The organism is Stenotrophomonas sp. RS-48 (genome assembly GCF_030053245.1).
In the GTDB taxonomy this organism is placed as follows: Bacteria; Pseudomonadota; Gammaproteobacteria; order Xanthomonadales; family Xanthomonadaceae; genus Stenotrophomonas; species Stenotrophomonas maltophilia_P.
In genome coordinates, this window is sequence record NZ_JASGBV010000044.1 from 1 (window position 1) to 90,749 (window position 90,749).

General features: G+C 67.3%; 71 protein-coding genes and 1 riboswitch. Of the genes, 36 read left to right on the top strand and 35 right to left on the bottom strand.

What is annotated here, in order from left to right; genetic code table 11:
• The 5 genes from QMZ25_RS08945 to thiC all read right to left on the bottom strand — a co-directional run.
• On the bottom strand, positions 1-1,672 hold a 1,672-nt coding region (locus QMZ25_RS08945; protein ID WP_283219483.1), incomplete at its 3' end, for a TonB-dependent receptor plug domain-containing protein.
• 49 nt (positions 1,673-1,721) lie between these two features.
• A complete protein-coding gene (locus QMZ25_RS08950) occupies positions 1,722-2,621 on the bottom strand; it encodes a helix-turn-helix transcriptional regulator (RefSeq protein WP_053519175.1) in 900 nt (299 codons plus the stop codon).
• A gap of 114 nt (positions 2,622-2,735) precedes the next feature.
• Positions 2,736-5,048: a winged helix-turn-helix domain-containing protein gene (locus QMZ25_RS08955; RefSeq protein WP_283219484.1), complete on the bottom strand. Its 2,313-nt coding sequence runs from the start codon at positions 5,046-5,048 to the stop codon at positions 2,736-2,738.
• A 260-nt stretch (positions 5,049-5,308) separates the two neighbouring features.
• Complete coding sequence (locus QMZ25_RS08960) at positions 5,309-5,980, bottom strand: ion channel (RefSeq protein WP_053519170.1); 672 nt, start codon at positions 5,978-5,980, stop codon at positions 5,309-5,311.
• A 97-nt stretch (positions 5,981-6,077) separates the two neighbouring features.
• Positions 6,078-7,922: a phosphomethylpyrimidine synthase ThiC gene (gene thiC / locus QMZ25_RS08965; RefSeq protein WP_128990693.1), complete on the bottom strand. Its 1,845-nt coding sequence runs from the start codon at positions 7,920-7,922 to the stop codon at positions 6,078-6,080.
• A gap of 82 nt (positions 7,923-8,004) precedes the next feature.
• A riboswitch (TPP riboswitch) is annotated at positions 8,005-8,105 on the bottom strand.
• A gap of 244 nt (positions 8,106-8,349) precedes the next feature.
• Between thiC and QMZ25_RS08970 the strand changes: the two genes are divergently transcribed.
• On the top strand, positions 8,350-9,927 hold the full coding sequence (locus tag QMZ25_RS08970; protein ID WP_053519166.1) for a BCCT family transporter: 1,578 nt from the start codon (positions 8,350-8,352) through the stop codon (positions 9,925-9,927).
• A 344-nt stretch (positions 9,928-10,271) separates the two neighbouring features.
• Here QMZ25_RS08970 and ggt read toward each other — a convergent pair whose 3' ends face one another.
• Positions 10,272-11,990 carry a gamma-glutamyltransferase gene (gene ggt, locus QMZ25_RS08975; protein ID WP_053520297.1) on the bottom strand — a complete coding sequence of 573 codons (1,719 nt, stop codon included), beginning with the start codon at positions 11,988-11,990 and terminating at the stop codon, positions 10,272-10,274.
• Between the two features lie 696 nt (positions 11,991-12,686).
• On the opposite strand from ggt, the gene ilvC reads away from it, so the two are divergent.
• From ilvC to leuB, 9 genes are all read left to right on the top strand, one after another.
• Positions 12,687-13,661, top strand: coding sequence for a ketol-acid reductoisomerase (gene ilvC / locus QMZ25_RS08980; protein WP_283219485.1), 975 nt, complete (start codon positions 12,687-12,689; stop codon positions 13,659-13,661).
• A gap of 37 nt (positions 13,662-13,698) precedes the next feature.
• Positions 13,699-15,435 (top strand): acetolactate synthase 2 catalytic subunit, encoded by a 1,737-nt coding sequence (gene ilvG / locus QMZ25_RS08985; RefSeq protein WP_283219486.1) that lies wholly within the window; start codon positions 13,699-13,701, stop codon positions 15,433-15,435.
• Positions 15,419-15,682, top strand: a complete 264-nt coding sequence (locus tag QMZ25_RS08990; protein WP_053520294.1) for an ACT domain-containing protein — start codon at positions 15,419-15,421, stop codon at positions 15,680-15,682. The genes ilvG and QMZ25_RS08990 overlap by 17 nt, the downstream gene beginning before the upstream one ends.
• A 96-nt stretch (positions 15,683-15,778) precedes the next feature.
• On the top strand, positions 15,779-16,870 hold the full coding sequence (locus tag QMZ25_RS08995) for a threonine dehydratase (protein ID WP_277381072.1): 1,092 nt from the start codon (positions 15,779-15,781) through the stop codon (positions 16,868-16,870).
• Positions 16,867-18,453, top strand: a complete 1,587-nt coding sequence (locus tag QMZ25_RS09000; protein WP_065181712.1) for a 2-isopropylmalate synthase — start codon at positions 16,867-16,869, stop codon at positions 18,451-18,453. Before QMZ25_RS08995 ends, QMZ25_RS09000 begins: the two co-directional genes overlap by 4 nt.
• A 10-nt stretch (positions 18,454-18,463) precedes the next feature.
• Positions 18,464-19,240, top strand: a complete 777-nt coding sequence (locus tag QMZ25_RS09005) for a class I SAM-dependent methyltransferase (protein ID WP_283219487.1) — start codon at positions 18,464-18,466, stop codon at positions 19,238-19,240.
• A gap of 60 nt (positions 19,241-19,300) precedes the next feature.
• Positions 19,301-20,719, top strand: coding sequence for a 3-isopropylmalate dehydratase large subunit (leuC, locus tag QMZ25_RS09010; protein WP_065181714.1), 1,419 nt, complete (start codon positions 19,301-19,303; stop codon positions 20,717-20,719).
• Entirely contained in the window at positions 20,719-21,297 is a 579-nt protein-coding gene (leuD, locus tag QMZ25_RS09015) for a 3-isopropylmalate dehydratase small subunit (protein WP_053520097.1), read from the top strand. Before leuC ends, leuD begins: the two co-directional genes overlap by 1 nt.
• Positions 21,287-22,348 carry a 3-isopropylmalate dehydrogenase gene (gene leuB / locus QMZ25_RS09020; RefSeq protein ID WP_164152806.1) on the top strand — a complete coding sequence of 354 codons (1,062 nt, stop codon included), beginning with the start codon at positions 21,287-21,289 and terminating at the stop codon, positions 22,346-22,348. Before leuD ends, leuB begins: the two co-directional genes overlap by 11 nt.
• 112 nt (positions 22,349-22,460) lie before the next feature.
• On the opposite strand, the gene QMZ25_RS09025 is transcribed toward leuB, so the two are convergent.
• The gene (locus QMZ25_RS09025; protein WP_053520099.1) at positions 22,461-23,234 is read right to left on the bottom strand and encodes an SDR family oxidoreductase; all 774 of its coding nucleotides are present in this window, start codon (positions 23,232-23,234) and stop codon (positions 22,461-22,463) included.
• Between the two features lie 117 nt (positions 23,235-23,351).
• Here QMZ25_RS09025 and QMZ25_RS09030 point away from each other — a divergent pair, with 117 nt between their 5' ends.
• Positions 23,352-24,257, top strand: a complete 906-nt coding sequence (locus tag QMZ25_RS09030; protein WP_164152808.1) for a LysR family transcriptional regulator — start codon at positions 23,352-23,354, stop codon at positions 24,255-24,257.
• Positions 24,258-24,415: 158 nt separating this feature from the next.
• Here QMZ25_RS09030 and QMZ25_RS09035 read toward each other — a convergent pair whose 3' ends face one another.
• Complete coding sequence (locus QMZ25_RS09035; protein WP_053520101.1) at positions 24,416-27,577, bottom strand: efflux RND transporter permease subunit; 3,162 nt, start codon at positions 27,575-27,577, stop codon at positions 24,416-24,418.
• A gap of 4 nt (positions 27,578-27,581) precedes the next feature.
• A complete protein-coding gene (locus tag QMZ25_RS09040; protein WP_065181718.1) occupies positions 27,582-28,712 on the bottom strand; it encodes an efflux RND transporter periplasmic adaptor subunit in 1,131 nt (376 codons plus the stop codon).
• A 114-nt stretch (positions 28,713-28,826) separates the two neighbouring features.
• Between QMZ25_RS09040 and QMZ25_RS09045 the strand changes: the two genes are divergently transcribed.
• From QMZ25_RS09045 to QMZ25_RS09055, 3 genes are all read left to right on the top strand, one after another.
• Positions 28,827-29,504: a TetR/AcrR family transcriptional regulator gene (locus tag QMZ25_RS09045; RefSeq protein ID WP_065175109.1), complete on the top strand. Its 678-nt coding sequence runs from the start codon at positions 28,827-28,829 to the stop codon at positions 29,502-29,504.
• Between the two features lie 140 nt (positions 29,505-29,644).
• Positions 29,645-30,292, top strand: a complete 648-nt coding sequence (locus tag QMZ25_RS09050) for a protein-L-isoaspartate O-methyltransferase (protein ID WP_053520104.1) — start codon at positions 29,645-29,647, stop codon at positions 30,290-30,292.
• A 16-nt stretch (positions 30,293-30,308) separates the two neighbouring features.
• Positions 30,309-31,667: a TolC family outer membrane protein gene (locus tag QMZ25_RS09055; protein WP_065175111.1), complete on the top strand. Its 1,359-nt coding sequence runs from the start codon at positions 30,309-30,311 to the stop codon at positions 31,665-31,667.
• Between the two features lie 72 nt (positions 31,668-31,739).
• Here QMZ25_RS09055 and QMZ25_RS09060 read toward each other — a convergent pair whose 3' ends face one another.
• Both QMZ25_RS09060 and waaA read right to left on the bottom strand, forming a co-directional pair.
• Entirely contained in the window at positions 31,740-32,939 is a 1,200-nt protein-coding gene (locus QMZ25_RS09060; protein WP_283219488.1) for an amino acid transporter, read from the bottom strand.
• 214 nt (positions 32,940-33,153) lie between these two features.
• On the bottom strand, positions 33,154-34,452 hold the full coding sequence (gene waaA, locus QMZ25_RS09065; RefSeq protein ID WP_111186158.1) for a lipid IV(A) 3-deoxy-D-manno-octulosonic acid transferase: 1,299 nt from the start codon (positions 34,450-34,452) through the stop codon (positions 33,154-33,156).
• A 60-nt stretch (positions 34,453-34,512) separates the two neighbouring features.
• On the opposite strand from waaA, the gene QMZ25_RS09070 reads away from it, so the two are divergent.
• Positions 34,513-35,430, top strand: a complete 918-nt coding sequence (locus tag QMZ25_RS09070) for an LpxL/LpxP family Kdo(2)-lipid IV(A) lauroyl/palmitoleoyl acyltransferase (protein WP_065175114.1) — start codon at positions 34,513-34,515, stop codon at positions 35,428-35,430.
• 27 nt (positions 35,431-35,457) lie between these two features.
• On the opposite strand, the gene QMZ25_RS09075 is transcribed toward QMZ25_RS09070, so the two are convergent.
• The 4 genes from QMZ25_RS09075 to QMZ25_RS09090 form a co-directional block, all read right to left on the bottom strand.
• A complete protein-coding gene (locus QMZ25_RS09075) occupies positions 35,458-36,801 on the bottom strand; it encodes an O-antigen ligase family protein (protein ID WP_283219489.1) in 1,344 nt (447 codons plus the stop codon).
• Positions 36,782-37,897: a glycosyltransferase gene (locus tag QMZ25_RS09080; RefSeq protein WP_065181722.1), complete on the bottom strand. Its 1,116-nt coding sequence runs from the start codon at positions 37,895-37,897 to the stop codon at positions 36,782-36,784. The genes QMZ25_RS09075 and QMZ25_RS09080 overlap by 20 nt, the downstream gene beginning before the upstream one ends.
• 13 nt (positions 37,898-37,910) lie before the next feature.
• The gene (locus QMZ25_RS09085; RefSeq protein WP_053517405.1) at positions 37,911-38,108 is read right to left on the bottom strand and encodes a zinc-finger domain-containing protein; all 198 of its coding nucleotides are present in this window, start codon (positions 38,106-38,108) and stop codon (positions 37,911-37,913) included.
• Between the two features lie 120 nt (positions 38,109-38,228).
• Positions 38,229-40,970: a TonB-dependent receptor gene (locus QMZ25_RS09090; RefSeq protein ID WP_283219490.1), complete on the bottom strand. Its 2,742-nt coding sequence runs from the start codon at positions 40,968-40,970 to the stop codon at positions 38,229-38,231.
• A gap of 459 nt (positions 40,971-41,429) precedes the next feature.
• On the opposite strand from QMZ25_RS09090, the gene QMZ25_RS09095 reads away from it, so the two are divergent.
• Positions 41,430-44,774: a GH92 family glycosyl hydrolase gene (locus QMZ25_RS09095; RefSeq protein ID WP_283219491.1), complete on the top strand. Its 3,345-nt coding sequence runs from the start codon at positions 41,430-41,432 to the stop codon at positions 44,772-44,774.
• A gap of 4 nt (positions 44,775-44,778) precedes the next feature.
• On the top strand, positions 44,779-45,525 hold the full coding sequence (locus QMZ25_RS09100; protein ID WP_053517408.1) for a basic secretory protein-like protein: 747 nt from the start codon (positions 44,779-44,781) through the stop codon (positions 45,523-45,525).
• Positions 45,526-45,621: 96 nt separating this feature from the next.
• Here QMZ25_RS09100 and QMZ25_RS09105 read toward each other — a convergent pair whose 3' ends face one another.
• Both QMZ25_RS09105 and QMZ25_RS09110 read right to left on the bottom strand, forming a co-directional pair.
• Positions 45,622-47,913 carry an NADP-dependent malic enzyme gene (locus QMZ25_RS09105; protein ID WP_065175119.1) on the bottom strand — a complete coding sequence of 764 codons (2,292 nt, stop codon included), beginning with the start codon at positions 47,911-47,913 and terminating at the stop codon, positions 45,622-45,624.
• A 230-nt stretch (positions 47,914-48,143) separates the two neighbouring features.
• Positions 48,144-49,487, bottom strand: coding sequence for a dicarboxylate/amino acid:cation symporter (locus tag QMZ25_RS09110; RefSeq protein ID WP_053517411.1), 1,344 nt, complete (start codon positions 49,485-49,487; stop codon positions 48,144-48,146).
• Between the two features lie 333 nt (positions 49,488-49,820).
• On the opposite strand from QMZ25_RS09110, the gene QMZ25_RS09115 reads away from it, so the two are divergent.
• Both QMZ25_RS09115 and QMZ25_RS09120 read left to right on the top strand, forming a co-directional pair.
• A complete protein-coding gene (locus QMZ25_RS09115; protein WP_053517412.1) occupies positions 49,821-50,990 on the top strand; it encodes a porin in 1,170 nt (389 codons plus the stop codon).
• A 68-nt stretch (positions 50,991-51,058) separates the two neighbouring features.
• A complete protein-coding gene (locus QMZ25_RS09120) occupies positions 51,059-53,704 on the top strand; it encodes a PAS-domain containing protein (RefSeq protein WP_283219492.1) in 2,646 nt (881 codons plus the stop codon).
• 312 nt (positions 53,705-54,016) lie between these two features.
• Here the strand turns inward: QMZ25_RS09120 and QMZ25_RS09125 are convergent, their stop codons facing one another.
• From QMZ25_RS09125 to QMZ25_RS09140, 4 genes are read right to left on the bottom strand one after another with little or no spacing between them, the layout of a single operon-like run.
• Positions 54,017-54,664: a response regulator transcription factor gene (locus tag QMZ25_RS09125; RefSeq protein ID WP_053517414.1), complete on the bottom strand. Its 648-nt coding sequence runs from the start codon at positions 54,662-54,664 to the stop codon at positions 54,017-54,019.
• A 60-nt stretch (positions 54,665-54,724) separates the two neighbouring features.
• Positions 54,725-55,780, bottom strand: a complete 1,056-nt coding sequence (locus tag QMZ25_RS09130; RefSeq protein WP_053517415.1) for an ABC transporter substrate-binding protein — start codon at positions 55,778-55,780, stop codon at positions 54,725-54,727.
• Positions 55,777-57,168 (bottom strand): sensor histidine kinase, encoded by a 1,392-nt coding sequence (locus QMZ25_RS09135; RefSeq protein ID WP_053517416.1) that lies wholly within the window; start codon positions 57,166-57,168, stop codon positions 55,777-55,779. The genes QMZ25_RS09130 and QMZ25_RS09135 overlap by 4 nt, the downstream gene beginning before the upstream one ends.
• A complete protein-coding gene (locus tag QMZ25_RS09140) occupies positions 57,161-57,850 on the bottom strand; it encodes a response regulator transcription factor (RefSeq protein ID WP_065181727.1) in 690 nt (229 codons plus the stop codon). The genes QMZ25_RS09135 and QMZ25_RS09140 overlap by 8 nt, the downstream gene beginning before the upstream one ends.
• Before the next feature lie 288 nt (positions 57,851-58,138).
• Here QMZ25_RS09140 and QMZ25_RS09145 point away from each other — a divergent pair, with 288 nt between their 5' ends.
• From QMZ25_RS09145 to QMZ25_RS09160, 4 genes are all read left to right on the top strand, one after another.
• The gene (locus QMZ25_RS09145) at positions 58,139-59,278 is read left to right on the top strand and encodes a porin (protein ID WP_065175123.1); all 1,140 of its coding nucleotides are present in this window, start codon (positions 58,139-58,141) and stop codon (positions 59,276-59,278) included.
• A gap of 73 nt (positions 59,279-59,351) precedes the next feature.
• Entirely contained in the window at positions 59,352-60,680 is a 1,329-nt protein-coding gene (locus QMZ25_RS09150; RefSeq protein ID WP_053517450.1) for a CitMHS family transporter, read from the top strand.
• 25 nt (positions 60,681-60,705) lie between these two features.
• Positions 60,706-61,446 (top strand): acetoacetyl-CoA reductase, encoded by a 741-nt coding sequence (phbB, locus tag QMZ25_RS09155; RefSeq protein ID WP_053517420.1) that lies wholly within the window; start codon positions 60,706-60,708, stop codon positions 61,444-61,446.
• Positions 61,447-61,586: 140 nt separating this feature from the next.
• Positions 61,587-63,878, top strand: coding sequence for a TonB-dependent receptor (locus QMZ25_RS09160; protein ID WP_283219493.1), 2,292 nt, complete (start codon positions 61,587-61,589; stop codon positions 63,876-63,878).
• An 81-nt stretch (positions 63,879-63,959) separates the two neighbouring features.
• Here the strand turns inward: QMZ25_RS09160 and QMZ25_RS09165 are convergent, their stop codons facing one another.
• Both QMZ25_RS09165 and rsgA read right to left on the bottom strand, forming a co-directional pair.
• Entirely contained in the window at positions 63,960-65,213 is a 1,254-nt protein-coding gene (locus tag QMZ25_RS09165; protein ID WP_065175125.1) for a flavohemoglobin expression-modulating QEGLA motif protein, read from the bottom strand.
• Positions 65,214-65,337: 124 nt separating this feature from the next.
• Positions 65,338-66,447, bottom strand: coding sequence for a ribosome small subunit-dependent GTPase A (gene rsgA, locus QMZ25_RS09170; RefSeq protein WP_065175126.1), 1,110 nt, complete (start codon positions 66,445-66,447; stop codon positions 65,338-65,340).
• A 115-nt stretch (positions 66,448-66,562) separates the two neighbouring features.
• Here rsgA and QMZ25_RS09175 point away from each other — a divergent pair, with 115 nt between their 5' ends.
• The 3 genes from QMZ25_RS09175 to QMZ25_RS09185 are packed head-to-tail and all read left to right on the top strand — an operon-like array spanning position 66,563 to position 69,179.
• Complete coding sequence (locus tag QMZ25_RS09175; protein ID WP_283219494.1) at positions 66,563-67,837, top strand: pyridoxal phosphate-dependent aminotransferase; 1,275 nt, start codon at positions 66,563-66,565, stop codon at positions 67,835-67,837.
• Between the two features lie 3 nt (positions 67,838-67,840).
• On the top strand, positions 67,841-68,458 hold the full coding sequence (locus tag QMZ25_RS09180; RefSeq protein ID WP_065175127.1) for an SGNH/GDSL hydrolase family protein: 618 nt from the start codon (positions 67,841-67,843) through the stop codon (positions 68,456-68,458).
• Between the two features lie 4 nt (positions 68,459-68,462).
• Complete coding sequence (locus QMZ25_RS09185) at positions 68,463-69,179, top strand: class I SAM-dependent methyltransferase (protein WP_053517426.1); 717 nt, start codon at positions 68,463-68,465, stop codon at positions 69,177-69,179.
• 89 nt (positions 69,180-69,268) lie between these two features.
• Here QMZ25_RS09185 and QMZ25_RS09190 read toward each other — a convergent pair whose 3' ends face one another.
• On the bottom strand, positions 69,269-70,048 hold the full coding sequence (locus QMZ25_RS09190) for a polysaccharide deacetylase family protein (protein WP_283219495.1): 780 nt from the start codon (positions 70,046-70,048) through the stop codon (positions 69,269-69,271).
• Between the two features lie 60 nt (positions 70,049-70,108).
• Here QMZ25_RS09190 and grxD point away from each other — a divergent pair, with 60 nt between their 5' ends.
• A complete protein-coding gene (gene grxD / locus QMZ25_RS09195; RefSeq protein ID WP_053517428.1) occupies positions 70,109-71,035 on the top strand; it encodes a Grx4 family monothiol glutaredoxin in 927 nt (308 codons plus the stop codon).
• A gap of 87 nt (positions 71,036-71,122) precedes the next feature.
• On the opposite strand, the gene QMZ25_RS09200 is transcribed toward grxD, so the two are convergent.
• Positions 71,123-71,662 carry a DUF924 family protein gene (locus QMZ25_RS09200; RefSeq protein WP_111186169.1) on the bottom strand — a complete coding sequence of 180 codons (540 nt, stop codon included), beginning with the start codon at positions 71,660-71,662 and terminating at the stop codon, positions 71,123-71,125.
• Between the two features lie 43 nt (positions 71,663-71,705).
• On the bottom strand, positions 71,706-72,482 hold the full coding sequence (locus tag QMZ25_RS09205) for an AMP nucleosidase (protein WP_053517431.1): 777 nt from the start codon (positions 72,480-72,482) through the stop codon (positions 71,706-71,708).
• A 151-nt stretch (positions 72,483-72,633) separates the two neighbouring features.
• On the opposite strand from QMZ25_RS09205, the gene QMZ25_RS09210 reads away from it, so the two are divergent.
• The 5 genes from QMZ25_RS09210 to QMZ25_RS09230 all read left to right on the top strand — a co-directional run bounded on the left by QMZ25_RS09210 (position 72,634) and on the right by QMZ25_RS09230 (position 77,446).
• Entirely contained in the window at positions 72,634-74,043 is a 1,410-nt protein-coding gene (locus QMZ25_RS09210) for an amidohydrolase (RefSeq protein WP_283219496.1), read from the top strand.
• 17 nt (positions 74,044-74,060) lie between these two features.
• Positions 74,061-75,323, top strand: a complete 1,263-nt coding sequence (locus QMZ25_RS09215) for an amidohydrolase family protein (protein WP_053517452.1) — start codon at positions 74,061-74,063, stop codon at positions 75,321-75,323.
• Positions 75,324-75,340: 17 nt separating this feature from the next.
• The gene (locus QMZ25_RS09220) at positions 75,341-75,973 is read left to right on the top strand and encodes a DsbA family protein (RefSeq protein ID WP_065181734.1); all 633 of its coding nucleotides are present in this window, start codon (positions 75,341-75,343) and stop codon (positions 75,971-75,973) included.
• A 95-nt stretch (positions 75,974-76,068) separates the two neighbouring features.
• Entirely contained in the window at positions 76,069-77,010 is a 942-nt protein-coding gene (locus QMZ25_RS09225) for a DegV family protein (protein ID WP_283219497.1), read from the top strand.
• Positions 77,011-77,107: 97 nt separating this feature from the next.
• A complete protein-coding gene (locus tag QMZ25_RS09230) occupies positions 77,108-77,446 on the top strand; it encodes a hypothetical protein (protein WP_053443843.1) in 339 nt (112 codons plus the stop codon).
• A gap of 45 nt (positions 77,447-77,491) precedes the next feature.
• On the opposite strand, the gene QMZ25_RS09235 is transcribed toward QMZ25_RS09230, so the two are convergent.
• The 6 genes from QMZ25_RS09235 to QMZ25_RS09260 all read right to left on the bottom strand — a co-directional run bounded on the left by QMZ25_RS09235 (position 77,492) and on the right by QMZ25_RS09260 (position 83,995).
• Complete coding sequence (locus QMZ25_RS09235; RefSeq protein ID WP_283219498.1) at positions 77,492-78,814, bottom strand: alpha/beta hydrolase; 1,323 nt, start codon at positions 78,812-78,814, stop codon at positions 77,492-77,494.
• 159 nt (positions 78,815-78,973) lie between these two features.
• Positions 78,974-80,401, bottom strand: coding sequence for a GGDEF domain-containing protein (locus QMZ25_RS09240; RefSeq protein WP_283219499.1), 1,428 nt, complete (start codon positions 80,399-80,401; stop codon positions 78,974-78,976).
• A 192-nt stretch (positions 80,402-80,593) separates the two neighbouring features.
• Complete coding sequence (gene fghA, locus QMZ25_RS09245) at positions 80,594-81,424, bottom strand: S-formylglutathione hydrolase (protein ID WP_283219500.1); 831 nt, start codon at positions 81,422-81,424, stop codon at positions 80,594-80,596.
• Positions 81,425-81,475: 51 nt separating this feature from the next.
• Positions 81,476-82,585, bottom strand: coding sequence for an S-(hydroxymethyl)glutathione dehydrogenase/class III alcohol dehydrogenase (locus QMZ25_RS09250; protein ID WP_065175135.1), 1,110 nt, complete (start codon positions 82,583-82,585; stop codon positions 81,476-81,478).
• Between the two features lie 58 nt (positions 82,586-82,643).
• Positions 82,644-82,919 (bottom strand): metal/formaldehyde-sensitive transcriptional repressor, encoded by a 276-nt coding sequence (locus QMZ25_RS09255; protein WP_283219501.1) that lies wholly within the window; start codon positions 82,917-82,919, stop codon positions 82,644-82,646.
• A 68-nt stretch (positions 82,920-82,987) separates the two neighbouring features.
• Positions 82,988-83,995 carry a glycoside hydrolase family 43 protein gene (locus tag QMZ25_RS09260; RefSeq protein ID WP_283219502.1) on the bottom strand — a complete coding sequence of 336 codons (1,008 nt, stop codon included), beginning with the start codon at positions 83,993-83,995 and terminating at the stop codon, positions 82,988-82,990.
• A gap of 145 nt (positions 83,996-84,140) precedes the next feature.
• Here QMZ25_RS09260 and QMZ25_RS09265 point away from each other — a divergent pair, with 145 nt between their 5' ends.
• A complete protein-coding gene (locus QMZ25_RS09265; RefSeq protein WP_283219503.1) occupies positions 84,141-84,545 on the top strand; it encodes a VOC family protein in 405 nt (134 codons plus the stop codon).
• Positions 84,546-84,576: 31 nt separating this feature from the next.
• Here QMZ25_RS09265 and QMZ25_RS09270 read toward each other — a convergent pair whose 3' ends face one another.
• Positions 84,577-85,245 (bottom strand): SMI1/KNR4 family protein, encoded by a 669-nt coding sequence (locus QMZ25_RS09270; RefSeq protein ID WP_283219504.1) that lies wholly within the window; start codon positions 85,243-85,245, stop codon positions 84,577-84,579.
• 66 nt (positions 85,246-85,311) lie between these two features.
• The gene (locus QMZ25_RS09275; protein ID WP_053517444.1) at positions 85,312-86,196 is read right to left on the bottom strand and encodes a LysR family transcriptional regulator; all 885 of its coding nucleotides are present in this window, start codon (positions 86,194-86,196) and stop codon (positions 85,312-85,314) included.
• Positions 86,197-86,303: 107 nt separating this feature from the next.
• On the opposite strand from QMZ25_RS09275, the gene QMZ25_RS09280 reads away from it, so the two are divergent.
• Positions 86,304-87,356, top strand: coding sequence for an NAD(P)-dependent alcohol dehydrogenase (locus QMZ25_RS09280; RefSeq protein ID WP_053517445.1), 1,053 nt, complete (start codon positions 86,304-86,306; stop codon positions 87,354-87,356).
• Positions 87,357-87,445: 89 nt separating this feature from the next.
• Here QMZ25_RS09280 and QMZ25_RS09285 read toward each other — a convergent pair whose 3' ends face one another.
• Positions 87,446-88,810, bottom strand: coding sequence for a glutamate--cysteine ligase (locus QMZ25_RS09285; protein ID WP_065175138.1), 1,365 nt, complete (start codon positions 88,808-88,810; stop codon positions 87,446-87,448).
• 152 nt (positions 88,811-88,962) lie between these two features.
• Between QMZ25_RS09285 and QMZ25_RS09290 the strand changes: the two genes are divergently transcribed.
• The gene (locus QMZ25_RS09290) at positions 88,963-89,667 is read left to right on the top strand and encodes a VIT family protein (RefSeq protein ID WP_065175139.1); all 705 of its coding nucleotides are present in this window, start codon (positions 88,963-88,965) and stop codon (positions 89,665-89,667) included.
• Entirely contained in the window at positions 89,664-90,488 is an 825-nt protein-coding gene (locus QMZ25_RS09295) for a helix-turn-helix transcriptional regulator (protein WP_065175140.1), read from the top strand. Before QMZ25_RS09290 ends, QMZ25_RS09295 begins: the two co-directional genes overlap by 4 nt.
• Positions 90,489-90,749 lie beyond the last annotated feature (261 nt).

Genomic DNA, 90,749 nt, shown 5'->3' on the forward strand with positions numbered 1-90,749 from the left:
GCGCGCCCAGGCCGGTGGACTGGCCCGACTGTGCGAAGGCGTCCGGCGAGAAGCGGCCTTCTTCCTTGCGGTGCTCGACGCCCACGGCGAAGCCCAGGTCACCGGCCGGCAGGGTCACGATCGAACCCGACAGGTTGGCGGTGAAGCTGGTGGTCTTGGTCAGACCGGTATCGGTGAAGTACGGGAACAGGAAGTCCTGGGTGGCCTGGTCGGCCAGCGAACCGGCACCGGCAACGCCGAACGGCAGCAGCGGGTTCCACGGACGGCAGCCGCTGGTGGCGAGCGGATCGGACATGCTGGTGCCGCAGCGGGCGACGCCATCAGCACCGATGAACGAAGCGCCCAGCGCCTGTTCCGATGCGATCAGGCTCATGTCGCCGTGACCACGCTTGGTGGTTTCGTTGCGGTTCCACAGCGCGCCGACGTCCCAGTCGAAGGTCTTGCCGGCGAAGTCGAAGAAGCCGCTGATGCTCGGGGCGAAGCGCAGGGTCTTGACCTGGCTTTCGGTGGTGCGCGGCACTTCCCACAGACGGCGGCGGAAGGTCAGGTCTTCACCGGTCGGGTTGAACGCGCTGTCGGCCGACAGCGGGGTGTCGAAGGATGCCGACTGGTACGGATAGCCTGCGATCTGCTGGGTGGTGTTGCGCTCGTTGTAGAGCACGTCAGCGTTGAACGAGATCGCGTCGGTGAAGTCGTAGTTGCCGTTGACGTACAGCGACTTACGCTCGATACCGGTCTGCACCATCATCTGCTCGTTGGCATTGACGGCGTCAGCGGAGGTTTCCAGACGGTAGTCGGCGCGGTTGGCGGGGTTGCCGCCATCACGCAGGGTGTACCAGCGCTGGTCGCTCGGGCCGACATAGCCCGGCTCGCCCTGCTTCAGGTTCGGGGTGACGCACGGGTCGCAGAAGCCACCCTTCTGGTTGATCGGGCTGGCGCCCGAACCCGGGTAGTTCGGGCCGGCGTTGCCGTCACGGCTGAACCAACGGTCCTTCGCCCACACCGGATCCTGCTTGGAGTACTCGGCGGACAGGGTGACACCGCCGCGCTCGCCCATGCTGCCGAGGGTGAACGAATAGGTTTCGGTGTCGCCGTCGCCCTTGCCGTACTGACCGACATAGACGCTGGCTTCAGCGCCGTCGAAGCGCTTGCGGGTGATCACGTTGACCACGGCCGCGATGGCGTCCGAACCGTAGATGGCCGAGGCGCCGTCCTTCAGGATCTCGATGCGCTCGATGGCGGCCATCGGGATCTGGCTCAGATCCTGGTAGCCGGCGGTGGTCGCGCCCAGGCGCTTGCCGTTCATCAGCACCAGGGTGCGCTGCGCGCCCAGGTTGCGGATGTCGACGTAGTAGCCACCGACGTTTTCGCCCGAAGCCAGCGACTCCGACCGGGAGATGGCCGGGGAGCCGGCCGAGGTCAGGTTCTGCAGGACGTCGGCAACCGAGGTGTAGCCCTGCTTTTCCAGGTTCTCACGGCTCAGGGTGACGATCGGCTGCTGGGTTTCAACGGCAGCGCCGCGGATGCGCGAGCCGGTGACCGAAATGCGGTCCAGGTCGGTGGTGCCCTTTGCTTCCGGTGCTTCCTGTGCGGAAGCGAAGGCGGGCGCCAGCGCCAGCGCAATGCCGGCCGGCAGCAGGCCGAACCGCACTGCGGGGTTACGAACGTTCATCAATCTCTCCAAGGTACGTGTTAGCAGCGTGTTAAAACACCCCAGCACGTTACGATTGCGTTGCAGCGCTGTATTTGCGCGAACCAACCAGAGACTTTGCGGATTGTGGCGGGAGCAAGCCGCCGTTTTCCCTGAAGCGCGAAGCGGACTGCCCGTAGCGGGCGCGGAACGCCCGGGCGAAGCTGCAGCAGTTGTCGAAACCACTGGCCGCGGCGACCTCTCCCACCATCATGTCGGTGTCGCGCAGCAGGTCGGCGGCGCGCTCCAGGCGCAGCCGTGCCGAAAGCGACTGCGGGCTTTCTTCATACAGGCTCTGGAACGTCTTGGAGAGATACCAGCTGGAGAAGTTGGTCAGCTCGGCCAGTTCGCCGATGCGTACGACGCGGTGGCTGTTGCCTTCCAGATAGAGGCGGGCGCGCTGCATGCGACCGAACACCTGGCGCTTGCGGCTGCGCGAACGGCCAGGGCAGCGCTGCACGTTGTCGGCCAATCCACGCTGCAGGCCGGCCAGATGCAGCAGCAGCGGGCGCAGGTGCTGCGCCGGGTGGCCACTGGCCAAGGCATCACGCCACAGGCGCAGCGCGACGCGAGCGTCACTGCGGCCCATCCGGCCGCGGCCCGCGTACAGGCCGCAGTCGGCCATCTCCGCCAGCACACGCAGCGCTTCCACGTTCAGGTTCAGGCCGATGCACAGCCCGTTGCGCCCTGCCTGCACCAGCGGGCGCGATTCCTTCTCGAACGCGATCCATTCGCCGTGGCGCAGGCGGAAGCGCCCCTCCTTGGCCTCCACCCAGGAGCTGCCGCGCACCTGCATCCACACGGTGAAGCTGCTGCCCGCGGTCTGCAGGCTGCCGAGCCGGGCCACGCCCAGGCAGGTCGGCACGACGTCATCGAGTGCCTTGTCCAGGGAGACGGATTGGCCACGATCGGCCAGTGAGAGTTGACGCATGGTGCACCACGGATTTGCCAAGTACAGGCCTCCGTTTTGCCCAATCAGGCGGCACCGCGTCAGGAAAGACCGACGAGATCGCCACGAATTCGCGGCGAGATCCCGACGAAAAAATTACGAAGGCCCATTTCCCTTGAACATCAACATCTTGGAGAAGGCCGGGAACAGCGCTGGCGCCTTTTCGGGCAGCCGCATCACGCCGATGTCGGCGCCATCACTGACTGCCAGAGCGACAAACAGGGCCGTCCCGTCTGCGCTGGCGCTGAGTCCGTTGCTCGCGCTCAAGCGCTGCGCGTCCAGGCAGCGCCCGGCATCCTCCTGCCCGGCGGCGATGCGGACGAGGATGGTGCTGCAGCGGGTGGAACTGCCGAGATAGCCGATGCTGTCGTGGCCGGCAATCGTCCACGAGCGGTAGCGCCAGCGGCTGGGTTTGTCCTCGCTGATCTGCCGCACGCTGTCCGGGGACAGCGCCGCGTCCGCCGCCCACAACCCCTCCGCCGCCAGGCGGGTGAACAGCACCCGACGGCCTGCGCGGTCAAAGCGGACCTGGGAGACGCCGTCGATGCTCGCCAGCCGCCGCCAGGGTTGGGTGCTGCGATCGAACAGACTGAGCCGCGTACGCTGGTCGGCATCACGTTCGACCACCAGCAGCTGCTCGGGCGTGGCGCCATACAGCGCCTGCAGCGGCTGTTCGGCGGGCACGGGCAGCGGTTGCAGACGCTCGTCGCGGGGTGCGATCTCGTAGACCACCGCGCGACCGTGTGCATCGCGCCCAACCACCAGAAGTTGCCGGCTGTCGGCCGACCAATCGGGGGCCTGCCGTGCTTCCGGGCGCAGGCCCTCGATCGGCCGCAGCGAATCGGGGCGTTGCATGTCCGCCCACCAGAGAGCGAAGCTGCCCGAGCGGTCAGAGGTGAATACCAGCTGGCGACCGTCCGGTGCTGCCATCGGTTGACCGTCGCGGCCGCTGGACGCAAACAGGCGCTCCGGTTCACCGCCCTGCATCGGCACCTTGAACACGCCGAACTGTGCACGGCGATGGACGAAGGCCAGCATGCCGCCATGCCGCGATACCGCCGGCCACTGCGCGTCGTCCAGTCCGGCATCACGCAGCGTGCGCCGCTCGATGTCGAGGTAATAGAGCCGCACCTCGCTGTCGACCCGGCGGCCGAACACGATGGTGCGGCCGTCGCCAAGCCAGGCCCATCCGCGCAGCTCGGCCGACTCGCTGGTCAGCTGCTCCGGCGTGCCACCCGCGGCAGGAACCCGCCACAGGTCGCCCATCTGCGGGTTGCGCACGAACACCAGCCATTTGCCGTCCGGCGAATAGCGCGGCGCGTAATCGAAATCGTCCTGATCGACGGCGTACTGCAGCGGCTGCCACTGTCCGCTGGCCAGATCGAGTACTCGGATACCGCGGTGGGCATAGCGGCCCACCATGCTGCCGAATACCAGGCCGCGCCCGTCGGGTGTCCAGTCGAAGCTGAGCAGCTCGGTGCCATCGCAGCGCGTGGCCTGGCGCAACGCGCCGCCGGTCGCACTGGCGATCAGCACCTGACAACCCCCATCGGCGGAGAAGCGGGCAAAGGCGATGTCGCGTCCATCCGGCGACCAGTTCGGGAAGCGATCAACCGCACCCTCAGGAGGAACAAGCAGCTGCCGCGCCGGCGCGTTGCCGGACGTCTGTACCTTGATCGCACCGCCGCCCAGGCCATCCTCGCTGGCACCTTCGTAGGCCACCTGCGAACCATCCGGCGACAGCGTGGGATAGGTTTCGAAGCCTGCGGTGGCGGTGATCAGCCGATAGGGCCGCTGCGGGCTGCCGATCACCCGCGTGCCGTTCTCCACCGCCGCCTCCACCGGAGAGCTGGCCGGCGCACGGCGCAGCAGCAGGACCGTCATCACCAGCAGTGCGGCCAGCATCAACAGGCCCAGCACCAGCAACAATCGACGTCGCAGGTAGCGCCAGCGACGGCGTCGCATGTCCTCCGGGGCTGGCGTGTGCACTTCCACGACCGCGTTGGAATCGCCAGCCGCGCCTTCGGCATCGACCGCCAGTTCCGCTTCGGGCTCGGGCATGGCCTGCACCGGCACGCGCAGGCGGTAGCCGGTCTTGGCGATCGTCTCGATATACGCCTGGCCGTTGTCATCGTCGTTGGCGAAGGCTTTGCGCAGCTGGGTGACCGCCTGCGTCAGCACATCGTTGGTGGGCAGCGTATCGGGCCACACCTCGGCGAACAGTTCTTCGCGGGTGACCACGCGCCCGGGTTGCCGCAGCAGCACACGCAGCACGCCCAGCGCCTTCGGCGTCAGCCGGCGCGGGCGACGCGCGCCGGCAACTTCGACCTCTCGCGAGGACAAAGTGACGACACATTCGCCAATCCGGATCCGATCAGATTCGGTGGGCTGGATTTCGCTGCGGTTCATTTTTTGCTAAACAGTAGAGACAGTTTCCGGGCAGTGTTCGCCTTCGATACCGTCCCCAACGGGGAACAGCGAAAAGCCAGACTCCGCACAAAGCATCGGCGCATACCGCAAAAACAATGGAGCGCGCGAATACTAGCCTATGCCGGTTACCTCGCCTATCGCGTGGTCGACATCAGGCTCTCTCTCGCCGACGCATTCACATAACTTCGCACCATCATTCGCGCCCTTTCGGGCGCGAAATTTTTATCTGCCATTCATTTTCAGAACCGCCGCAGCATGGTCAATCCGACCAGCCGCGAAACCACCAAAGCCACGTACATCACGCCTGAGAACTGCTCCAGCATGACCAGTGCGCGTGCCTGCGGATGCAGCGGCACGACATCGCTGAGGCCGACCCCGGACAGCAAGCTGAAGCTCAGATAAAGCAGCTCCATCCAGCTTCGCTGAGGTCCCTCGCTGCTGCCCTGGAAACTGCCCGGATACCACTGTTGGCACACCCCAAATGCGAAGGCGAATGCCCACGCGAGCAAGGTGAAGGTGGCGCCGGCGGCGAACAGTTCGTCGCGGGTGACTTTGTGGTCCTGCAGCATGTAGGCGATCAGGGCGCCGGCCGTATAGAAGTAGAGCAGGCTCTCCAGCAGCTGCGCGGTGGTCACCAGCGCGGCGCGGTCCAGCAGCGCGCCGGCGATGGAGAACACCACCGCCGGAATCGCCAGCAGCAGTGCCAGCCATGTACCCAACGGGCTGCGCTGGACCACCCACAACGCCAGGCCCAGCACCGCCATTCCAAACATGCCCAATGCGGCGCGGCCGGCGGCCGTGTCGTCCAGCGCGGGATACAGCATCACCGCCAGCAGCTGCGCGCCCAGCAGCCACGCGGACGGATGGCGGCGGGCGATGGCCAGCCAGCGGGTGGTCACGGCAACAGGCATGGCGTCCCTTCCCCGGAAAGATGGGCGGAGGATAACGGGATGCGCGTGAGGCGCGCGATGCAGCGCCGCCGGGGCACGCCCGGCGACGCCAGTCCGATCAGCCCTGCTGGTAGACCTCCGCGCCCGCAGCGCGGAACTGCTCGGACTTCTCCTTCATTCCGGCCTCGGCGTACTCGCGCACGTCCTGGGTGATCTTCATCGAGCAGAAGTGCGGCCCGCACATCGAGCAGAAGTGCGCCAGCTTGTGCGCGTCCTTGGGCAGCGTCTCGTCATGGAATTCCTTTGCCTTCTCCGGGTCCAGCCCGAGGTGGAACTGGTCTTCCCAACGGAACTCGAAGCGCGCCTTGCTCAATGCGTTGTCGCGGACCTGCGCGCCCGGATGCCCCTTGGCCAGGTCGGCCGCATGTGCGGCGATGCGATAGGCCATGATGCCGTCGCGCACATCCTGGCGGTTGGGCAGGCCAAGGTGTTCCTTCGGCGTCACGTAGCAGAGCATCGCGGTGCCGAACCAACCGATCATCGCTGCGCCGATGGCACTGGTGATGTGGTCATAGCCGGGCGCGATGTCCGTGGTCAGCGGCCCCAGCGTATAGAACGGAGCCTCACCACATTCGCGCAGCTGCTTGTCCATGTTTTCCTTGATCAGCTGCATCGGCACGTGCCCGGGACCTTCGATCATCGTCTGCACATCATGCTTCCATGCGATCTTCGTCAGCTCGCCCAGCGTTTCCAGCTCGCCGAACTGCGCCGCGTCGTTGGCGTCTGCGATGCAGCCCGGGCGCAGCCCATCGCCCAGCGAGAAGGTCACGTCGTAGGCCTTCATGATTTCGCAGATGTCCTCGAAGTGCGTGTAGAGGAAATTCTCCTTGTGATGGGCCAGGCACCACTTGGCCATGATCGAGCCGCCGCGACTGACGATGCCGGTCACCCGCTTGGCGGTCAGCGGCACGTAGCGCAGCAGCACGCCGGCATGGATGGTGAAGTAGTCCACGCCCTGTTCGGCCTGTTCGATCAACGTGTCGCGGAAGATCTCCCAGGTCAGTGCCTCGGCACGGCCATCGACCTTCTCCAGGGCCTGATAGATCGGCACCGTGCCGATCGCCACCGGCGAGTTGCGGATGATCCACTCGCGGGTCTCGTGGATGTGCTTTCCGGTGGACAGGTCCATCACCGTATCGCCCCCCCAGCGGATCGCCCACACCAGCTTCTCCACTTCCTCGGCAATGCCGGATGACACCGCGCTGTTGCCGATGTTGGCGTTGATCTTGGTCAGGAAGTTGCGGCCGATGATCATCGGCTCGCTTTCCGGATGGTTGATGTTGTTGGGCAGCACCGCCCGGCCACGGGCGATTTCGTCGCGGACGAACTCCGGGGTGATGATCTTCTGGATGGATGCGCCGAAGGCTTCGCCCGGATGCTGCTGCAGCAGGCCTGCATCGCGGATCGCGTCCAGCCGCTGGTTCTCGCGGATGGCGACGAATTCCATCTCCGGCGTGATGATGCCGCGGCGCGCATAGTGCATCTGGGTGACATTGCCGCCCGCACGGGCGCGGCGCGGCAGGCTGCGGGCCGGGAAACGCACCGCATCGAGCTTCGGGTCGTGCTCGCGGTCGCGGCCGAAGGAAGAGCTCAAGCCATCAAGCTGTTCGGTGTCACCCCGCGCTTCGACCCAGGCACGGCGCAGGGCCGGCAAGCCCGCGGACAGGTCGATGCGCACGTCAGGATCGGTGTAGGGACCGGAGGTGTCATACACCGTGACCGGCGCGTTCTCTTCGCCGCCGAACAGGGTCGGCGTGCGGCTCAGTGCGATCTCGCGCATCGGCACGCGCAGGTCCGGGCGCGAGCCGGTGACATGGATCTTGCGCGAGCCGGGAATCGGCCGGGTCACGGATTCGGAGAGTTGCTGGGCCTGTTGCTGCAGGGCGGAGAGCTGTGCGTTCATCGGGCATCGTCCAGGAGGGTCAGGGACGAAGCGGCGGCGCACTGCCCCCGCACGCGGACGGTCCTTGGGCGGCGTCCGGGTTCGGTTGCATTGCAAAGCTTCCCTACGCCGGTATGAGCCGGATCAGGTTCCAAGGGACTGTCTCAACCGTGGCCGATGGCCGCGGTACCCCCGCTTCTTGCCGGCATTAGACCATAGAACCCCTGCAACAGGGCCAACCGACAGGGCGGCTGCGCGTCACCCGACATTGATGAATTAACGCAACCATGACGTCGCGTTCAGTAACGTGCACGCGCATCGTGTCGCTGCGACCGATGACACATCGCCGCCATCGCGGCCTCTGCCCGGCTCGCGCTCGAGTGCCGCCGGCCCCTCGCTGCAAGCATTTGCTCGCTCCCTCAATCCCTTTGATCGGAGAAGCTCCTTCATGGTGTTTCGCGTTTCCATCGCACTGGTCCTGTTGCTGGTGCTGCTTGCCGGCGTAGCACCCGGCCCCTTCAACGCCGTGGTGCAGAGCATCCTCGGCGAACTCATCCGCGGCATCGGCTGGCTGTACCTGCTGGTGGTGTTCCTGGCGCTGGTGTTCCTGATGTACCTGGCGTTCGGTCGCTTCGGCAACCTGCGCATCGGTGGCGAAGACGCCGAACCCGAATTCTCGCGGGCCAGCTGGATGTCGATGCTGTTCGCCGCCGGCATGGGCATCGGCCTGGTGTTCTGGGGGGCGGCCGAACCGATCTCCCATTTCAGCAAGCCGCCGGAAGGACTGGCACCGGAAAGCATGGACGCCGCACGTGCAGCGATGCGCTATGCGTTCTTCCACTGGGGCCTGCATCCGTGGGCGATCTACGCGCTGATCGGTCTGGCAATGGCGTGGTTCCAGTTCAACCGAAACGGCCGCGGGCTGGTCAGCGACATGCTGCAGCCGATCATCGGTCATCATCATCGGGGCTGGATCGGACGGATCGTCAACATTGCCGCGGTGGTGGCCACGGCGATCGGCGTGGCTACCACGCTGGGCTTCGGCACCATCCAGATCGCAGCCGGCATGCAGCGCGTGTTCGGCGTGCATGCCGGTGTGCCGCTGCAGCTGACCATCATCGCCGTCGCCTTCGTGTTGTACATGGCCTCCACCCTCAGCGGCGTGGAGCGCGGCGTGAAATGGCTGTCGAACTTCAACCTGGCACTGGCCGCCCTGCTGCTGGCACTGGTCCTGGTGCTCGGGCCGACCGGCGCGATCTTCAATACCTTCACCACGACGCTGGGGTCCTACCTGAACCAGCTGGTGACGATGAGCCTGCGCATGTCACCGTTCTCCTCCAGTACGTGGGTCGCCGACTGGACGATCTTCTACTGGGCCTGGTGGATTTCCTGGGCACCGTTCGTGGGTTCGTTCATCGCGCGCATCTCGCGTGGCCGCAGCGTGCGCGAGTTCGTGGTGGGCGTGGTACTGGCGCCGACGCTGCTGGGCTTCTTCTGGTTCTCGGTGTTCGGTGGCACCGCGATCTGGTCGCAGATCTTCGGCCATGCAGACCTGGTGCAGGCGCTGGGCAACGGCTACGAGACCGTACTGTTCACCCTGTTCGACAGCATGCCACTGCCATTGCTGCTGTCATGCATCGCGCTGGTTCTGCTGATGATCTTCTTCGTGACCTCGGCTGACTCGGCGGTGCTGGTGCTGGCCAGCATGTCCACCGACGAGGCAGGCGACCCGCCCGCCAAGCGCAAGCTGGCCTGGGGGGTGGGCATCGCGCTGATCGCAGGTGCGTTGCTGCTGGCCGGCGGCCTCGACGCGCTGCAGGGCATGATCACGATCTCGGCACTGCCATTCGCGCTGCTGATGGTGCTGGTGATGGTCTCGCTGTACCGGGTACTGGACCAGGAGTACACGCGGGAGCGGCGGCAGGCACAGCGCCAGCGGCACATGATCGATGCGTGGATCGCGCGCGAAATGGCGGCACAGGAAGAAACCCAGGCCGAAGCAGCGCGCGCGCAGGATTCGGATTGAGGGTGTTCGGCAGCCTGCGCCGGAAAAACACGAAGGGGTCGGATCCGTTTCCTCTGGAAAACGGATCCGACCCCAACCCACAGCGCGCGGCTGTTGCTGTTGCTGTTGCTTTTGATCTTCTTCTTTCTCTTCCGTGGCTGACGCGCACGGAAATTGTCGGGGGGCGTGCGGGTGGGGAAGGACGGGGGTGTCCGCGGCATGGATGCCGCGGCCAAGCCTACAAGGACGTATTAACGGCGTCCCCCGGCATTCACGGCGTCCCCCGGCATTCCCATCCGCACGCCCCAATCCATGATCGGCTCTGGCGATCAGCCGCGAGGGGGCTCAGCGCGGTGGCCGGGACCTCAATACCCCGCCGCCTGCCCATCCTTCCGACTCTCCGACGCGCCGTAGTACACGCCCGTGTCCGGATCCCGCATGATCGCCTGATACCCGCCGTACGGACCGTCGGCGAACACGATGCGATGCCCCTTGCGCATCAGCGCGCGCACCGTTTCGTACGGGAAGCCCGTCTCCAGGTTCACCTCCCCCCCATCGGTCATCGCCGTGGCCTGACCGGTCGGCTCCGTGGAACCTTCATGCTGGATACGCGGCGCATCTCCGGCCTCCTGCAGGTTCATGCCGAAGTCCACCAGGTTCATCACGATCTGCGCGTGGCCCTGCGGCTGCATCGCACCGCCCATCACGCCGAAACTGGCATAGGGCTTTCCATCCTTGGTGATGAACGCCGGAATGATGGTCTGGAACGGGCGCTTGCCCGGTGCGTAGCCATTCGGATGGTTCTTCTGCAGCACGAACATCTCGCCGCGGTCCTGCAGGATGAAACCGAGCCCCGGGGGCGCCATGCCGCTGCCCATCCCGCGGTAGTTCGACTGGATCAGCGACACCATCATGCCGTCAGCATCGGCCACGGTCATGTAGATCGTATCGCCCTCCTCCAGCTGCTTCGGCGTGCCCGGCTGCACTTCCTTCAACGCCTTGTCCATGGAAATCAGTGCACGCCGCTGCGCGGCATACTCCTTGGAAATCAGCTTCTGGACCGGTGCGGGCTGGAAGGCCATGTCGGCGTAGAAGCGCGCACGATCGGCGAAGGCCAGCTTCTTGGCCTCCACGAACAGATGCACGTGCTCGGGAGAGCCGAATGGAATCTTCGAGAAGTCGTAGCCTTCAAGTACGTTGAGAATCTGCAGCGCGGCGATGCCCTGGCTGTTCGGCGGCAACTCCCATACGTCGTAACCGCGATAGTTGCTGCTGACCGGCTCGACCCACTCGCCGTGGTGGTCGGCCATGTCCTGGTAGCTCAGGTAGCCACCATTGGCCTTGAAGTAATCGCCGATGGTGTGGGCGATCTCGCCCTTGTAGAAGGCATCCCGGCCGCCGTCGGCCACCTTCTGCAACGTATCGGCCAGGTTCGGGTTCTTCCACATCTCGCCCTTGCGCGGGGCATGCCCGTTGACCGTGAACTGTTCCTTGAAGCCGGGATACTGCGACAGCCGTGGCACGGAACGATCCCAGTAATAGGCGATCACCTCGGCCACCGGGTGGCCTTCGCGCGCGTAGCGGATGGCGGGCGCAAGATTGTCGGCCATGGGCTTGCGGCCAAAGCGGCCATGCAGGGCAAACCAGCCATCGACGGCACCCGGCACGGAGACCGGCAACGGCCCGGTCGCCGGGATCTCCTTCAGGCCGCGGCGCTGGAACTCGGCCAGGGTCAGCGACTTCGGCGAGCGGCCGGACCCGTTGTAGCCGTACAGCTTCTGTGTCTTCGGGTCCCAGACGATGGCGAACAGATCGCCACCGATGCCATTGCCGGTCGGCTCCATCAGGCCCAGCGCAGCATTGGCGGCGATGGCGGCATCGACCGCCGAGCCGCCGGATTTCATCACGTCCAGTGCGATCTGGGTAGCCAGTGGCTGCGAAGTGGCCGCCATGGCGTGAGGCGCGATGACTTCCGAGCGGGTGGCGAAGGTGTGGCCGGTGATGCGGTCGGCAGCGAGGGAAAGCGCGGGCATGGCCGCCAGGACGGCGGCAGCCAGCAGGGAACGGGCAAGGCGTCGGGACACAGTCGGGTTCCGATGGAAGGGTGGTAGCACCGATCATCGCCGCTGCGGCCTTCACGCGGTATCGGGCAGAGGTCATGGGGCGAGGCGGCCGCGGCGACCGCTGCCGGCACCGGGTCATGCCCGGCGGGCAGCCCCCCCGAAATCCGCGCAAAAACCTTGGTGAAAGGAGTGAATTCGGGTTCACCGAAACACTTTCAGCGGCAACCATCCTTGCGCCACAAGCGATTCCGCTGGACGCAGCGGAAAGTGCCTGGAATCACCCCGACAAGGGTTGACATCGTCAAAACAGCTGTGTTTCTCTCGATCACATGCTGCAACACAACACACCACCGCGAACCCACATCGAAGCCGCCGACATCGGCGCCGCGTCGCTGCGTTCGATTCTTGTGCTCGTACTTATTACCCAACCAACAGGTGCGGGACGAGCCAGCGTGTAAGCAGATAGAACACACCGGAACTCGATCAAAAACCCGCACCCGCCCAGGTGCGGGTTTTTTCATTTCAAGACCTGGTTTCAGACGCAACCACCATGACCACCGCCTTCTGCAAAACCCGGACCTGCTGCACCACGATGCCTCGTGGCGGCCGTTCCTGTGCGATGCGCGGCCCCTCCTCCACCGCTTTCCCCTGACCGGCCGGTACGTCGCTTCGACGACCGGCCGTTCTTTTTTCTTCCCACCGCAAGGAACCTCCCCCATGAGCACCAACGACCTGCCCCAGACCAAGATCGCCGTCATCGGCTACGGCAGCCAGGGCCGCGCCCACGCACTGAACCTGCGCGAATCCGGCTTCGATGTGGTGGTAGGCCTGCGGCCGGGCGGCCCGACCGAAGCCAAGGCCCACGCCGATGGCTTCACCGTCGTGGCTCCCGCCGATGCGGTGAAGGATGCCGACCTGGTCGCCGTGCTGACTCCGGACATGGTGCAGAAGAAGCTCTACAACGACGTGCTGGCGCCCAACATGAAGCAGGGCGCGTGCCTGCTGTTCGCCCACGGCCTCAATGTCCACTACGGCATGATCGAGCCGCGCGCCGACCTGGACGTGGTGCTGGTCGCACCGAAGGGCCCGGGCGCGCTGGTGCGTCGCGAGTACGAGATCGGCCGTGGCGTTCCGTGCATCTGGGCGGTCTACCAGGACACCAGCGGCCAGGCCGCGCAGCATGCGCAGGCCTATGCGACCGGTCTCGGTGGCGCCCGCGCCAATCTGATCCAGACCACCTTCAAGGAAGAAACCGAGACCGACCTGTTCGGTGAGCAGGCGGTGCTGTGCGGTGGCGCCTCGGCGCTGGTACAGGCCGGTTTCGAGACCCTGGTGGAAGCCGGCTACCAGCCCGAGATCGCCTATTACGAAGTGCTGCACGAACTGAAGCTGATCGTGGACCTGTTCTACGAAGGCGGCATCTCGCGCATGCTGGAATTCATCTCCGAAACCGCGCAGTACGGCGACTACGTCAGCGGCCCGCGGGTGATCGATGCCGGCACCAAGGAGCGCATGAAGGAAGTACTGAAGGACATCCAGGACGGCACCTTCACCAAGAACTGGGTGGCCGAGTACGAAGCGGGCCTGCCGAACTACAACCGGTTCAAGCAGGCCGACCTGGAGCATCCGATCGAGAAGGTAGGCAAGGAACTGCGCGCCAAGATGGTCTGGTTGCAAGGACAGGCCGCGTAACCACGCGGCCCTCCCCCACCCGCTTGCAAGGTCCCCCATGAACTCTTCCACACACCGCAGCGCGCCACCCAACGGGGCGCGCTGGCTGACCCAGGCACTGGAGGCCGAAGGCGTCCGCACGCTGTTCGGCTATCCCGGCGGCACCATCATGCCGTTCTACGACGCGCTGGTGGATTCGTCGTTGAAGCACATCCTGGTGCGGCACGAGCAGGGCGCGGCGCTGGCCGCCAACGGTTTCGCACGCGCCAGCGGCCAGGTGGGCGTCTGCGTGGCCACCTCCGGCCCCGGCGCATCGAACCTGGTCACCGGTATCGCCGATGCGATGCTGGACTCGGTGCCGATGGTCTGCATCACCGGCCAGGTCGGTACGCCCCTGCTGGGTACCGACGCCTTCCAGGAGCTGGATGTGTTCGGCCTGACCATGCCGATCGTCAAGCACAGCTGGCTGGTACGCAGCGTCGATGACCTGCCCCGCGTGGTCGCCGATGCCTTCCGCATTGCCCGCGAAGGACGTCCCGGCCCGGTGCTGATCGATCTGCCCAAGGACGTGCAGGTGGCCGATGCCAGTCACCTGCCGGTGCATGTGCCGAGCAGCGTTGAACCACCGCCGGCAGCCACCGACGACGCCATTGCCGCCGCCATCGCAGCGCTGGCGGCGGCGGAGAAGCCGGTGGTGTATGCCGGCGGTGGCATCGCACTGGGCGATGCAGTGCAGGACCTGCGCGATTTCGTCGAGGCCAGTGGCATTCCCACAGTGATGACCCTGCGTGGACTGGGTGCTCTGCCGGCACACCATCCGCAGTCGCTGGGCATGCTGGGCATGCACGGCACCCGCGCTGCCAACATGGCGGTGCAGGAAAGCGATCTGCTGCTGGTGCTGGGCGCACGGTTCGATGATCGCGCCACCGGCAAGCTGGCGGAGTTCGCTCCGTTCGCGCGCGTGGTCCATATCGATGCCGATGCGTACGAGATCTCCAAGCTGCGCAGCGCCGACGTCGCTGTGCCCGGCAATGTCGGCCACGCCATCCGTGCCCTGCATGCGGCCTTCCCCTCCCCCAGGGCCCATCAGGACGCATGGCGCAGCCGCTGTGCGCAGCATCGCGACCGCTTCGCCGCCCGCTACGATGCGCCAGGGCAGCACATCTACGCACCGGCGCTGCTGAAGCGCCTGAGCGAACTGGCACCCGCCGACACGGTGATTGCCTGCGACGTCGGCCAGCACCAGATGTGGGTGGCCCAGCATTGTCGTTTCAATCATCCGCGCAACCATCTAACCAGCGGCGCGCTGGGCACGATGGGCTTCGGCCTGCCGGCGGCGATGGGCGCGCAGCTTGCCTGCCCGGAGCGCGCCGTGGTGCTGGTGTCCGGCGATGGCAGCTTCATGATGAACGTGCAGGAGCTGGCGACCATCGCCCGGTGCCGGTTGCCGGTGAAGATCGTGCTGCTGGACAACAGCTCGCTGGGCATGGTCCGGCAGTGGCAGGAGCTGTTCTTCGCCGAGCGCTACAGCGAGATCGATCTGTCCGACAACCCGGATTTCGTCGCCCTGGCCCAGGTGTTCGGCATCGCCGCCAGCCGCATCGATTCGCGCGATGACGTCGAGGGTGGCCTGGCCGCGCTGCTGGCCGAGCCGGGCCCGGCGCTGCTGCACGTGGCCATCGACGCCCGCGCCAACGTGTGGCCGCTGGTGCCGCCGAACACCGCCAACAGCACCATGCTGGAAAGCAATCCAGCCCATGCCCGCCAGGAGACTCCCAATGCAATACCGGCTTGACCTGGTGCTGCAGCCGGCCGAAGGCGCGCTGCTGCGCGTGATCGGCATGGCCGAGCGCCGTGGCTTCGCGCCGCGTTCGATCAGCGGTGCTCCGGACGCCGCCGATGACGGACGCTGGCACCTGCAGCTGGTCGTGGACGGCCAGCGGCCGGCGGAGACGCTGTGCCGGCAGATCGAAAAGATCTACGACTGCGTATCGGTGGAGCTGACGCCGGTAGACAGCAGCATCGAAGGAGTATCGCAATGAACACCCGTACCGTTGTGACCACGGTGCCGGTACGGAGGCGTCTTCTTCGCCGCCCGTACCCGCATGCGGTGGTCGCGCACACCGCGCCGGTGGCCCATGCCGGCCGCTGATACCAGCAAGGAAAGTGATGTCGGCGACGTAAGCGTCGCCGATGTCCTGGCCGCGCAGGCGCGCCTGCGCCGCTTCCTGCCGCCCACCCCACTGCATCATGCCGAACGCTTCGGCACCTGGCTGAAGCTGGAGAATCTGCAGCGGACCGGCTCCTACAAGGTGCGCGGAGCGTTGAACGCCCTGCTGGCAGGCCGCGAGCGCGGTGACAGCCGCCCGGTGATCTGCGCCTCGGCAGGCAATCACGCCCAGGGCGTTGCCTGGGCCGCCTACCGGCTGGATGTCCCCGCGATCACCGTAATGCCGCACGGTGCACCGGCAACCAAGATCGCCGGTGTCGCCCACTGGGGTGCCACCGTACGCCAGCACGGCAGCAGTTATGACGAGGCCTGCGCCTTCGCCGTCGAACTGGCGCAGCGCCATGGCTATCGCTTCCTGTCCGCCTTCGACGACGCCGACGTGATCGCCGGCCAGGGGACGGTCGGCATCGAGCTGGCCGCGCACGCGCCGGACGTGGTGATCGTACCGATCGGCGGTGGCGGCCTGGCCGCCGGCGTCGCCCTGGCGCTCAAGTCGCAGGGCGTGCGCGTGATTGGTGCGCAGGTGGAAGGCGTGGACTCGATGGCCCGTGCGATCCAAGGCGATGTCCGCGAGATCGCCCCGGTGGCATCGCTGGCCGATGGCGTGCGGGTGAAGATCCCCGGCTTCCTGACCCGTCGCCTGTGCAGTTCGCTGCTGGACGACGTGGTGATCGTGCGCGAGGCCGAACTGCGTGAAACGCTGGTGCGGCTGGCACTGGAAGAACACATCATCGCCGAAGGCGCGGGCGCGCTGGCACTGGCTGCCGGTCGACGCATCGCCGGGCGCCGCAAGTGCGCCGTGGTCTCCGGCGGCAACATCGATGCCGGCGTGCTGGCCGGCCTGCTGACCGACATCCGCCCACGCCCGCCGCGCAAGCCGCGCCGGCGTCGCGCCGAGACGCCCCGCCCGCCGGCACGGACCGGCGTCACGCCCACCACCGCTGCCCCCCCTTCCCCCCTGCACGCCGTTGCACCTGTTGTCGAGGAGATCTCCCTGTGACCACCATCGAACGAATTACCACCCCGCGCATCCGCATCTTCGACACCACCCTGCGTGACGGCGAGCAGTCCCCCGGCTGCAGCATGAGCCCACCGCAGAAGCTGGTGATGGCGCGTGCGCTGGACGAACTGGGCGTGGACATCATCGAGACCGGCTTCCCGGCCAGCTCGCAGTCCGACCGCGAAGCGATGGCCCTGATCGGCCGCGAACTGCGCCGTCCGGGCCTGAGCCTGGCCGTGCTGTCGCGCTGCCTGCAGGCCGATATCGAGACCTCGGCACGTGCCCTGGAAGCTGCGGCCAACCCGCGCCTGCACGTGTTCCTGTCGACCAGCCCGCTGCACCGCGAGCACAAGCTGCGGATGACCCGCGAGCAGGTGCTGGAGTCGGTACGCAAGCATGTATCGCTGGCCCGTTCCTACATCGACGATGTCGAATTCTCGGCCGAAGATGCCACCCGCACCGAGCTGGACTACCTGATCGAGGTCTCGCGCGTGGCCATCGCCGCCGGCGCCACCACCATCAACCTGCCCGACACCGTCGGCTTCACCACGCCGGAGGAAATCCGCGCGATGTTCCAGCAGGTCATTGCCGGCGTGGCCGACGTGCCCAATGCCGCCAACGTGATCTTCAGCGCGCACTGCCACAACGACCTGGGACTGGCTGTGGCCAACTCCCTGGCCGCCATCGAGGGCGGCGCCCGCCAGGTCGAGTGCACCGTCAACGGCATCGGTGAACGCGCCGGCAACTGCTCACTGGAAGAAATCGCGATGGCGCTGAAGGTGCGCCAGGCCTTCTACGAGCAGGACACCGCGATCAACACCCCGCGCATCGTCGGCACCTCGCAGCTGCTGCAGCGCCTGGTCGGCATGCCGGTGCAGCGCAACAAGGCCATCGTCGGCGCCAATGCCTTCGCCCATGAATCGGGCATCCACCAGCATGGCATGCTGCGCCATCGCGGCACCTACGAAATCATGCGCCCGGAAGACGTGGGCTGGGAGGATTCGCAGATGGTGCTGGGCCGCCACAGTGGCCGCGCCGCCGTCGAAGCGCGCCTGCGTGCACTGGGCTTCTGGCTGGACGAAGAAGAGCTGAAGCTGGTGTTCGAACAGTTCAAGGGCCTGTGCGAGCAGCAGCGGGTGGTCACCGATGCCGACCTGCAGACCTTGATGCAGGGCGGCGCCAATGCACAGGGCTATCGCCTGGCCTCGATGACCATCAGCGATGTCGGCAGTCGCGCCAATGCACTGGTCGAGCTGTCCGACCCGGACGGCAACCGCGTGGCCGAGACCGCGCAGGGCGATGGCCCGGTGGATGCGCTGTTCGGCGCGTTGTCGGCCGCCACCGGCGTGCAGCTGATGCTCGACAGCTATCACGTGCACAGCGTCGGCATCGGTGCCGATGCACGCGGCGAGGCCAACCTGAGCGTGCGCCACGACGGCATCGAGTACGACGGCACCGGCACCAGCAAGGACATCATCGAAGCCTCTGCGCTGGCCTGGCTGGACGTTGCCAACCGGTTGCTGCGCCAACGCCAGGCTGCTGCCAGCAGCGTCAGCGAAACCGCCACCCCTGCCACCGCCTGAGAAACCTGACATGAGCGCCTTCGACACGACCACGGCCGCTACGGCAGGCCAGCAGTGGAACGCCCAGGACTACGCGATCGATGCCGGCTTCGTGCCGCTGCTCGGCGGCGCGGTGTCGCGCCTGCTCGACCCGCGCGCCGGTGAGCACATCCTCGATCTGGGCTGTGGCGATGGGGTGCTCAGCAGTGAACTGGCGTTGAGCGGTGCACGCATCCACGGCGTGGACGCGTCGCCGGAACTGGTGATCGCCGCGCGCGCGCGCGGCGTCGATGCGCAGGTGATGGACGGCCATGCCCTGTCCTTCGACAGCGCGTTCGACGCGGTGTTCAGCAACGCCGCGCTGCATTGGATGCGCCACCCCGACGCCGTGCTGGAAGGCGTGCGCCGTGCACTGCGTCCCGGCGGCCGCTTCGTGGCCGAGTTCGGTGGCCATGGCAACGTGGCGACCATCATCGCCGCGGTGCAGGCCGCACGTGCTGCGCATGGCCATGGCGCCAGCGGTTTCCAGTGGTATTTCCCGACCGCCGACGCCTATGCCGACCGCCTGCGCCAGCACGGCTTCCAGGTGCAGCTGATCGAATGCCTGCCGCGCCCCACCGCACTGCCGACCGGCGTGGCAGGATGGCTGCGGGTGTTCGCCGCACCACTGCTGGACGACCTGCCGGTCGAGGCCCGTGCCACCGTTCGCGAGGCCGCCGCGGCCCTGCTGGCCGACCTGCCCCGCGACGCGGCGGGCCAGCCGCTGGCTGACTACGTGCGCCTGCGCGTACTCGCGCGCCGCCGTTGACTTGACCCTTTCCCGTTATTTCCCGATGTTCGTTCAATCGTACTTCTGCCAGGCAACCGCATGACCTCCGCACCCCGCACCCTGTACGACAAACTGTGGGACGCCCACGTGGTCGTTCCCGAATCCGACAGCGCCCCTGCGGTGCTGTACATCGACCTGCACCTGATCCACGAGGTGACCTCGCCGCAGGCGTTCACCGAGCTGCGCGAACGCGGTCTCCGCCCACGCCGGCCGGACCGCACCAAGGCGACGATGGATCATTCCACGCCGACCCTGCCGGCCACCGCCGACGGCCGGCTGCCGTACGCCAGCGCCGCCTCCGAGGCGCAGGTCGCCACGCTTGCGCGCAACTGCAGCGAGCACGGCATCGAACTGTTCGACATGAGCTCGGACAACCGGGGCATCGTCCATGTCATCGCGCCCGAGCAGGGTTTCACCCAGCCCGGCATGACCATCGTCTGCGGCGACAGCCATACCTCCACCCATGGTGCGTTCGGCTCGCTGGCCTTCGGCATCGGCACCAGCGAAGTGGGTCATGTGCTGGCAACACAGTGCCTGCTGCAGCGGAAGGCGAAGACGCTGGCAATCACGGTCGACGGCCCCCTGGCGCCGGGCGTCGGCGCGAAGGACGTGGTCCTGCACATCATCGGTGTGATCGGCGTCAACGGCGGCACCGGCCATGTGATCGAGTTCCGTGGCAGCACCATCGAAGCGATGGACATGGAGCAGCGCATGACCCTGTGCAACATGTCCATCGAGGCCGGCGCGCGGGCGGGCATGGTGGCACCGGACCAGGTCACCTTCGATTTCGTCGCCAACACGCCACGCGGCCCCAAGGGCGCCGATTTCGAGGCGGCCGTGGCCCGTTGGCAGGAACTGCGCAGCGATGAAGGCGCGCGCTTCGACAGCGAAGTCCACATCGATGCAGCCGACATCCGTCCGACCCTGACCTGGGGCACGCATCCCGGCACCGCCATCGCGGTCGATGTGCCGATTCCTGCGGCCAACGACGCCGCCGCGCAGAAGGGCCTGGACTACATGCACTTCCAGGCCGGCCAAGCACTGGCCGGCACGCCGGTCGATGTCGTGTTCGTCGGTTCGTGCACCAACGGCCGCCTCAGCGACATGCGCGAAGTGGCACAGGTGCTGCGTGGCCGCCGCGTCGCCGAGCGCGTGCGCATGCTGGTGGTACCGGGCTCGGAGATCGTCAAGCGCCAGGCCGAAGCGGAGGGCATCGATGAGATCGTGCGTGCAGCCGGTGCCGAATGGCGCGAGCCGGGCTGCTCGATGTGCATCGCCATGAATGGTGATCTGGTCGCCCCCGGCCAACTGGCAGTGAGTACCAGCAACCGCAATTTCGAGGGCCGCCAGGGGCCGGGCTCGCGCACACTGCTGGCCTCGCCGATGAGCGCCGCCTGGGCGGCGGTGAAGGGCCACGTGGCCGATACCCGCGAACTGTTCGCGCAGGAGGTGGCGTAATGGCCGGTTTCCGCACCTTGACCTCGTCCAGCGTCGTGCTGCGCCAGACCAACATCGACACCGACCAGATCATTCCGGCCCGGTTCCTGTCCACCACCGAGCGTGCCGGACTGGGCCGCAACGCGTTCAATGACTGGCGCTGGCAGTCCGACGGTTCGCCGGTGGCCGATTTCGCCTTCAACCAGCCGCACAACGCCGGCCGCAGCATCCTGCTGGCGGGCCGCAACTTCGGCTGTGGTTCCTCGCGCGAGCACGCGCCGTGGGCGCTGACCGACCTGGGCCTGCGCGCCATCGTCAGCAGCGAGATCGCCGACATCTTCCGTGGCAACTCACTGAAGAACGGCCTGCTGCCGATCGTCCTGGACGAAGCCGACGTTCAGGCGCTGATGCAGCGCCCCGACGACGAACTGACCATCGACGTGGCGGCACGCGAGCTGCGTACGCCGGATGGCCGGGTCTACTCCTTCCCGCTGGATGGCTTCTCGCAGACCTGTCTGCTGGAAGGCGTCGATCAACTGGGTTATCTGCTGGGCCGCGTCCCTGACATCGAACGTTACGAGAGTGAGCATGCACGCTGAGATCGTTGTACTCCCCGGTGATGGCATCGGCCCGGAAGTGGCCGCCGCTGCGGTTGCGGTCCTGAAAGCCATCGGCGAACGCTTCAACCACACCTTCACGTTCAGCGAGCACGATATCGGTGGCATCGCCATCGATCGCCATGGCGAGCCCCTGCCCGCCGCCACCCTCGCCGCATGCCAGGCCGCGAATGCCGTGCTGCTGGGTGCAGTGGGTGGACCGAAGTGGTCCGACCCGAACGCCAAGGTGCGCCCCGAGCAGGGCCTGCTGGCGATCCGCAAGGCGCTGGGCCTGTACGCCAACCTGCGGCCGGTGCGTACCCATGATGCCGCCCTGGGGGCATCGCCGATCAAGGCCGAACTGCTCAAGGGCGTGGACTTCGTGGTGGTACGCGAACTGACCGGCGGCATCTACTTCGGCGACAAGACCCGCGATGCCGACAGCGCCAGCGACCTCTGCCGCTACACCGTGGCCGAAATCGAGCGCGTGCTGCGCAGCGCGTTCCGCCTGGCACAGCAGCGCCGAGGCAAGGTGACCTCGGTGGATAAGGCCAACGTGCTGGAGACGTCCCGCCTGTGGCGTGACGTCGCCGCCCGTATCGGCCGCGAGGAGTTCCCGGACGTCGCGCTGGAACACCAGCTGGTCGATTCGATGGCGATGCACCTGCTGGCCAAGCCACGCGAATACGACGTGATCGTGACCGAAAACATGTTCGGCGACATCCTCACCGACGAGGCCTCGATGCTGGCCGGTTCGCTGGGCCTGCTGCCGTCGGCATCACTGGGAGAACCGGGTGCGGTCGGCATCTACGAGCCGATCCACGGTTCGGCACCGGACATCGCCGGCAAGGGCATCGCCAACCCTTACGCGACGATCCTCAGCGCGGCCATGCTGCTGCGCCACTCGCTGGGCCTGGATGCCGAAGCGGCGGCGGTGGAGGCGGCCGTGCACGCGGTGCTGGATGATGGCGTGTTCACTGCTGATCTGGCTGCAAAGGGCCAGGCCGTGAGCACGACGGCGGCGACCGACGCCGTACTGGCGAAGCTGGGCTGACCCGCCGGGCGGCACCTGTAGCGTCGAGCCATGCCCGATGGCTGTTGCATGAGCCGGGCATGGCCCGGCGCCACAGGTGCAGTGCGGTGGAGCCGCGCCCAGCGTGGCCCGGTTACTTGGTGGTGTAGCCACCGTTGACCAGCACCGTCTGCCCGGTCATCCACCAGCCGTCGGTGACCAGGAAACGGATCCACGGCACGATATCGGCGATGTCGGTCAGACCGGTGCGGGTGAACGCGGACAGCGCCGCCGCGGTCTTGTGATACGCCTGCGCATCAGCACTCTCGGCAGGATAGAAGAACGGCGTGTCCATCGGCCCGGGACCGATCGCGGTCACCGAGATGCCCCGCTCGCCGAACTCCTTCGATGCCGCGCGGGTGAAGTGCTCCACCGGCGCCTTGGTGCCTGCATAGCTGGAGTAGAACGGCGTGTAGGCGCCCAGCAGCGACGTCACCAGGGTACAGATGCGGCCACCATCATTGACGTGACGGCCGGCCTCCTTGAGGAAGAAGAACGCCGCCTTGGCATTCACCGCGCTCATCTCGTCGTACTCCGCTTCGCTGATCTCCAGCAGCGGCTTCTTCAGGACCTTGCCGACGGTATTGATGGCGACATCGGGACGGCCGACGGCTGCGACAGCGTCGGCGAACAGGCGCTCCATGGCGGCAGCGGAGGTCAGGTCACCCTGCAGGGCCACGGCCTTGCTGCCCGCGGCCTGGACCGCCGCGACGGTCGCCTCGGCGTCGGCCTGGCTGGCATCGCTGTTGTAATGGATGACGATGGCCCCGGCGCCGTGGGCGGCGAAATCGCGGGCGAGCAGGCCACCGAGGTTCTTGGCACCGCCTGCGATCAGCACGGTCTTGCCCTTGAGGGAGTGGTCGGTCATGGCTTCGGTCTCGGAGTGGGGCTGTCCGGGATGGCAACCCTGCCCCGATGACGATATCGTGCGGAAAATGCGGATAAAGCCCGCAACATTGACTTAACTTTCCAGATCGAGCGAACAATGGATCGGATCGACCGCTTCCGCATCTTCAGCCGGGTGGTGGAGTGCGCCAGCTTCACCCGCGCCGCCGACCAGCTCGGACTGCCCCGTTCCACGGTATCGGCGGCGGTCGCCGAACTGGAGCAGCGGCTGGGTACGCGCCTGTTGCAACGCTCGACGCGACGCGTCTCCACCACCCACGATGGCGATGTGTTCCACGCCCGCTGCCTGCGCCTGATCGCCGAGGTCGAAGATGCCGAATCGCTGTTCCGTCAGGAGGACGCGCAGCCGGTCGGCCTGCTGAGGATCGACGTACCCAGCCGCATCGGCAGGCGCATCGTGGCGCCGGCGCTGCCTGACTTCTTCGCCCGTTACCCGCAGGTGGAGGTGGATCTGGGCATGACCGACCGCGCAGTGAACCTGATCGAGGAAGGCTGCGATGCGGTGTTGAGGGTCGGCCAGCTGGGCGATTCCAGCCTGGTTTCGCGCACGCTGGGCACGCTGGACTTCGTCAACGTGGCCGCGCCGTCCTACCTGCGCGCGTACGGCGTCCCGCAGCAACCGACGGACCTGCAGCAGCACCAGGCGGTGAACTACGCCTCGCCGACGACCGCGCGGGTGGAACCGTGGGAATGGCAGGACGGAACCCAGCTGCGCACGCTGCCCATGCAGGGTTGGGTGCGGGTGAACAGCGCCGAAGCCTCGATCGCCTGCTGCGTGGCCGGACTGGGACTGCTGCAGATTCCGCGCTATGACGTGCAGGACGAGCTGCAGTCCGGCACGTTGGTGGAAGTGATGCCACGACACGTCGCACAACCGTTGCCGGTGACCCTGCTGCAACCGCATCGGCAGCATCGGGCACAGCGCGTGCACGTATTCCTGGAGTGGCTGGTGCCACTGCTGCGGAGCGGCCTGCAACTGCAGTAGATCCACGCCATGCTCGACTCACCCCATCATCGCGCGAAGAGCAGCCGAGCATGGCTCGGCTCTACAGAAAGCAGATCCCGCGAGCATGCGTGGATGCAACGCGCCGTGCCAACCAGGGTTGGCACCTGCCAGAGGCGGCGGCCCTGGAACCCGGGGCATTACGCCCCGGATTCATCCGGCTTCACCCGGAACCACGCCGCATACAGCGCCGGCAGGAACACCAGGGTCAGCACGGTACCCACGATCAACCCGCCCATGATCGAGATCGCCATCGAGCCATAGAACGCGCTGCGCGACAGCGGAATCATCGCCAGCACCGCCGCCAGGGCGGTCAGCACGATCGGGCGGAAACGCCGTACCGTCGCGTCGATGATCGCATGCCAGCGATCATGCCCGGCATCGATGTCCTGCTGGATCTGGTCGATCAGGATCACCGAGTTGCGCATGATCATGCCGGCCAGCGCGATCGTGCCCAGCAGCGCCACGAACCCGAACGGTGCACGGAACAGCAGCAGGAACAAGGTCGCGCCGATGATGCCCAGCGGTGCCGTCACCAGCACCATCGCGGCACGCGAGAAGCTGCGCAGCTGCAGCATCAGCAGCGTTGCGACCACGATCAGGAACAACGGCATGCCTGCCTTGATCGAGTCCTGGCCACGTGCCGAATCCTCCACCGTTCCGCCGGTTTCCAGCAGGTAACCGCTCGGCAGTGCAGCGCGGATGCCATCCAGCGTCGGCAGGATCTGCTGCACCACGTCCAGCGCCTGGCTGCCGTCACTGATATCGGCACGCACGGTCACGGTCGGCAGGCGGTTGCGATGCCAGATGATGCCGTCCTCGAACACGTACTCCAGGCGCGCCACCTGCGAGAGCGTCACCGACGTGCCACTGGCGGTGGGAATGGCCAGGCTGCCCAGCATGCCCAGCTGCACGCGCTCGTTCTCCGGCCCCCGCAGCAGCATCTCGATCAGGCGATTGCCCTCGCGATAGGTGCTCACGCTCATGCCCGACAGCGAAGTGCCCAGCAGCTGGCTCACCTGCGCACTGCTCACGCCCAGCGCGCGCGCACGGTCCTGGTCAAGCACCAGCCGCACGACCTTGCTCGGCTCGCTCCAGTCCAGGTTCACGTTCATCACATGCGGGTTCTCCCGCACCTTGTCCTGTACCTGGCGTGCGATCGCCTGCACCTGCTCGATGTGCTCGCCGGAGATCCGCAGCTGCACCGGGTAGCCCACCGGCGGACCGTTCTCCAGCCGCGTCACGCGCATCTGCACATCCGGGAACTGCGGGATCACGTCCTTCAACAGCCAATCGCGCGTGGCCTCGCGCGCCTTGGCGTCTTCGGTGAGCACCACGAACTGCGAGAAGTTGGTCGCCGGCAGCTGCTGGTCCAGCGGCAGGTAGAAGCGCGGCGAACCGGTACCCACATAGGCCACATAGTTGGCGATGCCCTCACGGCCCTTCAGCAGCTTTTCCAGCTTGCTGGCCTGCGCCTGCGTGGCCTGCAGAGACGCGCCTTCAGCCAGTTCGATATCCACCATCAGTTCCGGGCGGGTCGAATCCGGGAAGAACTGCTGCGGCACGAAGCGGAACATCAGCAGCGAGAACACGAACAGGGCCACCGTTGCTGCGATCACCCACCAGCGGTGGCGCAGGCACATGTCCAGGAAACGGCGGAAACGCGTGTAGAACGGCCGCTGGTACGGATCGTGGTCGTGTGCATGCTCCTTCGGTGCGACCCAGCGCAGCAGCGCCGGATGGCGATCGGCCCAGGCCAGGCGCTTCGCACGCCAGCGACCGGCCAGGCTGTCCGGCTTGGGCAGCTGCGGATTGAACAGATCCGGCAGCATCTTGTCACCCAGGTACGGAATGAACAGCACCGCCGCAATCCATGACACCACCAGCGCGATGGTCACCACCTGGAACAGCGAACGGGTGTACTCACCGGTGCTTGACGCCGCCGTGGCGATCGGCAGGAAACCTGCCGCCGTGATCAGCGTACCGGTGAGCATCGGGAACGCCGTGGATTCCCAGGCGAAGCTGGCCGCGCGCAGGCGGTCGTAGCCCTGTTCCATCTTGGTGGCCATCATCTCCACCGCGATGATCGCATCGTCCACCAGCAGGCCCAGCGCCAGCACCAGCGCGCCCAGCGAGATCTTGTGCAAGCCGATATCGAAGTAGTGCATGACGAAGAAGGTCATCGCCAGCACCAGCGGAATGGTCACGCCCACCACCAGGCCCGTACGCAGGCCCAGCGAGAAGAAGCTCACCAGCAGCACGATCACCACCGCTTCGGTCAGCACCTGCACGAACTCACCCACCGACTCTTCCACCGCATGCGGCTGGTCGGAGACCTTGCGCAGGTGCATGCCCGCCGGCAGCGTCTTCTGCAGGCGCTCGAACTCGGCATCCAGCGTGGAGCCCAGCTTCAGGATGTCGCCGCCGTCTTTCATCGCGACCGCAATGCCGATCGCATCCTCACCCATGAAGCGCATCTTCGGCGACGCCGGATCGGCGAAGCCGCGCTTGATCTCGGCGATATCGCCCAGGTGCACCGTGCGGTCGCCGGCCTGGATCGGGAAGCGACGGATGTCATCGATGCTCTGGAACTGGCCGGTCACGCGCAGCTGCACGCGATCGGTCGGGGTCTCGAAGAAGCTGGTGGCGCTGATCGCGTTCTGGTCGGCCAGCGCCTGCTGCACCTGCTGCAGCGACACGCCCAGCGTGGCCAGCTTGGTGTTGGACAGCTCGATCCAGACCTTCTCGTCCTGCAGGCCCTGCAGCTCGATCTTGCCCACGTCCGGCACCCGCTGCAGTTCCAGCTGGATGCGATCGGCGTAGTCACGCATCACGGCGTAGTCGAAGCCCTGCCCGGTCAGCGCGTAGATGTTGCCGAAGGTGTCGCCGAACTCATCGTTGAAGAACGGACCGACGATTTCGCGCGGCAGGTTCGGCTTGATGTCGCCCACGCGTTTGCGCACCTGGTACCACAGGTCCGGAATGGCCTTGGAGCGCAGGCTGTCCTTGGCCGCGAAGATCACCTGCGACTCGCCCGGGCGCGAGTAGGAGCGGATGAACTCGTACTGCCCGGTGTTGAGCAGCGCCTTCTCGATCGGCTCGGTCACCTGGCGCGAGACCTGCTCGGCGGTCGCGCCCGGCCACATCGTGCGTACCACCATCACCTTGAAGGTGAACGGCGGATCCTCGGACTGGCCCAGATGCTTGTACGACCAGGCGCCGATGAGGGCGAAGGCGAGCATGGCGAACAGCACCAGCGCGCGGTTGCCCAGCGCCCATTCGGATAGATTGAAACGGCGCACAGGCTTACTCCTTCGCCTTCGGTGCGGCAGCCGGCGCTGCGGGCTTCAGCACCGGGCGGTTCTGCCGGTCCACCGCGACGACCTGCTGGCCGGATCGCAGCAGATGGCCGCCCGCAGCCACCACCCAGTCGTCGGCGTCCACGCCGGACAGCACCGGCACGGCGTCGATGCCATAGGCGCCCGTGCTGACGGTGACCGATTTCAACGTGCTGCTGGCCGGGTCCACCACCCACACACTGGTTGCGCCACCTGCACCGCGCTGGAGAGCGGCCATCGGCAGCTGCAGGGTGCCGTGGCGGCCGGCGCTGCTGAACACGCGCGCGCTCTGCCCCAGCTCGACATCGGCCAGTGCATCGGCGGGCAGGCTGACCCGGGTTGCGTAGGTCCGCGCCTGCGGATCGGCGGCGGCGGCGATCTCGCGGATCGTGCCGGGCAGGCGCTGCCCCGGGCGGTTCCACAACTCCACTTCCACCGGCTGGCCTACCGCGTAGTCGCGGATGGTGGCTTCCGGCAGGTCGATCAGCACTTCGCGGCCACCGTCTGCGGCCAGGTTGAAGATGGTCTGGCCCGCGGCCACCACCTGCCCGGCTTCCGCCTCACGGCTGGCGATCACACCATCGGCCGGCGCACGCAGCTGGGCGTAGCCGGCCTGGTTGCGCAGCACGTCCAGGTTGGCCCGGGCCGCGTTGGCCTGGCCCTGCGCGGCCTTGAACGCGGCAGACTGCTGATCCAGCTGCGAGCGGCTGACCAGCTGCTGGTCGGCCAGCACCTGGTAGCGCTTGAGATCGTCGCGGGCGCGTACCAGATCGGCTTCGGCCGCGGCCAGCTGCGCCTGCGAGGCGCGCGCCTGCAGGGCGAAGTCGGCGACATCCAGCTCGGCCAGCACCTCCCCCTTCTTCACCCGTTGGCCGGCGTCCACATGGCGCTTGACCAGGTTGCCGCCGACGCGGAACGACAGCGGGCTCTCCTGGCGTGCCCGGACCGTACCGGGAAACGCCGCCGGCGCCTGCCCGACCTGCTCGCCGGGATGCACCACCAGCACCGGCACGGCCGCCGGTGGCGCCTGCTCCTGTCCCGAACAGGCTGCCAGCGCAGCCACCCACACGATACCGCCCATCCAGCGCACGATCTTCATCGGTCAACGTCCTGACAACACTGAGTTCAGCAGGGGAGCCGCAACGTCCGGCCCAATTTAGTAAACTGGCCGGTATAGTATAAATATCGAACCGCTTGGTCTAGTATTACCGCAATGAGTTCTTCCACTTCCCGCAAGCCGTCGGCCAAGCCTGCTGCCAAGGCCGCCGGACCCGGGCGTCCCAAGGATCTTGGCAAGCGCGCGGCGATCCTCGAGGCGGCCAAGACCCTGTTCATCGAACAGGGCTATACCGGTGTGAGCATGGACAGCATCGCTGCCCAGGCGGGCGTGTCGAAGCTGACGGTGTACAGCCATTTCGGCGACAAGGAGACCCTGTTCTCCGAGGCCGTGCAGTCCAAATGCATCGAGATGCTGCCGGATGCGCTGTTCGTGGCCGACGCCGAAGGGCCACTGCGCGACCAGCTGATCGGGATCGGCCTGGCCTTCTTCAAGCTGATCACCTCCGACGCGGCGATCTCGATCCAACGTGTGATGATGGCCCCGGAGACCGACGAACGCCTGCGTGAGCTGTTCTGGCAGGCCGGGCCCGAGCGCACCTGCGAGGCGCTGGCCGACTTCCTGCGCTCGCGCAGCGAGCGGGGCGAGCTGCAGATTCCCGACCATCACCTGGCCGGGCAGCAGTTCCTGACCCTGGTCAAGGGTGAAGTGCACATGCATATGATGTGCGGCATGCCACTGTCATCGGTGGAGATCGATCCTGTCACCCACGTGGCGGCCAGCGTCGACTTCTTCCTGCGCGCCTATGCGCCCGGAGGAGCCGGAACCGGCTGAAACGGCAAAGCTGAACGAACCGGTGGTCGCGATGACTTCCGGCACTGCGACCCCGGCCCCCCGGCAGCGGATGCTCTGGGCGCGCCGCCGGCCTCCGGCACCGGTAAAATGGCCGGCCCACTGCGCTGGATTTGAACCTCATGACGATTGATTACGCCCACGCCCGCGAACTGATGGTGGAACAGCAGATCCGTCCCTGGGACGTGCTGGACATCAAGGTGCTCGACGTCCTGGCCCGCCTGCCGCGCGAGGCCTTTGTCGCCGACGCGCACCGGGCACTGGCCTACGCCGATGTTGAACTGCCGATCGGCAATGGCCAGAAGATGATGAAGCCCGTCATCGAGGGCCGTACCCTGCAGGCGCTGGACCTGCAACCGGGTGACGAAGTGCTGGAGATCGGCACGGGCAGCGGCTTCCTGGCCGCCTGCATCGGCGCGCTGGCGCGCGACGTGCTGAGCCTGGAGATCGACCCGGAACTGGCGACCGCCGCGCGTGCGCGACTGGATGCCTCCGGCCTGGGTACCAACGTCCGTGTGGAAGTGGCTGACGCGCTGGCGTGGCAGACCGAACGTCGCTTTGACGTGATCTGTGTCACTGGTGCCGTCAACGTGGTGCCGTCACAGTTCGCCTCGTGGCTGCGTCCGGGTGGTCGCCTGTTCGTGATCCAGGGCCGTTCGCCGGCGATGGAAGCGCTTCTGATCAAGGCCGATGGCAGCACCGAATCCCTGTTCGAGACCGATATCGATTACCTGCGCGGTGCCGCCCCGGCACCCCAGTTCCACCTCTGAGTCCAAGGAAGCCGCAATGATCCGCCGATCCCTCGCTGTTGCGCTGGCCACTGCCCTGCTGCCGTTGTCTGCCCATGCCGCTGACCTGTTGCAGGTCTACGAGATGGCGCGCAACGGCGATCCGCAGCTGTCGGCCGCCGAATCCACCCGGCTGTACGACAAGGAAGGCGCCGTGCAGGCGCGCGCTGCCCTGCTTCCGCAGATCAACGGCCAGGCCACGCTGAACCGCACACGCAGCGAAGCCAACGCCGATGCCAATACCGGCACGGTCAGCAGCAAGCGCCGCAACTACACGATCGACGGTTCGCAGACCCTGTTCAACTGGACGCAGATCAACAACCTGCGCTCGCAGCGCGAACTGAGCAAGGCGGCTGACTTCACCCTGGATTCGGCCAACGACAGCCTGATCGTCCGCACCTCGGCGGCCTACTTCAACGTGCTGGTGGCGATCGAATCGCTGAATGCCGCACAGACCAACGAAGCGGCCGCGAAGAAGCAGTTCGACTTCGCCGACAAGCGCCTGGAAGTGGGCCTGGCGCCGATCACCGACGTGCACGAAGCGCGCGCGCAGTATGACCAGGCGCGCGCCAACACCATCGTCGCGCAGAACACCCTGGCCGATAACTACCAGGCGCTGACCGAACTTACCGGCCAGCCGGTGCTGAACCTCAAGGGGCTGCCGGCCGACTTCCGTCCCGAAGTGCCGGCCAACCGCGGCAACATCGATGAACTGGTGCAGCAGGCGACCAGCCAGAACCCGTCGCTGAAGGCGCAGGAGCTGAAGGTCAGCGCGGCCGAGGCCGGCGTGCAGGCCGCCCGTGGCGCCCACTACCCGACGCTGTCGCTGGGCGGCAGCTGGGGCAAGACCGCGACCTGGGGCGACAGCACCGGTTCGGGTTCGCTGTCCCCGGATGCGCGCACCAACAGCATCGGCCTGACCCTCAGCGTGCCGATCTTCGCCGGCGGCGCCACCCAGTCCGGCGTGCGCCAGGCGCTGGCCCAGCGTGACATCGCCCAGGATGGCTACGAACAGCAGAAGCGCGCGCTGGATCGCAACACCCGCAATGCCTACCAGACCCTGGTGCAGGGCATCAGCGAGGTGGAGGCACGCCGCCTGGCCGTCGTCTCGGCACAGAGCGCGTACGACGCCTCGCAGGTCGGCCTGGAAGTGGGTACCCGTACCGTGCTGGACGTGATCCAGAACCAGCGCATCCTGTTCTCGGCACAGCTGGACTACGCGCAGGCCCGCTACACCTTCCTGCAGAACCGCCTGCTGCTGAGCCAGTCGCTGGGCGCGCTGGACGTGGCCGAACTGCAGGACATCAATCGCCTGCTGACCCAGGACGCGGGCAACCCCGCCACGACCACCCAGTAAGTCGTCGTCGCCTGTGTTGACGGAAAGCCACCCGACCGGGTGGCTTTTCTGTTTGTGCCGCGGCGATGAGATCTAGCGCAGGAGCGGCAGCAGGCACAACGCCGCTGCCGCCATGCCCAGCACGGCGTCGGCAGGCGAGCGCGTCACCTCGCTGCGCCGCTGGAGTCCCCCCAGGCACAACGCGGCCACCACCAGCAGTGCCACCGGCCCCGGCATCGTCGGCAAGACGCCGGCCGGCAGCCACAGCGCCAGCAGGGTCGCCAACAGGATGATCGCCACGGTCGCCACGCACGCCGCCGGTGGGTCGCCCTCGTTTCCAAGCGGCCACAGCGGCAGCGCCAGCCGTGCCGCCAGCATCAGCAGCACCAGCTGCAGCGCCGCCAACCCTGCATACCCTGCCAGCGGCAGCCACGGCAACATCCAGGACAATTGGGGATGGCTTCGCAGCGCGACCGTCAAGGGCCGGCTGCTGGCCAGCGCTGGATAGTCGACCAGGCCCGCCTGCAGTGCGGCCAGTGCGATCAGCATCAGCGTCGCCGCGACGAGCACCATGAGCATCGTCAGTGGGCGTCGCGCCAGCCCGCCAACAGGCAACCCGGGAACGCCCAGTGCCAGGCCGGCGCTGGCAAAGATGCCCAGCAGCGGCACAGCCGCGGCGAGCACACCTCCCAGGCCGAAGCGATACGGTGCAGTGGCGGGGGGAACCCATGGGATCCAGTGCGCGTAGTGCACATACCGGGCCGCCAGCGCCAGCAGCAGCACGCCGATGCCGATCTTCACGGTCAACAGCGCGCACACCAGCAGCACGGTGCGCGACGGTCGCATCAGCGCGGCGGCTCCCAACAGCAGCAGGCCTGCAGCGGCCGTCACCTGCACCGGCAGCGTACCGGCGCTGGATGCGCTCGCCGCCGCCAGTGCCGCATGCAGATGGCCAGCCCCGGACTGCGCCGCACCCGCCAGCGTCGCCGTGCACTCCAGCAACAACGCCAGGCACAGCACGCGGGCAATCGACCGCCCCCAGCCGGCCACCAGCAGGCCATGCAGGCCATCCAGGCCATCGGCCATATCCGCCTGCGTCACCACCCTGTACAGGCGTGCCAGCACCAGCGCCGCACCGAGGGCTGCGAGCAGCAGACTGAGAACGACGGCCGGCCCCGCCTGCGCCGCCGTGTACTGACCGACCCGTGCGATGACACTGCCACCGAGCAGCAACGTCATCAGGATCACGCCCAGATGATCCATTCCAAGCCGATGGCCATCGCTGCCGCTCATCTCAAGCTCCCTTGATGCCGTCCAAGCACGGTCGACATCAGGCTGGCAGCCTGTGTTGGCAATCGATAGTCAATTTGCATCTGCATGCCGCGAGGTGTGATCCGAGGCACGTTGCGGCGTCGGCAATCGGTCCTGCGACGACAGAACGATGGCCGTCAAGCAGGCTTAATCCAGTTGATCGCGACAGTACGGCGGCAAGCGCGCCGCGTGCGGCTCAGCCGCGGGGCGGTGGCAGGTGCGGGGCCACCAGCGCCAGCGTCCGCTGCAGCGCGCCGCGCCCATTGCTGACCAGCGTGCATCCAGCGTGCGCCATGTCCTCGCGGGCCTGCGGATCCTCCAGCAGGTGCTGCAGCAGACCGCCGACCGCCTGCACGTCTTCGCCGATCAACAGCGCACCGGCCTCGCGCATGCGCCGCGAGATCTCCGAGAAATTGTGCAGGTGCGGACCGGTCACCGCGGCAGTGCCCATCGCCGCCGGCTCCAGCAGGTTGTGGCCACCGATCGGCTGCAGGCTGCCGCCGACGAAAGCGACCTGCGCACAGCCATAGAACGGCATCAGTTCGCCGAGGGTGTCGATGATGAAGGCATCGGTATCGGCGGACGGCCACTGCTGCGCACGGCGGGTCGCCACGTTCCAGCCCTGCTCGCGCGCCAGCGCCTCCACCTTCGGGAAGCGCTCGGGATGCCGGGGTGCCCACAGCAGCAGCAGGTCCGGATGGTGCTGGCGCAGGCGCCGGTGCAGTTCGATCACCGCCTGCTCTTCGCCATCATGGGTACTGGCCGCGATCCAGACCGGTCGCGTGTCCGGCACCCGTGCGTGGAACTGTTCGATGAAGGCCTGCACGTCCGGCGTGGCGATGTCGAATTTGAGGTTGCCCAGTGCCTGCACCTGGTCAGGCGCCGCCCCCAGCTGCACGAAGCGCTCTGCGTCGTCCTGCGACTGGGCTGCCACGCACGTCACCGTGCGCAGCGCGCGGCGGATCAGCGCGGCCAGCAGCCGGTAGCCACGCAGCGAACGGGCCGACAGGCGGGCATTGAGGATGTAGACCGGAATGTCGCGGTCACGGCAGCCGAACAGCATGTTCGGCCACAGTTCGGTTTCCAGGATCAGCGCCAGGCTGGGCTGGAAGTGGCCGAGGAAACGGTTGACGCTGCCGGGCACGTCATACGGCAGGTAGACGTGGTCCAGCGCATCGCCCCACAGCGCGCGCACGCGCTCGGAGCCGGTGGGAGTGATGGTGGTGATGACCCAGCGGATATCCGGGCGCTGCTGGCGCAGGGCGTTGACCAGCGGCGCGGCGGCGTTGACCTCGCCCACCGAGACCGCATGCAGCCAGACCCGTGGCTGGCCGCTGGGCTGGGGATAGGAGGCGTAGCGCTCGTCCCAGCGGCGGAAATACTCACGGACCCGGAAGCCGCGCCAGACCAGGTGGTACACGGTGATCGGCAGCAGGATGTAGAGCACGACCGAATACAGGCCGCGCAGGATCCATTCGACAGGGTCTTTGCGCATGCGGCAAGGATACGGGACACCCCCGGGAAAGACACGCAGCCGGATTGCTAGAATGGCGCCATGTCCGATGCCTCCACTGCCGTCCGCCCGTCACTGCGCGATCCCCGCAACTGGCCGATGTTCGCCGCCATGTACGGCGCTTTCGCCATCGCCCGCCTGCCGTGGATGCTGCAGCGCGCCCTCGGTCGCGGGGTGGGGTCGATCGCCTGGCGCCTGGCCGGCAGCCGTCGCCGTGCAGCCGAGGTCAATCTCGCACTGTGTTTCCCGGAAAAGGACGATGCCTGGCGCAAGCGGTTGGTTCGCGACAGCTTCGATGCCCTGGGCGTGGGCGTGTTCGAGTGCATCCGTGCCTGGTGGGGCAGCATCGACAGCATCCGCCCGCAGGTGCAGATCGAAGGGCTGGAGCACCTGCGGCAGATGCAGGCCGAGGGTCGCGGCGTGCTGCTGGTGTCCGGGCACTTCATGACCCTGGAGATGTGCGGCCGCCTGCTGTGCGACTACGTCGACCTGTCCGGCATGTACCGCAAACATAAGAATCCGGTGTACGAGTGGGCGGTGAAGTTCGGCCGCCTGCGCTATGCCAAGGCGATGTTCGCCAACGAGGACATCCGCGCCACCGTGCGCCACCTGAAGAAGGGCGGCTTCCTCTGGTATGCCCCCGACCAGGACATGCGTGGCAAGGACACCGTGTTCGTTCCGTTCTTCGGCCACACCGCCGCCACCATCACCGCCACCCACCAGCTGGCGCGGATGACCGGTTGCGCGGTCATTCCGTACTTCCACCGCCGCGAAGGCGGGAAGTACTTCCTGAAGATCGGCGCGCCGCTGGAGAACTTCCCGAGCGAGGATGTGGAAGCCGATACCGCGCGCGTCAACCAGGCGATCGAAGAGATGGTGCGCGAAGCCCCTGACCAGTACCTGTGGATCCATCGCCGCTTCAAGCGCCAGCCCGGCGGGCGCAGCGACTTCTACAGATAGATCCGGGCACGCCTGGATCCGCCCGGATCACCTGCCCGTTTCCATCGCGCGTGGTGGGTCATCCGCGTCATGCGCCAGCAGGCTGCCGGCGAACAGCGCCGCCAGCAGCACGGTCAGCCCACCCCAGAACGCAGAGTAGAACGCCAGGTGGGTGTTGAGCGGGAACACGGTGACCGCCAGCGCCAGCATCGCCGGCCGCGCCCGCTCGCGGGCCGCGGTCGGTGCGAAGCGCCACGCCCGCCAGGCCTGTGCCACGGCGGCCAGCCACAACAGCAGGCCCAGCGCGCCGGTCTCGGCCAGGATCTCCAGCACGATCTGGTGCGCGTGCAGGGCCGGTTCCGCGCCCCACACCGCGGTTCCCTCCCCTGCGACGCAGGCGGGATACGCATCGCGGAAGCCACGCGCGCCGACACCGTTGATCGGATGTGCTTCGATCATGCAGGCCGCTGCGCTCCAGATCCGCGCACGCCCGGACAACGCCTGGTCGACGCCCGTCTCGTCCCCCTCCCAGGCCATCGTCGTGCGCAGCACGCGCTCGCGCAGCTGCGGCACGCTGGCAACCAGGACCCCGGCCCCCAGGACCCCGACCATCCCCAACAGCGCCAGCCGCTTCCAGCCGAACTGGCGCATGCCGCTGTAGGCCAGCACGAGCGCGAAGGTGATCCACGAGGCGCGTGAGCCGGCCAGCAGCAACACACTGCCGAGGGCCGCAGCGGCCAGCAGCCAGCCGGCAGCACCGAAGCGGCGCGCCAGCGGCAGCAGCAGGAACGGCGACAGGCTGGCCAGCACCTGGCCGAATTTCAGGTTGCACGGGCCCAGTACGCCACTGAGCCGGTCGGCCAACGCCGCTTCATCGGCCGGGCACAGCGCACGCCCGCTGATTGCCAGTTTGAGCTGCTCCAGCGACCAGAACCATGGGCTGGTGCCGGCCACCGCCTGTACCAGCGCATCCAGCGTCCAGGCGCCGGTGATCACCGCCAGTCCACCCAGGGTGAGTCTGCGCCGCTCCGGCGTGGCCACTGCGATCGCTACCAGCCACATGAAGGGCAGGTAGCGCAGGCCTCCTGCCGCCTTGGTCCACGAGGCCGACGGGTCGATCGCATCGAATGCGGAAAATGCCTGCGGCAACCAGTAGCCGAGGAACAGGATCGAGGTCAGCGCCCAGGCCGCCGGGCTCAGCAGATGCGGCCGGCGCTGCAGGCGGCGGATGACCATGCGCACTGCGGCATAGATTGCACCCAGGCCCAGGACGGTCTCGGCGATGCCTGGCAGCGGCCACAACGCCACGTAGGCAAGCACCCACAAGGGCGCCCAGCGCCCGGCGCGTTCATCGCGCAGGACGGCTGCGGTGTCAGCCTGCGAGGTCGGCATAGAGACGGAGGGTATCGCGCTGCATGGCCTGCAGGGTAAACGGGATACGGCCCGGCAACGATGGCGGCTGCGCCAGAAGGGCCAGCGCACGTTCACCCAGTGCCTGCGCATCTCCCAGCGGCACCGCACCGGTGGGCTGGAGCTGCTGCAGCAGTTCGCCCACCCCACCGTGGTTCCAGCCGAGCACCGGTCGGCCCACCGACAGTGCTTCCACCACGGTACGGCCAAAGGCTTCGGGCTTGTCGGACAGCTGCAGCACCAGATCGCTGGCGGCATAGGCCTGGGCAATGCGGGCGGTCGGCGTGCTGATGTGGACCGCGTCTGCGATGCCGAGCGTGGCGGCCTGGCGGCGCAGGTCGGCCACATAGGCTTCGCGCCCCGGCTCGTCGGTGCCCAGCATCCACAGCTGCGCCGGCACGCCGGCAGCGCGGACGTCGGCCAGCAGCTGCAGCGCGTGCGCGTGCCCCTTCAGGCGCGTGCCACGGCCCGGCAGCAGCAGCAGCGGCCCGTCCACCCCGGCCAGCCACGGGTAGTCCGCCACCAGCGACAGGCGCGGCCGGCGATCACCGCGCGCCACCCGCGGGAACTGACTGACATCGACACCACGCGGGATCACCCGCAGGTGGTCCTCCGGCACGGTCGGATAGTGGCGCTGCACGTATTCGCGCACGCTGTTGGAGACACAGATCACGCGCTCGCCGCTGGTCATCACCGCGCTGTAGCGGCTGGGCGAGTTCAGCCCGTGCACGGTGGTTACCCAGTGCGGCCGCTGCGCCTGCGGCATCGCCCGGATCGCATACAGCCCCAGCCACGCGGGCAGGCGCGAGCGGGCGTGCACGATATCGGCGCCGACCTCGGCGAACAGGCGACGCAGGGTCGGCAGATGACGCAGGGTCAGCAGCGACTTGCGGCCGATATCGAGGGTGAGATGCTCGGCACCGCTGGCCAGCAGCGGTTCAACGAGGCGGCCACCGGCAGACACCACCAGCGCGCGATGGCCGGCTGCCACCAGTGCCGACGCGATTTCCAGGGTCGAGCGCTCGACGCCGCCGGAGTGCAGCGCCGGCAGCAACTGCACCACGGTCAGTCGACGCATCGGTGAAGGCCGTTCAGTCAGCCAGTACGAACACGGAACCGCAGTACGGGCACTGCGCTTCACCGTTGGGTTCGTCTTCGATCGCCAGGTAGACCCGCGGATGCGAGTTCCACAGCGCCATCTCCGGGGTCGGGCAGCTCAGCGGCAGGTCGCTGCGGTGCACGGTGTAGCGCTTCTCGGCGTTGGCGGGCGCGGTGGCGGTATGGCTCATGGCGGATGTCGATGAACGGATTGCGAGGCCTGCGATTCTAGCACCTGGGGCGGCGACCCGGCCGCCCCTGTCCTTTCCTGGCCCCCGCCCCCTGACAGCCGGGACCTGCCAGCGCCCGGCCTACTGGAAGTCCAGCGACAGCTCCAGTAAGGCCGAGCGGCCATAGGCGTTGTAGATGCCCTGATCGTAGTACGGCCAGTTGCCGTTGCTGCGGTCGATCGGCGGCATCTCGTCGGTCAGGTTGTTGACCGTCAGCAGCAGGCTGGCCAGGTCATTGATGCGGTAGCCGACCGTGGCGTTCCAGGTGGTCCACGGGCCGATGTTGCGCTGCTCGCCACGGCTGTCCCAGGTGGGCGCGTTGCGCACGCCGAACGCACTGGCGCTGAACGGCCCGCGCTTCCAGTTCACGCCCAGCGTGGCCCGGTACTGCAGTTCATTGGAATTGCCGCAGCACAACTGGTCGTAGACCGGATCGCCTTCCTTGTCCTGGGTGGTGTGCTTGAGCGGGCGGTAGTAGCCCGCGTTGACCGTGAAATCTCCCGCCGAGGAGGTACCCCAGCGATAGTCCAGCGCTGCCTGCACACCGGTCTGGCGTTGGCTGGCGATGTTGATCGGGTAGGAGAACACCTTGTCCACACCGTTGGGGTTGAGCGGATCGGTAGCCGGCTTGCGCTGCACCTGGCCCAGGACCTGCTGGCAGGTGGGCGAGGTGATGTCGAAGCGGGTCTGCCCGTTCTCCGATACGCCCAGCCGGCAGTTGGCCTCGGTGTCGAGGATGCTGTCGGTACCGAGGATGCGTACTTCGTTCTCGATCACCACCGAGTTGTAGTCCACCGACAACGTCAGCGCGTTGTCCAGTGTCGACCACACCGCACCATAGGTGAACGTGCGTGCAGTGATGTCCTTCAGATCGCGGTTGCCGGTACTGGAAGACAGCACCGCCAACCCGGACTGCTCGCAGTCATCGAAGTTGTCGGAGGTGTAACCGGCCTGCCGGCACTGGTAGAGGTCGGTGTTGGTGGTATAGCCGCTGCTCTCGCGGGAAAACAGGTAGAACATGTCCGGCGAACGGAACGCAGTGGCGTAGCTGCCACGCAGCAGCAGCGATTCGATCGGCCGGTACTCCAGGCCAAGCTTCCAGGTCGCCTTGCCGTTGCCGCCACCGCCCTGCAGGGCGTACTTGTCGTAGCGGCCGGACAGGTTGGCGCTGAAGGTATCGATGATCGGCACCTGCAGTTCCGCACCCAGCGCGTACAGATCCCGCTGGCCCTGCGCCGAGGTGCCGGCGGTCTGCCCGCGGAACAGCACACCGGCATCGGGATCGGCCGACTGGTTGAAGAATTTCTCGCGCTGGCCCTGGGCGATCAGCGCGAAACCGACGTCGCCGGCCGGCAGGGCAAACAGCGAACGATGGGTCAGCAGTGCCGTCACTGCTGTGCGCGACGCGCTGGATGCAGCACGGTTGAGGCCGCTGAAGCTGTCGTACTGGTCGCGGGTGATCGGCTGGTACAGGCGCGACAGGTCCGGGGCGTAGACCTCGTAGCCATCCTGCATGCCCAGCATCGGCCCCAGGTAGTAATCGTCCACGCCGTTCCGGGCGAGGAAGTCGGTGGATTTGCGGGTGACATCGGTGCTGGAACGGTTGACGTAGACGTCGTAGTCGAAGCTGCCCAGCACGCCACGCACGCCGGCGGTGACGTTCAGCGATCGCGTGTAGACGCGCTGGTCCTTGGCATCCAGGCCGACTTCCTCGGGCGCGTAGATGCGCTGCCACTGCTCGTACTGGCCGCTGGTGCGGTTGTAGAAGGTCTTGTTCCAGAACGGGCTGCCACCGCTGTAGGTCGGCCGGCTGAAGCCGAACAGGATGTCCGAGTACAACTCGGTATCCGGGCTGAGGTGATAGCGCAGGAAGGTGGTCGCGTTGACGTCCTGGCTGGCGTTGTACAGCGACGCGGTGCCGACGTTGTCGGGGGTGCCGCAGTAGTAGCCACCGCCGGAAATGTCGCGGTGCGCGTACACGGTGCTGCCACCGAACAGATTCGACAGCGGCGCGCAGGTGGCCGCGCCCGGGTCGATGTAGGCGTTGGGCCCCTGGCGCATACGCAGGAAGCTGCGCGACGGATCCTGCGGCCCGGTCGGGTTGTCGTTGACGCTGTCGATGCGGCTGCGGTCGAAGGCGTAGATCGCCTTCTGGTTGATGTATTCCAGCCCGTAGCTGATATCGAGGTTGCCGAAGGTCTGTCCACTGCTGGCGCTGAAGCGCTGGCTGGAACCGCCGCCCTGGCTGTAACCACCGACGCGGTAGCGCAGATGGGTGCCTTCCACGCGGTCTTTCAGCACGATGTTGACTACGCCGGCCACGGCCGACGAGCCATACACCGAGGACTGGCCACCGGTGAGCACATCGATGCGTTCGACCATGCCCAGCGGGATGTTGGCAATGTCGGCGATGCTGGTGTTGCCGTTGTAGGCCAGCGGATAGCTGTTGATCGGCCGCCCGTTGATGAGGGTAAGGGTGTAGCTGGGGTCCAGACCGAACAGGCTGATGGTCTTGGCGCCCGGAGTGTAGAAGCCGGTTCCCTGGGAATCCTGCACCGACCCATTGGAGACCGGCAGCGAGCGCAGCGCATCGAACACCGTGGTGAAACCCTGCGCCTGGATCTGCTCGGCGGTGATGGTCGTCACCGGTGAGGGGCCCTCCACCTGCGCGCGCGGAATGAGCGACCCGGTCACCGTGACCGCATCCAGGTCGCGCGTACGCGGCGGATCGGCGCCCTCCCCTGCGTTGGAGGACTGGGCCTGCACGGCCAGCGGCGACAGCAGCAGCGAAGACATCAACAACGACAGCAACCTCGGTTTCATCAAGCGCTCTCCAGAGACGGATGACGGTCCTGCCGGTGGGGGACGGACGGGAGGGTCGTGGATGGACGGTGGTGACGGGCAGCAGCAGCAAGCGCAGGCCGCCCGCCCGGATCAGGGCATGCAGGGTGTTCCGGGACAGATGGAAGGGTTGGGATCGGGACGGGAAGGACGCCGCCTTCCCCGGGCCTGGACCCCGGCCACTTTTAAATCGATCCAATCCCCTCTGTCAATAATTTGAAATGAAACGTTTTTCCCGGATTTGGATCGAACTAATTGCACTTGTCAGGGGGCAACGCACTGAGGCAGGATCGGGACCACTCCGACGACCCGATCGCATGGCCCGCCCCCACCGGACCGGCATCGCTCCTTTCCACCGCCCCTGGGCGGCGGGCGCGATGCTGGCCGTGGTACGTGCCGATGCGGGTCCTGCCTGCCGCCTGCCCTTCCGGGAGACCCTGCATGACCCTTTCCGATCCGCGCCGCGCCCTGCTTCCGCTCGCCCTGGCCCTGGCCTGCGCCACGCCCGCCCTGCCCGCAGTGGCACAGGGCCTGCAGACCTCGTTCGAAGCAGGTGAGCCCGCACCGGCCAAGGCCGGCGGCGCGCTGCAGGTGCAGATCGGCACCGGTCCGGCGGCGCCGTATGCGGCCAAGCGCAACGCCGGCTACAGCGGCCTGCGCGCGCTGCACTACCAGGCCGACGGCGGCGCGGCGCGGCGCGACCTGTTCAGCACGGACCTGACCATCGACGCCGACACCACCCTGTCCTGGCTGGTGCTGCCGGAGATCGTCGACAAGGACACGGTGGCCTCCACCTACGTCTCGCTGGACCTGCGCCTGGACGATGGCAGCCGTGTATCGGCCAGCTCCGCGCGTGATCAGCACGGCATCGCCGTGGGCGCGCGTGCGCAGGGCGATTCGAAAACGCTGTACCCGCAGCAGTGGGCGCGCAAGGCCGTACGCCTGGGCGATGTGCCTGCGCTGCGCGGCCGCCGGGTGGTCGCCATCGAGCTGGAAGTGGCCAGCGCCGACGGTGCGCCGGTGTCCGGCTGGATCGATGACGTGCGCCTGGATGCGCAGCCGCGGCAAGTGCCGCAGCGGGTCTCGGACTGGGTGCTGACCACCCGCGGTACGCAGGCCAATGGCACGTTCTCGCGCGGCAACAATTTCCCGGCCACGGCGGTGCCGCACGGCTTCAACTTCTGGACCCCGGTGACCGATGCCGGTGCACTGAACTGGCTGTACCGCTGGAACGAGCAGAACGATGCGAACAACCGCCCGCAGCTGCAGGCGCTCGCGCTGAGTCACCAGCCCAGTCCCTGGATGGGCGACCGCCAGACCTTCCAGGTGATGCCGTCGGCCAGCCGCGGTGTGCCCGAGGCCGACCGCAGCAAGCGGGCGCTGTCCTTCGACCGCTCGCACGAGAACGCGCGCCCCTACCGCTACGACGTGCGCTTCGACAACGGCATCGCCGCCTCCATCGCGCCGACGGACCACGCCGCGGTCTTCCGCTTCGATTTCCCTGCGGAAGGTGATGCCAACCTGCTGTTCGACAATGTGGACGCACGCGGCGGGCTGACACTGGATGCGGCCACCCAGACACTGTCCGGCTACACCGACACGCGCAGCGGCCTGTCCAACGGTGCCGGCCGCATGTTCGTGGTGGCCCGCTTCGACCGGCCCTGGCGCAGCAGCGGACGCATCGACAGCGGCCGCCCGACCGGCTACATCAAGTTCGATGCCGGCAGCGATCGCCGCGTCACCATGCGCATTGCCACCTCGCTGATCTCGCTCGAACAGGCGCGGCACAACCTTGCTCTGGAGATTTCCGCCACGGATACGCTGGAAAGCGTGGCCGGCCGCGCCCAGGATGCCTGGGATGCGCGCCTGGCCCGCTTCGATATCGGTGATGCCACGGACGACCAGAAAACCACGCTGTACTCCAGCCTCTACCGGTTGTACCTGTATCCCAACTCCGGCCACGAAAACGTCGGCAGCGCTGCCGCCCCCGAGTGGCGTTACGCCAACCAGGCCAGCGCCAGCGAGAACAACACCGATGGCAGTGACAGCCGCACCTTCAGTGGCGTGCGCGATGGCCGGGTGTTCGTCAACAATGGCTTCTGGGATACGTTCCGCACGACGTGGCCGGCGTACGCACTGTTCACGCCGGAGGACGCCGGCCAGCTCGTGCAGGGTTTCATCGAGCAGTACCGCGCGGGCGGCTGGATCGCCCGCTGGTCATCGCCGGGCTACGCGGACCTGATGGTCGGCACCAGTTCCGACGTGGCCTTCGCCGACGCATGGCTGAAGGGCGTCGGCGGTTTCGATCCCGCCGAGGCCTATGCCGCGGCGCTGAAGAATGCCACCGTGGTACCGCCCGATCGCCATGTAGGGCGCAAGGGCATGGACCGCTCGACGTTCCGCGGCTATGCCAGTGCCGACGTGCATGAAGGCATGTCATGGACGATGGAAGGCGCGCTGAACGACTTCGGCATCGCCAACATGGCCGAGGCACTGGCCAAGCGCGCGACCACCGCCGCGCAGCGCGAGCGCTACAGCACCGAAGCCGACTACTTCCGCTACCGCGCTGCCGGCTACGCGACCCTGTTCGACCCTGCCGCCGGCTTCTTCCAGGGCCGCAAGGCCGACGGCAGCTGGCGCGTGGACGCCAAGGACTACGATCCGCGCGTGTGGGGCCACGACTACACCGAATCCAACGGCTGGACGTTCGCCTTCACCGCCGCGCACGATGGCGAGGGCCTGGCCGCGCTGTACGGTGGCCGCGACAGGCTGGCCGCCAAGCTCGATGCCTTCTTTGCCACGCCAGAGACCGCCGATGCCGCGTTTGCAGGCTCCTACGGCGGCATCATCCATGAGATGACCGAAGCGCGCGACGTGCGCATGGGCATGTACGCGCACAGCAACCAGCCGGCGCACCATATCCCGTGGATGTATCTGTACGCCGGGCAGCCCTGGAAGACCCAGCAGCACGTGCGTGAGATCCTGTCGCGGCTGTACGTGGGCAGCGAGATCGGCCAGGGCTATCCGGGCGATGAGGACAATGGCGAGACCTCCGCATGGTACGTGCTGGCTTCGCTGGGCCTGTATCCACTGCGGATGGGCGCGCCGGAATACGTGATCGGCTCCCCGGCATTCAGGCACGCCCGGGTGGAACTGCAGGGTGGCGCGGTGCTGACCGTCAACGCGCCGCAGAACTCCGCGGAGAATGTCTACGTCCAGTCGCTGAAGATCAACGGCACGCCATGGACCCGGACCTGGGTACCGCACGAGGTGATCGCCAAGGGCGCGACGCTGGACTTCGAGATGGGCCCGCAGCCTTCGCGCTGGGGCACAGGCGCCGACGACGTGCCCCGTTCGCTGACCGCACCGGGCCAGCGACCGCGGATGCTGCACGATCTGCTGGGCAGCGGCACGCGCGCTGCTCTGGCCGATGGCCGCGCCGTGCCCGCGCTGTTGGACGACGATGCGACCACGGCCGTTCCGCTGGGCGCGGGTGCCACCCTCATGCTGAGCGCCGTGGGTGATGGCGCGCCGACGATGTATACGCTGACCAGCGGCGAAGGGCCGATCCGGGGGGCCGGATGGACGCTGGAAGCCCGTAACGGCGACGGCCGCTGGACCACGCTGGACCAGCGGCGTGGCGAAGACTTCAGTGCTGCGCGGCAGACCCGTCCGTTCCGCATCGCCTCGCCCTCACGCTATGCCGAGTACCGCCTGCGCGTAACTGCGCCGGGACGCCTGCAGCTGGCTGAGATCGAACTGTTGTCCCCCTCCACTGTACGGTGACCCCATGCGCATTCGCCTGCTGCCCCTTGCACTTGCTGCATTCACCCTGCCCGGCATTGCGCTGGCCCAGCCGTCGCAGAGCCGGGCCTTCGATGGCCAGTTCACCCGCGAAGGCATCACGTTGCACTACCAGGATGCGACCGGTGCGCTGGCCGCACCGGCACGCCAGCGCATCGTCGATACGTTCTATTCCGCCTACCTGCGCGAACGGGCGGACTTCCACCCGGCGGCACCGGCCGAGGTGCACATCGTGATCGATCCGGCCTACGACGGCGTCGCCTACGTCGGCGAGAAGGACAAGGCGAGCACCATCACCATCAACCCGGGCTGGCTGGTGAAGCACCCCGATGACATCGACCTGGTGACCCACGAGGCGATGCACATCGTGCAGGGCTACCCGAGCTACGGCGACACGCGGGTACCGGGCTGGCTGGTGGAAGGCATCGCCGACTACGCCCGCGACCGCTACGGCACGGACAATGCCGCAGCGGGCTGGGCGCTGCCGGAAAAAGTGGGCAAGGGCCAAAGCGTGGAAAGCGGCTACCGGGTAACCGGGGCCTTCCTGAAATGGGCCGAAGCTGGACACCCCGGCCTGGTGCTGGCGCTGGACAAGGCCCTGCGCAACGGCCAGTACACCCTGGCGCTGTGGCAGCAGCACACCGGCAAGGGCCTGCCGGCGCTATGGGCCGAGTACGCCAAGCCGCGTTCGGATGCCCCGCCGCCGGCACCGGCACGAGGCGGCAAGCGCTGACCGGTAGCGCCGGGCCATGCCCGGCGGAATGCCTGATTTGCCGCGCTGCGCGCTCGCCGGGCATGGCCCGGCGCTACCGATCGCGGTGACGAAGGATTACGCCTTCTTTTCCGCTTCCAGCTGTTTGCGGATCTGCGCATCGACCGCAGCGATGGCGGTCATGTTCAGGATGCGGCGCGAGGTCGCGCTGGTGGTCAGGATGTGCACCGGCTTGTTCACGCCCATCAGGATCGGGCCGATCGCCACGCCATCGGTGAACACACGCACCAGGTTGTAGGCGATGTTGGCCGCTTCCAGATTGGGCAGCACGAACAGGTTGGCGCGACCCTGCAGGGTGGAACCCGGCAGCAGTTTCTGGCGCAGCGCCTCGTCCCAGGCGGTATCGCCCTGCATCTCGCCGTCCACGTTCAGGCGCGGATTGCGCTTGAGCAGCAGCTCGCGGACCTGGCGCATCTTCAGCGCGTCCTTGGAATCGTGGCTGCCGAAATTGGAGTGCGACAGCAGCGCCACCTTCGGTTCGATGCCGAACAGCTTCATGCGGTACGCGGCCTGCAGGGTCGCCTCGCAGATCTGCTCGGCACTGGGATCTTCCTGCACGTGCGTGTCGACGAAGAAGAACACGCCCTGCTGGTTGATGACGCCGGTCATCGCCGAGGTCGAGGTGACCTTCGGCTCCAGCGGCAGCACGCTGCGGACATAACCCAGCTTCTTGTGGAAACGGCCGACGATGCCGGTCAGCATTGCATCGGCTTCGCCACGCGCGACCATCACCGCGGCAATCAGGGTCGGCCGCGAACGCATCAGGTTCTTCGCCGCCGCCACGGTGACGCCGCGACGACCGGTCAGCCCGTGGTAGTACTGCCAGTATTCGTTGAAGCGCGGATCGTCATTGATGTTGGTGATCTCGAAGTGCTCACCGGCCTTCAGGCGCAGGCCCAGGCGCTCGATGCGCGCTTCGATCACGTCCGGCCGGCCGATCAGGATCGGATGTGCGAGCCCTTCATCGACCACGTTCTGCACCGCCTGCAGCACCACTTCCTCTTCGCCTTCGGCGTAGACCACGCGCTGCTTGTCGGTGCGTGCACGGTCGTACACCGGCTTCATCATCAGGCTGGTGCGGTAGACGAACTGGGCCAGTTTGTCACGGTAGGCGCCCATGTCGGCGATCGGCCGGGCGGCCACGCCCGAGTCCATCGCGGCCTGGGCCACGGCAGCGGACAGCTCCACCAGCAGGCGGCGGTCGAACGGGCGCGGGATCAGGTACTCGCGGCCGAAGCTCGGGGTTTCACCGCCGTAGGCCGAGCCCATGTCGGTCGCGGCGCGGCGTGCCAGTGCGGCGATGGCGCGCACGCAGGCGATCTTCATTTCCTCGTTGATCGCGGTGGCGCCCACGTCCAGCGCACCGCGGAACAGGTACGGGAAGCACAGCACGTTGTTGACCTGGTTCGGGTAATCCGAACGGCCGGTGCCGATGATCGCGTCCGGACGCGCCGCACGCGCCACTTCCGGCATGATTTCCGGGGTCGGATTGGCCAGTGCGAAGATCACCGGGTCCGGCGCCATGGTCTTGACCATTTCGGCGGTGAGGATGCCGGGCGCCGACAGGCCCAGGAAGATATCCGCGCCGTCGACGATCTCGGCCAGGGTGCGCTTGTCGGTGTCGCGTGCGTAACGCTGCTTTTCCGGGTCCAGATCGGTACGACCGGTGTGGATCACGCCCTCGCGGTCGAACGCCAGGATGTTCTCCGGCTTCAGGCCCAGCTGCACCAGCATGTTGACGCAGGAAACGCCCGCCGCGCCCATGCCCGTGGTCGCCAGCTTCACCTCCTCGATCTTCTTGCCGGTGATCGCCATGGCGTTCAGCACCGCCGCGCCGACGATGATCGCCGTACCGTGCTGGTCGTCATGGAACACCGGGATCTTCATGCGCTCGCGCAGCTTGCGCTCGACCACGAAGCATTCCGGCGCCTTGATGTCTTCCAGGTTGATGCCGCCGAAGGTCGGCTCCAGCGAGGCGATGATGTCGACCAGCTTGTCCGGATCGGTTTCGTCCACTTCGATGTCGAACACATCGATGCCGGCGAACTTCTGGAACAGCACGCCCTTGCCTTCCATCACCGGCTTGCCGGCCAGTGCGCCGATGTTGCCCAGGCCCAGCACCGCGGTGCCGTTGGAGATCACCGCCACCAGGTTGCCGCGGGCGGTCAGCTCGCTGGCCTGCTGCGGGTCGGCCTTGATTGCTTCACAGGCGTACGCCACGCCCGGCGAGTACGCCAGCGACAGGTCGCGCTGGGTCAGCATCGGCTTGGTCGCGGAGACCTTGATCTTGCCCGGCGGGGACATCCGGTGGTAATCGAGGGCGGCCTGTTTGAAATCTTCGTTGGACATCGACGTTGGATACATGAATGGGCAAGAGGGACAGGGGATCATACCCCCGTTGGGGCGCCCGGACCTGTCGCTATCCTGTCGCAGGCATGCTGCGACCGCACAATTCCCTGGCGTATGCGACAACCTGGAGCCACCAGCTTCGGCGCTGCCCATGACAGCCATGGGACGCCTTGAAACGCCGCGGGGCCGCGCCACTCACGTGACCGGCCCCGCGGTACCACACACCTGGATCAGCCCTTGGCGGGCAGTGCCTCCGGCACGGCATCGACCGGCGGCGGCAGTTCGCTTTCGCGACCATCCAGCGCCAGCTTCAGGCGGTCACGGTCCAGTGCGCCTTCCCAGCGCGAGACCACCACCGTGGCCACGGCATTGCCGATGAAGTTGGTCAGCGAGCGGCATTCGCTCATGAAGCGGTCCACGCCGAGGATCAGCGCCATGCCGGCCACGGGCACTTCCGGCACCACGGCCAGGGTGGCCGCCAGGGTGATGAAGCCGGCACCGGTGACGCCGGCCGCGCCCTTGGAGCTGAGCATGGCGACCAGCAGCAGCGCGATCTGGTGGCCCAGGGTCAGTTCGGTGTTGGTGGCCTGGGCGATGAACAGCGCCGCCAGGGTCATGTAGATGTTGGTGCCGTCCAGGTTGAACGAGTAGCCGGTGGGGACCACCAGGCCCACCACCGACTTGCTGCAGCCGGCCCGCTCCATCTTCTCCATCAGCGACGGCAGCGCCGACTCGGAAGAAGAGGTACCCAGCACCAGCAGCAGTTCGGCCTTCAGGTAGCGCGCCAGCTTGAACACCGAGAACCCACACAGGCGGCAGACCACGCCCAGGATGACCGCCACGAACAGGAAGGCGGTGATGTAGAACGAACCGACCAGCCAGGCCAGGTTGATCAACGACCCCACGCCGTACTTGCCGATGGTGAAGGCGATCGCGCCGAAGGCACCGATCGGAGCAGCCTTCATCAGCATGTGCACCAGCTTGAACACCGGAGCCACCAGCGCTTCGAGGAAGTTCTGGATCGGCTTGCCCTTCTCGCCGACCGACGCCAGCGCGATGCCGAACAGCACGGCCACGAACAGCACCTGCAGGATGTTGCCGTCCACGAAGGCGCTGATCAGCGTCTTCGGGATGACATCCATCAGGAAGCCGACCAGGGTCAGGTCATGCGACTTCTCGACGTAGCTGTGCACCGCGGTCTGGTCCAGCTCGGCCGGGTTGATGTTCATGCCCGCGCCAGGCTGTACGACGTGGGCCACGATCATGCCCACCACCAGCGCCAGCGTGGAGAAGAACAGGAAGTAGGCCATGGCCTTGGCGAACACGCGGCCGACCGTGCGCAGATGGGTCATGCCGGCAATGCCGGTGACGATGGTCAGGAAGATCACCGGCGCGATGATCATCTTCACCAGGTTGATGAAGGCATCGCCGAGCGGCTTCATCTTTTCGCCGATCAGGGGTTCGTAATGGCCGAGGATGGCGCCCAGGACGATCGCCACGATCACCTGGAAATACAGCTGGCGGTAGATCGGCAACGGCTTTGCAGGCGCCGGGGCAGCGGTCGGGATGTGCATGGCGGACTCCGGGGAAGGGCGTTTTCAGGCACGTACGGCCCCGGAACTGCATGGGAGCCGATACCGTGGAAGCTGGTCACCGCCCCCCTCGCTCCACGCGCAGGGTGGCGACCAATGGACGCCTTTGTACGCGCCGGGCACGCCAACGCAGATAACCTATTGGTACTAGCCCCCCGGTTCAGGTGGCCGGGACCCCTAAACTGGCCCGGCATCGCACCGCGCCGGGAGGCCCGGTGGCGCGGGCTGAACGGCCCGTGGCGTCCCTGCCCAAGTTCCGGCCCTGGCGGCCGTTGTTGTCCTGACCCTACGCAATCCGAGAGAGCCGCACCCAACATGCGCCCCATTCCCACCCTGCTGGCCCTGTCGCTGGCCGCCCTGCCCGCCTTCGCGTCCGCTGCCGATTTCGACAACTGGCCGACCAAGTACGCGTTCGGCGACGGCACCGAGCTGGCGGCCACCGCCAACATCGCCTACGACTACAACGATTTCTCCTCCGGCAGTGGCCTGGACGATGACGATGCCGTGCGCCGCAAGGAATTCGGCGCCACGCTGAAGAAGAAGGGCGTGTACGACGCGATGGTGTACTACGACTTCCAGGCCGACACCTGGCTGGACGTGTTCCTGCGCCTGGAGAGCAAGGCCTTCGTGGGCCGCGACATCGGCCGCTTCCGCTTCGGCTACATGAAGACGCCGGTCGGCCTGGATGCCAACACCTCCTCGCGCGCCGGTAGCTTCCTGGAGACCGCGCTGCCGGTGCAGGCGTTCTACGCCGGCCGCCGCACCGGTGTGGAATGGGTGCTGGAGCGCCCGCAGTACCTGCTGCAGGCCGGTGCCTACGGCGGCAAGGACCTGCAGGGCGACAACCCCGGCACCACGCAGGCGGTACGTGCGGTGTGGACGCCGGTGAAGGCGCCTGGCGATGTGATCCACCTGGGCCTGGCCTACTCGCAGGAAAACCCGCGCGGCTACCGCGATGGCCGTGACGTCCATCACGAGGCCAGCGCACGGTTGCGCGCGCGCCCGGAAGCCGGCCTGACCGACATCCGCTACGTGGATTCCGGCGCGCTGGTGACCGCCGACCAGATCCGCCGCACCGGCCTGGAAGGCATCTGGATCCGTGGCCCCTTCTCGCTGCAGGCCGAAGCGCTGCAGGCCACTGTCACCCGCAACGACGGCAAGCCCGACTACACCGGCCACGGCCAGTACGCGATGGCCAGCTGGGTGCTGACCGGCGAATCCCGTCCGTACAACGCCGGCGCCGTGGCCAACATCAAGCCCGCCCACGACTACGGCGCGGTCGAGCTGGTGGCACGCTACAGCCGCCTGGATCTGGACGACGGCAGCATCCTGGGGGGCCGTCAGCACGACCTGACCCTGGGCGCGAACTGGTACCTGACCAGCCATTTCAAGTTCCAGGCCAACTACGTCAAGGTCGATGCCAGCCGCCGCGGTGTGCACAGCACCCCGGAGATCTTCGAACTGCGCGCACAGATGCACTTCTGATCCGCGCCACGGTGCGGAATCCGGCGGGCATGCACGTCATGCCCGCCCTCACTGCGTAGACTGCCGCCATGTACTGGCTCGGCCGCCACCGGATGCTGCTGCTGACCCTCCTCGCGCTGGCCGGAGGCACCGTGCTGTGCGCGATCGCGGCGGGCCACTACGCGTGGCGCAGCGCCCTGGCGGCCGAGAGCACGCAGGTCCAGCGCCAGCTGCAGCTGTACGGCCAGGGCCTGCAGCAGCGTATCGACCGCTTCGGCACCCTGCCGCAGGTGATGGCACTGGACCCGGACCTGCTGCGCGTACTGCGCACGCCGCCCTCGCCCGCCGAGCGCCAGCAGCTGAACCTGAAACTGCAGCGCGCCAACCAGGTCACCCGAACCTCCACCCTGACCCTGGTCGGCCGCGATGGCGTCGCGGTCGCGGCCAGCAACTGGGACCAGCCGACCACCAACGTCGGCGAGGACTACAGCTACCGGCCCTATTACCAGCAGGCCCTGGCCCACGGCCGCGGCCGCTTCTACGGCATCGGCATGACCACCGGCGTGCCCGGCTATTTCATGTCCGAGGCGATCGTCGACGACCGCGGCCAGCGCATCGGCGTGATCGTGATCAAGATCGAGCTGTCGGCACTGGAACAGGAGTGGCTGAACAGCCCGGACGTGGTGCTGGCCAGCGACAACCATGACGTGGTGTTCCTGTCCAACCGCGATGCCTGGCGCTACCGCCTGCTGCGGCCGCTGGGCGCGGACGAGCGCCGCGAGATGCTTGATGCCCGCCAGTATGCCGACCGCTCGTTGCAGCCCCTGCGGGTGCGTACCGAGGATGTGCTGGCCGATGGTGGCCGCATGGTGCGCCTGCTCGACCCGGTGCTGCCGCAGGCGATGCTGTGGCAGAGCCTGGCGCTGCCCGACGAACACTGGAACCTGCATCTGCTGCACGATGCCAGTGCCGCCACCAGCGCCGGACGCGGTGCCGCCCTGGCCGGCGCCGCTGCGTGGCTGGCACTGGGGTTCCTGCTGCTGTTCGTGCAGCAGCGCCGGCGCCTGGCCCGGCACCGCCAGCGCAGCCGCAGCGAACTGGAAACCCTGCTCAAGCAGCATGCACAGGAACTGCGCACCGCCCAGGACGGATTGCTGCAGGCTGCCACCGATGCCGACAGCGGCCTGAGCCGCAGCCTGGAGCACCTGCCGCAGGGCGTGGTGATCATTGATCGCGAACAGCGCCTGGTCGCCTGGAATTCGCGCTATCTGGAACTGTTCCGCTTCCCGCCGGGGCTGGTCCGTGTCGGCCGGCCCATCGAAGAGTTGTTCCGCTACAACGCACGCCGCGGCCTGCTCGGGCCGGGGCCGATCGACGAGGCCATCGAGCGTCGCCTGAACCACCTGCGCAGTGGCCGCCCGCACATGCGCGAGAGCGAAAAGGACGATGGCACCGTTCTGGAGATCCGTGGCAATCCGCTGCCTGATGGCGGCTTCGTCACCAGCTACGCCGACATCACCAGCTACAAGAACGCTGCACGCGAACTGCGGTCACTGGCCGATGCGCTGGAACACCGCGTGGCCGAGCGCACCCATGACCTCGACGAGGCCCGCCGCGAAGCCGAACAGGCCAACCGCTACAAGACCCGTTTCGTCGCATCCGCGGTGCACGACCTGCTGCAACCGTTGAACGCTGCGCGCATGTTCGTCTCCGTGCTGCGCGGCAAGCTGACCGACCCGGCGCAGCAGCAGACCACCGACCACATCGATGCCGCACTGGCCGCGCAGGATGCCATCCTCAACAGCCTGCTCGACATCGCGCGACTGGAGTCAGGCAGCCTGCCCACGCGCGTGCATGCGTTCCAGCTGGGCCCGCTGCTGCAGACGCTGGCACGCGAGTTCGGCATCGCCGCGCAGACACGCGGGCTGGTCGTGGACTGGGTGGATACCCGCGCGGTGGTGGTCAGCGACGAAGCACTGCTGCGCCGCATCCTGCAGAATTTCCTGTCCAACGCACTGCGCTACAGCGAGCGTGGCCGGGTGCTGCTCGGCTGCCGCCGGCGCGGAGACCAGTTGTGGATTGAAGTGCATGACCAGGGCCCCGGCATTCCTGATGCGCTGCAGGGTGAAATCTTCGAGGAATTCCGCCGCCTGCACGATGGTCACCAGCGCGGCGCCGGCCTGGGCCTGGCGATCGTCGACCGTATCGGCCGCCTGCTCGGCCATCCGATCCGCCTGCGCTCGCAGCTGGGGCGAGGCAGCGTGTTCGCAGTGGGCGTACCTCTTGGCGATGCCAGCGCGATTCCCGCTGTTGCGCAGGCACCGGCGCTGGCACAGGAACCGGCGGCGGACAATCCGCTGCGCGGCCGCCGCGTGTGGGTGATCGATGATGATCCGCATGTCTGCGCAGCCAGCCGTGCCCTGCTGGAGCGCTGGGGATGCGAGGTGGTCCTGGCCGATGGCCCCCAGGCCGCGCTGCAGCTGGCCGGCGTGGAATCCGTGCCGGAACTGGTGCTGCTGGACGTTCGCATGGGCGACCATCACGGGCCGGTGCTGTACGAAGTGCTGGCCGAGCACTGGCAGGCACGGCCGCCGGTGGTGCTGGTGACCGCCGAGCGCGACGCAGGACTGCGCGAAATGGCGGCCGAACGAGGCTGGGGCATGATGGCCAAGCCGGTGAAGCCGCCGGCGCTGCGGGCGCTGATGAGCCAGTTGCTGATCCGCCATCGCGGGTGATTCCAGCCAACGGCGCAGCCCCTCGCGGGTGACACGTAACGCAGTTCATGGTTGAGGTCGGACACGCTCCTTGTTCGTCCACCCACGGCGAAGAAAAGGAATATCAAACGCGGGTCGCGACGCCGCGCGTGCCCGTGTAGAGCCGAGCCCATGCTCGGCTCCACAGAAGGCGGCCGGACAGGCTGCTTCTGCTTTTGATCTTTTCCCTTTTCCGTGGGTGGCAGGCCACCGAAATCTGTCAGAGATCGGCCGGGTTGGGTTCGCGGGGGCGTCCGCCGCATGGATGCGGCAGCCAAGCCTCCAGGGACGGATTCACGGCGCTCCCGCATCACCTTCCGGCTCAAGCGCCTTCACCAGCACCGCGGCCTGCGTGCGGCTGTGGCATTCGAGCTTCTTCAGGATCGCGGTGACATGCACCTTCACCGTGTTTTCGGCCAACCCCAGCGTGTAGGCAATCTGCTTGTTGAGCAGGCCATCGGCCAGGCACAGCAGCACCCGGAACTGCTGCGGTGTCAGCTGCGCCAGGCGGCTGGCCAGCAGTGCATCGGCCTCAGAACGCTCGGCCGCCATCGCCGGGAACCACAGGCCACCCTCCAGCACCGCCGTCACCGCCTCGCCAATGGTCTCGGCGGGCGCCGACTTCGGGATGAAACCGGCTGCGCCGAACTGCTGCGCGCGCCGGATCACCCGGGGATGATCGTTGGACGACAGGATCACCACCGGAATGTCCGGATGCGAGCCACGCACGTGCAGCAGCGCGGAGAAACCGTGGGCACCGGGCATGGTCAGGTCGAGCAGCACCAGGTCCACGTCAGGATGCGCATCCAGCGCCTCGGCGAGCGCTTCGGCACTGGCCACCTCGCGCACCTGGGCAAGCGGCAGGCTCTGCCGCAATGACTGCACCACCGCCGAACGCAGCAACGGGTGGTCATCGGCGATCAGGATGGTGTATTCGCTCATGCGGCCATTGTACGGGCAGCGCACTGCATCCGCCGGGCATGGCCCGGCGCTACCAGGGCATCAGCGCCCCGCCGGCTCCACGCTGCTGCGCCAGGCATCGAGGAACTGGCGCCGCTTGAGCGCGTCCAGGTAGACCAGCAGTCCCGGCCCGAGCTGGATCGGGCGTCGGCTGCGACCGGGCGCATCATCGCGCCGGGCATCGCTGCGCACGATCGGCATCAGCCGCGCCTCGCGCGACAGCACCTGCTGGCCACGCGGCGACAGCAGGTAATCGAGGAAACGCCGCGCCTCCTCCGGATGCGGACCGGTGCGCGGGATCACGGCCGTGCGCAGCACCACCAGCGTGTAGTCCTCCGGCTCGATGATGGCCAGTGGCGCGCCGGCATCGATGCGCGCCTGCGCGTACGAGCCGAGCACGTTGTAGACCAGCGACAGCTGGCCGCTGGCAACCTTGTCCAGCAGCACCCCGGTGCGCTCCTCGCGAACCACCTCGTTGTCGCCGAGCGCCCCGAGCAGCGCACCGGCAATGCTGCCACGCTGCGCATCCTGCGTGGCCAGCAGGTAGCCCACGCTGCTGCGTTCGATGTCGTAGGTGCCCACCCGTCCGCGCAGGGGCGCGCCTTCCGCGCGCAGCAGGTCCAGCAGCTGCCGGCGTGTATGCGGCACCTTGGCAGCAGGCAATGTGCGCGTGTTGTGGACCATCACCACCGGCTCGTAGCTGATCCCGAATGCCTCGCCCCGCCACTGTGCCCAGGCCGGCAGCGCCGCGGTCTGCGCCGAGCGGTGTGGCAGGGCATGACCGTCATTGACCAGCTTGGTCTGCAGGTCCATGCCGCTGGAGATCAGCAGATCCGGCGACGCAGGGCTGGTGCGGTCCTGCAGGTAACGCGCGTACAGATCCTGGGTGATGATGTCCTCGTACACCACTTCGGTGCCGGGATGCAGCCGCTGGTAGTCGGCGATCACCACGGCGAACACTTCGATGTCGGTGGTGCCGTGGATGCGCAGCTGGGCAGTGGCGCTCTCACGTGCGGGGAAACGGCGCACATCGCCGGGTGCAGCCTGCGCAGGCAGAGCCAGCAGCAGCGCGATGACGGCGGCAAACAGGCGGATCATGGGTTGCTCCGGGGCAGGCGGATGGTGGCGATCAGCCCCCCCTGCGGGCGGTTGCTGAGGTCGATATGGCCTGCATGGCTGTCGATCACGCGTTTGACGATGGCCAGCCCCAGGCCGGCGCCACCGGATGGCACGCCTTCGCCACGGGCGAATCGCTCGAACACCCGTTCGGCGTCGGCCGCGGCGATGCCCGGGCCGTGGTCGGCAATGGTCAGCACCGCCTGGCCGCCCTCGACCGTCAGTGCGATCTGCAGCGGGCCATCCCCGCCATACTTCAACGCATTGTCGACCAGGTTCTTGATCGCCTCGCGCAGCAGCAACGCATCGCCGTGCACATGCACCTGCTCGGAAGTGACGGCCAGCTGCACGCGGGGCGCGGGACCGGCCTGCGGCAACGCATCGTGCAGCGCTTGGTGCACGGTTTCCGCCAGGTCCACCGACGCGAACCGCTGCAGATGCGAGCGGTGGATCACGCTGGCATCGCTGAGCAGCTGGTTGAGCAGCCGGCTCATGTGCGTGGCATTGCGCTCGATGGCCTGCAGGCTGCGCCGCATGTCCTGCGGGTCGTCATCATCCAGCGCCAGCTGCGCCTGCGCGCGCAGGGCGGCCAGCGGGGTACGCATCTGGTGGGCGGCTTCGGCCATGAACGCGCGCAGGGTCTCGTTGCTGCTCGACAGCCGCTCCATGAAGCGGTTCAGCGCCGCCACCATCTGGTCCATCTCACGGGGCACACGTGCATCCAGCGGCTTCAGGTCCGACGGTTCACGGCGCGAGAGTTCGCGTTCCACCCTCACCAGTGGCCGGAATGCACGGTGTACACCGAAGGCGACCAGCGCCAGCAGCAGACCGGACAGCACACCGATCGCCAGCAGCGACCGATTGACCATGTCCTGCGCCACCGCCTCGCGCGCGCGCCGGGTCTGGCCGACCTGCACCAGCACCTCGCCCTGCGCGGACGCAGCAGCGAAGCTGCGGCCCACCACCACGAAGCGCACGGTCTCACCGCTGTAGCGCGCATCGAAGAACTGCGGTTGGCTTCCCGGGCGCCGGGGTGGCACCGGCAGGTCGCCGTAGCCAGTGATCAGCGTGCCGCGACTGTCCGCGACGCGGTAGAACACCCGGTCCTCCGGCGCCATCGCCAGCAGGTCGAGCGCCGCGTACGGCAGGTCGACCTGCCATTGGCCATCGGCCAGCGCCACCGAATCGGCGATGGACAGTGCAGAGGACGCCAGCAGGTGATCGTAGGAGCGATTGGCCGCACGCTGGCCGTAGTCGCGTGCGGCAAACAGCAGGGCGACTGCGAACACCGCCAGCAGCGCACCCAGATACAGCAGCAGGGTCCGCCGCAGCGAACCCGGCGCGGCCGCTGCCGGGCGCGCGTCAGCCATTGCTGTCCACGCCTTCGTCGCGGGCCTCGAGCAGGTAACCGACGCCGCGCACGGTCGTGATGCGCAGCGGCGCGTCGGCGAGCTTCCTGCGCAGGCGGCCGACATAGAGCTCGATCGCGTTCGGCCCGGCCTCGTCATCGAAGCCGAACAGGCCGTTGCCGATCTCATCCTTGCCGACCACGTGGCCCAACCGGCCGACCAGGATTTCCAGCAGACGGTACTCGCGGTTGGGCAGCTCGATGGGCTCGCCATCCAGGGTGACCCGATGCGCGGCATTGTCGAACTGGAAGCCGCCCACCTGCACCACCTCACTGGCCTGGCCGCGGGCCCGTCGCAGCAGCACGCGGCAACGCGCCTCGAACTCGCGGAAGTCGAAGGGCTTGCCGAGATAATCATCGGCACCCACGTCCAGCGCCTGCACGCGGTCCTCGATGCCGTCGCGCGCGGTCAGCATCAGCACCGGCGTGCTGTCGCCGCGCTCGCGCATGCCGGCCAGCACGCGTAGCCCATCAAGCTTGGGCAGGCCGATATCCAGCACCACCAGATCGAAACTCTGGTAGCGAAGCACGCTTGCGGCGGCCAGGCCATCGGCCTGCCAATCCACCGCGTGCCCACTGCGGCGCATGCGACGGATGATCGCATCGGCCAGATCCGGGTTGTCTTCAACCAGCAGCAGGCGCATGGGGACAAGCGTGGGAGGGGAAGCGAATGCTACCGCATGCCGCCCGGCCTGCCCGCCGGGCGTGGACCGGCGCTACCGGGCAGCCTGCACGGGGGTAGCGCCGGGCCATGCCCGGCGAGCGCAGCGGCCGCTTTTACGCTGCAACGCACAAACCGCTGACAGGCGGATGACAGCTTGCGCGACCCAGACTGCGGCCGCGCACCATCCGGTGCCCACGATTGCCGCGCGCCTGGCGCGCACCTGGGAGGGTTTGTGGAATTCACGTTTGCCTGGCCGCGTTCCGCCGCCATGATGGCCCTGGCTGCGTTGGCCGCGCCGGCCTTTGCCGCTGATGACGAGCGGCCGGTCACCGCCACGCTGGGCGGTCGCCTGCACCTGGACTTCGCCACGTTCGACAATGACAACCGCGGTACGCCGAACAAGGATGACACCGAGATCCGCCGCGCCTGGCTGGATGTCTCGGGCAGGTTCTTCGTGGTTGACTACAAGATGGAAGCCGACTTCTCCGGCGACCGTGTGGAAGCCAAGGACGTCTACCTGGCACGCAGCTTCGGCAAGGCCGGCAAGCTGACGGTCGGCCAGTTCAAGCAGTACTTCTCGCTGGATGACCGCACCAGCTCCAACTACGGCAGCTTCCTGGAGCGCGGCAATGCCGGTACCACGCTGGCGCCGCTGTACCGGCTGGGTGCCTCGTGGCAGGCCAATCCGGGTGACTTCACCTGGGCCGCCAGCGTCTACAGCCTGGAGAGCATCGATGCCTGGCAGGTGAAGGGGCGCGCCGCCGGCGGCCGCGTGACCTGGGCGCCCTCGCCCAGCGACGGCGATGTACTGCACCTGGGCCTGTCGCTGGCCCGTGAGGCGTACGACAACCCTGGCGCCAACGGTGTGCCGGCACTGCGCATCCGCCCGCGCCCCGCCGGCCATCTGTCCGATGAGAGCCGCCTGACCTTGGTCGATTTCTCCGCAGGCCGCGATACCGACGTCAACAAGTGGTCGCTGGAGTACGCCCAGGTCCGCGGCCCGTTGTCATGGCAGGGCGAGTTCAGCGGTGCGACCTTCGATGACGGCGCCCAGCGCGGCGACGTCATGGCCGGCTACGGCATGCTCAGCTGGTTCGTTACCGGCGAGAGCCGCGCCTACGACCGCAAGACCGGCCGCTTCGCACGGGTGAAGGACATCCGCCACAAGGCCGGTGCCTTTGAAGTCGCGCTGCGCTACGACCGGATGTGGGGCGCGCAGCACCTCGACGGCGCTCCCGACCTGCGCCGCGGCAGTACCGAAGCCTGGACGCTCGGCGGCAACTGGTACCTGCGCGACAACCTGCGATTCATGCTCAACGTCATCGAAAGCCGCAACCGTGACCGCCTGGCCGGGATCACGGTGGACCGCACGCGCGCCGTGACCGGCCGCCTGCAGTACGACTTCTGAGCCTCTTCCGCGCCCCCCTCCGCACCCGCCCCTCCCTTTCCCACGTCCTGTTTTCTCAAGGAGTCCGCAGATGATGCTGAGCATCCTCGGCTTTGGCATGGTCATTACATTCATGTACTTGATCATGAGCAAGCGGCTGTCACCGCTGGTGGCCCTGATCACCATCCCGATCCTGTTCGCGCTGATCGGTGGCTTTGGCGCCGGCATCGACGAAATGATGCTGGAAGGCATCAAGAAGATCGCGCCGACCGGCGTGATGCTGATGTTCGCCATCCTCTACTTCGGCGTGATGATCGACGCGGGACTGTTCGATCCGCTGGTGCGGGTGATCCTGCGCTTTGTCAAGGGCGATCCGATGAAGATCGTGCTCGGCACCGCCGTGCTGGCGATGCTGATCTCGCTCGATGGCGATGGCTCGACCACGTACATGATCACGGTCTCGGCAATGCTGCCGCTGTATCAGCGGCTGGGCATGAACGCGCTGAACATGACCTGCGTGACCATCCTCGCCGGTGGCGTGATGAACCTGACTCCGTGGGGCGGCCCGACCGCACGCGCCGCCACCGCACTGCACGTTGATCCTGCTGATGTGTTCGTGCCGCTGATCCCGTCGATGGTGATCGCCTGCGCGGGCGTGCTGCTGCTGGCGTGGTACCTGGGCCTGAAGGAACGCCGCCGGCTGGGCGTGGTGACGCTGCCCAAGGGCGGCAGCTGGATGGACAGCAGCGTGTCCGACGACAGCAATGCGCTGCCGACGGTCGAGGATGCCGAGGACATCAAGCGGCCCAAGCTGCTGTGGGTGAACCTGGTGCTGACCCTGGTCCTGATGACCGCGCTGATCGTCGGCGTGCTGCCGATGCCGGTGCTGTTCATGGTCGGCTTCGCCATTGCCCTGGTGATCAATTACCCGAACCTGGCCGAGCAGCGCCGTCGCGTGGTCAACCACGCCGGCAACGTGCTGTCGGTGGTGTCGCTGATCTTCGCGGCGGGCATCTTCACCGGCATCCTCAACAACACCGGCATGGTCGAGGCGATGTCGCACAGCTTCCTGGCGGTGATTCCGGATTCGTGGGGCCCCTATCTGGCGGTGATCACTGCCGTGGCCTCGATGCCGTTCACCTTCTTCATGTCCAACGACGCGTTCTACTTCGGCGTGTTGCCGATCCTGTCCGAAGCCGCTGGCAACTACGGCATCACGCCGGTGGAAATGGCCCGCGCCTCGCTGGCCGGCCAGCCGGTGCATCTGCTCAGCCCACTGGTGCCCTCCACCTACCTGCTGGTGGGCCTGGCCAAGGTCGAGTTCGCCGACCACCAGAAATTCACCCTGAAGTGGGCCATCGCCATCTCGCTGCTGTTGATGGTCGGCAGCCTGCTGTTCGGCCTGTATCCCCTCGCCGCCTGATCCCGTTACCAAGGAGCGTTCCGCAATGACTCTTCGCATCGCTTACGTCACCAGCGGCATGGGCAGTGTCGGCACTGCCATCTGCCAGAGCCTGGCCCGCGCCGGCCATACGGTTGTTGCCGGCTGTGCGCCGAACTCGCCGCGCAAGGCCAACTGGCTGCGCGAGCAGCGCGAGCAGGGCTTTGACTTCATTGCCTCCGAGGGCAATGCCACCGACTGGGCCTCGACCAGCGCCGCCTTCGCCAAAGTGCGCGCGGAAGTGGGTGAAGTGGACGTGCTGGTCAACAACTCCGGCGGCAGCCGCGACCTGCTGTTCCGGCAGATGACGGTAGAGGACTGGAATGCGGTGATCGCCTCCAACCTCAACGCGCTCTTCAACCTGACCAAGCAGGTGGTCGATGGCATGGCCACGCGGGGCTGGGGACGCATCATCAACATCGGTTCGGTCAGCGCCCACAAGGGGCAGATCGGCCAGGTGAACTACGCCACCGCCAAGGCCGCCATGCATGGCTTCAGCCGGGCGCTTGCCGCCGAAGTAGCGTCACGCGGAGTGACGGTCAACACGCTCTCGCCGGGCTACATCGCCAGCCAGGCCATCAGCAGTTTCCCCCCGGATGTCCTGGACCGCCTGGCCGCATCGGTGCCGGTGCGGCGCCTGGGCCGTCCGGAAGAAGTCGCCGGCCTGTGCGCCTGGCTGGCCTCGGACGAGGCGTCGTATGTGACCGGCGCCGATTATCCGGTCAATGGTGGGCTGTACATGGGCTAATGAGCCGCCCTGGGTGCGCCGCCAACGCGGCGGCGCGTACCCGCATGGGTGTTCCGTAAAGAAGCTTTCATGTTCCGTTCGCATAGTGGGGCGGCATCGCGCACGCACGCCGGTGCCCATCCCCCATGCAACGGACCACCATGCAGACTCGACACCTGACGATCGCCGTAGCGATCGCGCTTTCCGCCGCTGCCAGCGCTGCTTCCGCCTCTGCCGCCGATACCGGCACCGATGCCGCGCCCAGCGCGCAGACGCTGGATACCGTCTCGGTGATCGGCCAAGGCGAGACCCGTCAGGTGCAGCGCATCACCAGCGTCGACAAGCAGGTGCTCCCGCCAGGCACCAGCGGCCAGAAGATCCTCGATCGGCTGCCGGGCGTCTCGGTGCAGTCCAACGATGCGTTCGGCGCCAATGAGGAATCGCAGACCATCAGCCTGCGCGGATTCGACAAGAGCCGGCTGGGCTATACCCTCGATGGCATTCCGCTGGGCGACAACAGCTACGGCAACTACAACGGCCTGAGCATCGCCCGTGCGCTGATCGCCGAAAACCTGGCCGGCGCCGAGCTGTCGCAGGGCATCGGTTCACTCGGCGTGGCCTCGACCAGCAATCTCGGCGGCACCATCCAGTACTTCTCGTCCGATCCGTCCACCGAGTTCGGCGGCCGTGCCAGCGTCACCGTCGGCGACGACAATCAGCGCCGTGGTTACCTGCGCGTGGATACGGGCGACCTCAACGGCTTCTCTGCGTATGTCTCCGGCGTTCACCAGGACCAGGACATGTGGGCCGCGCCGCATCAGAACCAGACCACCCGCCAGTTCAATGCCAAGGCCGTGTGGAACGTGGGCGACCATCGCTTTGGCGCGTTCGTGGCGACCTCGCGTGCCAGCCAGGCCAACTACGCCTACCTGTCCAAGGACATGCTGGCCCGGGGCCTGGGCTGGGACTGGAACATCTATGCGCCGGACTGGAACCGCGCGGTGGCCGCAGCCTACTGCGCGCCGGCTACGCGTGATCCGGCGCGGTGTGCCTACAGTGGCGGCGTCACCAGCATCGACGATGCGTACTACCAGAGCCGTGCGCTGCGCGATGACAACCTGTACTCGATCGATGCCGACCTTCGCCTGGGCGAGCAGGGCCGCCTGAAACTGCTGGCCTACCACCATGACAACCGCGGCCAGGGTCACTGGTGGGCGCCGGGCCAGCCGTCCTACCCCGGCACCGACCGGATGCTGCCGATCTCCATCCGCAGCACCAACTACACGATCAACCGCGACGGCGTGACCGCAGCGCTGTCATGGACGGCTGGCATCCACGAGCTGGAAGCCGGCCTGTGGTACGAGCAGAACGACCACAACGTGTCGCGCAATTTCTACTACATCAGCGGTCCGTTCCTGGACGACCTGTACCTGAAGAATCCGGACCGCCTGCTGTTCAACCAGGACTACGACATCCGCACGCAGCAGTTCTACGTGCAGGACCGCATGCGCTTCCTCGACCAGCGCCTGACCGTTGATGTCGGCATCAAGAGCCCGAACACCCGCATGCGTGCCACGGCCCGCCCGGGCGTGGAAACCCGCCTGGCGTCCGGCACGCTGACGGCCAAGGAGTCGGTGCTGCCGCAGCTGGGCGTGGGCTTCAAGCTCAACGCCAACAACGAGCTGTTCGCCTCGTACGCCGAGAACATCGCCGCCTTCGTCGGTGGTGGCAGTGGCGGCCCGTTGCAGGTGGCACCGGAATCGTTCGCTGCCAGCGCCGACCTGGAACCGGAAAAGTCGAAGAGCCTGGAGGCCGGTTTCCGCACGTTCGGCGAGAAGTACCAGGCCTCGATCGCCGCCTACAACGTCACGTTCGACAACCGCCTGCTGTCACTGAACCCGTGCTCCAGCATCGAAGTGGGCACCCGACCGGAGTGCGTGACACGCTTCATCAACGTCGGCTCGGTGAAGAGCCACGGCGCGGAACTGACCTTCATCCTCAAGCCGGTCGATGGCCTGCAGTGGTACAACGCGCTGTCCTGGAACAAGACCACCTACGAAGATGACTACATCTCCGGCGGCGCGGTGGTGCCGGTGGCCGGCAAGATCACGGTGGACACGCCGCAGCGCATGGCCTCCAGCGAAATCAGCTGGAACCGCGATGGCTTCTTCGCCAGCCTGCGTGCCAAGTACACCGGCAAGCGTTATTACACCTACACCAACGATCAGTCGGTGCCGGGCGTGACCACCTTCGATGCGGGTGCCGGCTATGACTTCGGCCCTGGGCTGGGACTGCGCAACGTGCGGGTCTCGTTGAACGCGACCAATCTGACCAACAAGCGCTACGCCGGCCAGCTGAGCTCGTTCGCGCCGACCGACCCGGAAGGCAAGCGCTACGCGATCCACGCCAGCGCACCGCGGCAGGTGTTCATGACGGTGGCGGCAGAGTTCTAAGTCAGAAGCGGGCGCTGCGGCGCATCGAGTGTTCCTGCATGGCGCGGGTAGGCAGGCCCATGCAGGATCCGCCAACGCATGTCATTCCGGCGCCAGCTGGTCCATCCGTATCCGGTTGGCAAACAGCGAAAATGCCAGCATGCCGGCCAGGCCATTGGCCCGGCTGACCCAGTGCGGCAGCCAGCGCGGTGGCTTCAGCACCCCGGCCTGGAACAACGGCGCGAACGCGATGGCGTCCTGCAGGCTCATCTTGCCCGCGAACAGCCACCGGCAGACCTGCAGGCGATCCTCGGCCAGCATGTGGCGGAAGAAGGTGTGCACCGATACCAGCCCGCGCAGGTACACGGTGTCCTTGGTGAAGGCCAGCCCGCCGCCGGGGGGCACTCCGCGGAACACGCGCTGGGCCGATGCGAAGCTCTCTTCCGGGTTCTGCCCGGCATCGCAGAAGTAGCGGAACACCTCGATGAAGTCGGCGCCCTCGCGGGCCATCGCGATGGCCTCGGTACGCAGGCTGATCCGCTTCAGGCGCTCGATGTCGATGCTGCCGGTGATCTGCTCGGCAAACGTGGCCAACCCTTCCTGGGTAGCCGTCACCCGGGGTGAGGACAAAGCCAGGCTGGGCAGCACCGGCTGCTCCCGGCCATTCAACGCGGTCAGCGAATGCACCAGCGCTTCGTGATGGAACAGCTGTGCACGATCGTAGGCGCTGAAGCGCGCACTGGTACGCAGGCGGATCCGCGTCGGCCCGGCGGCCGCCTTGGACACCAGTTCCGGGTCCAGCTGCACCTGGATGATCCGCGATTCGAAGAAGGCATCCAGATCGTTCTGCAGCTGCAGTTGCAGCGCGATCGCAGACACCGGCACCTGTTCTTCCGGCGCCAGCAGTTCATGGTCCAGCTCGGCCGCGATCTGGATGAAATGGCGCGCTGCATCGCGCGTGCTCGGGCCATTGCCCGGCAAGGGCTGTTCGGGAGCGCCGAACAGCTGCACCGAACAGGTGTCCACCGCTGCGGTACCCAGGCCCTCCAGCAGGCGTGCGGCCAGGTCCCAGCTGTGCGCGGACTGCTGCACGTAGTGACCCAAGGGATGCCCCGCGTCGCAGTCGGCGGCGATGGCTGCCAAGGTGCGGCGTTCCTCGCTGAAATCCAGCTTCGGGTAGTCCACCTTCGGCAACTGCGGTTGCCCGCGCGCGACGCTGTCCAGGAACGGTGCCTGCACCGTCGCCGGCCAGCTGGTCAGGCCCAGCAGGCGGATGCCACCCACGGCCTCGACCAGCCGCGCATCGAGCGCCGCATGGTGGGCCACCTCGCGATCCAGCACGGCGGTCGTTTCCATGCGCGGACTATAGCGCCCTGCCAGGCCGTGCGCTGTCCACCGCGGGCCCCGGCATCAGCGAGGGCGTTACCCCGGCATCCCGGGATGAATCTCCATGCAGCCGCGCCCGTGGCCGGCTGCCTCATCAACGACGTCGCGGCTTTCCTGCCGGACGGAACTGCTGGCCCTTGCCTTTCCTGCCACCTCGTTCCTGCGCGGTCTCGGCCTGGCGCACGGCCAGCTTGGCGGCCGCAGCCGCCACTTCTTCCTTCAACTTGAAGTAGTTCAGCAGCCGGCTTTCCTCGATCTCACCCGCGTCGATGGCCGCCCGTACCGCACAACCGGGCTCCTGGTGATGCGAGCAGTCGCGGAAGCGGCACTGTTCGGCCAGTGCTTCGATATCGGCGAAGCCCCCTTCGGCCAGCGTCTCCTCGCCGGTCGGCTTGAGCTCGCGCATGCCGGGCGTGTCGATCAGGCAGGCACCGGTCGGCAACGGCATCAGCGCACGATGGGTGGTGGTATGACGCCCGCGCGAGTCGTTGGCGCGCACCGCATTGGTCTTCATCCGCTGCTCGCCGAGCAGCGTGTTGGTCAGCGTGGATTTGCCGGCGCCGGAGGAGCCCACCAGCACCACGGTGCGGCCCGGGCCCAACCACGGCTGCAGCACAGCCACGCTGCCAGCATCCAGGCCATTGATGGCATGCAGGGCGATCCCCTGCATTTCCAGTTCTTCCAGCACCGCCAGCGCGTCTTCGCTGTATTCGGTCTGGTCGGCCTTGGTCAGCACCACCACCGGTTCGGCACCACCGCCGCCCACCAGCAGCAGGTAGCGCTCGATACGCCGCGGATTGAAGTCCGCATCCAGCCCGCAGACGATGAACACCGTATCGATGTTGGCCGCGATCACCTGCTGGTGATAATGCTCGCCGGCGGCGCCGCGCTTGATCGCGGTGCGACGTGGCAGCAGCGCCACGATGCGGATGCCGTCGAGCAGCACCCAGTCGCCGACCGCCGGCCGCTCATGGCTGGGAAAGCGTGGCCGCTGCCATTCCGGCAGCGATTCGGCCTTGATCGCAGCGTCCGGGGCGTCGGCCACGACATAGTGCGTACGGTGCTGCTCGATCACCCGGGCCGGGCGGGCCTGCGGGTGCTCGGCCATCATGGCCTGCCAGTCGGCCTGCTGCGCCGGGCCCGGCCAGGGCCAGCCGATGGTCTGCAGGGCGGTGAAATCGGGGGTCTGGGTCATCGCCTCCATTCTACCCGTGCCAACGCCGCTCCAGCCCAGCAGCGGCGGGCCCTGGGGGCCTTGCCATGCAGTGCAGCAATTCCGCTACCATGGAACCTCCATGCCATCCGACGGCTCACCGACCATGTCAACCTCCGCGCCCAAGCCCCTGGCCACCCGCGAGCGCCTTTCCGAAGTGCGCTACGAAATCCGCGGAGAACTGGCCCGGCGAGCCCGGGAGCTGGAGGCGCAGGGCCGCAAGCTGATCAAGCTCAACATCGGCAACCCCGGCAATTTCGGCTTCCGCGCCCCGGAACACCTGCAGCGCGCGATCGCCGACGACATGGGTCGCACCGATCCCTATACCCACCAGCAGGGCCTGCCGGTGGCGCGCGAGGCGATCGCTGCCTACTACACCCGTCGCGGCGCTCCCGACGCGCACCCGGACCGTGTGTTCGTCGGCAACGGCGTCAGCGAACTGATCGACCTGTCGCTGCGTGCGCTGCTCAACCCCGGCGATGAAGTGCTGGTGCCGTCCCCGGACTACCCGTTGTGGTCGGCCTCCACCATCCTCAACGACGGCCGGCCGGTGTACTACCGTTGCGCCGCCGAGAACGGCTTCCAGCCGGACCCGAGCGAGATCGAGACCCTGGTGTCCTCGCGCACCCGCGCGATCGTGCTGATCAATCCGAACAATCCCAGTGGCGCCAGCTACCCGCGCGAACTGCTTGAACGCGTGGTGGACATCGCGCGCCGGCACAACCTGCTGCTGCTGGTCGACGAGATCTACGACCAGATCCTGTATGACGAGGCGGTGTTCCAGCCGGTCGCACCGCTGGCGGGCGACCATCCGTGCCTGACCTTCAGCGGGCTGAGCAAGGTGCATCGCGCCTGCGGCTGGCGCGTGGGTTGGGCGCACCTCAGCGGCGATGACGCACGCCTGGGCGACTTCCGCGCGGCGATGGACCTGCTCAGCGCGCTGCGCCTGTGCGCCAATGTGCCCGGCCAGTACGCCATCGAGGCTGCGGTGAACGGGCCCGACACCATTTCGGCACTGTGTGCCCCGGGCGGGCGCCTGTACGAAACCCGCCGCGCGGTGATCGAAGCCTGCGAGGCCAGCGAGCATCTGTCGCTGGTGGCCCCCGCCGGCGCGCTGTATGCCTTCCCGGCGGTGGTCGGCGCTGCCGCCAAGGGCTTCGACGATCACACCTTCGCCCTGGACCTGATGGACAACGAGGGCGTGCTGGTGGTGCCCGGTTCCAGCTTCAACGTGCCCTACCGCAACCACTTCCGCGTAACCCTGCTGCCGGAGGCCTCGGTGATGCGCGATGTGTTCGCCCGCATCGACCGCGTGCTGGCCCGCCGCGCCGAGGATTCAACCAAGGTCGTACCGATCAAGCCACGCCGTTCGGTGGCCTGAGTCGTGGGCTTGTCCTATCTGGCGCTGGGCGACTCCTACACCATCGGTGAGGCCGTCGCGGTCGAAGGCCGCTGGCCCCATCAGCTGGCCGCCGCGATGCGCGCACAGGGCGTCGCGCTGGCCGATCCGCAGACCATCGCCACCACCGGCTGGACCACGGACGAGCTCGATGCCGGCATCGACGAGGCCGCCCCGCAGGGGCCGTTCGACTTCGTCAGCCTGCTGATCGGGGTCAACAACCAGTACCGCGGCCGCCCGCTCGACGAATACCGCACGCAGTTCCAGGCCCTGCTGCAGCGCGCGATCGGTTTTGCCGGCGGCCGTACCGATCGGGTGCTGGTGCTGTCGTTTCCCGATTGGGGCGTGACGCCGTTCGGCGCCAGCAGCGGCCGACACCGTGGCCGCATCGGCATCGAAACCGACGCGTTCAACGCGGCTGCGGAGCAGGTCTGCAGTGGCCTCGGCGTCGACTTCGTCGACATCACCGACATCAGCCGCGTCCACGGTCACGACCCGGCGATGATCGCCGAAGACGGTCTGCACCCCTCCGCGCGCATGTATGCATTGTGGAGCGAGCGTGCCTTGCCGGTCGCCCTGCGCCGGCTAGGCGACGCCGGCTGACCCGATGGACGGCACGCCACGGAATGGCACGCCCCTGCCCTGCTCCCCGCTGACCTCCCCGCAGGCCCGCGCGATCGCCGAGGCGTTCCGACCTGCACAGGCCTGGGGCAGCCGCCGCGACTATTACTACACCCGCGGCAAGCTCGGCAGCGATCCGTTGTACGACGGCGTGCTGCAACAGCTGCCCGAGGATGGCCAGCCGGTGCTGGACCTGGGTTGCGGACTGGGCCTGTTCGCGCATGTGCTGCGCCAGCGCGGGCGCGGCCAGCCCTATCTCGGGGTGGACGTGGACGCCGCCAAGATCGAGCGGGCGCGGCAAGCCGGTGAAGGCCTGCCGGCCGTGCGCTTCGAATGCCTGGATGTGCAGGCTGCGCTGCCGTCGCACGTCGGCCATGTACTGCTGCTGGACGTAGTGCAGTACCTGGATGCCGGACCGCAGCAGACGCTGCTGCGTGCCGCAAGCGCGCGGGTGTCCCCCGGAGGACGGCTGCTGCTGCGCACGCCGCTGGCGACCGGTGATGGCCGGGACCGCACCACGCGGGTCGCGGACCGCCTTGCCTGGCTGGTGGGCTGGATGGGTACCCGCCCGCGGCACTATCCCCAGCCGAAGACCCTGCTGGCGACACTGAGCGAAGCGGGATTGCGCGTCGCCGCACCACGGCCGCTGCACGGGCGCACACCGTTCAACAGCTGGCTGGTGGTGGCCGAACGGCCTGGGTGACGCCGGGCGTGGCCCGGCGCTACCGGATGCCTGCCCATTCCCCTGGTAGCGCCGGGCCGTGCCCGGCGGATTCCGTGCGTGCCGCTGCGCTATACCGAAGGCAGCGTTGCCTTCAATCCACGCTGATGCAGTGCCTGCAGCACGCGTTCGATGATTACCAGGTTGTGGCCATGGGCGGCCCCCTCATGCAGCAGCACGATGGCGCCCGGGCGAAGATCCGGCAGCAGGCGCTCCAGCACGCGCTCGGGCGTACAGCCGACACCATCGAAGCCGCGGGCGCTCCATCCCACCCGCACCAGGCCCAGGCGGCGCAGCACCGGGCCCACGAACGGATTGGTCATGCCCACCACCGACCGGTACCAGCGCACCGGCGTGCCCGACAATGCCTGCAGCGCATGCTGGCAGCCTTCGATCTCCGCACGCATCGCCTTCGGTCCCAGCCGCCAGAAGCGCGCCTGCGGATGGCTGAAGCTGTGGTTGCCCAGATCGTGCCCGCGGCGCAGGATCTCGGCCACCAGCGCCGGCTGGGCCAGCGCCCGCTCGCCCACCAGGAAGAATGTCGCCCGCGCCTGATGCCGATCCAGCAGATCAAGCACGGCCAGCGTGTCCGCACCGGGACCGTCATCGATGGTCAGCCAGACCGCGTCGTCCGCCTGCGCCAGGCGGCTCAGCACCGGCGTGTAGAAGCGGCTGTTGGGCAGGAACACCGGCACGATGAACAACGCGTGGCTGGCCACCATCAGCGGCAGACCCCAGTGCCATCCCGCCAGCACCCAGGCCAGGATCACCGCCAACTGCGACGCCACCAGCCAGGGCAGCCAGCGCCATGGCCGGGGCGGAATGCGATGCAATGTTCCTGCGCTGCTCATACCCCATGATGCCATGAGGGGTAGAATCGAAGATTCGAATTACTGGACCCCCGACTTCCCATGTCTCTCGATCCTGCCCTGCGTTCGCGCATCGAATCCCTCCTCAACGCCAACCGCGTCGTGCTGTTCATGAAGGGCCAGCCGTCGATGCCGCAGTGCGGCTTCTCGGCCAAGGCCGTGGGCGCGCTGCAGGACCTGGGCGTCGAGTTCGCTCACGTCAACGTGCTGGCCGACCAGGAAATCCGTGAAGGCATCAAGGCCTACGGCGACTGGCCGACCATCCCGCAGCTGTACATCGACGGCGAACTGGTCGGTGGCAGCGACATCGTGCTGCAGATGGCCGCCAGCGGCGAACTGAGCAGCGTGCTGGGCCTGCCCGCGCCGGACCGCACCCCGCCGCGCATCACCGTCACCCCGGCCGCGGTGGAGATGCTCAAGGGCGCGCTGGCCGACGCCCCGGGCGCCGCCCTGCAGCTGAGCATCGATGCAGGCTTCCAGCCCAACTTCCAGCTCGCTCCGCATGACGAGGCTGCGATCGCCGCCGAATCCAATGGACTGCGCGTGCAGTTCGACCTGGCCAGCGCGCGCCGTGCCGAAGGCATCACCATCGACTGGGTGGACGACATCCGCGGCAAGGGCCTGGCCATCGACAACCCGAATGCGCCCAAGCCGGTGCAGGAAATCAGCGTGCGCGACGCCGACGACCTGGTGCGCGCCGGCAACGCGATCCTGGTGGACGTGCGCCCGGCTGACGAGCGCGCCATCGCCGCCGTCGGCGTGCCGTTCAAGGTGTTCGACGGCAACGGCCGCGCCGAGCTGGAAGCACTGCCGAAGGACACCGCACTGGCCTTCCTGTGCCACCACGGTGGTCGCAGTGCGCAGGCTGCCGAGCAGTTCCGCGCGCTTGGCTTCACCAAGGTCTTCAACATCACCGGCGGCATCAACGCCTGGTCCGAAGAGGTGGACAACGGCGTGCCGAAGTACTGATCGGCTGCAGCGCGGAACAGGAAAACGCCGGCGGACGCCGGCGTTTTCCGTTTCCTGCCTGCCGCGCGCGTGGCTGGCGCCGCCCGGTCAGCCGGCAAACCCGCCTTCGGCCAGGTAGTCCAGTTCCTCCGGCGTGGGAATGCGGCCCAGCACGGCGTTGCGGTGCGGGAAGCGGCCAAAACGGCGGATGATGTCGCGATGCAGGTCGGCGTACTGCAGGTATTCCTTGTCACCCAGCGCGTCGAACATGGCCACCGAACGGTCCTGGTCCAGCGGATCCTCGGAATGCTCGAACGGCAGGTAGATGAAGGCCCGCAGCTTCGGAACCAGCTGCAGGTCCAAGCCTTCCTCGATGGCACGCATGGCGTAGTGCCGGGCCAGCCCATCGGTGGCGTAGGAGTGGGCGGTGCCACGGAAGCAGTTGCGCGGGAACTGGTCCAACAGCAGCATCAGGGCCAGCGCACCCTCGGCGCTGCCCAGCCAGTGTTCGCGCGCACGCGCGGCCGCAGCGAAATGCTCATCGAGGAACAATCGGCGGAACTGCGCGTCGAACGCATCGTCGCGGGCGAACCACTTCGCAGGGCCCGCCTCCTTCCAGAATTCCACCACCTGCGCGGCAACGTCCATTACCTACTCCCGGGCCCGGACGTCCCGCGCCCGGCCCTCATCATCATTCGTCGAAGCGCAGATGGCGGACCGACTTGCCGTTGCGCCGGATAAGCTTAAGCGCCTCGATGCCGATCTGGATATGGTTTTCCACGAACTGGGAGCTGACCTTGGCATCGGAGGCTTCGGTCTTGACCCCGTCGGGAATCATCGGCTGGTCCGAAACCAGCAGCAGGGCGCCGCTGGGGATGTGGTTGGCGAAGCCGGCGGCGAACACCGTGGCCGTTTCCATGTCGATGGCCATGCAGCGCATCGCGCGCAGCCGTTCCTTGAATGCCTCGTCGTGTTCCCAGACCCGCCGGTTGGTGGTGTAGACGGTACCGGTCCAGTAGTCGTGCCCCAGATCGCGGATCATGGTCGAGACCGCGCGCTGCAGGGCGAAGGCCGGCAGTGCCGGTACTTCCGGTGGCAGATAGTCGCCCGAAGTGCCTTCACCACGGATCGCGGCGATCGGCAGCACCAGGTCGCCCAGCTGGTTCTTGCGCTTCAGGCCCCCGCACTTGCCCAGGAACAATACCGCCTTGGGCATCACCGCCGACAGCAGGTCCATGATGATCGCGGCATTGGGGCTGCCCATGCCGAAGTTGATCATCGTGATGCCATCGCTGGTGGCGCTGGCCATGGGCCGGTCCAGGCCGACGATGGGCGCACCGGTCAGTTCGGAGAAGGTGTGCAGGTAGCCGCCGAAGTTGGTCAGCAGGACGTGCGGGCCGAACTGGTCCAGGGGCACGCCGGTATAGCGCGGCAGCCAGTTGTCGACGATTTCCTGCTTGCTCTTCATGCTCGGTCCGGAACGGCGGGGACCGCCTATTTTCGGCCAGTGGGGCGACGCCGTCGAGGCACGCGGTCGCACCCTGTGAAGAAGGTCACTTGGCAAGCCCACCGCTGCCCGGCTAGCGTCAGCGGTTGCTTACGTAGCCGAGGGGATCTGCATGACGTCGACGTTGTTGCGCGCCGGGCTGGGGCTGGCGCTGGTTACGCTGGCCACCGCGCCAGCACTGGGCGCCTCGCGCTTCATGGCCGATCCTTACCCCAGCACCTATCGGGCGCAGCCCGATGCGCCGGTGCTGATCCACAACGCAACGGTGCTGACCGGCACCGGCCAGCGCCTGGACAATGCCGACATCCTGCTGCGTGAGGGCCGCATCGTTGCTGTCGGCCAGCAGCTGCAGGCCGAGGCCGATGTCACCCGCATCGACGCGCAGGGCAAGTGGGTCACCCCCGGGCTGATCGACGTGCACTCGCACCTGGGCGTATATCCCAGCCCGGGGGTGGGCGCCCACAGCGATGGCAACGAGATGACCGCACCGGTCACGGCCAATGTCTGGGCAGAGCATTCGGTGTGGCCGCAGGATCCCGGCTTCGCTGCCGCCTTGGCCGGCGGCGTGACCAGCATGCAGGTGCTGCCCGGCTCGGCCAACCTGGTCGGTGGCCGCGGCGTGACCCTGAAGAACGTTCCGGCCATCACCTACCAGGCGATGAAGTTTCCTGGCGCGCCGTGGGGCCTGAAGATGGCCTGCGGCGAGAACCCCAAACGCGTCTATGGCGAAGGCAAGGGTGTGACGCCTGCTACCCGGATGGGCAACGTCGCCGGCTACCGCGCAGCCTTCATCGATGCCGCCGACTACATCACCAAGAACACGCCCAAGGCAGCCAAGCGCAAGCGCTGGTTCGGCAGCGACAAAGGTGACAGCGCGGGCGATGCCGGTGGCAAGCGCGATCTCAAGCTGGACACCCTGGCCGGCGCGATCCAGGGCGACATCCGCGTGCACATCCACTGCTACCGTGCCGACGAAATGGCCACCATGCTCGATCTGGCCAAGGAATTCGGTTTCAAGGTGGCAGCGTTCCACCACGGCGTGGAGGCCTACAAGCTGGCCGACCGGCTGGCGGCGGACGGCGTCTGCGGCGCACTGTGGGCCGACTGGTGGGGCTTCAAGATGGAAGCCTTCGATGGCATCCCCGAGAACATCGCGCTGGTGGACCGGGCGAAGAACAGCTGCGCCATCGTCCATTCCGATTCGCCCGAAGGCATCCAGCGCCTGAACCAGGAAGCCGCCAAGGTCATGGCCGCCGCGCGCCGCGCACGCATGGCCCCGATCACTCCTGAACATGCGATCACCTGGATGACCGCCAATGCCGCCAAGGCGCTGGGCATCGAGCGCCAGACCGGCACGCTGGAGCCCGGCAAGATGGCCGACGTGGTGGTGTGGAACGGCAATCCCTTCAGCTCCTACGCATTGGCCGAGCAGGTCTATGTCGATGGCCGCCGCCTGTACGACCGCAGTGCGTTGCCGGCAACGCCGCAGTCGGACTTCCAGCTCGGGCAGGAGGTGCACTGATGGCCGGTTCCATTCAGATGGCAAGGTCTTCCAGCCGCAACCGGGCATGGCTCGGCGCTGCGATCATGGTGCTGGCAGGCATCACCGGCACGGCATCGGCACAGGATCTGCTGGTGCGCGGCGCAACGGTTCACACCGCCAGCGCACGCGGCAGCCTGCAGCACGCCGATGTGCTGGTGCAGGGCGGCATCATCCGTGCCGTGGGTACGGGCCTGGCCGCACCGGCCGGCACGACCGTGGTTGAAGCCGATGGCCGCCCGCTCACGCCCGCGCTGTTCGGTGGCATCGCCGAGATCGGCATCGAGGAAGTCTCGGGAGAAGCGAGTACGGTCGACAGCAGCCTGAAGATCGGCGAGCAACCGCTGCGTCCGGAGTTCGACGTGACCCTGGCCTACAACCCCGCGTCGGTGCTCATTCCGGTGGCGCGACTGGAGGGCATCGGCTTCACCGCGCTGGGCGCCGTCACCGGCGGTGGCTTCGTGGCGGGCCAGGGCGGGGTGATGCGGCTCGATGGCAGCGCCGACCCGCTGGGTCCACGTGCGCTGTTCCTGCGGCTGGGCGCCGCAGCGTCGGAACTGACCGGTCATTCGCGTGCAGCACAGTGGATGCTGCTGCAGCAGATGGTGGATGAAGCGCGCGGCCAGGTCGCCGCCGATTCACCGCACGCCGTGCTGACACCGGCCGGTCGCCGCACACTGTCGCGCTATCTGGCCGGCCAGGGCCGCATCGTGGTTGAAATCGATCGCGCTGCCGATATCCGCCAGCTGCTGCGCTGGGCTGCACGCGAAAAGGTGAAGATCGCCCTGTCTGGAGCCAGCGAAGCCTGGCAGCTGGCGCCGGAGCTGGCTGCGGCCGGCGTGCCGGTGTTCGTCGACGTGCTGGCCAACCTGCCGGCCAGCTTCGACCAGATCGGCGCCACCCTGGAAAACGCGGCACGACTGCAGCGTGCGGGCGTGCCCGTCAGCTTCGTGCAACGTGGCGATGCCTCGCATAACGCACGCAAGATCCGCCAGCTCGCAGGCAATGCGGTCGCCCATGGCCTGCCCTGGGCCGACGGGCTGGCAGGCCTGACCCGGGTTCCCGCACAGGCGTTCGGGGTGGCCGACCAGATCGGCAGCATCGAGCCCGGCAAGCGCGCCGACCTGGTGCTGTGGGAAGGCGACCCACTGGATGTGGCGCACTATGCCGAACAGGTCTGGATGGGAGGGCGGCCGATGCCGATGCGCTCGCGCCAGACCGACCTGCGCGACCGCTATCTGCAGCGCAACGCGCAGCCCTGACCGACGAGGAAAGCCCCATGGCCCCGCTGCACTGGTACTTCGATTTCGTCTCGCCCTACTCCTACCTGCACTGGCAGAAGGTCAAGCAACTGCCCCAGTTCGCACAGGTACAGCCGGTGCCGATCGCCTTCGGGGCGGTGCTGCAGCAGCTTGGCAATCTCGGCCCGGCCGAGATCCCGGCCAAGCGGCGCTTCATCTACCGCCAGTTGCTCTGGAACGCGCAGGCGGAAGGCGTGACGCTGCGCTTCCCGCCTGCCCACCCGTTCAACCCGCTGGCCGCTCTGCGGCTGTGCCTGGCCGCAGGCGGCGGCGCGCAGGCCGTGGACGTGCTGTTCGACTGGATCTGGCGCGAGGGCAACGCCGCCGACAGCGCCGAGGCGCTGCGCGAACCCGGCGCGCGGCTGGGCATCGCGGATGTGGCGGCCGCCACGGCAACCGCAGAGGTCAAGGAGCAGCTGCGGCGCAACACCGAGGCTGCGCTCGCGGCCGGCGTGTTCGGCGTACCGACCTTGGCCATCGGCGACGAGCTGTTCTGGGGCAATGACGCGCACCCGCTGATGGCCGCGGTGCTGGCCGATCCGGACCTGCTGAAGCAGCCGGAATGGCAGCGGGTGGAGGCCCTGCCGATCGCGGTACAGCGCAGACGCTGAACAGGGCGCCTGCGCTTCCCTCGCGCGCGGGCTCCCGTTTTGAGATATTTTTCACACTTCCGAACCAACAACCGCCCTGGAGGGGGGAGCCGCGGATGCGCATCGGAATCGTCGTCGACTCGGCCTGCGACCTGCCGCAGGCGTTCATTGCCGAACACAACATCGTGCTGCTCCCGATCACCGTACGGATCGGCGAAGCCGTACTCGCCGACCACCGCGACGAACAGGCCACGCTCAGCTTCCTGCACGCACACGTGGCCGAACATGGTGCCGAGGCGGAGACCATCCCCTTCAGCGTCAACCAGATCCGTGACCTGTTCCTGCAGCAGCTGGTGATCGACTACGACCACGTCTTCTGCATGACCATCACCAAGACCCGCAGCCCGATCCACGACAACGCCCTGCAGGCCAGCTTCGCCATCCTCAACGACTACAAGCCGGTGCGGCAGGCCGCGGGCTACAACTCGCCCTTCGCACTGCGCGTGCTCGACACCCAGAACCTGTTCGCCGCGCAGGCGGTGACGGCGGTGGAAGCGGTTCGCCTGCGCGACAGCAACGCCAGCGTGCAGCAGATCCGCGAGCGGCTGGAGGAACTGGCCGGCAACGTGCATGGCTACATGGTCACCCGTGACCTGTATTACATGCGGGCCCGCGCGCGGCACAAGGGCGACCGCAGTGTCGGCCTGCTCAGTGCCGCGCTGGGCAGCGCACTGGACATCAAGCCGGTGCTGCACGGCTACCGCGGTGAGACCGGCCCGGTAGCCAAGATCAAGGGCTTCGACAATGCCGTGCAGAAGCTCTTCGCTGTGGTTGGCCAGCGCGTGCGCAGTGGACTGATGACACCGACAGTCTGCGTCAGCTATGGCGGTGAGCTGGAGGAGCTGCGCGCCCTGCCCGGCTATGCGCAGCTGACGGACGTCTGCGCCACCCACGGCGTCAACGTGTACGAATCGGTGATGAGCCTGACCGGCATGGTCAACGTCGGAAAGGGCGCCGTTACCGTGGGCTTTGCCGATGGACCGCATCGGTTCGAATGAGGGCGGGCGACGCCTGCATGCAGGTGCAGGTGTGCCGGATGTACACAAGCATTGCACCGCGTCTATGCCAGCCTTGCCGCACTTCAAGGAGATCACCATGCCTGCGCAGTACCACATCAGCCTTCCCGACCCATCCAAGGCCCGCGGCAACGACCCCGACCTGTCCTTCCATTCGCAGGGCGCAGCCGGCTTTGCCGAAGAACTGCAGGACGCCCTGCGCAGCGGCGCGCTGTTCGAGCGCTGGAAAGCCAAGCAACCCGATCCGGATGCAGTGGAGCCGCAGTGGGGCGTGACCGACCCGGACGCCACCGTAACCGGTGAGCAGAAGGACCTGCGCATCAACCTGGTGGCCACCACCCGCATCGACAGCGATGTGTTCAAGCAGCGCCTGCGTCTGCTGGCCGGCCATCACTGGGAACTGCGCGACGTGCGTTGAGCGGCGAACGCGCTGGCGTCTGCTGGGCTTCGCCCGTCGAAGCCCTCATCGCGCGGACGTCGGGCGGGCCTGGCCGTATTCGGCCCGCAGCGCATCGCCACGGATGAAGTCCGTCATCAGCTGGAAGTACCCGGCCGGCTGCCGTGTCGATACACGTTCCCCGGCCGCATCCAGCTCGAACTCGTACATGCCATGATCGGCGTCTGCATACACGGCCGTGGAGATCGGCCGTCCCTGGCCCTGCAGAACCGCAAGACGCCTGAGCGTCTCTACCGGCGGCGCATCGCGGTCCTGCCCGCCAAAGATCCACAACTGCGGCACCTGCAGATGCGTGAGCACCGGTAAAGGGTCGTAATGGGCCGGCACTCCGTCCAGCAGCCGCGGCCCCTGCTCGCGCGCAGTGACCTCCAGAGTCGACAACAGATAACCGGTAATGTTCCCGCGTACCGCAGGGAACCAGGGCGCATGCTGGTAACGCTGCTTCACCTCCGCCAGTACATCGAATCCCTCGGTGAATCCGCTTTCGACGATGGTCGCCACCGCATCGGCGATCTGCATCGCCTGCGCAGTGGCTTCCGCGCCCTGGCCGGCCCGCTGCATGTCGAAGGCGATCGCCTCGCGGTCTTCCTCCAGCGGCGAGACCGCCAGGCCGAAGCTGATCACGATGAAATCCACAGGCTCGATGCGTGCCGCCAGCGGCGCCACCCAGCCGCCTTGGCTGCCGGCCTGGTAGCCGACCCGCTGCACACGTGCCCCCGCCAGCCGGCGTGCTTCGCGCGTGGCCAGGATCAGATCATTGGCCAGGGTCAGGTAGTTCTGCGTGTACCGCCCGCCAGAGCGTCCCGTGCCCCGCTTGTCGTACGCGAACACGGCGATGCCGGCACTGGCGAACTCGCGCTGCAGCGAGTAGCGCTCCAGCGCGGAGCTGTTCTCCGCACCATGCACCAGCACCACCAGTGGAACCGGCGCATCGCCCGGAGGCAGCGTCAGCCGCCCCTGCAGCGTTGCGCCGGCACCGCTGAAACGGGTGTCGATCTGCCGCAGCGGAATGCGCTCGCCCTTCATTCCATCGACGCTGATGCCGCGCTTCCCACAGTCCGTGAGCACCATCCGGTGCCCGTCCGGCTGCACGGTCCAGCCGCGGGTACTGGTCCAGGCATCGCCCGCGGTGCGCTGCAGTGCGCCGCTGCGACCATCTGGCGTGCGCCAGCGCAGCTGATCGCCCGCACCCGGGCCGATGTCCAGCGTACTGCCATCGGCCATCCGGTAGCTCGCAGCGGCGCAAGGCGACGCCGCCGTGGCCGCGACCGCCTGCGCACTGAAGGCCAACGCGCTCCACGCGGCCAGCGACACCAGGGTTCTGTGCATGTCTGCTCCTCTCCACACTGGTGGGTGACGGTGAACCGGCTCCCGCGTGATCGCCAGCGCGGTGCGACGGAGTGCGGGTACCGCCGACGAAGGCGCGTCCGCGGGCGACAGCCACCAGCGGCAGAACCGCGTTCCCTTGGCGAATGCGCGGGGCGGGGTCTAGTGGCCGTCTGCACCGGCCGGCGCTGCGCCCTGCATCGCCACACGATTGCGTCCCGCGCGTTTGGCCACATACAACGCCGCATCCGCATCGGCGAGCAGCTGCCCGGCATCGGCTGTTGCCGGCGGATGCAGGAATGCGATGCCGATGCTGATGCTGACCCGCCCTTCCGGCAGCTGCAGCGCTTCCACCGCGCGTCGCAGCCGCTCGGCCAAGGCCTGCACGCCGTCCAACGCCGTGCCTGGCACGATCACCGCGAATTCCTCACCGCCGTAACGCGCCACGCTGTCGCCCGCACGCCCGGCGCTGTGCTGCAGCAGCGCCGCCACGGCCTGCAGGCAACGGTCGCCGGCGGGATGACCATGGGCATCGTTGAACGCCTTGAAATGATCGATATCGACCAGCAGCAGCGCCAGTTCGCTGCCGCTCCGCCGCGCCCGGTTCCATTCGGCCTGCAGTTCGGCATCGAACTGGCGGCGGTTGGCTACGCCGGTCAGGCCATCCTGGCGCGCGAGCTGGTCGAGCCCGGCCTGCCGTTCCAGCAGATCGATCTGCAGAAGCGCACTGCGCAGGCTGAAGCCCAACGTGGCCAGAACGAATCCAGCCAATGCCAGGGGCCTGGCATGGTCCACCACAAGGGTGCCCACCACCAGCAACAGCAGCGGCAGGATGATCGGGCCGCCGGCCTGCACCAGCCGGGCCAGCCGCGGCTGCAGCACGAATCCGGTAGCTGGCGACCGCCGCAGTGCCAGCAGCGCGAGCAACAGGAACGGCACGTCGATCAGCAGATCGTTGTAGGCGCCGAAAGACTGTTCGGAGGTGAAGTGGTTGATGTAGTAGGCCACCAGCAGATAGGCCAGCGCGTACAGCGCCAGCGCGCGGAACACGCTGCGTCGCTCCGGGACATCACAGGACACCCAGCGCACGATGGCAAAGACAGCGATGCACAGGTTCTGGATATCGAACATGCGCTGCATGTTGGCCAGCGCCTGGTCGTCGATGCCGACATGGTCGGCAAATGACTGGGTATGCACGAAGAACAGCACGCCCAGCAGGGCCGCCATGATTCCGTCGATCACGCTGATGGCCCAGCGCTCCCGCCGCGAGCGGGCCAGGATGAACACCAGCGGCACGCCATACAGCACGTACAGCAGCAGGCTGGCGCCCGGGGTGATGTCGGGGCGGTCGGCACTGAGTGCATCGAGCATGTTGATGCCCATGCCCCCCGCCCACAGCAGCAGTGCCAGCGCGATCGCACGCCAGCCCAGCGCGGCGCGATCCGCACGCGCGCGCCACAGGCATGCGGCGGCGGCCAGCAGCGGCGCGCCGGTGAGGAACACGAACGAACCCAGGCCTGCCGGCCCCGGCCACAGGGCCACGACCAGGCCATGGCCGAACACGTACAGCAGCGCCAGCACTACCGGCATGCATCCCCCACTGCGCAAGCCTGTCTGCACGCACGATAGCGCGACAGGCCGCCATGGAGGCGTGATCCACGCCACACCTGCTTCCCCTGCCCCTGCGCCGGGCATGGCGCGGCGCTACATCGACGCAGGCGGTCCGTCGCGCCGGGGCATGCGCGGTTGCGTCCCCGGGACCGCAGCTGTCACGCGGGCTATTCAGCCGTGCAGCGCGCGGGCGTGGTGAGCGATGTGCTCGCCGATGAAGCTGGCGATGAAGTAATAGCTGTGGTCGTAGCCATCCTGCAGGCGCAGGGTCAGCGGATGGCCGACGGCGTCGCAGGCCTGCTGCAGGCGCTGCGGCTGCAGCTGGCTCTGCAGGAACTCATCGGCCCCGCCCTGGTCCACCAGCAGCGGCAAGCGTTCGCTGGCCGCAGCGATCAGTTCGCAGGCATCCCACGCGGCCCAGTCGGCGCGGTTGTCGCCCAGATAGGCCTGGAACGCCTTCTGTCCCCAGGGCACCTGGCTGGGGGCAACAATCGGCGAAAATGCCGACACGCTGCGGTAGCGCCCCGGATTGCGCAGCGCGACCACCAGTGCACCGTGGCCTCCCATCGAGTGACCACTGATCGCGCGCGCACCGGTCACCGCGAAGTTCGCCTCGATCAGCGCCGGCAGTTCCTGCGCCACATAGTCATGCATGTGGTAGTGCTTGGACCACGGCTCGCGGGTGGCGTTGAGGTAGAAGCCGGCACCCTTGCCCAGATCGTAGCCCTCCGCGTCGGCGACATCGTCGCCGCGTGGGCTGGTGTCGGGCGCGACCAGAATCACGCCATGTTCGGCCGCATAGCGCTGCGCGCCCGCCTTGGTGATGACGTTCTGTTCGGTGCAGGTCAGTCCGCTCAGCCAGTACAACACCGGCAGCGCCTGCGTTTCCGCCTGCGGCGGCAGGTAAACGGCGAACTGCATGTCGCAGCCCAGCGTGGACGAGGGATGACGGTACACGTCCTGCCAACCGCCGAAGCAGGCACGATGTTCGATGCGTTCCATGGTGTCTCTCCAGAAGGGTGGCAGCCCTGACGGCCTGCCACCCGGGATGGCTCAGTAGTGCACGACCGAACGGATCGACTTGCCTTCGTGCATCAGATCGAAGGCATCGTTGATCCCGTCCAGATCCATGGTGTGGGTGACGAACGGCGCCAGTTCGATGTCGCCCTTCATCGCGTCCTCCACCATGCCCGGCAGCTGGCTGCGACCCTTGACGCCACCGAAGGCTGTGCCCATCCACTTGCGGCCGGTGACCAGCTGGAAGGGACGGGTGGAGATTTCCTGGCCGGCGCCGGCCACGCCGATCACCACGCTCTGGCCCCAGCCACGGTGCGCGCATTCCAGCGCCGCGCGCATCACGTTGACGTTGCCGATGCACTCGAAGCTGTGGTCCACGCCCCAGGTGGTCATTTCAACAATGACCTGCTGGATCGGCTTGTCGAAGTCCTTCGGATTGATGCAGTCGGTCGCACCGAACTCACGCGCCAGCTCGAACTTGGACGGATTGGTATCCACCGCGATGATGCGGCCGGCCTTGGCCTGGCGCGCGCCCTGGATCACGGCCAGGCCGATACCGCCGAGGCCGAACACTGCCACGCTGTCGCCTTCCTGCACCTTGGCCGTGTTGTGCACCGCACCGATGCCGGTAGTGACACCGCAGCCGAGCAGGCAGACATGTTCCGGGTTCGCCTGCGGATTGATCTTCGCCAGCGAGACTTCGGCCACCACTGTGTACTCGCTGAACGTCGAGCAGCCCATGTAGTGATAGATCGGCTCGCCGTTGTAGCTGAAGCGGCTGGTACCATCGGGCATCACGCCCTTGCCCTGGGTCGCGCGTACCGACACGCACAGGTTGGTCTTGCCACTCTTGCAGAACAGGCATTCGCCGCACTCGGCGGTGTACAGCGGAATCACGTGGTCACCCGGCTTGACGCTGGTCACGCCCTCGCCTACTTCCACCACGATGCCGGCACCTTCATGGCCCAGCACCACCGGGAACAGACCTTCCGGATCATCCCCTGACAGGGTGAACGCATCGGTGTGGCAGACGCCGGTGTGGGTGATCTTGACCAGCACTTCGCCGGCCTTCGGCGGGGCGACGTCGATCTCGACGATCTGCAGCGGCTGGCCGGGAGCAAAGGCGACGGCGGCACGGGATTTCATGGTGGGATTCTCCAAAGACAGGCAGTAACAGATGGACGACGCTATGCTGCGCCGTTGCTTATTTCAGGTACGAGCGGATCAGCCCGCTCATCTCGCGCACGCGCTCGGCGCGCTGTTCATCGGACGCTGCGGGTCGTCCGAACTCTTCGCGCAGGTGGGCTTCCATCACCTCGGACATCAGCCCGTTGACCGCCCCGCGGATGGCGGCGATCTGCTGCAGCACGGGCCCGCAGTCGGCGCCGGCTTCCAGCGCACGGTCCAGTGCATCGCACTGGCCGCGGATGCGGCGCACGCGGGCCAGGACCTTCTTCTTCTCTTCGGGAGAGTGCGGCATGGCAGGGTGACCCAGGAACTATACTGGGGGATAGTATACACAGGTGGCGGAAAGGTACATCCTGCGCCTCAGCGCAGGCGGTGCGCGGGTACGCCCTCGTGCGTCATCTTCACCGGCAGGATGCGGCCCTGCGCGTCGAAGTACAGGCGATCGATCGCGGTGACGCGGGCATTGCGGTCGGTCTGGTGGAGCGGCCGGCGGTGGTAGACGATGTACCACGTGTCATCGCCGGGCGCGTGGATCAGGGAGTGGTGCCCGGCGCTGGTCGCGATGGCCGGGTCCTGCTGCAGGACCCGGCCGATGCGTGTGAACGGCCCGGTCGGCGCGTCGGCGATCGCATAGGCCACCGAGTAGTCCGGCTCGCCCCAGCCGCCTTCGGACCACATGAAGTAGTAGCGACCGCCCCGCTTGAACATCAGCGGACCTTCCACGTACTCCGGCGCCGGCGTGATCTCCTTGAACAGCGTGCCGTCGTCCCAGGGCAGCAGGCCGCTGAAATCCGCCTTCAGGCGCACGATGTTGGCGTGCTTCCAGCCGCCATAGATCATGTACCAGGCACCATCGTCATCCTTGAACACATACTGGTCGATCGGCTGCGCGCCATTGTGGAACGCGCCCACCAGGGGCTTGCCGAGCAGATCGCGGTAAGGCCCTTCGGGCTGGTCCGCCACGGCCACGCCGATGCCACCGGTCTCGCCGTCGTTCTGGATGTCATTGGCGGAGAAGAAGAAGTAGTAGCGCCCGTCGTTGGCCACCACCGAGGGTGCCCACAACGCCTGCCTGGCCCAGGGAATGTTCTCGATGGACAGCACGCTGTCGTGCCGGCGCCAGTGCACCAGGTCGGGCGACGAAAAGGCATCGAAGGCAACCTGTTCTGCATAGGGCCGCGAGCGCGTGGGGAAGATCCAGTAGGTGCTGCCGAATACGGCCGCCTCCGGGTCCGCGTACCAGCCCGGCAGGATCGGATTGCCGGACATCACCGGTGCCTGGCTGTCACGCGCATCCGCGATGCCGACGCCAGTGGCTGCGAGCAGCACGGCCAGTGCGGCCCCCCTCCCCCATTCGCGCAGTCCCATCAGAGCCACTCCCATGCAGGTTCGATCGCTCGAGTCTAGAACGATCGCCGGCGCCTTTCCGCGACACGCTGCCTCAAACCGCGCACCCTCTTGATCGACGGGAATCATCGGCGCATGGTGCCTGGCACAACGCAGGACCCGGGCCATGATCCCCTTCATCATCAATCTGGACGTTCCGGACCTCGCGGCCGCCGAGGCGTTCTACACACGCGCCTTCGGCCTCCATGCCGGGCGCCGTCTCGGCCCGGAGGTGCTGGAACTGCTGGGCGGCCCGACCCCGCTCTATCTGCTGCAGAACGAAGCGGGCAGCGCGGCTACCGTCGGCGGTGACGTGCGGGATTACGAACGTCACTGGACCCCGCTGCACGTCGACTGGATCGTGGAGGACCTCGACGCCGCGCTTGCCCAGGCGTTGGCGGCAGGCGCAACGCTCGAGCAGGCGCCACGCGAGCGTTCATGGGGGCGCATCGCAGTACTGGCGGATCCGTTCGGGCACGGCTTCTGCCTGATCCAGTTCACCGGCCCCGGCTACGACGCCCTGCTGGATTGATCGGCGGAATGCACCGGGCCCGCCGCCAGCATCAGCGCACGTAGGCGAATGATTCGTCCAGCCGCTCGAATCCGATCAGCTGCTGCACCAGCGCCTGCGCCTGATCCTCATCGATCTCTCCCTGCTCGATCTCTGCGCTGCGTGCAAACAGGGCCTCCAGCGCAGTGGCCTGGTCGTCCCGCAGCCACGCGCGATGCGAGCCCAGCCAGCGCTGGAGATTGTCGGCCAGGTCACCGTGCGACAACAGCGTGTAGGGGGCCTCGTAGTCCGCCACTGCCTCCACCATCTTGCGGAACAGGAAATCCTGAAGGTTGCGGGCCAGTACGTCAGCGCGATCATCGTCGTGCCACACCAGCAGCACCGGCGGCTCGTCGCAGCCCGGCGCATTGGTCCAGAAGCAGTAGCTGTCACCGGCCCCCGTGCGGGCGAACGGCAGCAGCTGCAGATCCTCGCGCAATGGGTTGTAGTGATCCTCTGCAGTCAGCTCCTGCCAGGCCTCGAGCAGTTCGCCACGCTCAAGCGGCTCGTAATCCTGCGCATACAGCAGAATCGGCGGTACCGGTTGCAGCTCCGGAAGGCACACCTGCGCCCATTGCGGATGGATCGCCCCCCAGCTCAGCCGGTCTTCTGCATCGAGCCGGTGGTAGAGAGCAGGAAAGGTCTGGCCGGTGGCCAGTTCGATCTCGGCAAGCGTATGCATGAACGTCCCTGTGATTGGATCGGCGCGCACTTTACCTCGACAGGCAGCGTCCGCGCAGGCATGGATCTATTCGCGCAGCATGTCCACGAATGCGCGCAAGGCCGACGCCATCTGCCGTTGCCTGGGGTAATACAGCACGAAGCCGGGAAACGGTTCGCTCCAGTCCTGCAGTACCGCCACCATCCGCCCGGCCTCGATGTGCGGGCGCGCGGCATCCTCGAGAACATAGGCCAGGCCGAAGCCATCCAGCACCGCGCGCATGATGGTGGTCTGCTCGCTCAGCGTCAGTCGCCCACGCACGTCGATTTCCAGCGACTGCCCATCGCGGTCGAACTGCCACTTGTACAGGTGACCGCTGGCGAAGCGGAAGCGGATGCATTCGTGCTGCAGCAGGTCGCGGGGATGCTGCGGCGCCGGGTGCTGGCGCAGATACTCGGGCGAGGCCACGATCATGCCGTGCAGGGCCGGGCCCAGCGGCACGGCCACCATGTCCTCGGGCACGAACTCATGCAGGCGCACGCCGGCATCGAAGCCTTCGGCGACGATGTCCACCAGCCCATCGTTCTCGGTCAGCTCCAGGCGCACATCGGGGTGCGCGCGCAGGAAGCGGGTCAGGCGTGGGCCGAGCTGGGTCGGTACCGCCGCGCGGGCCGCGTTGATGCGGAGCAGGCCCGTCGGGCTGTCCCTGAACTGGTTCATCTCCTCCAGCGCCTCGTGCACCTGGCCCAGCGCCGGCTGCAACCGGTCCAGCAGGCGCTGCCCGGCCTCGGTCAGGGCCACGCTGCGGGTAGTTCGATGGAACAGGCCCACCCCCAACCGCTCTTCCAGTGCCCGGATCGCATAGCTCACCGCCGAGGTCGACAGGGCCAGCTCGGCGCCGGCCCGGCGGAAGCTGCGGTGGCGGGCCACCGCCGCGAAGGCGGCCAGGTGGGTGAGATTGTCAGTGGCCATGATTGTGCAGTCTACCTTGATGAATCATGCCGATATCCACGCTTTGTGGGCCGGTATGAGGGGCGTATTGTAAAACGCCTTTCCACAAACCCCGCCAAGGATTCCCCATGTCCCTCGCCCATGGTTATGCGGTGCGTACCAATACCGCTCCGCTCGAGCCCTTCACCTTCGAACGCCGCGCCGTCGGCGCCAACGATGTCCGCATCGAAGTGCTGTACAGCGGCATCTGCCACTCCGACCTGCACCAGGCCCGCGACGACTGGGGCGGCGCGGAGTACCCGATGGTTCCCGGCCACGAAATCATCGGCCGCGTGGTCGAAGTCGGTCCGGCCGTCACCCGCCTCAGCGTCGGCGATATCGCCGGCGTCGGTTGCATGGTGGATTCCTGTCGCCATTGCGATGCCTGCGACCACGACCTTGAGCAGTACTGCGAAAAGGGCCCGACCTATACCTACAACAGCCGCGACCGCAATACCGGTGAGCTGACGATGGGCGGCTACTCCGACCACATCGTGGTCGAGCAGCGCTTCGTGGTGAAGGTCTCCGAGACGCTGGACCTGAAGGCCGCCGCGCCGCTGCTGTGCGCCGGCATCACCACCTACTCGCCGCTGCGCCACTGGAAGGTCGGCCCCGGCCAGAAAGTGGGTGTGATCGGCCTGGGCGGTCTGGGCCACATGGGCGTGAAGTTTGCCAAGGCGATGGGCGCCACCGTAGTGATGATCACCACCACCCCGGAAAAGGGCGCCGACGCCAAGCGCCTGGGCGCGGACGAGGTGCTGGTCTCGCGCGATCCGGCGCAGATGAAGGCGCACGCCAACAGCTTTGACTTCCTGCTCAACACCGTGCCGGTCAGCCATGACACCAACCCGTACATGAGCCTGCTCAAGCGCGATGCCACCATGTGCCTGGTCGGCGTCATCACCGAGCTGGACCCGCCCCTGATGGGTGCCAGCGTGATCTTCGGCCGCAAGCACGTCACCGGCTCGGCCATCGGCGGCATGGCCGAGACCCAGGAAATGATGGATTTCTGCGCCGAGCACAACATCGTCAGCGATGTTGAGGTGATCGACATCAAGGATGTCAACCACGCGTGGGAGCGCATGGCGAAGAACGATGTGCGCTATCGCTTCGTGATCGACATGGCCAGCCTCAAGGCCTGACGGCCCGGCTGATGGAATGAAAAACCCCGGCGTGGAGGCCGGGGTTTTTTTGCGCGCAACACCCGCCGGGCCATGCCCGGCGGCCGCATTCAGTACGCGAATTCCCGGAACACCGGGTCCACGTTGCCGTGCCAGCGACCATGGAACAGCGCCAGCTTGCGCTCGGCCGGTGTCAGGCCGGATTCGACGATCTCCTGCAGCACATCCAGGAACTTGCTCTCGTCCTGGCCATCGGCATTGCGCGCGGCGCGGCGCTTCAGGCCTTCAACGGAAATCTTCACCGCCTCGCGCGCCAGATCGCGCACGGTGCCATCGCGGAACGGCAGGTTCATCGCATGCTTCGGCACGCCGTCGCGCAGGACATGGCGCTCGGCCAGGGTGAAGTCACGCACCAGATCCCAGGCCGCATCCAGCGCGGTGTCGTCGTACAGCAGGCCGACCCAGAACGCCGGCAGGGCGCACAGGCGGCTCCACGGACCGCCATCGGCGCCCCGCATCTCCAGATACTTCTTCAGGCGCACTTCCGGGAACGCCGTGGTCGTGTGGTCCGACCAATCGCGCAGGGTCGGCAACTCGCCCGGCAGCACCGGCAACCGGCCCTGCATGAAATCGCGGAAGCTCTGCCCGCTGGCATCGTGGTAGATGCCATCGCGGTAGGAGAAGTACATCGGCACGTCCAGCAGGTAATCGACGTAACGCTCATAGCCGAAGCCATCCTCGAACACGAAGTCGAGCATGCCGGTGCGGTCGGCGTCGGTGTCGGTCCAGATGTGCGATCGATAGCTCAGGTAGCCGTTCGGCTTGCCTTCGGTGAACGGCGAGTCGGCGAACAGCGCGGTGGCGATCGGCTGCAGTGCCAGCGAAACACGGAACTTTTTCACCATGTCCGCTTCGCTGGCGTAGTCCAGGTTGACCTGCACCGTGCAGGTACGGGTCATCATGTCCAGGCCGAGCGAACCGACCTTGGGCATGTACGCGCGCATGATCCTGTAGCGGCCCTTCGGCATCCACGGCATCTCATCGCGCGCCCACTTCGGCTGGAAGCCCATGCCCAGGAAGCCCAGCTGGAGCTCGCCGGCCACCTGCGCCACTTCGTTCAGATGGGTACCGGTCTCCACGCAGGTCTGGTGGATGGTCTCCAGCGCCGCGCCGGACAGTTCCAGCTGGCCGGCGGGCTCCAGCGTCACCGACGCGCCATCGCGCAGCAGGGCGATGGTGTTGCCGTTTTCCTGCACGGGTTCCCAGCCGAAACGGACCAGGCCGTTGAGCAGGGCCTCGATGCCACGCTCGCCTTCAAAGGCCGGCGGTCGCAGGTCGTCCAGGCGGAAGCCGAACTTCTCGTGCTCGGTGCCGATGCGCCACTGCGCGCGGGGCTTTTCGCCGGAGGCGATCACCTCCACCAGCTGCGAGCGGTCGGTAATGGGCGTATCGGCGACGTGGCTGGGGCTCGACAAGGGGAAGACTCGCTGTACGGTGACGGGGGATGTGGGGCTGGGAGCCTTCCATCGCAAGGGCGCACTATAGCGTGGCGCCCCGTCGCAGCATGCGACGGAGACGGGTTTCAGCATCCTACCGACGACCTCTTGACCCTCGTACACTGCAAGGCATGACCCGTCATTCGCGCCATCCGGAACGACACAGGGCCGACCGCGTCGGCTGGCTGCGCGCCGCCGTGCTCGGCGCCAACGACGGCATCGTTTCAGTGGCAGGGCTGGTGGTCGGCGTTGCCGCCAGTGGCGCATCGGCCAGCACCCTGCTGGCCACCGGCCTGGCGGGCACGGTCGCAGGGGCGATGTCGATGGCCGCCGGCGAGTACGTCTCGGTGCAGACCCAGGCCGACACCGAAGGCGCCGACCTGGCAATGGAGAAGCGCGAACTGCAGGACGATCCGCACAGCGAGCTGGAAGAGCTGGCCGCCATCTACCGCCATCGCGGCCTGGCCCCGGCGCTGGCGCGGCAGGTGGCCGAACAGCTCACGGCCCACGATGCCCTCGGTGCGCACGCTCGCGACGAACTGGGCATCACCGATACCCTGCGCGCCCGGCCGCTGCAGGCCGCACTGGCCTCGGCCGCAGCCTTCACCTGTGGGGCGGCCCTGCCGGTGCTGACCGCACTGCTGGCACCGGCCGACTCCGTGGCAGGGGTGACCACCGCCAGCACCCTGCTGGGCCTGTGCGTGACCGGCGCGATGGCGGCCCGCGCCGGAGGTGCGCCTGCCCTGCGCGGCGCCCTGCGCGTCATGTTCTGGGGCGCACTGGCAATGGCTGCAGCCGCCGGCGTCGGCCGGCTGCTGGGAGCCCACGTGACATGACCACGATGCTGCCCGCAGCAACGGCGCTGCTGGCCGAGATGTCTTCGCTGGCCGGTTGTGATCGCGCCGAGGGTTATGCCTGCATCACCGCACGGCGCGAGCATGGCGCCAGCTCGGTGGAGATCCCGCAACCGCAGTTCGCGATCCTGCTGGAAGGACGCAAGCAGGTACGTACCGCACACCAGACGCTGGAGTTCGCGCCCGGCGACATACTGCTGCTGACCCAGCGTTGCCGCATCGACGTGGTCAACCGTCCAGACCCGCGCAGCGGCCGTTACCTCAGCGCCATCGTGCCGCTGTGTGCGGAAGTGCTGGCCGCGGCGCGGACACTGTGGAACGAGGAACTGCCCAGCGCCGGTCCGTCGATGGCGCGATTGTCGCTGGCCGAACATGGCGCCGTGCTGCGCCGCTGGCGGCAATCGCTGCAGGATGGCCATTACAGCGAGGCCCGGCTGGCCCTGGCCTCGATGGTGCTGACCCTGTGCCGGCAGGGCCACGGCAACCTGCTGCTGCCCACGGCACCGACGCTGGGTGAGCAGATACGGGATCGCGTCGCCGCTGAACCTGCGCGCGACTGGCAATCGCGTGATCTGGAGGAGCAGTTCGCCCTGAGCGGCGCCACCCTGCGTCGTCGGCTGGCGGCCGAGCGTACCAGCCTGCGCCAGCTGCTGACCGAGGCACGACTGGCCCACGCCATGCAGTTGCTGTACACCACCGACCTGCCGCTGAAGACCGTGGCCGCACGCGCCGGCTACCGTTCGGCAGCCAGTTTCAGCAAGCGCTTCGCCGAGCAGTACGGACTGGCTCCTACAGACATCTGAGGGGGTCAGGCAGGGCTGCGCCCTGCACCCACAGTGCGCCGCCTTCGACAGATTCCGGCGGCTGTCGGTAGGTGTCGACCTTGGTCGACACCTCTGTCAGATATCGAATGAAATTCCGGGGTCAGATCCGTTTTCCTGCGGAAAACGGATCTGACCCCAAGAGCATTTCCGACAGATCGTGGAAAACTGTCGAAGGCGGGGTGGGTCCGGTTGCGGGGGCGTGAGCGCCATGGATGGCGCGACCGAGCCTACAGGGACGTA

Bases quoted from the DNA above. Each gene is read 5' to 3' on its own strand.
- QMZ25_RS09190 (WP_283219495.1), bottom strand. From the start codon at position 70,048: ATGAGCAGCGCAGGAACATTGCATCGCATTCCGCCCCGGCCATGGCGC.
- QMZ25_RS09005 (WP_283219487.1), top strand. From the start codon at position 18,464: ATGAGCGCCTTCGACACGACCACGGCCGCTACGGCAGGCCAGCAGTGG.
- leuB (WP_164152806.1), top strand. From the start codon at position 21,287: ATGCACGCTGAGATCGTTGTACTCCCCGGTGATGGCATCGGCCCGGAA.
- QMZ25_RS09080 (WP_065181722.1), bottom strand. From the start codon at position 37,897: ATGCGTCGACTGACCGTGGTGCAGTTGCTGCCGGCGCTGCACTCCGGC.
- QMZ25_RS08990 (WP_053520294.1), top strand. From the start codon at position 15,419: ATGCAATACCGGCTTGACCTGGTGCTGCAGCCGGCCGAAGGCGCGCTG.
- QMZ25_RS09150 (WP_053517450.1), top strand. From the start codon at position 59,352: ATGCTGAGCATCCTCGGCTTTGGCATGGTCATTACATTCATGTACTTG.
- QMZ25_RS09265 (WP_283219503.1), top strand. From the start codon at position 84,141: ATGATCCCCTTCATCATCAATCTGGACGTTCCGGACCTCGCGGCCGCC.
- waaA (WP_111186158.1), bottom strand. From the start codon at position 34,452: ATGCGCAAAGACCCTGTCGAATGGATCCTGCGCGGCCTGTATTCGGTC.
- leuD (WP_053520097.1), top strand. From the start codon at position 20,719: ATGGCCGGTTTCCGCACCTTGACCTCGTCCAGCGTCGTGCTGCGCCAG.
- QMZ25_RS09235 (WP_283219498.1), bottom strand. From the start codon at position 78,814: ATGCACAGAACCCTGGTGTCGCTGGCCGCGTGGAGCGCGTTGGCCTTC.
- ilvG (WP_283219486.1), top strand. From the start codon at position 13,699: ATGAACTCTTCCACACACCGCAGCGCGCCACCCAACGGGGCGCGCTGG.
- QMZ25_RS09030 (WP_164152808.1), top strand. From the start codon at position 23,352: ATGGATCGGATCGACCGCTTCCGCATCTTCAGCCGGGTGGTGGAGTGC.
- QMZ25_RS09115 (WP_053517412.1), top strand. From the start codon at position 49,821: ATGCGCCCCATTCCCACCCTGCTGGCCCTGTCGCTGGCCGCCCTGCCC.
- QMZ25_RS09090 (WP_283219490.1), bottom strand. From the start codon at position 40,970: ATGAAACCGAGGTTGCTGTCGTTGTTGATGTCTTCGCTGCTGCTGTCG.
- QMZ25_RS08960 (WP_053519170.1), bottom strand. From the start codon at position 5,980: ATGCCTGTTGCCGTGACCACCCGCTGGCTGGCCATCGCCCGCCGCCAT.
- QMZ25_RS09085 (WP_053517405.1), bottom strand. From the start codon at position 38,108: ATGAGCCATACCGCCACCGCGCCCGCCAACGCCGAGAAGCGCTACACC.
- QMZ25_RS09135 (WP_053517416.1), bottom strand. From the start codon at position 57,168: ATGGCTGACGCGCGCCCGGCAGCGGCCGCGCCGGGTTCGCTGCGGCGG.
- QMZ25_RS09105 (WP_065175119.1), bottom strand. From the start codon at position 47,913: ATGTCCAACGAAGATTTCAAACAGGCCGCCCTCGATTACCACCGGATG.
- ilvC (WP_283219485.1), top strand. From the start codon at position 12,687: ATGAGCACCAACGACCTGCCCCAGACCAAGATCGCCGTCATCGGCTAC.
- QMZ25_RS09220 (WP_065181734.1), top strand. From the start codon at position 75,341: ATGGCCCCGCTGCACTGGTACTTCGATTTCGTCTCGCCCTACTCCTAC.
- QMZ25_RS09175 (WP_283219494.1), top strand. From the start codon at position 66,563: ATGTCAACCTCCGCGCCCAAGCCCCTGGCCACCCGCGAGCGCCTTTCC.
- fghA (WP_283219500.1), bottom strand. From the start codon at position 81,424: ATGGAACGCATCGAACATCGTGCCTGCTTCGGCGGTTGGCAGGACGTG.
- QMZ25_RS09055 (WP_065175111.1), top strand. From the start codon at position 30,309: ATGATCCGCCGATCCCTCGCTGTTGCGCTGGCCACTGCCCTGCTGCCG.
- QMZ25_RS09295 (WP_065175140.1), top strand. From the start codon at position 89,664: ATGACCACGATGCTGCCCGCAGCAACGGCGCTGCTGGCCGAGATGTCT.
- QMZ25_RS09140 (WP_065181727.1), bottom strand. From the start codon at position 57,850: ATGCGCCTGCTGCTGGTTGAAGACAACCCGGATCTGGCCGATGCGATC.
- QMZ25_RS09270 (WP_283219504.1), bottom strand. From the start codon at position 85,245: ATGCATACGCTTGCCGAGATCGAACTGGCCACCGGCCAGACCTTTCCT.
- QMZ25_RS09240 (WP_283219499.1), bottom strand. From the start codon at position 80,401: ATGCCGGTAGTGCTGGCGCTGCTGTACGTGTTCGGCCATGGCCTGGTC.
- QMZ25_RS09280 (WP_053517445.1), top strand. From the start codon at position 86,304: ATGTCCCTCGCCCATGGTTATGCGGTGCGTACCAATACCGCTCCGCTC.
- QMZ25_RS09040 (WP_065181718.1), bottom strand. From the start codon at position 28,712: ATGAAGATCGTGCGCTGGATGGGCGGTATCGTGTGGGTGGCTGCGCTG.
- QMZ25_RS09160 (WP_283219493.1), top strand. From the start codon at position 61,587: ATGCAGACTCGACACCTGACGATCGCCGTAGCGATCGCGCTTTCCGCC.
- grxD (WP_053517428.1), top strand. From the start codon at position 70,109: ATGTCTCTCGATCCTGCCCTGCGTTCGCGCATCGAATCCCTCCTCAAC.
- QMZ25_RS09200 (WP_111186169.1), bottom strand. From the start codon at position 71,662: ATGGACGTTGCCGCGCAGGTGGTGGAATTCTGGAAGGAGGCGGGCCCT.
- QMZ25_RS09250 (WP_065175135.1), bottom strand. From the start codon at position 82,585: ATGAAATCCCGTGCCGCCGTCGCCTTTGCTCCCGGCCAGCCGCTGCAG.
- QMZ25_RS09145 (WP_065175123.1), top strand. From the start codon at position 58,139: ATGATGGCCCTGGCTGCGTTGGCCGCGCCGGCCTTTGCCGCTGATGAC.
- leuC (WP_065181714.1), top strand. From the start codon at position 19,301: ATGACCTCCGCACCCCGCACCCTGTACGACAAACTGTGGGACGCCCAC.
- QMZ25_RS09050 (WP_053520104.1), top strand. From the start codon at position 29,645: ATGACGATTGATTACGCCCACGCCCGCGAACTGATGGTGGAACAGCAG.
- rsgA (WP_065175126.1), bottom strand. From the start codon at position 66,447: ATGGAGGCGATGACCCAGACCCCCGATTTCACCGCCCTGCAGACCATC.
- QMZ25_RS09260 (WP_283219502.1), bottom strand. From the start codon at position 83,995: ATGGGACTGCGCGAATGGGGGAGGGGGGCCGCACTGGCCGTGCTGCTC.
- QMZ25_RS09165 (WP_065175125.1), bottom strand. From the start codon at position 65,213: ATGGAAACGACCGCCGTGCTGGATCGCGAGGTGGCCCACCATGCGGCG.
- QMZ25_RS09185 (WP_053517426.1), top strand. From the start codon at position 68,463: ATGGACGGCACGCCACGGAATGGCACGCCCCTGCCCTGCTCCCCGCTG.
- QMZ25_RS09125 (WP_053517414.1), bottom strand. From the start codon at position 54,664: ATGAGCGAATACACCATCCTGATCGCCGATGACCACCCGTTGCTGCGT.
- QMZ25_RS09130 (WP_053517415.1), bottom strand. From the start codon at position 55,780: ATGATCCGCCTGTTTGCCGCCGTCATCGCGCTGCTGCTGGCTCTGCCT.
- QMZ25_RS09255 (WP_283219501.1), bottom strand. From the start codon at position 82,919: ATGCCGCACTCTCCCGAAGAGAAGAAGAAGGTCCTGGCCCGCGTGCGC.
- QMZ25_RS08995 (WP_277381072.1), top strand. From the start codon at position 15,779: ATGCCGGCCGCTGATACCAGCAAGGAAAGTGATGTCGGCGACGTAAGC.
- QMZ25_RS08955 (WP_283219484.1), bottom strand. From the start codon at position 5,048: ATGAACCGCAGCGAAATCCAGCCCACCGAATCTGATCGGATCCGGATT.
- QMZ25_RS09110 (WP_053517411.1), bottom strand. From the start codon at position 49,487: ATGCACATCCCGACCGCTGCCCCGGCGCCTGCAAAGCCGTTGCCGATC.
- QMZ25_RS09275 (WP_053517444.1), bottom strand. From the start codon at position 86,196: ATGGCCACTGACAATCTCACCCACCTGGCCGCCTTCGCGGCGGTGGCC.
- QMZ25_RS09025 (WP_053520099.1), bottom strand. From the start codon at position 23,234: ATGACCGACCACTCCCTCAAGGGCAAGACCGTGCTGATCGCAGGCGGT.
- QMZ25_RS08970 (WP_053519166.1), top strand. From the start codon at position 8,350: ATGGTGTTTCGCGTTTCCATCGCACTGGTCCTGTTGCTGGTGCTGCTT.
- QMZ25_RS08950 (WP_053519175.1), bottom strand. From the start codon at position 2,621: ATGCGTCAACTCTCACTGGCCGATCGTGGCCAATCCGTCTCCCTGGAC.
- phbB (WP_053517420.1), top strand. From the start codon at position 60,706: ATGACTCTTCGCATCGCTTACGTCACCAGCGGCATGGGCAGTGTCGGC.
- QMZ25_RS09215 (WP_053517452.1), top strand. From the start codon at position 74,061: ATGGCAAGGTCTTCCAGCCGCAACCGGGCATGGCTCGGCGCTGCGATC.
- QMZ25_RS09045 (WP_065175109.1), top strand. From the start codon at position 28,827: ATGAGTTCTTCCACTTCCCGCAAGCCGTCGGCCAAGCCTGCTGCCAAG.
- QMZ25_RS09070 (WP_065175114.1), top strand. From the start codon at position 34,513: ATGTCCGATGCCTCCACTGCCGTCCGCCCGTCACTGCGCGATCCCCGC.
- QMZ25_RS09060 (WP_283219488.1), bottom strand. From the start codon at position 32,939: ATGAGCGGCAGCGATGGCCATCGGCTTGGAATGGATCATCTGGGCGTG.
- QMZ25_RS09095 (WP_283219491.1), top strand. From the start codon at position 41,430: ATGACCCTTTCCGATCCGCGCCGCGCCCTGCTTCCGCTCGCCCTGGCC.
- QMZ25_RS09205 (WP_053517431.1), bottom strand. From the start codon at position 72,482: ATGAAGAGCAAGCAGGAAATCGTCGACAACTGGCTGCCGCGCTATACC.
- QMZ25_RS09230 (WP_053443843.1), top strand. From the start codon at position 77,108: ATGCCTGCGCAGTACCACATCAGCCTTCCCGACCCATCCAAGGCCCGC.
- thiC (WP_128990693.1), bottom strand. From the start codon at position 7,922: ATGAACGCACAGCTCTCCGCCCTGCAGCAACAGGCCCAGCAACTCTCC.
- QMZ25_RS09225 (WP_283219497.1), top strand. From the start codon at position 76,069: ATGCGCATCGGAATCGTCGTCGACTCGGCCTGCGACCTGCCGCAGGCG.
- QMZ25_RS09210 (WP_283219496.1), top strand. From the start codon at position 72,634: ATGACGTCGACGTTGTTGCGCGCCGGGCTGGGGCTGGCGCTGGTTACG.
- QMZ25_RS09120 (WP_283219492.1), top strand. From the start codon at position 51,059: ATGTACTGGCTCGGCCGCCACCGGATGCTGCTGCTGACCCTCCTCGCG.
- QMZ25_RS09075 (WP_283219489.1), bottom strand. From the start codon at position 36,801: ATGCCGACCTCGCAGGCTGACACCGCAGCCGTCCTGCGCGATGAACGC.
- QMZ25_RS09290 (WP_065175139.1), top strand. From the start codon at position 88,963: ATGACCCGTCATTCGCGCCATCCGGAACGACACAGGGCCGACCGCGTC.
- QMZ25_RS09100 (WP_053517408.1), top strand. From the start codon at position 44,779: ATGCGCATTCGCCTGCTGCCCCTTGCACTTGCTGCATTCACCCTGCCC.